General features: G+C 33.4%; 102 protein-coding genes and 4 tRNA genes (2 of these 106 cut by a window edge). 58 read left to right on the top strand and 48 right to left on the bottom strand.

Annotated elements, in window-relative coordinates:
• Together E1J38_RS11060 and E1J38_RS11065 are read left to right on the top strand one after the other, a co-directional pair.
• Window positions 1-509: the 3' end of a multidrug effflux MFS transporter gene (locus tag E1J38_RS11060; protein ID WP_255449873.1), read on the top strand. The gene continues 697 nt to the left of window position 1, outside the view; the window shows 509 of its 1,206 coding nt (coding positions 698-1,206); its start codon lies off the left edge, out of view; its stop codon occupies window positions 507-509.
• Between the two features lie 305 nt (window positions 510-814).
• Window positions 815-1,432 (top strand): fumarylacetoacetate hydrolase family protein, encoded by a 618-nt coding sequence (locus E1J38_RS11065; RefSeq protein WP_133356943.1) that lies wholly within the window; start codon window positions 815-817, stop codon window positions 1,430-1,432.
• A gap of 40 nt (window positions 1,433-1,472) precedes the next feature.
• Here E1J38_RS11065 and E1J38_RS11070 read toward each other — a convergent pair whose 3' ends face one another.
• A complete protein-coding gene (locus tag E1J38_RS11070) occupies window positions 1,473-2,438 on the bottom strand; it encodes an FKBP-type peptidyl-prolyl cis-trans isomerase (RefSeq protein ID WP_133356941.1) in 966 nt (321 codons plus the stop codon).
• 160 nt (window positions 2,439-2,598) lie between these two features.
• Here E1J38_RS11070 and E1J38_RS11075 point away from each other — a divergent pair, with 160 nt between their 5' ends.
• Together E1J38_RS11075 and E1J38_RS11080 are read left to right on the top strand one after the other, a co-directional pair.
• Window positions 2,599-2,970, top strand: a complete 372-nt coding sequence (locus tag E1J38_RS11075) for an RNA-binding S4 domain-containing protein (RefSeq protein WP_133357038.1) — start codon at window positions 2,599-2,601, stop codon at window positions 2,968-2,970.
• A gap of 28 nt (window positions 2,971-2,998) precedes the next feature.
• On the top strand, window positions 2,999-3,502 hold the full coding sequence (locus E1J38_RS11080) for a phosphoribosyltransferase domain-containing protein (protein WP_133356939.1): 504 nt from the start codon (window positions 2,999-3,001) through the stop codon (window positions 3,500-3,502).
• On the opposite strand, the gene E1J38_RS11085 is transcribed toward E1J38_RS11080, so the two are convergent.
• Window positions 3,494-4,012, bottom strand: coding sequence for a shikimate kinase (locus tag E1J38_RS11085; RefSeq protein ID WP_133356937.1), 519 nt, complete (start codon window positions 4,010-4,012; stop codon window positions 3,494-3,496). The two genes, E1J38_RS11080 and E1J38_RS11085, sit on opposite strands and share 9 nt — an antisense overlap.
• Window positions 4,013-4,153: 141 nt before the next feature.
• On the opposite strand from E1J38_RS11085, the gene E1J38_RS11090 reads away from it, so the two are divergent.
• Both E1J38_RS11090 and E1J38_RS11095 read left to right on the top strand, forming a co-directional pair.
• Window positions 4,154-4,226, top strand: a tRNA-Lys gene (locus tag E1J38_RS11090).
• 155 nt (window positions 4,227-4,381) lie between these two features.
• A tRNA-Leu gene (locus E1J38_RS11095) sits at window positions 4,382-4,465 on the top strand.
• Window positions 4,466-4,516: 51 nt separating this feature from the next.
• Here E1J38_RS11095 and E1J38_RS11100 read toward each other — a convergent pair.
• From E1J38_RS11100 to E1J38_RS11125, 6 genes are read right to left on the bottom strand one after another with little or no spacing between them, the layout of a single operon-like run.
• Window positions 4,517-4,933 (bottom strand): VOC family protein, encoded by a 417-nt coding sequence (locus tag E1J38_RS11100; RefSeq protein WP_133356935.1) that lies wholly within the window; start codon window positions 4,931-4,933, stop codon window positions 4,517-4,519.
• A 16-nt stretch (window positions 4,934-4,949) separates the two neighbouring features.
• A complete protein-coding gene (locus tag E1J38_RS11105; protein WP_133356933.1) occupies window positions 4,950-5,279 on the bottom strand; it encodes a hypothetical protein in 330 nt (109 codons plus the stop codon).
• A 44-nt stretch (window positions 5,280-5,323) separates the two neighbouring features.
• Complete coding sequence (locus tag E1J38_RS11110; protein ID WP_133356931.1) at window positions 5,324-6,859, bottom strand: carbon-nitrogen hydrolase family protein; 1,536 nt, start codon at window positions 6,857-6,859, stop codon at window positions 5,324-5,326.
• 2 nt (window positions 6,860-6,861) lie between these two features.
• Complete coding sequence (locus E1J38_RS11115) at window positions 6,862-7,836, bottom strand: deoxyhypusine synthase family protein (RefSeq protein WP_133356929.1); 975 nt, start codon at window positions 7,834-7,836, stop codon at window positions 6,862-6,864.
• Window positions 7,826-8,764, bottom strand: coding sequence for an agmatinase (gene speB / locus E1J38_RS11120; protein WP_133356927.1), 939 nt, complete (start codon window positions 8,762-8,764; stop codon window positions 7,826-7,828). The genes E1J38_RS11115 and speB overlap by 11 nt, the downstream gene beginning before the upstream one ends.
• 3 nt (window positions 8,765-8,767) lie before the next feature.
• Window positions 8,768-10,216 carry an arginine decarboxylase gene (locus tag E1J38_RS11125; protein ID WP_133356925.1) on the bottom strand — a complete coding sequence of 483 codons (1,449 nt, stop codon included), beginning with the start codon at window positions 10,214-10,216 and terminating at the stop codon, window positions 8,768-8,770.
• Window positions 10,217-10,760: 544 nt separating this feature from the next.
• On the opposite strand from E1J38_RS11125, the gene E1J38_RS11130 reads away from it, so the two are divergent.
• On the top strand, window positions 10,761-11,507 hold the full coding sequence (locus tag E1J38_RS11130; RefSeq protein ID WP_133356923.1) for an NYN domain-containing protein: 747 nt from the start codon (window positions 10,761-10,763) through the stop codon (window positions 11,505-11,507).
• Window positions 11,508-11,515: 8 nt separating this feature from the next.
• Here E1J38_RS11130 and E1J38_RS11135 read toward each other — a convergent pair whose 3' ends face one another.
• A complete protein-coding gene (locus tag E1J38_RS11135; protein WP_133356921.1) occupies window positions 11,516-13,780 on the bottom strand; it encodes a tetratricopeptide repeat protein in 2,265 nt (754 codons plus the stop codon).
• 206 nt (window positions 13,781-13,986) lie between these two features.
• Here E1J38_RS11135 and E1J38_RS11140 point away from each other — a divergent pair, with 206 nt between their 5' ends.
• From E1J38_RS11140 to E1J38_RS11160, 5 genes are read left to right on the top strand one after another with little or no spacing between them, the layout of a single operon-like run.
• Window positions 13,987-14,886, top strand: coding sequence for a MerR family transcriptional regulator (locus tag E1J38_RS11140; RefSeq protein ID WP_133356920.1), 900 nt, complete (start codon window positions 13,987-13,989; stop codon window positions 14,884-14,886).
• Between the two features lie 48 nt (window positions 14,887-14,934).
• Window positions 14,935-16,395 (top strand): bifunctional phytoene desaturase/3,4-desaturase, encoded by a 1,461-nt coding sequence (gene crtID / locus E1J38_RS11145; protein ID WP_133356918.1) that lies wholly within the window; start codon window positions 14,935-14,937, stop codon window positions 16,393-16,395.
• Window positions 16,396-16,397: 2 nt separating this feature from the next.
• Entirely contained in the window at window positions 16,398-17,237 is an 840-nt protein-coding gene (locus tag E1J38_RS11150; RefSeq protein ID WP_133356916.1) for a phytoene/squalene synthase family protein, read from the top strand.
• 16 nt (window positions 17,238-17,253) lie between these two features.
• Window positions 17,254-17,709, top strand: a complete 456-nt coding sequence (locus tag E1J38_RS11155) for a sterol desaturase family protein (protein ID WP_133356914.1) — start codon at window positions 17,254-17,256, stop codon at window positions 17,707-17,709.
• Window positions 17,706-18,407, top strand: a complete 702-nt coding sequence (locus tag E1J38_RS11160; protein ID WP_133356912.1) for a lycopene cyclase domain-containing protein — start codon at window positions 17,706-17,708, stop codon at window positions 18,405-18,407. Before E1J38_RS11155 ends, E1J38_RS11160 begins: the two co-directional genes overlap by 4 nt.
• Here the strand turns inward: E1J38_RS11160 and E1J38_RS11165 are convergent.
• From E1J38_RS11165 to rpmH, 9 genes are all read right to left on the bottom strand, one after another.
• Window positions 18,388-19,353 carry a D-2-hydroxyacid dehydrogenase gene (locus E1J38_RS11165; protein ID WP_133356911.1) on the bottom strand — a complete coding sequence of 322 codons (966 nt, stop codon included), beginning with the start codon at window positions 19,351-19,353 and terminating at the stop codon, window positions 18,388-18,390. The genes E1J38_RS11160 and E1J38_RS11165 overlap by 20 nt on opposite strands.
• Before the next feature lie 12 nt (window positions 19,354-19,365).
• Window positions 19,366-19,929, bottom strand: a complete 564-nt coding sequence (locus E1J38_RS11170; RefSeq protein ID WP_133356909.1) for a TlpA family protein disulfide reductase — start codon at window positions 19,927-19,929, stop codon at window positions 19,366-19,368.
• 90 nt (window positions 19,930-20,019) lie between these two features.
• Window positions 20,020-20,892, bottom strand: a complete 873-nt coding sequence (locus tag E1J38_RS11175) for an anti-sigma factor (RefSeq protein WP_133356907.1) — start codon at window positions 20,890-20,892, stop codon at window positions 20,020-20,022.
• Window positions 20,893-20,965: 73 nt separating this feature from the next.
• The gene (locus tag E1J38_RS11180; RefSeq protein WP_133356906.1) at window positions 20,966-21,637 is read right to left on the bottom strand and encodes a Crp/Fnr family transcriptional regulator; all 672 of its coding nucleotides are present in this window, start codon (window positions 21,635-21,637) and stop codon (window positions 20,966-20,968) included.
• 103 nt (window positions 21,638-21,740) lie between these two features.
• A complete protein-coding gene (locus E1J38_RS11185; protein WP_133356904.1) occupies window positions 21,741-22,169 on the bottom strand; it encodes a DUF5606 family protein in 429 nt (142 codons plus the stop codon).
• A 53-nt stretch (window positions 22,170-22,222) separates the two neighbouring features.
• Window positions 22,223-22,813 (bottom strand): peptide deformylase, encoded by a 591-nt coding sequence (def, locus tag E1J38_RS11190; RefSeq protein ID WP_133356902.1) that lies wholly within the window; start codon window positions 22,811-22,813, stop codon window positions 22,223-22,225.
• Between the two features lie 55 nt (window positions 22,814-22,868).
• On the bottom strand, window positions 22,869-23,279 hold the full coding sequence (gene ruvX / locus E1J38_RS11195; RefSeq protein WP_133356900.1) for a Holliday junction resolvase RuvX: 411 nt from the start codon (window positions 23,277-23,279) through the stop codon (window positions 22,869-22,871).
• Window positions 23,280-23,331: 52 nt separating this feature from the next.
• On the bottom strand, window positions 23,332-26,184 hold the full coding sequence (carB, locus tag E1J38_RS11200; protein WP_133356899.1) for a carbamoyl-phosphate synthase large subunit: 2,853 nt from the start codon (window positions 26,182-26,184) through the stop codon (window positions 23,332-23,334).
• A gap of 111 nt (window positions 26,185-26,295) precedes the next feature.
• Entirely contained in the window at window positions 26,296-26,457 is a 162-nt protein-coding gene (gene rpmH / locus E1J38_RS11205; protein WP_027878648.1) for a 50S ribosomal protein L34, read from the bottom strand.
• Between the two features lie 217 nt (window positions 26,458-26,674).
• Here rpmH and E1J38_RS11210 point away from each other — a divergent pair, with 217 nt between their 5' ends.
• Window positions 26,675-27,253, top strand: a complete 579-nt coding sequence (locus E1J38_RS11210; RefSeq protein WP_133356898.1) for a tetratricopeptide repeat protein — start codon at window positions 26,675-26,677, stop codon at window positions 27,251-27,253.
• Between the two features lie 132 nt (window positions 27,254-27,385).
• Here E1J38_RS11210 and E1J38_RS11215 read toward each other — a convergent pair whose 3' ends face one another.
• Entirely contained in the window at window positions 27,386-27,706 is a 321-nt protein-coding gene (locus E1J38_RS11215) for a GIY-YIG nuclease family protein (protein WP_133356896.1), read from the bottom strand.
• A 300-nt stretch (window positions 27,707-28,006) separates the two neighbouring features.
• Between E1J38_RS11215 and E1J38_RS11220 the strand changes: the two genes are divergently transcribed.
• Window positions 28,007-30,013, top strand: a complete 2,007-nt coding sequence (locus E1J38_RS11220) for a T9SS type A sorting domain-containing protein (protein ID WP_133356894.1) — start codon at window positions 28,007-28,009, stop codon at window positions 30,011-30,013.
• Here E1J38_RS11220 and E1J38_RS11225 read toward each other — a convergent pair.
• The 3 genes from E1J38_RS11225 to E1J38_RS11235 form a co-directional block, all read right to left on the bottom strand.
• Complete coding sequence (locus tag E1J38_RS11225; protein ID WP_133356893.1) at window positions 30,007-30,948, bottom strand: hypothetical protein; 942 nt, start codon at window positions 30,946-30,948, stop codon at window positions 30,007-30,009. The two genes, E1J38_RS11220 and E1J38_RS11225, sit on opposite strands and share 7 nt — an antisense overlap.
• Before the next feature lie 92 nt (window positions 30,949-31,040).
• Window positions 31,041-31,967 (bottom strand): lytic transglycosylase domain-containing protein, encoded by a 927-nt coding sequence (locus E1J38_RS11230; RefSeq protein ID WP_133357037.1) that lies wholly within the window; start codon window positions 31,965-31,967, stop codon window positions 31,041-31,043.
• A 35-nt stretch (window positions 31,968-32,002) separates the two neighbouring features.
• The gene (locus E1J38_RS11235; RefSeq protein ID WP_133356891.1) at window positions 32,003-32,668 is read right to left on the bottom strand and encodes an alpha/beta hydrolase; all 666 of its coding nucleotides are present in this window, start codon (window positions 32,666-32,668) and stop codon (window positions 32,003-32,005) included.
• Between the two features lie 121 nt (window positions 32,669-32,789).
• On the opposite strand from E1J38_RS11235, the gene E1J38_RS11240 reads away from it, so the two are divergent.
• A complete protein-coding gene (locus E1J38_RS11240) occupies window positions 32,790-33,086 on the top strand; it encodes an N-acetyltransferase (RefSeq protein WP_133356890.1) in 297 nt (98 codons plus the stop codon).
• A 56-nt stretch (window positions 33,087-33,142) separates the two neighbouring features.
• Here E1J38_RS11240 and E1J38_RS11245 read toward each other — a convergent pair whose 3' ends face one another.
• Window positions 33,143-33,526, bottom strand: a complete 384-nt coding sequence (locus tag E1J38_RS11245; protein ID WP_133356888.1) for a hypothetical protein — start codon at window positions 33,524-33,526, stop codon at window positions 33,143-33,145.
• A gap of 72 nt (window positions 33,527-33,598) precedes the next feature.
• Window positions 33,599-34,963, bottom strand: coding sequence for a tRNA (N(6)-L-threonylcarbamoyladenosine(37)-C(2))-methylthiotransferase MtaB (gene mtaB, locus E1J38_RS11250; protein ID WP_133356886.1), 1,365 nt, complete (start codon window positions 34,961-34,963; stop codon window positions 33,599-33,601).
• 88 nt (window positions 34,964-35,051) lie between these two features.
• Here mtaB and E1J38_RS11255 point away from each other — a divergent pair, with 88 nt between their 5' ends.
• Complete coding sequence (locus E1J38_RS11255; RefSeq protein ID WP_133356884.1) at window positions 35,052-36,671, top strand: ABC transporter substrate-binding protein; 1,620 nt, start codon at window positions 35,052-35,054, stop codon at window positions 36,669-36,671.
• On the opposite strand, the gene E1J38_RS11260 is transcribed toward E1J38_RS11255, so the two are convergent.
• The 4 genes from E1J38_RS11260 to E1J38_RS11275 form a co-directional block, all read right to left on the bottom strand.
• Window positions 36,668-37,000: a hypothetical protein gene (locus E1J38_RS11260; protein WP_133356882.1), complete on the bottom strand. Its 333-nt coding sequence runs from the start codon at window positions 36,998-37,000 to the stop codon at window positions 36,668-36,670. The two genes, E1J38_RS11255 and E1J38_RS11260, sit on opposite strands and share 4 nt — an antisense overlap.
• Window positions 37,001-37,003: 3 nt before the next feature.
• On the bottom strand, window positions 37,004-37,918 hold the full coding sequence (locus E1J38_RS11265; RefSeq protein ID WP_133356881.1) for a TolB family protein: 915 nt from the start codon (window positions 37,916-37,918) through the stop codon (window positions 37,004-37,006).
• A gap of 36 nt (window positions 37,919-37,954) precedes the next feature.
• On the bottom strand, window positions 37,955-39,130 hold the full coding sequence (locus E1J38_RS11270) for a GlmU family protein (RefSeq protein WP_133356879.1): 1,176 nt from the start codon (window positions 39,128-39,130) through the stop codon (window positions 37,955-37,957).
• Window positions 39,131-39,266: 136 nt separating this feature from the next.
• Complete coding sequence (locus E1J38_RS11275; protein WP_133356877.1) at window positions 39,267-39,518, bottom strand: type B 50S ribosomal protein L31; 252 nt, start codon at window positions 39,516-39,518, stop codon at window positions 39,267-39,269.
• Between the two features lie 157 nt (window positions 39,519-39,675).
• Here E1J38_RS11275 and E1J38_RS11280 point away from each other — a divergent pair, with 157 nt between their 5' ends.
• The 11 genes from E1J38_RS11280 (at window position 39,676) to purL (ending at window position 54,033) form a co-directional block, all read left to right on the top strand.
• Window positions 39,676-40,209, top strand: a complete 534-nt coding sequence (locus E1J38_RS11280; RefSeq protein ID WP_133356876.1) for a DUF4199 domain-containing protein — start codon at window positions 39,676-39,678, stop codon at window positions 40,207-40,209.
• Window positions 40,210-40,251: 42 nt separating this feature from the next.
• Window positions 40,252-41,199, top strand: coding sequence for a glycosyltransferase family 2 protein (locus E1J38_RS11285; protein ID WP_133356874.1), 948 nt, complete (start codon window positions 40,252-40,254; stop codon window positions 41,197-41,199).
• Between the two features lie 110 nt (window positions 41,200-41,309).
• Window positions 41,310-43,040, top strand: a complete 1,731-nt coding sequence (locus tag E1J38_RS11290; RefSeq protein ID WP_186525859.1) for a phospho-sugar mutase — start codon at window positions 41,310-41,312, stop codon at window positions 43,038-43,040.
• Complete coding sequence (locus E1J38_RS11295; RefSeq protein WP_133356873.1) at window positions 43,040-44,878, top strand: ABC transporter ATP-binding protein; 1,839 nt, start codon at window positions 43,040-43,042, stop codon at window positions 44,876-44,878. Before E1J38_RS11290 ends, E1J38_RS11295 begins: the two co-directional genes overlap by 1 nt.
• 308 nt (window positions 44,879-45,186) lie before the next feature.
• Entirely contained in the window at window positions 45,187-45,729 is a 543-nt protein-coding gene (locus tag E1J38_RS11300; RefSeq protein WP_133356872.1) for an RNA polymerase sigma factor, read from the top strand.
• A 33-nt stretch (window positions 45,730-45,762) separates the two neighbouring features.
• Entirely contained in the window at window positions 45,763-46,254 is a 492-nt protein-coding gene (locus E1J38_RS11305) for a hypothetical protein (protein ID WP_133356871.1), read from the top strand.
• A gap of 15 nt (window positions 46,255-46,269) precedes the next feature.
• The gene (locus tag E1J38_RS11310) at window positions 46,270-46,725 is read left to right on the top strand and encodes a sensor of ECF-type sigma factor (RefSeq protein ID WP_133356869.1); all 456 of its coding nucleotides are present in this window, start codon (window positions 46,270-46,272) and stop codon (window positions 46,723-46,725) included.
• Window positions 46,726-47,048: 323 nt separating this feature from the next.
• On the top strand, window positions 47,049-48,260 hold the full coding sequence (locus E1J38_RS11315) for an RsmB/NOP family class I SAM-dependent RNA methyltransferase (RefSeq protein ID WP_133356868.1): 1,212 nt from the start codon (window positions 47,049-47,051) through the stop codon (window positions 48,258-48,260).
• Between the two features lie 3 nt (window positions 48,261-48,263).
• Entirely contained in the window at window positions 48,264-49,376 is a 1,113-nt protein-coding gene (locus E1J38_RS11320) for an endonuclease (RefSeq protein WP_133356866.1), read from the top strand.
• Window positions 49,377-49,395: 19 nt separating this feature from the next.
• Window positions 49,396-50,256 carry a fructosamine kinase family protein gene (locus E1J38_RS11325; protein WP_133356865.1) on the top strand — a complete coding sequence of 287 codons (861 nt, stop codon included), beginning with the start codon at window positions 49,396-49,398 and terminating at the stop codon, window positions 50,254-50,256.
• A 114-nt stretch (window positions 50,257-50,370) separates the two neighbouring features.
• Window positions 50,371-54,033, top strand: coding sequence for a phosphoribosylformylglycinamidine synthase (gene purL / locus E1J38_RS11330; protein ID WP_133356863.1), 3,663 nt, complete (start codon window positions 50,371-50,373; stop codon window positions 54,031-54,033).
• A 209-nt stretch (window positions 54,034-54,242) separates the two neighbouring features.
• On the opposite strand, the gene ppdK is transcribed toward purL, so the two are convergent.
• From ppdK to pflB, 4 genes are all read right to left on the bottom strand, one after another.
• Entirely contained in the window at window positions 54,243-56,972 is a 2,730-nt protein-coding gene (ppdK, locus tag E1J38_RS11335; protein ID WP_133356861.1) for a pyruvate, phosphate dikinase, read from the bottom strand.
• Between the two features lie 212 nt (window positions 56,973-57,184).
• Window positions 57,185-58,441, bottom strand: coding sequence for an L-lactate MFS transporter (locus E1J38_RS11340; RefSeq protein WP_133356859.1), 1,257 nt, complete (start codon window positions 58,439-58,441; stop codon window positions 57,185-57,187).
• Window positions 58,442-58,471: 30 nt separating this feature from the next.
• Window positions 58,472-59,257, bottom strand: coding sequence for a pyruvate formate-lyase-activating protein (gene pflA / locus E1J38_RS11345; protein ID WP_369407160.1), 786 nt, complete (start codon window positions 59,255-59,257; stop codon window positions 58,472-58,474).
• Between the two features lie 34 nt (window positions 59,258-59,291).
• Window positions 59,292-61,517 carry a formate C-acetyltransferase gene (pflB, locus tag E1J38_RS11350; protein ID WP_133356856.1) on the bottom strand — a complete coding sequence of 742 codons (2,226 nt, stop codon included), beginning with the start codon at window positions 61,515-61,517 and terminating at the stop codon, window positions 59,292-59,294.
• Between the two features lie 440 nt (window positions 61,518-61,957).
• Here pflB and E1J38_RS11355 point away from each other — a divergent pair, with 440 nt between their 5' ends.
• The 9 genes from E1J38_RS11355 (at window position 61,958) to E1J38_RS11395 (ending at window position 74,087) form a co-directional block, all read left to right on the top strand.
• Window positions 61,958-63,727: an AMP-dependent synthetase/ligase gene (locus E1J38_RS11355; RefSeq protein WP_133356854.1), complete on the top strand. Its 1,770-nt coding sequence runs from the start codon at window positions 61,958-61,960 to the stop codon at window positions 63,725-63,727.
• 129 nt (window positions 63,728-63,856) lie between these two features.
• Window positions 63,857-64,246, top strand: coding sequence for a DUF1761 domain-containing protein (locus tag E1J38_RS11360; RefSeq protein ID WP_133356853.1), 390 nt, complete (start codon window positions 63,857-63,859; stop codon window positions 64,244-64,246).
• Between the two features lie 115 nt (window positions 64,247-64,361).
• Window positions 64,362-64,802, top strand: coding sequence for a MarR family winged helix-turn-helix transcriptional regulator (locus E1J38_RS11365; protein WP_133356851.1), 441 nt, complete (start codon window positions 64,362-64,364; stop codon window positions 64,800-64,802).
• A 17-nt stretch (window positions 64,803-64,819) separates the two neighbouring features.
• The gene (locus E1J38_RS11370; protein WP_133356850.1) at window positions 64,820-67,228 is read left to right on the top strand and encodes a 3-hydroxyacyl-CoA dehydrogenase/enoyl-CoA hydratase family protein; all 2,409 of its coding nucleotides are present in this window, start codon (window positions 64,820-64,822) and stop codon (window positions 67,226-67,228) included.
• A gap of 132 nt (window positions 67,229-67,360) precedes the next feature.
• Window positions 67,361-68,551, top strand: coding sequence for an acetyl-CoA C-acyltransferase (locus tag E1J38_RS11375; RefSeq protein WP_133356849.1), 1,191 nt, complete (start codon window positions 67,361-67,363; stop codon window positions 68,549-68,551).
• Between the two features lie 23 nt (window positions 68,552-68,574).
• Window positions 68,575-70,380, top strand: a complete 1,806-nt coding sequence (locus tag E1J38_RS11380; protein WP_133356847.1) for an acyl-CoA dehydrogenase FadE — start codon at window positions 68,575-68,577, stop codon at window positions 70,378-70,380.
• 90 nt (window positions 70,381-70,470) lie between these two features.
• Complete coding sequence (locus E1J38_RS11385) at window positions 70,471-71,805, top strand: M28 family peptidase (RefSeq protein ID WP_133356845.1); 1,335 nt, start codon at window positions 70,471-70,473, stop codon at window positions 71,803-71,805.
• Between the two features lie 62 nt (window positions 71,806-71,867).
• A complete protein-coding gene (locus E1J38_RS11390; RefSeq protein WP_133356844.1) occupies window positions 71,868-73,508 on the top strand; it encodes a M1 family metallopeptidase in 1,641 nt (546 codons plus the stop codon).
• A gap of 3 nt (window positions 73,509-73,511) precedes the next feature.
• A complete protein-coding gene (locus tag E1J38_RS11395) occupies window positions 73,512-74,087 on the top strand; it encodes a YdeI/OmpD-associated family protein (protein WP_255449877.1) in 576 nt (191 codons plus the stop codon).
• On the opposite strand, the gene E1J38_RS11400 is transcribed toward E1J38_RS11395, so the two are convergent.
• From E1J38_RS11400 to E1J38_RS11425, 6 genes are all read right to left on the bottom strand, one after another.
• Window positions 74,084-74,968, bottom strand: coding sequence for a carbohydrate kinase family protein (locus E1J38_RS11400; protein WP_133356843.1), 885 nt, complete (start codon window positions 74,966-74,968; stop codon window positions 74,084-74,086). The genes E1J38_RS11395 and E1J38_RS11400 overlap by 4 nt on opposite strands.
• Window positions 74,969-74,980: 12 nt before the next feature.
• Entirely contained in the window at window positions 74,981-76,258 is a 1,278-nt protein-coding gene (locus E1J38_RS11405) for a glycosyltransferase (RefSeq protein WP_133356842.1), read from the bottom strand.
• A 15-nt stretch (window positions 76,259-76,273) separates the two neighbouring features.
• Entirely contained in the window at window positions 76,274-78,364 is a 2,091-nt protein-coding gene (locus tag E1J38_RS11410) for an HAD-IIB family hydrolase (protein WP_133356841.1), read from the bottom strand.
• 253 nt (window positions 78,365-78,617) lie between these two features.
• Entirely contained in the window at window positions 78,618-80,087 is a 1,470-nt protein-coding gene (locus E1J38_RS11415; protein ID WP_133356840.1) for a magnesium chelatase, read from the bottom strand.
• Window position 80,088: 1 nt separating this feature from the next.
• Complete coding sequence (locus E1J38_RS11420; protein ID WP_133356839.1) at window positions 80,089-81,216, bottom strand: vWA domain-containing protein; 1,128 nt, start codon at window positions 81,214-81,216, stop codon at window positions 80,089-80,091.
• Window positions 81,217-81,303: 87 nt separating this feature from the next.
• Window positions 81,304-81,981 carry a Crp/Fnr family transcriptional regulator gene (locus E1J38_RS11425; RefSeq protein ID WP_133357034.1) on the bottom strand — a complete coding sequence of 226 codons (678 nt, stop codon included), beginning with the start codon at window positions 81,979-81,981 and terminating at the stop codon, window positions 81,304-81,306.
• A gap of 106 nt (window positions 81,982-82,087) precedes the next feature.
• Here E1J38_RS11425 and E1J38_RS11430 point away from each other — a divergent pair, with 106 nt between their 5' ends.
• The 12 genes from E1J38_RS11430 to E1J38_RS11485 all read left to right on the top strand — a co-directional run bounded on the left by E1J38_RS11430 (window position 82,088) and on the right by E1J38_RS11485 (window position 96,226).
• Window positions 82,088-84,487 (top strand): heavy metal translocating P-type ATPase, encoded by a 2,400-nt coding sequence (locus E1J38_RS11430; RefSeq protein ID WP_133356838.1) that lies wholly within the window; start codon window positions 82,088-82,090, stop codon window positions 84,485-84,487.
• 179 nt (window positions 84,488-84,666) lie between these two features.
• Window positions 84,667-84,852, top strand: a complete 186-nt coding sequence (gene ccoS / locus E1J38_RS11435; RefSeq protein WP_133356837.1) for a cbb3-type cytochrome oxidase assembly protein CcoS — start codon at window positions 84,667-84,669, stop codon at window positions 84,850-84,852.
• A gap of 9 nt (window positions 84,853-84,861) precedes the next feature.
• Window positions 84,862-87,054 (top strand): cytochrome-c oxidase, cbb3-type subunit I, encoded by a 2,193-nt coding sequence (gene ccoN, locus E1J38_RS11440; protein ID WP_133356836.1) that lies wholly within the window; start codon window positions 84,862-84,864, stop codon window positions 87,052-87,054.
• Window positions 87,055-87,072: 18 nt separating this feature from the next.
• The gene (locus E1J38_RS11445) at window positions 87,073-87,258 is read left to right on the top strand and encodes a CcoQ/FixQ family Cbb3-type cytochrome c oxidase assembly chaperone (protein WP_133356835.1); all 186 of its coding nucleotides are present in this window, start codon (window positions 87,073-87,075) and stop codon (window positions 87,256-87,258) included.
• Window positions 87,255-88,157: a cbb3-type cytochrome c oxidase N-terminal domain-containing protein gene (locus E1J38_RS11450; RefSeq protein ID WP_133356834.1), complete on the top strand. Its 903-nt coding sequence runs from the start codon at window positions 87,255-87,257 to the stop codon at window positions 88,155-88,157. Before E1J38_RS11445 ends, E1J38_RS11450 begins: the two co-directional genes overlap by 4 nt.
• A gap of 69 nt (window positions 88,158-88,226) precedes the next feature.
• A complete protein-coding gene (ccoG, locus tag E1J38_RS11455; RefSeq protein WP_255449878.1) occupies window positions 88,227-89,663 on the top strand; it encodes a cytochrome c oxidase accessory protein CcoG in 1,437 nt (478 codons plus the stop codon).
• 125 nt (window positions 89,664-89,788) lie between these two features.
• Entirely contained in the window at window positions 89,789-90,235 is a 447-nt protein-coding gene (locus E1J38_RS11460; RefSeq protein WP_133356833.1) for a FixH family protein, read from the top strand.
• Between the two features lie 2 nt (window positions 90,236-90,237).
• Window positions 90,238-90,939 carry a sulfite exporter TauE/SafE family protein gene (locus E1J38_RS11465; protein ID WP_133356832.1) on the top strand — a complete coding sequence of 234 codons (702 nt, stop codon included), beginning with the start codon at window positions 90,238-90,240 and terminating at the stop codon, window positions 90,937-90,939.
• Between the two features lie 183 nt (window positions 90,940-91,122).
• Window positions 91,123-91,794 (top strand): TetR/AcrR family transcriptional regulator, encoded by a 672-nt coding sequence (locus E1J38_RS11470; protein ID WP_133356831.1) that lies wholly within the window; start codon window positions 91,123-91,125, stop codon window positions 91,792-91,794.
• Between the two features lie 2 nt (window positions 91,795-91,796).
• On the top strand, window positions 91,797-93,455 hold the full coding sequence (locus tag E1J38_RS11475; protein ID WP_133356830.1) for a peptidase domain-containing ABC transporter: 1,659 nt from the start codon (window positions 91,797-91,799) through the stop codon (window positions 93,453-93,455).
• A gap of 12 nt (window positions 93,456-93,467) precedes the next feature.
• Window positions 93,468-94,826: an HlyD family secretion protein gene (locus E1J38_RS11480; RefSeq protein ID WP_133356829.1), complete on the top strand. Its 1,359-nt coding sequence runs from the start codon at window positions 93,468-93,470 to the stop codon at window positions 94,824-94,826.
• Window positions 94,823-96,226: a TolC family protein gene (locus E1J38_RS11485; protein ID WP_133356828.1), complete on the top strand. Its 1,404-nt coding sequence runs from the start codon at window positions 94,823-94,825 to the stop codon at window positions 96,224-96,226. Before E1J38_RS11480 ends, E1J38_RS11485 begins: the two co-directional genes overlap by 4 nt.
• 81 nt (window positions 96,227-96,307) lie before the next feature.
• On the opposite strand, the gene E1J38_RS11490 is transcribed toward E1J38_RS11485, so the two are convergent.
• The gene (locus E1J38_RS11490; protein WP_133356827.1) at window positions 96,308-97,138 is read right to left on the bottom strand and encodes a universal stress protein; all 831 of its coding nucleotides are present in this window, start codon (window positions 97,136-97,138) and stop codon (window positions 96,308-96,310) included.
• Window positions 97,139-97,154: 16 nt separating this feature from the next.
• Window positions 97,155-98,525 carry an oxygen-independent coproporphyrinogen III oxidase gene (gene hemN / locus E1J38_RS11495; RefSeq protein WP_133356826.1) on the bottom strand — a complete coding sequence of 457 codons (1,371 nt, stop codon included), beginning with the start codon at window positions 98,523-98,525 and terminating at the stop codon, window positions 97,155-97,157.
• 121 nt (window positions 98,526-98,646) lie between these two features.
• Here hemN and E1J38_RS11500 point away from each other — a divergent pair, with 121 nt between their 5' ends.
• The 3 genes from E1J38_RS11500 to E1J38_RS11510 are packed head-to-tail and all read left to right on the top strand — an operon-like array spanning window position 98,647 to window position 101,690.
• A complete protein-coding gene (locus E1J38_RS11500; protein ID WP_133356825.1) occupies window positions 98,647-99,273 on the top strand; it encodes a YceI family protein in 627 nt (208 codons plus the stop codon).
• 25 nt (window positions 99,274-99,298) lie between these two features.
• Window positions 99,299-100,459, top strand: a complete 1,161-nt coding sequence (argE, locus tag E1J38_RS11505; RefSeq protein WP_133356824.1) for an acetylornithine deacetylase — start codon at window positions 99,299-99,301, stop codon at window positions 100,457-100,459.
• A gap of 58 nt (window positions 100,460-100,517) precedes the next feature.
• Window positions 100,518-101,690: an LETM1-related biofilm-associated protein gene (locus E1J38_RS11510; protein WP_133356823.1), complete on the top strand. Its 1,173-nt coding sequence runs from the start codon at window positions 100,518-100,520 to the stop codon at window positions 101,688-101,690.
• A gap of 139 nt (window positions 101,691-101,829) precedes the next feature.
• Here the strand turns inward: E1J38_RS11510 and E1J38_RS11515 are convergent.
• Window positions 101,830-101,904, bottom strand: a tRNA-Pro gene (locus tag E1J38_RS11515).
• A gap of 201 nt (window positions 101,905-102,105) precedes the next feature.
• Window positions 102,106-103,086 carry a thioredoxin-disulfide reductase gene (gene trxB, locus E1J38_RS11520; protein WP_133356822.1) on the bottom strand — a complete coding sequence of 327 codons (981 nt, stop codon included), beginning with the start codon at window positions 103,084-103,086 and terminating at the stop codon, window positions 102,106-102,108.
• Window positions 103,087-103,247: 161 nt separating this feature from the next.
• On the opposite strand from trxB, the gene E1J38_RS11525 reads away from it, so the two are divergent.
• The gene (locus tag E1J38_RS11525) at window positions 103,248-103,715 is read left to right on the top strand and encodes a hypothetical protein (protein ID WP_133356821.1); all 468 of its coding nucleotides are present in this window, start codon (window positions 103,248-103,250) and stop codon (window positions 103,713-103,715) included.
• Here the strand turns inward: E1J38_RS11525 and E1J38_RS11530 are convergent.
• The 5 genes from E1J38_RS11530 to proS form a co-directional block, all read right to left on the bottom strand.
• Window positions 103,712-104,764 (bottom strand): isoaspartyl peptidase/L-asparaginase family protein, encoded by a 1,053-nt coding sequence (locus E1J38_RS11530; protein WP_133356820.1) that lies wholly within the window; start codon window positions 104,762-104,764, stop codon window positions 103,712-103,714. The genes E1J38_RS11525 and E1J38_RS11530 overlap by 4 nt on opposite strands.
• Before the next feature lie 12 nt (window positions 104,765-104,776).
• Window positions 104,777-106,099, bottom strand: a complete 1,323-nt coding sequence (locus E1J38_RS11535) for a dicarboxylate/amino acid:cation symporter (protein ID WP_133356819.1) — start codon at window positions 106,097-106,099, stop codon at window positions 104,777-104,779.
• A gap of 147 nt (window positions 106,100-106,246) precedes the next feature.
• A complete protein-coding gene (gene rpsT / locus E1J38_RS11540) occupies window positions 106,247-106,498 on the bottom strand; it encodes a 30S ribosomal protein S20 (protein ID WP_133356818.1) in 252 nt (83 codons plus the stop codon).
• Window positions 106,499-106,523: 25 nt separating this feature from the next.
• A tRNA-Glu gene (locus E1J38_RS11545) sits at window positions 106,524-106,595 on the bottom strand.
• 113 nt (window positions 106,596-106,708) lie between these two features.
• Window positions 106,709-108,187: a proline--tRNA ligase gene (gene proS, locus E1J38_RS11550; protein WP_133356817.1), complete on the bottom strand. Its 1,479-nt coding sequence runs from the start codon at window positions 108,185-108,187 to the stop codon at window positions 106,709-106,711.
• A gap of 98 nt (window positions 108,188-108,285) precedes the next feature.
• Between proS and E1J38_RS11555 the strand changes: the two genes are divergently transcribed.
• The 6 genes from E1J38_RS11555 to E1J38_RS11580 all read left to right on the top strand — a co-directional run bounded on the left by E1J38_RS11555 (window position 108,286) and on the right by E1J38_RS11580 (window position 114,447).
• Window positions 108,286-109,527 (top strand): hypothetical protein, encoded by a 1,242-nt coding sequence (locus E1J38_RS11555; RefSeq protein WP_133356816.1) that lies wholly within the window; start codon window positions 108,286-108,288, stop codon window positions 109,525-109,527.
• Between the two features lie 124 nt (window positions 109,528-109,651).
• A complete protein-coding gene (locus E1J38_RS11560) occupies window positions 109,652-111,184 on the top strand; it encodes an OmpP1/FadL family transporter (RefSeq protein WP_186525860.1) in 1,533 nt (510 codons plus the stop codon).
• A 174-nt stretch (window positions 111,185-111,358) separates the two neighbouring features.
• Window positions 111,359-112,036, top strand: coding sequence for a GTP cyclohydrolase I FolE (gene folE, locus E1J38_RS11565; protein ID WP_133356815.1), 678 nt, complete (start codon window positions 111,359-111,361; stop codon window positions 112,034-112,036).
• A gap of 39 nt (window positions 112,037-112,075) precedes the next feature.
• Entirely contained in the window at window positions 112,076-113,557 is a 1,482-nt protein-coding gene (gene cysS / locus E1J38_RS11570; protein ID WP_133356814.1) for a cysteine--tRNA ligase, read from the top strand.
• A 74-nt stretch (window positions 113,558-113,631) separates the two neighbouring features.
• Window positions 113,632-113,850 carry a membrane protein insertion efficiency factor YidD gene (gene yidD / locus E1J38_RS11575; protein WP_133356813.1) on the top strand — a complete coding sequence of 73 codons (219 nt, stop codon included), beginning with the start codon at window positions 113,632-113,634 and terminating at the stop codon, window positions 113,848-113,850.
• A gap of 93 nt (window positions 113,851-113,943) precedes the next feature.
• Window positions 113,944-114,447, top strand: a complete 504-nt coding sequence (locus tag E1J38_RS11580; RefSeq protein ID WP_133356812.1) for a nuclear transport factor 2 family protein — start codon at window positions 113,944-113,946, stop codon at window positions 114,445-114,447.
• A 6-nt stretch (window positions 114,448-114,453) separates the two neighbouring features.
• Here E1J38_RS11580 and E1J38_RS11585 read toward each other — a convergent pair whose 3' ends face one another.
• Window positions 114,454-115,343, bottom strand: partial view of an aminoacyl-histidine dipeptidase gene (locus tag E1J38_RS11585; RefSeq protein ID WP_133356811.1) — the 3' portion only. The gene runs 571 nt beyond the window's last position; the window shows 890 of its 1,461 coding nt (coding positions 572-1,461); its start codon lies off the right edge, out of view — the gene reads right to left on this strand; its stop codon occupies window positions 114,454-114,456.

Genomic DNA, 115,343 nt, shown 5'->3' on the forward strand with positions numbered 1-115,343 from the left:
ACTTAAGTACCTCTCAACAAATATTTGAACAACAATACAATCTAGCTGATTTGTTTCCTTATATCTTTGCTAGTTTAGCCATTTCAGTTGGTCTAGCCACTTATCTAAACAGTGTACTTGTAGTTAAATATGGTATGTGGAAAATTGCTTACAGAGCCGCTGCAGCTTATGCTGTTGTTTCGCTTGCTTATGTTGCTTTATTTTGGTCTGGACAAAACCCTAGTATTAAGATATTATTAAGCTTTTTTGCTTTGCAATTTTTTGCAGTAGGATTTCTGTTTGGAAATTTGAGAGCTCTAGCAATGCAACCTCTTGGGCATATAGCAGGTATTGGAGCCGCTATTAATGGATTTGTTTCTACAGTTATGGCGGTGCCAATTGCAAACTATATTGGTGGTTTTATAACAGATTCTGTGCTGCCTCTTTTTATTGGGTTTTCTTTATTTGGAGTACTCTCTGTACTTACTTTTGTAATTTTAAGAAAGCCAGAAAGCACTAATAAATTATAAATATTAAGGGCATTCATAAATTACTGTTTACAGTTTAAATAGTTAAAACTCTGAATCTATTTTCTATGTGATTTTTATTTTTAATTACATGTAACGTATATTATGCATAAGGGATTGAGCGCTTGTTGGAGCTCTTTTTTAAAAGCGACTAGCGAAAGCCCGAAGACTTTATCTGTGAGAATACACAGAGAAAGGTGGAATGCCAAAACACAAATGGTTTTAAATTAATAATTTCTGTTATTATCTATTTGTCAATTCATTACTTTTATGGCTTTAAATTAATAAACTTTTTAAATAGAAATATCATGAAAATAATAGGAATTGGTAAGAACTATGCAACTGACAAAAGTGACATAGCCCATTTAAAAGACGGCAGTCAACTCATTTTTTTAAAAGCAGATAGCACATTGGTTACTGGAAACAAAGACGTGGTTTATCCATCACATATTTCTAATGAAATTGTTTATGAAGTAGAGCTAGTTGCAAAAATTGGAAAAGTGGGTAAAAATATTTCTAAGGCTGAAGCTCCTTCTTACATAAGTGATTTTGCGGTGGGAATTGATTATACAGCCAAAGACATACTTAATGAGAGTAGAGAGAAAAAGTTACCCTGGGCATTGAGTAAAAGTTTTGATGGAGCGTCTCCTATTTCTGAGTTCAAGCCAATTTCTGAGTTTCCTGATTTGGAGAATATAAATTTTGACCTAAAAATTAATGGAAAGCAAATTCAAGTTGGAAATACAGCATTTATGATTTACGATTTTTCTGAAATTATAGCTTACATTTCTACTTTCATGACCCTAAATCCTGGTGATTTAATATTCACAGGAACCCCTGCTGATGGTATTGGCTTAATTAATAAAGGAGACCATTTACAAGCATCTATAGAAGGAGAATTGATGCTGGATTTTAAGATGATTTAAACACAATAAAAAACACTTCAAGAAGAAGTGTTTTTTATTTTTAGTTAGATTCTGTTTCCTCAGGATCTAAGTATTTAGCAATGCCATTTTTACCTATATCATTGGTAGGGTCTCCATCACCATCAATATCTTCATTAGCCGTTGGAACACCGTCACCATCATCATCTGGGTCAAAATAATTTGGAATACCGTCTTCATCAGTATCATCACCGTCAATAACCCCTTCAGCTGAATTTATATTAAAATCACCGTCGTCATTTAAATCCTCTTCATGGGAAGGAATACCATCATTATCATGGTCATTCTCAGTAGTATCAATTAATTCAAACTTAAAGATTAATGGCGAATAAGCTGGGATGAGAGATTGGGCATTCTGAAAATAACCTAGACCAGAGGGCAAAAACATAACACCTATTCCGGGATTATTAAAACTAATGGTTCCATCCCCATTGTCAACATAACCGGTAGCGACATTAAACTGTGGAAAAACTCTTCTCCAGCCCGGAATTAATGTAGTTAAATCAAAATAGGTATCAGGGTTTACTTTACTATCAAATGCATCGTCTAAATTATTCAAATCAGCATCTAAGGTATATCCTTCATAGGTAGCCAAGACATTATCAGCAAAAGTTGGTGACTCAGTTCCTCCTCCATCATTTAGGTTCAGTACGTAATACTCATAATCAGTATCTGCGAAAACCGTTTTTTTAGAAATTCCTACAGCATTTATCAATAATGAGTCGGCATCTCCAGAAATGTTAAGCCCTTGTGTACTCAGTATTCGTAAATCTGTAATTTTTGAGTTGTTATTTGCCTCAAAAGCACTTTTATTGTAATAATGAGTTTCTAAAAACTCTACTAGAGAATCATTATCTATTAGTTGTTGTTCATCTCTATCCCTTATCTCAACAACGATTACATCGTCACTACTATCATCATCTTTATTACACGATAAAAAACAAAACACCATACATAATGTATACAGACCTATTTTTTCTAACTTCATTTTAATATTTTTTCAACTTAAACTGAAACATTATTTTAAGTAAATGAGTAACACCTAAATTATTCTTTAAATTCTTAATAATGTTTATTTTTGAGCCGCAAGATACAATTTTAAAGCCATCTTGCACAACAACATTAACGTAGTTTTTGCAAATAATTATATGCGTATTGATAAGTATTTATGGTGTGTTAGGTATTACAAAACCAGATCATTGGCTACTACCGCTTGTAAAAAAGGACAGGTAAAAGTAAATCTAGATAAAGTAAAACCCAGCAGGGAAGTTTTTCCTCAAGATGTTATTGAGTTAAGAAAAAACCAAATAATTTACAGGTTAACTGTTAACGATATTCCAGAGAGCAGGGTTGGTGCTAAGTTGGTTGATATTTATAGAACAGATACCACTCCTAATGAGCATTTTGAAGCTCAAGAACTACTAAAATACTCTAAGGACTACTACCGAAAAAAAGGCACTGGTAGACCCACAAAAAAAGATAGACGCGATATTGATGATTTTACTGATGAAAATCAGTAATTTTACCTTAATTATTTGAAATAAAGATATGACTGTAAAAGACAACGTGATTTTAAATCACACTGAAATAAATCATAAAATAAGACGTATTGCTTTTCAAATATATGAGAGTAATGTAAATGAAAATGAAGTTATTCTAGCTGGAATTGATAAAAATGGTTACGTTTTTGCTAAAAAATTAAAAACAGCACTTGAAAAAATATCTGAAATAAAACCTATTTTATGTAAAGTAATCATCGACAAAAAAAGTCCTCAGTCCGAAATAAAAACCTCAATCCCAGAATCAGAGTACAAAAACAAATCCTTAGTACTAGTTGATGATGTTTTAAATTCTGGTACCACATTAATTTATGGGGTTAAACATTTTTTAAATGTACCCTTAAAACAATTTAAAACCGCTGTTTTGGTTAACAGAAATCATAAGAAATATCCTGTAAAAGCAGATTTTAAAGGTATTTCTTTATCCACCTCACTACACGAACACGTCAATGTAGTTCTAGAAGGAAAAGTATATGAAGCTGTTTTAGAGTAACTCAATAACCTCTTTGGTGATTTTGTCTTTAGACTTATTGTCTGTATTTACAACATACTCTGCTTTATTATAAAAAGGCATTCTCTCAAATAAATGCTTACCAATAAATTCTGCTAAAGCTTCTTCAGTTTCTATATGAGCTATTAAAGGACGTTTAGCTTTCTTTTTAATTAGTTTTTTTGCAAGTTTAGGTATTGACGATTTTAAGTAAATACTTTTAGCATACTTATTACTTAAAATGATATCCATATTTTTTCCAAAACAAGGTGTACCACCTCCCAAAGATAAAATGAGGTTTTTGTCTGTTTCAAGAAGTTGTTTTAAATATTCTGTCTCTTTCTTTCTAAAATAAATTTCACCTTTAGATTCAAAAATTTCTTTTACACTAGCATTTTCTCTTTCTTCAATAAAGTCATCTAAATCTATTAAATCAAAATCTAACCTCTTAGACAATCTACTTCCTATCGAAGACTTACCAGACCCCATATATCCTATTAAAACAACTACCATTTTTACGCTATAATTTGATTATTAAAAACATACGTTAAAGCGTGGCAAAAAAACAAAAATTTATTCAAAAAAAACATTGTTTTATTAATTAAACATTATATATTTGCACCCGCAAACAGCAAGCATATCTTGTTAAATGCAGACCGGGTAGCTCAGTTGGTAGAGCATCTCCCTTTTAAGGAGAGGGTCCTGGGTTCGAGCCCCAGCCCGGTCACTTTTTAAGATTTTATAATAACCTTACTAATATTGAAAATAGTAAGGTTTTTTTATTTAAAATGAATCTTATTATAATGTATTATTCAATCTAAATTCGCTTCTTTAAGAGACTAATTTTTATATTTGCAACCGCTACAGGTTACAATAAAAATTGCACACGTGGCGGAATTGGTAGACGCGCTGCCTTGAGGGGGCAGTGTCCTTAAGGATGTGGAGGTTCGAATCCTCTCGTGTGCACACTATTTAAAAAAGGTTTAGAATATTTTGTTTATTCTAAACCTTCTTTTTTTAAGATTCAAAAATTTCATTAGCACTTTTAAAACTCTTAAATTCAATCATATAACCATTGGGGTCTTTAATAAAAAAAGATAAGTGCTCACCTATTTTATTCTCCATAAAAGACACCTCTGTACTAACCTCTAGCTGACTATCCTGAAAAAGTTTTGTATAAAGTTCTCCCCAATAATCAGTATCTACTATCAAACCAAAATGAAAGGAGGGTAGCACATGTTCTCCTAACCTGTAATCTTTAAAGTTGAAATTAAAATCACCTGATTTAGTAAAAGTAATCTGATTTCCATAAAGATTAATATCAATCCATGTCTCAGTATGTCTACCTATAGGCATCCCCAAAACTTCTGTATAAAATTTCCTTGTTTCATTAATATCTTCACAAGGAAGTGCTAGGTGAAATTTTGCATTCATTACTAATGCTTTATAATTAATCTACATCTTCTTCACCTTCCAAGAGTTCTATATCCTCAACGTTAGAGTCGTTATTGGAGTCATCATCACTATCAGAATCTAGGTCTTCATCTGAAAAGTCCTCCATGGCCTTAACAAGTTTTACACCTACTTTTACCAAATACTTGGTATCCTCTGTTACGACTTCAACAGCTTCAACAATTTCATTATGTTGATTTCTGAAGGATATTATTTGATCATCATCATAACCATCTGGATATTTTTCTACTAATAAGGCAAGTATCTCAGGGGTTAATTTTTTAAAATCAACAATGACACGCTTTAAATTATCATTTCTATTTTTCATAGGGTTGGTTTTTATGATTGGGGTTGTTTTATTTTATAAATATACTATTTATGACTATCCTTTCTAATAACATCATAAAAATCTTTTCGTCTGTCTTTTAAATTTTTTACTGCACCAAAATAATGAAGCTCTCTTAGTAAACTAATATCTACATCAGCCACTAAAATCATTTCTGTATTTGGCGTAGCTTCAGCTTTAATCCCATTGCTAGGAAAAGAAAAATCACAGGGTGTAAATACAGCTGATTGGGCATATTGAATATCCATATTATTAACGTTTGGTAGATTACCAACACTACCTGCTATGGCTACATAACATTCATTCTCTATGGCTCTGGCTTGAGCACACAAACGTACTCTGGAATAGCCATTTTGGGTATCGGTTAAAAATGGAATAAAAAGAATATCCATACCTTCATCTGCCAATAATCTTGACAATTCTGGAAACTCAGAGTCATAACAAATCAAGACCCCCACTTTACCGCAATCGGTATCAAAGGTTTTTAACTGATTTCCTCTTTGCATACCCCATACTTTAGATTCATCTGGGGTAACGTGTATTTTTTCATAGCGTTCTACACTACCATCACGCTTGCATAAGTAACCTACATTGTATAGTTTATCATTAACAACCTCTGGCATACTACCAGAAATGATATTTATGTTGTAACTAATGGAAAGTTCTTTTAACTTTTCGACTATTTTATTTGTGAATTTAGCTAATTCCCTGATGGCTTCTGGTTCATACAAGTGGTTGAATTCTGCCATTAGAGGCGCATTAAAAAACTCTGGTAATAATGCAAAATCACTCCTGTAAGCAGCCACACTATCTATGAAATACTCTATCTGTTGCATAAGAGCATCTAAATTTTTGTAACTACGCATTTGCCATTGAATTAACCCCAAACGCACCACCGTTTTTGTTGTGCTAACCTTTTTTGTTGGCTTGGAATAATAAATATTATCCCACTCCATTAACACGGCATATTCATGAGAGGCAGAATCGCCTTCTAAGTACCCTTTTAATATCCTAACTGGATGAAAATCATTAGAAATTTGAAAGTTTAAAACAGGGTCATGGATTTCCTTTCGTTTTACTTTTTCAATATAAGCTTTAGGTGTTAAATCTTTATGTTTGTGGTAATTTGGCATTCTACCTCCAAATACAATGCCTTTGAGGTTAAGGTTTTCACAAACTTCTTTTCGGTAATCATATAACCTACGCCCCAGCCGCAATCCTCTAAACTCTGGTTTTATAAATACATCAATTCCGTAAAGCACATCTCCATTAGGATTATGATTTTTAAAAGAATCACCCGCTATAATATCGGCATAAGTGTGGTTATCATCAATAGTATTATAATCAACAATTAACGATAGCGCACATCCTGCTAACTGACCATCAATTTTAATAACTACCTGTCCTTGTGGAAATAAACTCGTTAAACGCTCAATGTGATGCCTTTTCCAATAAGAATCTAGCATGCCACCATAAGCCTCTAAGGTTGCAACTTTTAGCTCTTCAAAGTCATCAACCGTTAGAAATTTAAGCTCAATATTTTCAATACCTTCTAAATTCATGGTTACCACCCCAAAAGATAAGCAAAAATTAAAGGTGCTACAATAGTAGCATCACTTTCAATGATAAATTTTGGCGTATCTATATCTAATTTACCCCAAGTAATTTTTTCATTTGGCACTGCACCAGAATAAGACCCATAACTGGTAGTAGAATCGCTTATCTGACAAAAATAGCTCCAAAATGGCGTATCTGTTCGCTCCATATCCTGATACAACATTGGTACCACGCAAATAGGAAAATCACCTGCTATACCTCCTCCTATTTGGAAAAACCCAATACCCTTTACTGAATTATTAGTATACCAATCTGCTAAAAAGGTCATGTACTCAATCCCAGATTTCATGGTACTAGCTTTTAATTCGCCTTTTAAAACATAGCTTGCAAAAATATTACCCATGGTACTATCTTCCCATCCCGGACAAACTATTGGTAGGTTTTTTTCAGCCGCAGCATACATCCAAGAGTCTTTTACATCTATTTCGTAGTATTGCTCTAAAACCCCAGACAACAACATTTTATACATATACTCATGAGGTAAATAGCGTTCTCCCTTACTTTCTGCTTCTTTCCATATATCAAAAATATGTGCCTGCAATCTTCTGAAAGCTTCTTCTTCTGGAATACAAGTATCGGTAACCCTGTTAAGGCCTTGCTCTAACAAATCCCATTCTTCTTTTGGTGTTAAATCACGGTAATTGGGCACACGTTTGTAATGTGAGTGTGCCACTAAATTCATAATATCTTCTTCTAGATTAGCTCCTGTACATGAGATGATTTGGACTTTATCTTGACGAATCATTTCTGCAAAACTTTTACCCAATTCTGCAGTACTCATGGCTCCCGCTAAAGAGACTAACATTTTAGCTCCATTTTGTAATTGCATCTCATAAGCCTTTGCCGCATCTACTAAAGCAGCTGCATTAAAATGCAAATAATGAGTTTCTATAAATTTTGAAATTGGCCCTTTAGTATTCATCTTCTTCTACAAATTTTGAAAATCCTTTTTTATTATACTTTTCTTGGTATGCGTTATCAAAATCGTCATTCTCATTACTGTCCAAAAATTTATAACTCAGCATTTTGTAATACAATTTGGCCGCAAGAAAATCTGATGATTTTTCTTTTGAATTAGGACAAAGCTCAACAATATCAAAGCCTACCACATTTTTTTCTTCAAATACTTGTTTTAAAAAATCTAACGTTTCGTACCACAACAAACCTCCTGGTTCTGGTGTACCAGTACTTGGTAAAATAGACGGATCTAGAGCGTCTAAATCAAAAGTGATAAAAACATGCTCTGTCATTTGATCAATAGCAGATTCCATCCAAGAATCATCGGTTGCCATATCATGAGCAAAATAGGTTTTATCAAAATCCATCACAGAAGTTTCACTTATATCCATAGAACGAATCCCCACCTGAATTAAGTTGGCATTTTGGCTTGCCTCATAGACCGCACACGCATGATTACAACTACTCCCTTCATAAGATTTACGTAAATCAGCATGAGCATCTATATGTAAAACCGTTAAGCTTGGAAACATCTCGTTAAATGCACGAATAGTCCCAATAGATACAGAGTGCTCACCACCAAAAATGGTTACAAATTTGTTTTTCTTAATATACTTTTTTGTTATATCGTGAACCGCTGCTACCATAGCTTCAGGTGAACTGTTTTCTGTAATAGCATCTGCCAAAAAAACACCTTGTTTATAAACCTCTGTATCAGTTTCAATATCATAAAGTTCCATGTTTTCTGAAGCTTGTAAAAAAGCCTCAGGACCTTTATCTGCACCTTTTTGCCAAGTGCTAGTGCCATCATAAGGCACAGGAATCAATACAATTTTTGATTGATCTAATTTTGCGTATTCCTCTGGAATTCCCGCATAAGTTTTAGTTTTCATTTTTTATTTAAAATAAATTTCAGATAATTCTTTTTCTTGTTCTTGTTGTTTTTCAGATTTTCTGTATCCTAAAATATCAAGCAAGTCCTCACTTTTTTGTTGTTCGCTAAAAACCTTTGTAACTAAAGTTCCGTTAGCATCCCTATCAATAAGAATGTGTTTAGGCGATGGTATTAAACAGTGTTGTAATCCACCAAAACCGCCAATGGTTTCTTGGTAAGCTCCTGTATTGAAAAAACCTAAATACAAAGGCTTTTCCTTGTTGTACTTTGGTAGATAGATAGCGTTCATATGCTGCTCGCTATTGTAATAATCATCACTATCACACGTTAACCCCCCTAATAAAACACGCTCGTAATTATCTTGCCAACGGTTTAATGGCAATAAAATAAAACGTTTATTTATAGCCCAAGTATCTGGTAAAGTAGTTATAAACGACGAGTTTATCATATTCCACTTTTCTCTATCGTTTTGTTGTTTTTGGTACAACACTTCATAAATAGCACCGCCACTTTCGCCAACAGTAAAACTTCCAAACTCTGTAAAAATATTGGGTACATCTACACCTTCTTCATCACATGCCAATTGAATTTGGTTTACAATCTCATCAACCATATATTCATAATCAAAGTCAAAAACTAGTGAGTTTTTTATTGGGAAACCTCCACCAATATTTAAGCTGTTTAACGACGGACATATCTTTTTTAAACTAATATACACCTTTAAGCATTTTAAAAGCTCATTCCAATAGTAGGCATTATCTTTAATACCTGTGTTAATAAAAAAGTGTAACATTTTAAGCTCTACTTTTTCATTATCAGCTATCTGGCTTTTGTAAAAGGGCACAATATTTTTGTAGCCAATACCCAAACGAGAGGTATAGAATTCAAATTTTGGCTCCTCCTCAGAAGCTATTCTAATACCTACATCAAACTTACCCTTTATTTCTTTAGACAGTAAATCTATCTCCTCGTAGTTATCAATTATAGGAATGGCATTTTTATGACCGTTATTAATTAGCCTAGCAATATTGGTGATATATTGTGCACGTTTAAACCCGTTACTTATAATAAAGGTATTGTTAGTAATTTTACCTTCTTCTTTTAAACTTTCTATAATATCAATATCAAAAGCCGAAGAGGTTTCAATATGAATATTGTTTTTTAAAGCTTCATCTAAAACATGTTTAAAATGCGAACTTTTGGTGCAATAACAATAATTGTAATTGCCCTTGTAATTATGCTTTTTGATGGCCTTATCAAACCAACCTTTTGCTCTATTGATATTATTTGAAATTTGTGGCAAATAGGTAAACTTTAAAGGTGCGCCATACTTTTTAGTTAATTGCATTAAATCAATTCCGTGAAATTGCAATTCTCCTTTGTCAACCTTAAATTCTTCCTGAGGAAAATCAAAGGTTTGATTAATTAAATCAATATATTTTGTGTTCAATGTATGATGTGTTGTTGTTAAAAATTAAATTAAAATGTTAACCAGTGGTTAAAGCAATAAAAATTAATCTTTATCAAATACGGAATTCCTTGTTTGTGGTGGGCACAAACGCATAAGGCTGCTGTACAGCATAAATAGGAGACACGGAAGTTAGCTTTAAAATTCGGTTACTTAATCTGTAAGCTGCTTTTGAATATGACTTCCTAATTTCCAAAAGCCCGAACATAAAAACAGTGTTCAATTGTTCAGCTAAAAGTGGTACAAATGAAATACAAAAAGTTGAATAAAAAAAATATTTATAAAATTTTTACAATTTTTTTAGCCACTGAATTACAGAGAGTTAAACCAAATAAAACTACTATTTCTATATTTAAAATATACCTTATATTAATTAAAACTGCTCAACTAAAAGTAAAAATAATAATGATTCATAATGTAATACACCTATTAAACATTGTGTTTTTGTTTGGTAAAACTCTTGTTATGTGAGAATATTTGTAAATTTACTGAGATACAATGCATTTTTAAAAATGAAGAAAATTATATGACTCAAAGTATTAATATGGCCGTTTTAATTGACGGAGATAATATTCCCTCTGCTCATGTTAAAGAGATGATGGAAGAAATTACCAAGTACGGTAATCCTACCATAAAAAGAATTTACGGCGATTGGACCAGACCTGGATTGACAAAATGGAAAAATTTACTTCTCGAAAATGCCATTACACCTATACAACAATATGGATACACAGCAGGTAAAAACGCTACAGATTCTGCTATGATAATTGATGCTATGGACATTTTGTATAGTGAAAAAGTTGAAGGTTTTTGTCTGGTTTCAAGTGATAGTGATTTTACCAGATTAGCCACAAGATTAAGAGAAGCTGGTAAGACCGTTATTGGAATTGGTGAAAAAAAGACTCCCAACCCATTCATTGTAGCTTGTGACAAATTCATTTACATAGAAATATTAAAAAAACAATCTGAGGAGAAAGTTGAAAATAAAGAACCCAATGTTGACAAAATAACTAGACAAGAAATTAACCTAATTTCTTCAACAATAAAAGATCTATCAGATGATGAAGGTTGGGCATTTCTTGGTGATGTTGGTAGTTTAATTCAAAAAAAGCGGCCAAATTTTGATTCAAGAAACTATGGATTTGAAAAACTTACTCCACTTATAAAATCTATTGACCAATTTGAAATTGAACAACGCGAAAACCAGAAAAGCCGGCATAAATTAATCTTTGTAAGAATTAAAGAAAAGTACACACAAAACACAAAAAAATAGTAACCAAACTAAGGCACCTGCCTTAATTGGTTATACATACTTCTGTACTTTTGATTATTAGGATACAATTCTACTAACTGCTGTGTTATATTTTTAGCTTTTTCCAACTGTCCTTGCTTTTGATACAAGTAAGCCAAGACATACAATAAATCACCATTTTGAGGCGCTAGTTTTAAACCATTAGCCAATACGTTTTCGGCTTCTTTAAAATTGTTAAGCTTATCGTGTAAAAGGCTTAAATTGTAATAAAACCTAATATTTTCTGGCATGTACTTAATAGCGAGTTGCATTTGTGTTATGGCCTCTTTGGTTCTGTTTTGTTCACCTAGTAATAAGGCATACGAGTAATAGGTTTGCCCATATTCAGGCTCCTGACCTATAATGGTTTTAAATGCTTCTTCGGCCTCATTTAATTGCCCATTTCGGTAATATAAGTTAGCCAAATTAGTTCTTATAATGTTGTTTTGGTTATCAATTTCTAAAGCACTTTCAAATGATTTTATAGCATTTAGCACATCACCTTTCTTTAAATAGAAGCCGCCACGTTTTGCACGTCCGCCAGCAAAATCAGACGTTACACCTAAATGCACCTCAAATTCTTTCTTAACTTTTTGATAAGCCTCTTTATAGTCTTCTGGAATTTGAAGTTCGTCTAATGAAGCCATTGCAAAAAATGCTTTCACTCTAACGGTACGCTTTGAGTCCTTTAGTAGAGGTAGAAAGTAATTAATGTAATCTTGACTAGGTATTTCGCTTAAAACATCAATAGTAGTACCTCTTACAATAGGCGATTCATCATTTAAAAATTGTAGCATATTATCAATGACTTCCTCATTTAAATAATTAGTCATGCTTCTTACCGCAGATGCCCTAGCTATATCTGGGTAAACCGTGTCTTTTGCCATAGTTAACAAACCATGAAAACCACTGGATTCTCCAGTAAATCCCGGTGCTAACAAATCTGAAAAATGGGTATAATCTGGCTCACCATAGTTCGTTTTAAAATGTTCCCATGCCCATTCATTTGATTTATCGGTATGGCATCTAATACAAGCATTTGGTGTTCCATACTTTATACTTTGATCTGGTCTGGGGATTCTAAAACTATGATCACGCCTGTAATCATTACCCATATAAATTTTGCCATCCATGTGACAATTTATACATTGCGCACCTTCTGAACCAGCCTCATGAAAATGATGTGTGGCTACATCATATTTTGGTTGCTCATGGCATTGTAAGCATAGGGTATTACCTTCAAACCTTAGTTTAAGAGAATGGGGATCATGACAATTTGTACAGGTTACATTATTTTGATACATCTTACTTTGAAGAAATGACCCGTACACATAAACCTCATCTAATATCTGACCATCTGGATGGTATAAATTATTTGTTAAAACCTGTGGAAAATAATGGTCCATCATAGTTCCTTCAAAATTAAAGTGTCCAGAATATTGTTCGCGTCTCATATGACACCTAGCACACTGATCTACCAACTCTTTAGGTGCTGTATCACTTGTCATCCACATACCTTTGGTAGCTACATAATTTTCACCTAATTTTTTAGCTTGTTCTACATGTGTTTTTCCAGGGCCGTGACAGGCTTCACAATTTACGTTAATTATAGCGTACTTGGTATCATAGCTATGGTCTGCTTGCTTATAATTTTTTCTAACATTGGTAGAGTGACAGTCAGCACACATATTGTTCCAATTCAACCCTCCTCTAGACCAATGTAACCACTCTGAATGTATTACCTTAAAATCTGGATATAAATCAAACCATTTATGTTTTTCGGTATCCCAAGCAGTTCTTAAACACTGATAATGCCCGTTAGGAAATTTTACAATATATTGCTGCAATGGGGTTATACCAAAGGTGTATTCAATTTTATAATCATGATTCTTACCATCAGGACCTTCAGTATTTACAAAATAACCACTCTCTGTTTTAAAAAAATAAGAGGTTACTCCTTGGCTTGTGTAAGTAGTATTATTAAAATCTGCAAGTATGGTTTCTTCAGTGGCTATTTGCATAGCTTTATCATGATGCGAACCGGACCACAATTCAACTTCTTCTTTATGACATTCAGCACAAGCCTTATCTCCTAAAAAATGATCATCTGGTATTAAATGAGACGACACAAAAATACTATCCTTGTCTACCTCTATATACTTTGCCTTTTTGTTATTACAAGAAACTAACACTACAAAACATATAAACAACCATTTAGAGATGAGTAATTTTATAAGAACAAGCTTTGAAGACATATTATAATTGATACCTAATTTTGTGAATATGAAAACACCAAAAATAACTTATAGTGTTGGCTTTACAAAGAAGTAAGTTATATATATTATTTATGTTTAATCCATCAAGAAGTCAAAATAAATAACTATTAATTAATAATAATTACATTTTTCTTGGAATGTATATTATAAATTTATTAATTTTGTTTAATATTTATTGAACATTCATGAACAATATACAGGTCAATTTTAGCATTAAAGATCTTGAAAACCTTACGGGTATTAAGGCGCATACCATTAGAATATGGGAAAAGCGCTATAACTTACTGCAGCCTAATAGATCTGATACCAATATTAGAAACTACAGTATAGGAAGTCTTCAAAAGCTGCTAAATATATCTTTTTTGAATAACAATGGGTTTAAAATTTCTAAAATAGCAAGTCTTGAAGAAGACGAAATCCCTATTAAAGTTCGTGAAATAGCATCTAGAGCCAAGGTTGAAGACCATGCCATTAACGCTTTCAAAATGGCTATGATTAACTTTGATCAAGTTTTATTTTACAACACTTACAACAACCTTATAGAAAACAAAACGTTCAGTGATATTTTCTACACGGTTTTTTTACCTCTCTTGAATGAAATTGGTATGCTTTGGCAAACTAATACTATTACGCCGTCTCAAGAGCATTTTCTTTCAGTGCATATAAAACAAAAAATTCTCTTAAACATAGAAAGATTACAAAGTTTAGAACCAAAACCTGTCTCTAAAACATTTGTACTGTATCTTCCTGATAATGAAATACACGATATTGGCTTATTATTCATTAACTATCAATTACGCAGTAAAGGCTATCACACCATTTTCTTAGGAGAAAGTGTTCCTTTAGATAGTCTAACTAGTGTTTTAGAGTTTTTTAATGAAATCACTTTCATTTCATACTTCACCGTAAATCCTGAAGTTGAAAAAATTCCTAGATATATTGATGAATTTAATAATCTATTATTAAAGGACTACAATCATAACCTCATGCTATTGGGTCCAAAACTTCAAATGTTAAGTAACCTTGACATACCTAAAAATGTGACTATTTATCAATCTATTGAAGATTTAGTAAATAATTTATAACCCTTAATTTTTTTTTGTTAAACTTTTTTTTATTTTTGTTAAACAAATATGAAAAAAAGTGTTATTATAATAGGTGCAGGGTTTTCGTCGTTAGCCGCTTCGTGTTATCTAGCCCAAGCTGGTTACAACGTTACCGTTCTTGAAAAGAACAAGACTGTTGGTGGTAGAGCAAGGCAATTGCTAAAAGATGGTTTTACTTTTGATATTGGTCCAACTTGGTATTGGATGCCAGATGTATTTGAGCGCTTTTTTGCAGATTTTAATAAAAAACCCTCTGATTATTACACTCTAGAAAAATTAAATCCAGCCTACAGTGTTTATTTTGATAAAGACGAGCAAATTACCATTGAAGATTCTCTAGACAAAATATGTAAAACCTTTGAGGATGTTGAAAAAGGAAGCTCAATAAAACTTAAAAAATTTATTGACAAAGCTAGAACCAATTACGATATTGCCATTAAAGATCTAGTATACAAACCAGGGGTTTCTCCTTTAGAATTAATGTCTACTGCCACCATTATGCGTGTCAATCAATTTTTTAGCAATATAAAAAGAGATGTTCGTAAGTCATTCAAAAATATAAGATTGGCTCAAATTTTAGAGTTCCCTGTATTATTTTTAGGCGCCAAACCAAGTAATACCCCATCGTTCTATAATTTTATGAATTATGCCGATTTTGGTTTAGGCACCTTTCATCCAAAAAAAGGCATGTATCAAGTCATTTTAGCAATGGAAACGCTTGCTAAAGAGCTTGGAGTAAACATAAAGACGGAGGCTTCTGTAAAAGAAATAGAGGTTAAATCTGGAAAAGCCAAAGGTGTCGTTTCAAACAATCACTTTCTTGGAGCAGATATTATTCTAAGTGGAGCCGATTACTGGCATACAGAAACGCTCATAGAAAAAAAGTACAGACAATATTCTGAATCTTATTGGAGTAAAAAGACTTTTGCACCTGCAGCCCTCCTTTTTTATATAGGTTTTGATAAGAAATTAAAAAATGTAAATCATCACACCCTATTTTTTGATGTAGATTTTGATGAGCATGCATTTGATATTTACGATAATCCAAAATGGCCAGATAATCCTCTGTTTTATGCAAGTTTTCCTAGTATAACCGATAAGAGCAGCGCACCTGAAGGAAAAGAGGCTGGCATCTTTTTAATTCCGTTAGCCCCTGGATTAAATGACACACCAGAATTAAGACAACTTTATTTTGATAAGGTCATTAAAAGATTTGAGCATTTAACTTCCCAAAAAGTTACTGATAACATTCTATTTAAAGAAAGCTTTTGCATAAACGATTTTATAAAAGATTACAATTCATATAAAGGAAATGCCTATGGAATGGCTAACACTTTAACCCAAACGGCATTTTTAAGACCTAAACTTAAAAGTAGTAAAGTAAATAATTTGTATTTTACAGGACAGCTTACTGTTCCTGGTCCTGGGGTACCCCCTTCTCTAATTTCTGGGAAATTGGTATCAGAACTAATAATTAAACACCATTAACTATGAAACAATTATTTGATACGGTATCTTACGCTAGCAGTAAAATAGTTACTAAAACTTATAGTACCTCCTTTTCTTTGGCAACTAAAATGCTTGCTAACTCCATCAGGAATGATATTTATAATATCTACGGATTTGTAAGATTTGCTGATGAAATTGTTGATTCTTTTCATGATTTTGACAAGAAAGTATTGTTCGATAGATTTTCAGAAGACTTAGAACATGCGCTCAAACACAAAATAAGTCTTAACCCCATTCTTAATGCATTTCAGCATACGTATCACAAATACAACATAGACAAACACATGGTTGATGCCTTTATGAACAGTATGCATTTAGATTTACATAAAAAAAATTATTTGACTGACAAGGAGTACAAAGCGTATATTTATGGTTCTGCAGATGTAGTTGGTTTAATGTGTTTAAAGGTTTTTGTTAAAGGAGACAATAATAAATATGAAGAATTGAAAGATACAGCCATGTCTTTAGGTTCTGCATTTCAAAAGGTAAATTTCTTAAGGGATTTGAAGGCAGACCACGATGTTTTAAATCGGAGTTATTTTCCAAATACAGATCTCAATAATTTAAGCGAACGCTCTAAACAAGAAATTATTGATGATATTGAAAGTGATTTCGCAAAGGGGTTGAGTGGCATTAAAAAACTACCCATGGAGGCTAAATTTGGGGTTTTTATGGCATACAGGTATTACCACCAATTACTTAAAAAACTAAAGAAAACACCAGCCTTAAAAATAAAAAACACCCGTATAAGAGTATCTAATCCAAAAAAAATTGAACTTTTAATGCGGAGTTATGTAAAATATCAGTTAAATTTAATGTGATTTAATACACTTTTTTATGCAAACAATTCTTTGGATAATTATTTTTTTAGCTGCCTATTGTACTATGGAATTTATGGCTTGGTTTACTCATAAATACATCATGCATGGTTTTTTGTGGAGTTTACACAAAGACCACCATAAAAAAGACCATGATAGCTGGTTTGAACGCAATGACCTTTTTTTTATTTTTTATGCGGTAGTTAGTATTTCTTGTATACTACTTTGGAAATTCAATGATTTTTGGGCTGGTTTACCTATAGGTTTAGGTATTTTGGCTTATGGTATATCTTATTTTATCGTTCATGATATTTTTATTCATCAACGTTTTAAAATGTTCAGAAATATAAATAACTGGTATGCCAAAGGTGTTAGACGTGCTCATAAAATACATCATAAAAACATTGGAAAAAAAGATAGCGAATGTTTTGGAATGCTTTTTGTTCCGTTTAAATATTTTAAAGAAGCTAAATGAATTACTTATACCTATTATTAAATTTAGGCTCCATAAGTATTCCCTTTTTATTTAGTTTTCACCCAAAGCTTAAGTTTTATAAACTTTGGAAACCACTACTTTTGGGTTTAGTTGTTTCCATGTGTGTGTTTATTCCTTGGGATATTATCTTTACCGTAAAAGGCTATTGGGGGTTTAACAGCAGTTATCTTTTAGGAAAAAATCTTTTTAATTTACCTATTGAAGAGTGGCTTTTTTTTATTTGTATTCCGTATGCCTGTGTATTTACGCATTATGCGCTCTTGTATTACTTCCCCAACCTTAAAGTTTCAAGAAAAACTACTAAAACCATTGGGTATTTTTTGATTTTCATTTTCACTGTACTTATAGTCTATAACTTCAACAAGTGGTACACCTTGGTAAACTTCACACTTGCCGTTATTCTTATTTATCTCGTTTTAAAATGGCAACCAGATTTATTGAGCTCCTATTTGTTAACTTTTTTAATTATGCTGATTCCTTTTTTTATTGTAAACGGCTTGTTAACAGGAAGTTTTATTGAAGATGAAGTCGTTTGGTATAACAATGCTGAAAATTTAAATATCAGATTGTTTACTATCCCTATTGAAGATGTAGTGTATGCGTTTTCATTAATTCTAATGAACTTACTTTTTATAGAAAATTGGAAAAAACGAAAAACTAAGCATTTACAACATTAATAGGAGTACCATCTAAATAGGCTTCCAAATTATTTTTGGTGGTATTTAGTAATCGCATTCTGGCTTCTTTAGGTGCCCAAGCTATATGAGGTGTAATGATACAATTCTTAGCATTAAGCAATGGATTATTAGCTTTCATAGGTTCTTCTGAAACAACATCAACCGCAGCACCAGAAACTTTACCAGAATTAAGGGCCTTAGCCAAATCCTTTTCAACAACCAATCCGCCTCTAGCCGTGTTTATAATTTTTACACCTGGTTTCATTTTCTCAATATTGGCGCTATTTATAATCCCTCTAGTACTTTCAAAAAGCGGACAATGTAAACTTATAAAATCTGATTGAGCAAATAACTCATTTAACGCTACAAACTTTAAAGTATCTGTTTCAAACTCAGGTTTATTAGTTCTACTATTTACCAAAATTTTCAACCCAAAAGCTTGAGCAACTTTTGCAACACTTTGCCCTATACTTCCAAAACCAATGATACCTAAAGTTTTTCCTTCCAATTCAATTAAAGGTGCATTCCAAAAGCAAAAATCCACAGCATTAACCCAGTCTCCATCATGAACCGCATTGCTATGATTTCCCACCTGATGACACATTTCAAGTATTAACGCCATGGTAAATTGAGCCACAGATTGAGTGCTATAACTAGGTACATTAGTAACAATAATATCTAATGTTTTAGCAAAGGCAACATCAACTACATTATAACCAGTTGCTAGAACACCAATAAACTTAACCCATGGCACATTTTCAAGGACATCCTTTGGCAAGGGTGTTTTGTTGGTATAAACAATTTCAGCATCTCCAATGGCCTTAATAATTTCCTTCGTATCATAGGGTGTTCTATCATGAACTTCTAAATCGCCATACTCTGCTATCTCATCCCAACTTAAGTCTCCAGGGTTTAACGTAAAACCATCTAAAACTACTATTTTCACTTTGCTATTATTTTATTGTTTAATTAATTCATCTATAGTACTTCTAATCGATTGGCTATTCCAATTAGCAGCTCCTGTTTTATCTATGACAATTTTCCCTGTTTTATCAATTAGAAATGTTCTAGGAATACTACTCACGTTAAAGATAGTGCTATAATTTGAAGCGGACCTAAATACTTTAAAGGTGTACTCATTTTTTTTAAGAAAAGACTTTATATCTTTAAATGATTCATCTGAAACAAATACAAATTTAACCTTATCCTGATAATCATCATAAAGTCTTTGAAGACTAGGCATTTCAGCAATACATGGTGGACACCAAGTAGCCCAAAAATTCACCAAAACAACCTGTCCTTTGGCTTCTTCAAAATTAAAAACATTTCCATGGAGGTCTTCTAGTTTCCAATTATAGGATGTAAGATTATCTTGTTTCTTTAAACTAATGTTAGAGGGACTAATAAGAGCTAGACCCTTATTTACGAATATTTGTATGGGTTTTCTAGTTTGTGGAATGATTAAAACAGCTATTACTACTAAAAATATAATGTCTGTTATTTTTGGTTTTTTTAATCGCATGTGATATATAAACAAAGAAGCATGGTTTCATAACTGAAACCATGCTTCAAATCTAAAAAAAACAATTAACCCTCTGTGTAATAATTAAATTTATCTTGAAACTACACCTGCTAAACTTTTTACTGGACCATCTCCCATCATAATTGCTGTATGAGTCATGGCATCAGCAGGAACCATATGCGCTAAAGGTTTTAGGGTAAAAGGAGCTGGACTATTATCTGGGTCTGGCTCAACCGAAACCACTATTGTTTTTCCTTTTAAATCTGTAGGGAATGTTAATCCTGCCAGTGCATTTTGTAAATAATCTTCTCCTGGATAGGCTGGTCCATTATTCGCATCTCCTTTAAACATTGATGTAGCAGCATTATCATCAGCTGCATTCACCGCTGTAAACGTACCTGTTGTAATTGGTGTTCCGTCAAAAACCACCCATCCTTCATATTTCCATCCTGCAGAAAGTGCTGGAAGATTTAGGCCAGCTACTGGACTTCCACTAGAGTTATCTAAAAACCAAACACCGCTCTCTTCATTGGTATCATCTGTATCAGTTGGTGTTGCTAAAATATATTTCCCTGAAGACGTACTAAAATCTCCAACAATACCATTAGAATTTACATTGGCTTCGTCTCCTGAAAAATCACCTGCTAAAACTTTGGTAGCTGCTGGTGCTGGGTCTGGATCTACAGCTGGCTCAATAGAAAGGACAAAAGTGGTTGCCTTTTCTAGTTGCTCACTATCCACAGTGAATATTTGAGGAAAACTTACTGAAGAAAATGTTCCTGTAGAAACAGGACTTCCATCAACTATAATCCACCCCTCGTACACATAGTCTGTACCTAAGGCTTCCAATCCATCAAGATTTAAAGTCAATCTTGAAGTTTTTACTGGGTTATCATCATCACTACATGAAACCGTTAAAAATCCTAAAGCTATAACAGCTAAAATTACTTTTCTTATCATCATATTAATTTTTTAATGTTATTTAATACTACAAAATTAAAGGCTGATGATTTTATAAAATGTTAGCTACCTAACACTAAGCTGTTTTTTTGTGAATTCTTATTTCTTTTCTGTTAAATTCTATGATATTTTCTTCTTTAAGTTCGTTTAGAAGAATATTTAAAGTAGGTCTAGAAGTACCAATTAAAGAGGCAATATCTCTTTGAGTATAAGGATGCTGAATAACTTTATCTCCTGTTTTTTCGCAATCATATCCAAAATCTGTACATAACTCTTCTAGAAACTCAATCAATCTAGTTTTGGCATCTTTAAATAATAGAATCTGCAAGCGTCTTTCTAACCTTTTTAGTTTAAAACCAATAAGCTTATATATTTTTAAACTAAACGTTTGATTGTCTCTCATTAAATCATGCATAGTATCTACCCCTACAGGGCAAATACTTGTTGCATTATCAACAGATTGAGCAAATTCTTCCCTTTTAGACTCTCCCAAAATAGCGGTTTCTCCAAACAACTCGCCTCGGGTTAAAATAGCTTTTACCACCTCGGTACCATCTTCATTATAATAACCAATCTTAACTTTTCCCTTTTCTATTAAATAGACTTTATTAGCTGAATCTTCTTCAAAGTAGATATAATCTTTCTTTCTGTAAGAGTCGAAATCGTGATTTACCTTGTAGGCTTTAAACTTATGTGGACATAAGACTTTAAAAAGATTTACGTCATCAAAAAACCAAAACGATTTCATTGCATATTTTTTTATTTGTTAGTTGCTAGATTAGGTCGGTAACCCCCTTTTAATCTTACAAAAAGACATAAAAAAAACCTCTTATTAAGAGGTTATTGTTTTATTATTCTTCTTCATCTGATTTTTCAACTTCATCATCGTGATCTAAAAAGCCTAACATATCATGCTGGTATAACAGATTATACCACTGAATTACCTTTTTAATGTCACTAGCATAAACTCTATCTTCATCATAATCAGGTAGCACATCAAAGAAATACGCTTCTAGTTTATCTTTACTATCTTTTGATTTCACAGAGGTTGGTTGTCCATTCTCCTTTTCTTTAATCTTCTTAAAGACCTCTTTTAAAGGAATTTCTTCTGCCAAGGTATAGATAGCTATTTCACTTAGCACACTAACATTGGTTTGAATACCAACCGAAATTCTTTTTTTATCTAATAAAGATTCTGCCACAAAGCCCCCACGTGTTTGAGCTATTAGCTTGTATAAACCCGGTTTCCCAGAAATTGAAAGTACTTTATCTAAACTCATATTATTTTTTTGAGAGGCGCAAATATCTAGTGTTTATTATTGTATTGCAAATATTATCGTTTCTTTTTTAGATCAGGAAAACGCATTCTGTAGTCTACATTTATTTTACCTTTTGAAATATTATTAAGCCTACCTTTAATTAATCGCTTTTTTAAGCTTGACAGTTTGTCTGTAAACAAAATACCTTCAATATGATCGTATTCATGTTGAATAACGCGTGCAATTAGTCCGTTAAAAGTTTCTGTGTGTTTTTCAAAACTCTCATCGTAGTATTCTATGGTAATTTCTGGTTTTCTAAAGACATCTTCCCTAACATCTGGAATACTTAAACAGCCTTCGTTAAATGCCCATTCATCTCCTTCTTCATCTAGAATAGTAGCATTAATAAACACACGTTTAAAGTCTTTTAATTGTGCTTGCTCCTCTGCACTTAATTGTTCGTCTTCAGCAAAAGGTTCTGTATCTACAAGAAATATTCTAATAGGTAAGCCTATTTGAGGTGCCGCTAAACCAACGCCATAGGCGCCGTACATAGTCTCAAACATGTTCTCTAAAAGTGTATCAAGTTTAGGATAATCCTCAGTAATTTCTTTAGCTTTCTTTTTTAAAACAGGGTCGCCGTATGCTACAATGGGTAAAATCATAAAAAATATTGCTTTTACTGTGGCAAAAATACAACCAATAATTTAATGAATGTAATTACTTTGAATATAAATAGCTTTGTAGAATAAGTGTAGCACTAATTTCATCAACTAAAGCTTTATTTTGTCTGTCTTTCTTTTTCAAACCACTATCAATCATAGTTTGAAAAGCCATTTTAGAAGTAAAACGTTCATCAACTCTTTCAATGGGAATATTCGGGATTTCCTTTTGTAAAACTTTAAGAAAACTAAGGATATGCACCTCACTCTCAGAAGCAGTATTATCCATTTGCTTTGGCTCCCCTACCAAAAATAGTTCAACTTCCTCTTTACTAGTGTAATCTTGTAAAAAATTTATTAACTCTTTTGTAATTACTGTAGTTAGACCAGATGCAATAATCTGTAATTCATCGGTTACTGCTAATCCTGTTCTTTTAGTACCGTAATCAATTGCTAAAATGCGTGCCATTTATTTTTTACAAAAACAACTCATTGAAAAAGCCGCAATTAGCGGCTTTTATTTATTTACTAAGGTACATTTTTCTTCTAGAATACAAATCGTAAAATTCATCGTCTTTTAAACTATCTATAAATAAGATACTTTCTCCTGTACTCTTCATCTCAGGCCCTAATGTTTTATCTACATTCGGGAATTTATTGAAAGAGAATACGGGTTGCTTAATAGCATAACCTTCTAATTGAGGATTAAAATTAAAGTCTTTAACCTTCTTCTCTCCAAGCATCAATTTAGTAGCGTAATTCACATAAGGTTCTCCATATGCTTTTGCAATGAATGGAACCGTTCTAGAAGCTCTTGGGTTAGCCTCTATAATGTAAACCACATCATCTTTAACTGCAAACTGGATATTTATTAAACCTACGGTGTTAAGCGCTAAAGCAATCTTCTTTGTATGGTCTTTTATTTGTTGCATTACAAACTCACCCAAATTAAATGGCGGTAAAGTTGAATTACTATCACCAGAATGAATACCACAAGGCTCAATATGCTCCATGATACCAATAATATAAACCTCTTCACCATCACAAATGGCATCTGCTTCGGCTTCAATAGCACCTTCTAAATAATGGTCTAATAGTAATTTATTGTTAGGAATTTTATTTAAAAGACCTACCACATGTTCTTCCAGTTCCTTTTCATTAATAACAATCTTCATACCTTGCCCACCTAGTACGTATGATGGTCTCACAAGAATTGGAAAATCTAATTCTTTAGCCACAACTAAGGCTTCATCGGCGGTTTCAGCAGTATCAAATTTTGGATAAGGAATTCCGTTTTCTTTTAAAAGCGTTGAAAAACTTCCTCTATCTTCAGCTAAATCTAATGATTGAAAGCTTGTACCAATGATTTTAACACCATATCTATCTAGTTTTTCAGCTAGCTTTAGAGCTGTTTGACCTCCCAATTGAACAATAACACCTTCTGGTTTTTCATGTTTTATGATGTCATAAATATGTTCCCAGAAAACAGGTTCGAAATATAACTTATCGGCTGTATCAAAATCTGTAGAAACCGTTTCTGGGTTACAGTTAATCATAATAGTTTCATAACCACACTCTTTAGCGGCATAAACTCCATGAACACAACAGTAGTCAAACTCAATACCTTGACCAATTCGGTTTGGACCAGAACCTAAAACAATAATTTTCTTCTTATCTGTAACAACACTTTCATTATCGGCATATCGGTTCCCGTCAGCCGTTTCCATATCGCTTTCAAAAGTAGAGTAATAATAAGGTGTTAGAGCCTTAAATTCTGCTGCACAAGTATCAACTAATTTATAAACGCGATTAACACCCATTTCCTCTCGCTTATTGTATACCTGACTTTCTAAACAACCAAGCATATGGGCTATTTGTCTGTCTCCATAGCCTTTTTGTTTGGCTTCTAGCATCAATGGCTTTTCAATAGTATCAATATTAAAGGTAGAAATTTCCTTTTCTAAGAAATATAGCTCTTCGTATTGCTTTAAGAACCACATATCTATCTTAGTAATTTCGTGAATTCTACTTAACGGAATTCCCATTTTAATGGCATCGTAAATAGTGAATACACGGTCCCAAGAAGCATAAGTTAATTTTTCTATTACCTTATCATAGTTAGTGTTTTCCTTACCATCAGCTCCCAGTCCATTACGCTTAATTTCTAGAGACTGAGTAGCTTTATGTAATGCTTCTTGGAATGAACGCCCAATACCCATTACCTCTCCAACAGCTTTCATTTGGAGTCCGAGAGTTCTATCAGAACCTTCAAACTTATCAAAATTCCAACGTGGTATTTTTACAATAACATAATCTAATGTTGGCTCAAATAATGCCGACGTAGATTTTGTAATTTGGTTGCTCAATTCATCAAGATGATATCCTAGAGCTAATTTGGTTGCAATTTTAGCAATAGGATACCCCGTTGCTTTACTTGCCAATGCCGAAGAACGCGATACACGAGGATTTATTTCAATAGCAATGATATCTTCTTTTTCATCTGGACTTACCGCAAACTGTACATTACATCCACCTGCAAAATCACCTATACTACGCATCATATGAATAGCCATATCACGCATTTTTTGGTAGGTTCTATCACTTAAAGTCATTGCTGGAGCTACCGTAATAGAATCTCCTGTATGGATTCCCATGGGGTCCATATTCTCAATAGAACAAATAATAACAACATTATCATTAGAATCTCTTAACAACTCCAACTCATACTCTTTCCACCCAAGCAATGCCTTATCTATCATGACCTCATGGATAGGCGAAATTTCTAGTCCGTGACGTAATAACTTATCAAAGTCCTTTTCATCATAAACAATAGCGGCACCTGCTCCTCCTAAAGTAAACGAAGAACGAATACATAATGGAAAACCAAATTCCTGAGCAATTTCTTTTCCTTTTAAGAACGAAGAAGCCGTTGCCTGAGGAGCCATTCCTACGCCTATCTTTTCCATTAACTCTCTAAACTGTTCTCTATCTTCTGTAATATTAATGGCGTCAATATTTACACCTATAAGCTCTACACCAAAATCTTCCCAAATACCTTTTTCATCAGCTTCAATACAAAGGTTTAATGCGGTTTGCCCTCCCATGGTTGGTAGAACAGCATCAATTTGTGGATGTTCTTTTAAAATCTTAACAATCGATTTTGTTGTTAATGGTAATAAATAAACATGATCTGCCATTGACGGATCTGTCATAATTGTTGCAGGATTGGAATTAATCAAAATTGTTTCTATTCCATCTTCTCTTAACGATCGCAATGATTGTGACCCAGAATAATCGAACTCACATGCTTGCCCAATAACAATAGGACCTGAACCAATAATTAGTATAGATTTTAAATTTGGATTTTTTGGCATTTTTTTAGTATTCTAGTGTAAATAAATTAGTTGCAAAAATAGTAATTAGAAAACATAAAAAAAGGCGCTACACTTAAGCAACACCTTTAATTTATAAACAATTGTTAATCATTATTTTTTATGTCTTGTTTCAGATGATACAGACAATTTTTTTCTTCCCTTAGCTCTTCTACGGGCAAGTACTTTTCTTCCATTAGCAGAAGCCATTCTTTCTCTGAAACCGTGTTTGTTTCTTCTCTTTCTTTTTGATGGTTGAAACGTTCTTTTACTCATTGCTTATATCTTTAAATATCTGAAATGTATTTTTAACTCAATCTTGACCCTTGTTCAAAACTGGGTGCAAATATACAAAGCTTTTTCATTTCACAAACCTATTTTAAAAATATTTTTTAAAGAAGTTAAAAGAAAAATTTAGTTTCTTTGCATTTTAAAACAAAAGTGCCTTTATAGCGCTTTTTCAGAAACTTTTATTTCAAAAAAATTAACTAAAATGTACCACAAATTCATAAAACTTATAATAGCAGTAGGAACTATAACGTATGCCGTATATCAATTTACACAAGGTGAAATTGGCAATGGTATTGCTTTACTTTTATTATCTGGTGTATTTATATTTCTTTATTTTAAAAACGAAATTATTTTATTGGCTTTTTTAAGATTACGAAAACAGGATTTTGTTGGTGCTAAAAAATGGTTAGATAAAATAAAGAATCCTGAAAGTGCTTTAGTGAAAAAGCAACAAGGATATTATAATTATTTACATGGATTGATGGTGATGCAGGATAATATGAATGATGCCGAAAAATACTTTAAAAAAGCCGTTAGTTTGGGATTATCTATGAAACATGATTTAGCTATGGCAAAATTGAATCTGGCAGGTATAGCATTTTCTAAACGTAGGAAACGTGAAGCTCAACAGTTATTAACTGAAGCTCAAAAACTAGATAAACATGGGATGCTTACAGAGCAAATAAAAATGATGAAGCAAAACATGAAGCAAGCCGTTGGCCCTAATCAACATTTTGGAGCTGGTGGCTCTTTGAGGTCTCAAAAAAGAAGAAGTAAATAGTAATTTACTTGTCACCCTGAAGTTGTTTCAGGGTCTTACAACTAACTTTCAATTATGAGATATGAAACATCCTGATTGCTAATGGGACAGTACAACAAAGGTTAGTTCAGCATTCCAAAACAACTAATCTTGTCATCCCGAACTTGTTTCGGGATCTAAAGGCTCCCAAAGGTTATTCCAATTAGGGTTAACACTTTCAATCAAGTTAACTTTCCATTCTCTATGCCAATTCTTTAACTGCTTTTCACGTTTTATAGCTTCTTCAATATATTGAAACTCCTCATAATACACAAGCATTTTCAACTTGTACTTTGAAGTAAACAAACTACCTCTACCTTCTACATGTCTTTCCATTCTATCATCTAAGCCAGCAGTAACTCCTATATACAAAACTCCTTTTGGTTTATTAGTTATAACATAAACCCAATAATTATGATAAGCACGTTTAACCATTTATAAATTTTGTTTGAAACCAAATAAATATAAAAATTTGTTGATTAGGAAATGAAATAGATACTGAAATAAATTCAGCATGACAAGAAAAGCTGAACTGTCTTTCCAAACTTATTTCGGAATCTAAAGACACCTAATATAATCCTACATCTTAGCTAAACATTAATTAAACTTTTAATCCTATTTTTTTTACATTTTATCCAATCGACTAATTTTAATAGCCTAATACTAATTCGTTTACTTAAATTTGGCTTCCCCTTTTTACCATCATTGATTTCTATTGCTCTAACAACGTCCACTATGGTAAACTTATTAGAAAATATCGTTAAAAAATCACGTTCTTTATACAATACAGCCAAGTTAGGTGCACTAACTATAATTACAGCAGCATCAATGAATCAAGCCCTCGCTCAAGAAGGAAGCGGACATATTACCTTTAATACAGGAGACGATACAGAAATTTCTGAAAATCTAGTAAATGCTCAAGCAGAAAAAATTGCAGGAGATAATATTGGCACTACATATGATTTAATTGGATTAACTAACGATAGATTCCCTTTTGGCCCATGGATAACCTTAAGCAATAACGAATTCGAATTAGGAAAAGATTACTTATTAAAGAAAAATCCACACAGTGAATTTAACTTAGTAGCTTTAACTGAATTACTTCAAAACCAACCAGCTAAAATTTTTGATATGACAGGAAGACAAGTAGCAGTAGCAGAACCTGTAAGCCAATCAGGAAATAAAACTGAAATTTATGCAAACTTAAGTCATTTAAGTAATGGAACGTATATTGTTCAAGTTGGAAATAACGCAATTAAATTTGTAAAAAATAGTTCTTTTGCAGATGGACCTGATGGTATTTCAGGAAGTTTTTCAAATAATATTAATTCAAATAGTGTACAAGCAAGAAACTCTTTTGGTAAAAATATAAGTGCAAAAACGAATAATCAACTAACAGGAAATGAAAATTATGATATTACTTGGGATGAAATTGATTTACCAGGAAACAGCAAAGTGTTAGCAGGAAATCAATTAGTTGAAGTAACTGATGGAACTGATAATGAACTAAGTATTGATATGGTTCTTGAGAAAAACGAGACAGCAGATATCGCATTTGAGGGAATTTCAGCAGCAGGAACACCAAAAAGCAATGTTATTTATACATTAACTAAAATAAATAATCCTTCAATCACCTATCAAATTACTGAACCAAGTACACAAGCTATTTTTTCAAACGTAGAAGTTCTAGATAATGTAAATGGAGATGAATATAATTTAAACATTCAAGCAGTTGATGGTAGTGAAGCACCAACAGACATCACCTTAACAATTTTTCAAGATGAAGCTTTAGAAGGAGGAGAAGTAGTAAATGGATCCCAACAAGCAATGTTTAATGATTTTAATCCATTTCAGCAAGTTACAGTAAAAACAATCAATACAACTTCACTAGGACAAGAAGCAAATATTAATGTTTATATGAAAAACACAAGCGACGATAGCGTTATTGAAATGGTTAACAGCGGAAATAATGGAGAATCTACATTTAGTGCACCAGAATTAACAGATGTTTACTTTGCTGTAGAAGGAACTGAAAGCAGTTTAGATATTTACAAAACTTCAAGAGGAACATATAGCGTTCCAGAAATTACAAACGTTTCACAACAAGATACATTATTATATTATTCTGTGAGGTCTAAACCAGTAATTGACGGTTCAGAAATAGATCCAGTCACATTAATGGAGTACAAAGTTTCACAATATAACACAGAATATTTAAGATCAAGTGATGAAATTTTCCTAGAAGAAACTCCGGAAAAATCAGTCATAGTTGGACATGCCAGTGATTTTTCAAGCGCAGTAGGAATAGGAGGGTGGGATTTTACTTCAACAACCCCTTTTAACCAACCAACTGCAGATCAAATTAATCAATATCAAATTTTTGAACCAAATAGAGAAACATTTGATGGAATTATTGGAGTAAATGGAAATCAATTTGGAACATCGACAGTAACTTCAGGAAAAATCTTAGATAATGGTTATACAATCACATTTACTGGGGAAATTAACTTCGATGGCATATCTGAAAATAGTAATCATCATGAATTAGGGGATTTGTTGAACGTGCCTCAAAGAACAGGAATTACATCTAGAAATCCAGATCCAACTCAAAGCGTACCAATAACTGAAGAAGATGCAAAAAGTATCAATTATTGGTATGAAGACGGTAATAGAGCATATAATAGTTTTGATAATAATAAGCCTCATAATTATTCACAATTAGAAACTATTGAAAATCAATAAACTCTGATACCGTTTTGAGCATTTGCATCAGTTAAAGCATCATCATAAATATCATAATTGTTTATTGTATATGCATAACAACAAGCTTGGTCATATACTCCAGCATATGCTTGTGCAGCAACTGAAACTGTTTCTACACAATTTTGATTATAGTCTTGCCAATAATCATTTCCTGATTGCAAAATATCAGAACAACCATTAGTGCTAGTTATTCCAGAAGAACCATAATCACAAACTTCAAAACCATATTCACAGTATAAAGATGATGGATTATACACAATGTTTTGATCTACAGAAGATTCACACCAAGGATCTCCTTGTTCTATACTATTTTCTGGATTACATCTAAAATAAGTATTTAATAATTGATTTGTATTTATTTCAGTTACATTTAATATCAATGCATTTCCTTGAGGTGTTGTTGATAAGAAACACTCTAAGTTTGAATCACTTATATCATTTGGTCCTGCATCGCAATCTAATTCATTACAGAAATATTCTTCTGAACAAACAGTGTTTTTCTCAAAGTATTGTGCTGAAATACCACAACCAAATTCTCCACAAGCTTCTGCTCCACAACCAAATTGATTACATTCTCCAAACTGTTGGCAACTACCCTCATCTACGGAAATATCTGGAATCGTATGACTTCTTGTTTCTGCAATACAACTTGGAGTAATAGTGCAATCTCCACCATGATAACTTGTAATTGTTGTTTCTATATATGAAGTACATACTTCTTGACAATTCATTGAATTACCATCAGCATCTTTTTGGCAAAGAGCTTTACATCCAGAACCAACGTATTCTTTTCTAGTAACCTCTTGACAATTATTTGTATCAGCAACACTACAAGATTCATCAAGTAAGTAATAATTACTATTGTCAACTATTTCAGGAACTGAAGAGTCCAATGATGCAGATAAATCACACAATAATTTTTGTCACCCTGAAGTTGTTTCAGGGTCTTACAACTAACTTTCAATTATTTAGATGCTGAAACGAGTTCAGCATGACAATATGATTATTAATTAACATTATAATACCCTTCCTTAGGTATTTCTATCTCGTAAAGTTTTCTAGATTTATTATTGAGGTGCTTTTCGCGTAACCAAGGGTTATGAAGCTTTAATATTTTGTAATTAATTCCAAACTTATTAGCAAACTTTGAAAAATCAGTTACTGCTGTATCAACTTCCACTTTAAAAGTTGGGATATTGCTATATAAATCTTTATCTCTAAAATTAAAGCCGTATTTATCAGGATTTGATAAAATTTCTTTCAAGGCAACAATTCTAAATACATAACGGCCGGTTTCTTCACCCAATAACAAATCATAATAATCTGATACATTTTGCTCTCCCAAACGACGAGCAATACCAGCTTTACCCCCATTATAAGCCGCTGCTGCTAAGGTCCAAGAACCTAAACTTTCTTTAGCTTCCAGTAAGTATTTACAAGCTACTTCTGTTGCTTTTTCTAAATGATAACGTTCATCTACATTGTCATTCACCTCCAACCCATTTTCTCTACCAGTAGCTTTCATAATTTGCCAAACACCTCTGGCTCCTGCCGGAGAAACAGCATTGGTTAAACCACTTTCAATAACTGCTAAATACTTAAAATCATCTGGCACACCATGTTTTGCCAAAATAGGCTCTATTATTGGAAAATACTTTTTAGAACGTTTAAACATCAATAACCCATTAGATTGCCAATACGTATTTACTAGCAACTCTCTATCCATACGTTCTAAAATATCAGGGTTTCCTAAAGGCATTGGTTCTCCTGCAAATTCCAAATCATTAGGAACCTGTAATGCATAAACGTTATAATCGTTTATTAATTTTGTTTCAAAATTCTCATCTGTAGGTGCGTCTTGGAGGGCATAAATAAATATAATACATAAACTTAACAATCCCACGCACGCTAAAAGGCGTTCTACTAGCTTCATCATTAAAAGTTTTGCTTAAAATTATAAAAAATCGACTAATTTTCTAGAATAATGTCCGTTAAATGTGCATTAAACCATCTGTATCTATTTATGATCATGATATGGGTTCCATTAGGTATTGTAATACAGTTATTAATATTGCTGATTGGAAAAACAGGGTCTTTATCTCCATGAATATGAACAATCCCATCAATTGGTTCTTGTTGATTCCAACCTATCATATTCTTTATGGCCCAACTTAAATATTTATTATCATTTACTGAAAGGAACTTTTTATATAGTTTTAACCTTTTGGTAAAGTTTTTTCCAAAAGCATATTTTTCTAAAATATCAATTTTACTTGCCAATTGTGTTGGCAGTAACTTATAGGCCCTAGTAGAATTAGCTAATTGCATGTGCTTTGGTATTTCATTTCTAGACTTTACGCTTGAAACAATGATGAGCTTTTTTATTTTTAAAAATTTGCTCATTTCCTGAACCAAAACTCCTCCAAATGAAACTCCTAATAATACTACATTTTCATGACGTACACTTTGTGTCATCCTAATAGCGTAATCACTAAGTAATTCATCTTCAACAGGAAGTATCCATTCTAGGTAGTGCAGTTTAAATTTGTCTTTGGGCAATTTAATATTTTCAAAAATTAAAGGACTTGCAGCCATTCCTGGCATTAAATAAACATGTATTAACTCTTGACTCATAAGGTATTAACTTAAGTTTTTCTTTACACTAACGTTTTTTTTTAGTAATTTTGCACTAAAGACCAGACACAAACCTTGTTTGCCTGTCGAATTCTCCGCTTAAATTAAAAAATTTATACAAATGGTTGATGTTGCTGAATTAACAGATAATGATTTTTTACGCCAATTTGAAATTAAAGTAGATAACCAATTAGCAAAAATTGAATATTCTTTACAAGAGCGTAAAATATTTTTAACTAAACTAATTATTCCTGAAGAAATTAAGGACGAGGAATTTAAAAAAGAATTTATTGCTGCTGTTTTTGAACAAATTGGAGAGCGCAATTTAAGCGTTGTTCCTACAAGTCCTGAAATAGCGAGATTTGTTAGAGCTAACCGAAAGTACAAACGTATGTTACCTGTAGGTGTTAGAATCTAACTTTTGAAAAAAATCAAAAAAAAAATCCGAAGCCTGAAAACTTCGGATTTTTATTATCAATAATTTTGGATATTATCTGATACTTTGAGAAAAAGTGAATTTTGCTGTGTACTCAAAACAAGATATCCATTAGAACTCAACAAATATACCTCGTCTAAATCATTTTGAGTAAGTGATATTGTATTATCATCTATGGCATTCCATTTGAATTCTGAGATACTTGAAGTAGTCTCAGTTGAGCTAAATGTATTTGTATTTATACTCAAACCAGTATTGTTGGAAGCAAAAATCAGCTTGTAAGTACTGTTATAATCTTTATTAAAATCGGTTCTTTCCCAAACCCCTACTATATTATCAAATCTATTTATCTCATCTTTTGAACAAGAAGAAATCACAAGCATTATAAAAAGAAAGGGTAGTACTAAGGATAAGTTTTTCATAATTTGGGGCTTAACTTACAATATCAAATGTATCTCAAGCCTAACGTCTGTACCTAATAAAATCGTTTAAATTCAAGAAACTACGTTTTTCAGTGTATTATTATGCCTTTCACTTCCGTTAATAGCTTGCAAAAATTCAAACCGCACCAAACCATCGTCATCTATTTTAGTTAGTTCTACTGTATGTAATGTATTCACCAGCTCAGGATTCCAAGGAGTTTTTACCTTTACATAGTTCTCTGTAAAACCATTAATGAAGCCTTCTTTATTTTCACTTTCAAACAACACGGTTCTGATACTTCCTATTTGACTTTCATAAAATGCCCGACGCTTTTTAACCGATAAACCTCTTAACATTTTACTTCGTTTTGAGCGTACTTTATTGGGTACTACTCCATTTAATTTTATAGCTTCAGTATTATCTCTTTCTGAATACGTGAACACATGTAAATATGAAATATCCAACTCATTTAAGAAATTATATGTCTCTAAAAAGTGTTCATCTGTTTCTCCTGGAAAACCAACTATAACATCAACACCAATACAAGCATGAGGCATCACTTCTTTTATTTTAGAAACCCTATCAATATAAAGTTCTTTCAAATAACGCCTCTTCATTTTCTTTAATATTTCATTACTACCACTTTGCAATGGTATATGAAAATGGGGCACAAAAGCTCTTGACTTAGCAACCAAATCTATAGTTTCATTTTTCAAAAGATTTGGTTCAATAGAGGATATACGTAAACGCTCAATTCCCTCAACCTCATCTAATTGGGTTACTAAATCCAAAAAGGTGTGTGCATGCCTTTTATTACCAAATTCACCCTTGCCGTAGTCACCAATATTAACCCCTGTTAATACAATTTCCTTTATATTTTGAGCTGAAATATCACGGGCATTTTTTAATACATTATCCATGGTATCACTTCGTGAAATACCACGTGCCAACGGAATAGTACAATAAGTACATTTATAATCACAACCGTCTTGAACTTTCAAAAAAGCTCTGGTTCTATCTCCTATAGAATATGACCCTACGTAGAAATCAACTTCTTCAATTTCACATGAATGCACTTCACCAAAATCGTTTTTGGTAAGATCATTCAAATAATCAGTAATCTTAAATTTTTCAGTGGCTCCCAAAACCAAATCTACACCGTCAACATCTGCTAACTGTTGTGGTTTTAGTTGTGCATAACAACCTACAGCTGCAATAAAAGCTTTGTCATTAGCCTTCTGCGCTTGTTTTACAATAGTTTTAAAACGTTTATCGGCATTTTCTGTAACTGAACAAGTATTGATGACATAAATATCTGCTTTTTCAGAAAAATCTACACGGTCAAAGCCTTCACTTTTAAAGCTTCTAGCAATAGTTGAAGTTTCGGAAAAGTTAAGCTTACAACCTAAGGTATAAAATGCAACTTTTTGGTTCATTATATTTTGTAGTCCTTAACTTGTTTTGGGACCAATTAAAATTTATATTTACCTTTAAAAGACTGCAAATTTACAACTAATAAGTTAAATGATAAAACACTTAAAAAATCAAATAAAAACCTGTTTATCAGTTAGTTGTATGGTGATTTTGGTTTTTTCGTGCAAAAAGAACTCAAAAATATATGAAGACCACCTTGTATTCAGATACAATGAGTACGCCAATATAAACACTTTAGACCCCGCTTTTTCAAGAACACTACAAGATAATTCCGTTAACAATCAGTTGTATAATGGGTTGGTTCAATTAGATGACTCATTGAATATTGAACCTTGTATTGCCAAAAGCTGGTCTATATCTGATGATGCCATTACTTATACTTTTAACTTAAGAAATGATGTGTATTTCCATAAGCACCATTTGTTTGGTGAAGACTCAACCAGAATCGTTGCAGCTCAAGATTTTGTGTATAGCTTAAACAGGCTTAGAGATAAAAATTTAGCGGCTCCCGGAGGCTGGGTTTTAAACAAAGTTGATGATTTTAAAGCGCTTAACGACACTATTTTTCAGATTAAATTAAAACAACCTTTTCCTGCATTTATTGGTTTACTCACCATGAAATATTGTTCGGTAGTACCTAAAGAAATTGTACAGCATTATGGTATTGATTTTAGATCTAGCCCTATAGGAACGGGGCCTTTTAAATTTAAACGATGGGAAGAAAATATCAAACTAGTTCTTAGGAGAAATGAAAATTACTTTGAAAAAGATTCCAAAGGAAATAAACTTCCTTATTTAGAAGCTGTAGCCTTAACTTTTTTACCTGATAAACAAAGTGAATTTTTACAATTTGCTCAGGGTAATATTGATTATGTTTCTGGCTTAGATGCCTCATATAAAGATGAACTCCTAACCAGTTCTGGACAGCTTCGTGAAAAATACCATAAAACCTTGAATATGATTCGTGGCCCCTACTTAAACACAGAGTACCTTGGGTTTTATCTGGATTCCGAAACACCTGAAATACAATCAAAACTCATAAGAAAAGCTATTAATTACGGTTTTGATAGAAAGAAAATGATGCTATATCTTAATAATGGTGTAGGCAACCCTGCAAATGGTGGTTTCATTCCTATTGGACTCCCTGGATATAGTAAGGCTGCAGGTTTTACATACCAACCAAAAAAGGCCAAACAACTTGTAGAACAATTTAAAAACGAAAGTGGCATTTTTAATCCTGAAATTACCCTGGTTACTACTAGTAATTATTTGAGTTTTTGCGAGTATATTCAGCGTGAGCTAGAAAAAGCTGGTTTAACCATTCATGTTGATGTTATGCCTGAAGCTTCATTACGTAGCGCCCGTTCTAATGGTAAAGTTGATATGTTTAGAAGTTCTTGGATAGCAGATTATCTGGATGCCGAAAACTACTTATCTATTTTCTACAGTAAGAATTTTGCCCCTAATGGCTCTAATTACTTTCATTTTAAAAGTGATACTGTTGATAGCCTTTATAACAAAGCCTTTACCATCACTGATATTAATAAGCGTAAACTTATTTACAAAACCATCGATTCTTTAGCAATGGATCATGCTATTATGGTGCCACTGTATTATGATGAAGTAATTCGTTTTACCAGAAAAAATGTAAACGGATTAGGTATTAACCCAATTAATTTACTGGATTTGAGACGTGTTAAAAAAGACTAAACATCCTCTGGATTTTTACCTATATCTTGAATTTCGTCTTTTACAACTATTACTGATTTTTTCCATTTATTTTCTAAAATGATATAGAATCCCCAAACAGCAAGCAACCCTGCAGGAATTCCTAGTAAATTCCAACCAAAACTATTATCCCAGTTTATACCCCATTCAAATAATAAATCTAAAAGTGCTAATATAATTCCTAGCACAAAAGCAGCAACATAATAAACCACTACACTTAAAATAGCGTACAGCCATTTGTTATGATTGTATTCATTTGATAAATCATAAAAACGCTTTCCAATAAAATAGACAAGTAATAATCCTAACATAGGTTAATTTTTAGTAAAATAATAAATATCATCATCTCCTTTTCCATTTGGTCTTTTAGATGATAAAAAACCAGACTCACATCCATCAAAGGTAATCAAAGAAAAGTCATCTTTAATACTGTTTAAAGGTTTAGATAATTTTTCGGCTTTTGCAAACATACCAGTTTTACCCATGGTGCTTTTGTAAATATCATACCCTCCATAACCACCAGGCCTATTTGATGCAAAATATAAAGTATTATCGTTGGCTATTACTGGAAACATTTCCCTGCTATATGAGTTTACATTACTTCCTAAGTTTTCTGGTTCACTATAGGTATTGTTCTCTAAAATATCTACTTTAAAAATATCTGAACCTCCCTTTGTAGTTTCTTTTCCCCCTCTAAGATTTGCAGTAAAATAGAGTGTTTTTCCATCTTTACTTAATGACGGGTGAGCATAAGAATACCTTGGTTTACAAAAAGGTAGTACCTTAAAATTTGTCCAACCTAAACCCTGTTTATATTCTCCAACTTCAATATGAAAATTATTCATATTAAAATCACCTTTTGGCTTGTTTTTATTAGTATACCTAACGGTTATATAAATACTTGCTCCATCAGGTGAAATAGAGGCACTTATTATATGGGGTTTGTTTTGCTTTGAATCAATTTTTATTGGATTTATAATTTGAATACTCCCTGCTCCATCAATAATACCTCTATAAACACCAAATACAGGCTCTCCTTGTAAATACTCTATTCTACCTTTTTTATCTAGTATATAAGTTGTTAAAACAACTTCACCATTAGCTAACGGCATCAATCCGAAATGTGGAAATTCGTCGTTTAATTGAATATTAGTAACTGTATATTCTTTAGGTTGTGAAAAAGAAAGAAACCAAAAGAAAAAGATTATGGGGCAAAATAAATGTTTCATAACTTAGTCTTAATAGCTCTAAAGTTACTAAAAGTTTTATTCACGTCTAAACTGCTTAGTTTCTTCAAAAACATACTCCAGAATTTGTTTGTCCTGTTCAGTAAATTCTATGTTACGTCTAGCCATAACAACTCTAGTAACTTCAAAGACTTTCTTGGTTAAAAAGGTTGTATATCCACTGCTGCCACCCCAACTAAAACTAGGAACAAAATTTCTTGGAAAACCGCTACCAAAAATATTAGCACTAACACCTACTACTGTACCAGTGTTAAACATGGTGTTGATACCAGCTTTACTATGATCGCCCATTATTAAACCACAAAACTGCAATCCAGTTTTAGCAAACCCTTTTGTGTCGTAATTCCACAACCTAACTTCTGCATAATTATTTTTTAAATTAGAGGTATTGGTATCTGCTCCCAAATTACACCACTCTCCTAAAACCGAATTTCCTAAAAAGCCATCATGACCTTTACTTGAATACCCAAAAATTACACAGTTATCAACTTCACCTCCTACCTTACAGTGGGGACCAATAGTTGTTGGTCCATAAATTTTTGCCGCCATTTTTACAATAGCATTTTCACAAAGAGCAAATGGACCTCTAATCATAGAACCTTCCATGATTTCGGTATTTTTACCAATATATATAGGACCTTTTTCTGCATTTAATGAGCATAGTGGTAATTTTGCTCCTTCTTCAATAAAAATATTATCAGAATGAAAGGCCACCGTAGTTTCTGGTATGGGTTTAGACTTTCTATCCTTTGTAATTAAATCAAAGTCTTCATGAATAGCTTCTCCGTTTTTTGAAAAAATATCCCAAGTATGTTCAATTTTTAAACAATCATCTTCAAATTCAATGGCTTCATAAGTGTTGAAATCAATATCTTCTTGACCCTCTTTTGAGTAAAATGCAATAACATCTTCACCCTTAAAAACAGCTTGATTTTCTTCAAGATTTCTTATCATTTCAACTAATTCTAAATTAGGAAGATAAGAAGCATTTATCATGACATTTTTATCCATCTCAACCATTGGGAATTTATCCGATAGATAATCTTCTGTCACGGTAGTTGTTGTAGTATCTAAATAGGTTTCCCACTTTTGCCGTATGGTTAAAATACCTACTCTAATATCGGCTACCGGACGCGTATAAGTAAAAGGCAGTAAATTGTTTCTTGAAGGACCATCAAATAAGATATAGTTCATTAGAAAGTTTAAGTTCAAAGTTTAAAGCATTCTAACTCTAAACTCTAGTTACGCAATCAAAAATAGCTTAAAATCAGAAAACAAAAAAGCCTTTCTGTATCAGAAAGGCTTAATGATATTATATAGTCGTTAAAGTTTATTTTTTAAACTTAGCGTATTTAGTTTTGAATTTGTCAATACGTCCTGCAGTATCTACTAATTTAGATTTACCAGTATAGTATGGGTGCGATGTTCTTGAAATCTCCATTTTTACTAGAGGATACTCAACACCATCAACCTCTAAAGTTTCATTAGTCTCTGCAGTAGATTTAGTTAAAAACACATCATCGTTAGACATATCTTTAAATGCTACTAATCTATAATTTTCTGGGTGTATACCTTTTTTCATCGCTTTACGCTTTAAATCTTTAATTTTTCGAGGTGCAAATTTAAGTATTTTTTATAAATTCACAATACTTTTAGTTAATTTTTATTTCAACTTTTTGTGTAACTATTTGGTATCTTTGAATACTAACTTTTCAACTAACACTACAAACACATTTAACATGGAGAAATCTTTTAAATCTATTGCCAAAGATTATGGTATATATCTTGGTGCAGTTCTTGGTATATTAACCGTTGGAGCTTATGCCGTTAATTTAGACCTATTTGTTAATACTCTCTTTGGTATATCTATATACATTATTGCTATTGCTTTTGGTATCGTTGCTATTTTGAAGGCTAAAAAAAACCTTGACGGCTATATAAATTTCAAAGAATCTTTTACCGCTTACTTTGTTTGCATTTTGATAGGGTTAGCTTTAGCAACATTTATATCCTTTATAATATTTAATTTTATAGATACTGAAGCCGCTATTGTATTAAAAGAAAAATCCCTTGACAAAATTGTTCAAGTTTATAAAAACATGAATCAATCTGAAGAAAAGATTGCTGAATTAGTTGAAAAAATGGAGTCTGAAAATTTGTTTTCTATTAAAAACTCTTTAATTTCATTATTAATAAATTATTTATTACCATTATCTGTGATTGGATTGCTAATTGCTGTAGTTATGAGAAAAAATAAACCAGAGACAGAATAATTTCCCTATTTTTGAAATCATCAAAATTTTGAAATTTCTTAAATGAACATATCTGTAGTTATACCACTACTTAACGAACAAGACTCTTTAAAAGAATTACATGATTGGATTGCTAAAGTTATGCAGTCTAATCATTTTTCTTATGAAATCATATTTATTGATGATGGAAGCACCGATGATTCTTGGAAGATTATTTCTAATTTAGCTACTAAAAATAAAGGTGTAAAAGGTATTCAATTTTTAAAAAACTTCGGAAAATCACAGGCCTTACACGCCGGTTTTGAAAAAGCTCAAGGTGATGTAGTTATTACAATGGATGCCGATTTACAGGACAACCCCGACGAAATTCCTGAGCTCTACAATATGATTGTTAATGACAAATTTGATTTGGTTTCGGGCTGGAAAAAAAAGCGATATGATTCTGTTATCACTAAAAACCTGCCTTCTAAACTGTTTAATTGGGCAGCTAGAAAAACTTCGGGGGTTAAACTACATGATTTCAATTGCGGTTTGAAAGCATACCATAGTAATGTTGTTAAAAACATTGATGTTAATGGAGAAATGCACCGCTATATACCAGTACTTTCTAAAAACGCTGGATTTACCAAAATTGGAGAAAAAGTTGTAAAACATCAAGCCAGAAAATATGGTGTTACTAAATTTGGAATGAACCGGTTTTTGCATGGTTTCCTAGACCTTATTACTATTTGGTTTATTTCTAGATTTGGCAAACGTCCCATGCATTTATTTGGTGCTTTAGGAGTCATTATGTTTATAATTGGTTTTGGTTTTGCACTATATTTAGGTATTGACAAATTATTTTTAAACAAAACTGGAAGACTCATCACCCAACGTCCTCAATTCTATATAGCTCTTTCAACCATGATTATTGGAACACAGTTTTTTGTGGCCGGTTTTTTAGGTGAAATAATTTTACGTACCAAAGAAGGGAAAAAACGGTACTTGGTTAAAGATGAATTGAATTTATAAAACATACGAAAACTGATATTTTGTTTTCGTAATAAACCCTTCAAAATAAAAAAATTTTAGCCCAGTTTTTAATCATTTGATTACTTTTGCAATGTAATTTTAAGCACATTATGATTTATATCGAACCAAAAATTTTAGATAGAATAAACTCCTGGTTAACTCCAGCTTTTGATGAAGAAACCCAGCAATTCATAAAAGATAGTATAGCAAACAACCCTGAAGATATTCAGGAAAGTTTTTACAAAGATTTAGAATTTGGAACTGGTGGAATGCGCGGTATAATGGGTATTGGCACCAACAGAATTAATAAGTATACTCTAGGAAAAAGCACTCAAGGATTAAGCAATTACTTAAAGAAATCATTTCCAGATGAAAACATAAAAACAGTTATTGCTTATGACTGTAGACACAATAGTAAGGCATTGGCAAAAGTGGTGGCTGATGTATTTTCGGCTAACGGCATTGAAGTATATTTATTTGAAGATTTACGCCCTACTCCAGAATTATCGTTTGCAGTGAGACACTTAAATTGTCATTGCGGTATTGTTTTAACTGCTTCCCATAACCCACCAGAGTACAATGGCTATAAAGTGTATTGGCAAGATGGAGGGCAATTAGTTCCACCACAAGACGGTGAGGTAATTGACGCCATAAATGCCCTAGATTATGCTGATATAAAATTTGAAGCTAATAAGAACCTTATAAATTACATAGGCGATACTATTGACAATGTATTTATTGATGCCTCTGTAAAAAATGGAAGCTTAGGCCTAAGTCAGGAGGCCAAAGATGATTTAACTATTGTTTTTACTTCGTTGCATGGGACTTCAATCACTGCAGTTCCAGAAACGCTTAAAAGAGCTGGCTACAAGAATGTTCATATAGTTGAAGAACAAAGAACACCAAATGGAGATTTTCCAACTGTAGAATCGCCAAACCCAGAAGAACCTGCAGCCTTAAAAATGGCTTTAGAATTGGCTGATAAAGTTGGCGCTGATATTGTTATTGGAACAGATCCTGATTGTGATAGACTTGGAGTTGCAGTTAGAAATTTAGAGGGTAAACTTACGCTTTTAAATGGAAATCAAACTATGGTAATGATGACCGATTTCCTTTTAAAGCTTTGGAAGAAAGAAGGTAAGATTACAGGAAAAGAATTTATTGCATCAACCATTGTATCTACCCCAATGCTTACAAAAATGGCAGCAGCCTATGGCGTTGAAAGTAAAATTGTTTTAACTGGCTTTAAATGGATTGCCAAATTAATAAAAGATTACCCTCAGTTGCAGTATATAGGTGGTGGTGAAGAGAGTTTTGGTTATATGGTTGGTGATTTTGTTCGTGATAAAGATGCGGTTACCTCTACCCTTCTAGCCATAGAAATTGCGGCTCATGCTAAAGCTAATGGAAGTTCTGTTTTCGAAGAACTTATTAAACTTTATGTTGAGCATGGATTCTTTAAAGAAAAATTAGTATCATTAACAAAAAAGGGGATTGAAGGCGCAGAAGAAATCAAACAAATGATGATTGACGCCAGAGAAAATCCATTAACCGAAGTAAATGGGGCTAAAGTTGTAAAAGTTGAAGATTACCAATTATCGGTTTCAAAAAATATGATTACTGGTGAAGTAAGTGTTATTGACATCCCAAAATCTAATGTACTTATTTATTACACAGAAGATGGCACTCAAGTAGCCCTTAGACCAAGTGGAACTGAACCAAAAATAAAATTCTATATAAGTTCTAATACCACGTTAGACAATGTAGCAGCTTTTAAAACTACTGAACAAGAATTGAATAATAAAATTGACGCCATTCTTAAGGATATGAAGCTCGTTTAATGAACCAATTTTTTAAAATACTACGGTATGCAAAACCATACACACGTTTTGCCTTAGGACACATTTTTTCTAATGTGTTTTTTGCTTTATTTGGAACCCTTTCTTTTGTGGCTCTTATGCCTATGCTGGATGTGATTTTTGAAAAGGAAAAAGTAATTCCTAATTCAAAACCCATATATAAAGGAATTACGGAAATAGGTCATTTTGCCGAGGACTCTCTAGCTTTCTACATGAATGAGTTTACTGGTGGTGATAAATCTAAAGCACTTATTTTTGTAATTATTCTTATTGTAATCACCTTTTTCCTCAAGAATATTTTTGGCTATTTAGCTAATTATTTCATGGTATTTTTAAGAAATGGCGTTATCAGAGACATAAGAAACGAAGTTTACAAAAAGGTTTTATACTTGCCACTATCCTATTTTTCAGAAAAAAGAAAAGGAGATATTATAGCCAGAGTTACTGGTGATGTTAATGACCTGCAATATTCTATGCTTCCTGTACTGGAACTTATTGTTAGAGAACCACTCACCATAATTTTTACGCTGGCTGCAATGCTTATAATAAGCACTAAATTAACCTTGTTTGTTTTTTTATTTATTCCAATTATGGGATTCATAATTTCTAAAATTGGGAAAAGCCTTAAACGAAAGTCGGATAGGGTACAAAAAGAACAAGGACTATTTTTATCTACTTTAGAGGAGACACTATCTGGTTTAAGAATCATTAAAGGTTTTAATGCTGAAGAAAAATTCAATAGGCATTTTAAAGCATCAACAGAAAGATACTATAACTTTTCCAATAAACTATTAAACCGACAAAATCTTGCTTCTCCAACTAGCGAATTTTTAGGTATTGGTATGATATCAATTATTTTGTGGTATGGTGGTAATTTAATTATTAGTGGTGATTCAAATTTGTTTTTAGATGGTAGTAAATTCATTGTTTATATTGGTTTGGCTTATAATATTCTAACCCCTGCAAAAGCTATATCTAGAGGTTTGGTAAATGTAAAAAAAGGAGGAGCTGCAGCAGAAAGAATTCAAGAAATTCTAAATTCTGAAAACCCATTAAAAGATAAACTTAAGGCTCTTGAAAAAGAAGGTTTCAATTCTAAAATAGAGTTTAAAAATATATGGTTTAAATACAAAGATGAGTATGTTTTAAAAGATTTTTCGTTAACCATTACAAAAGGAAAAACAGTGGCATTGGTAGGGCAATCAGGTAGTGGAAAATCTACCATTGCTAACCTTATCACCAGATTTTACGATGTTAACAAGGGACAAATTCTAATTGATGGTATTGATATCAAGGATTTAACCACCACATCCTTAAGAGCTCAATTAGGGTTGGTTACTCAAGATGCCATACTTTTTAATGAAAGTATAAAAGAAAATCTTCTTTTGGGTAATGAAATGGCCACTGATAAAGATATCATAAATGCCTTAAAAGTAGCCAATGCTTGGGAATTTGTGAAAGATTTACCTCAAGGTATTGATACCAATATAGGTGACGCAGGAAATAAGCTTTCTGGTGGCCAAAAACAACGTTTAAGTATTGCTAGGGCTGTTCTTAAAAGTCCGCCAATAATGGTATTAGACGAAGCTACTTCAGCTTTAGATACCGAAAGCGAGCGTTTGGTTCAGGTAGCTCTAGAAAATATGATGAAAAATAGAACTTCTATTGTCATTGCTCATCGGTTATCTACAATTCAGAACGCAGATGAAATAGTTGTTTTACACAAAGGCGAAATAGTAGAACAAGGAAAACACAATGAGCTTATAAATAAAAATGGAACCTATAAAAAGCTTGTTGACATGCAAAGTTTAGAAGTTTAAAATACACGTAATATCAAGATATCAAGCTTTATAAAAGCAAAAAAGGATAGAGATTTGGGCATCTATCCTTTTTTTGTTCATTGTTAGATTTGGGGACGACTAACACATAAGTAGGTTTCTGATACAAACATAAAACAAATAAAAGTATACAGCAAGAAAAAAATGTATTTTGTCGATTCAAAATGTATTTCATCGATTTTTTAAAATATAAATAACAGGTAATCAATTAATTAGTTTTAACGAAAAATTCAATTTTTTTTCGATTAAACTTTACTATATTTAGTTAGTCTAAAGACTAAATTTTGCTTGTGTTAAACGAAGAGGAACTTTTACAGCAACTAAAATCTAAAACTCACAAAGAACAAGCTTTTAGAACCTTAATAACGCTTTACAAGGAGCGTCTTTACTGGCATATACGTAATATTGTAAAGTCTCATGATGATACCGATGATGTGTTACAGAACACTTTTATCAAAGTTTTTAAAAATATCAATAACTTTAAAGGCAATAGCAAACTCTATTCATGGATGTACAGAATAGCTACAAATGAATCTATAACATTCATTAACAAAAACGTAAAACGGTTACAAATAAGTAGTGAAGATGTTCAAAAATTAGCTATTAGTAACCTGACTTCAGATGTTTATTTTGAAGGGGATGAAATTCAATTAAAGCTACAACAAGCTATTGCTTCACTACCAAACAAACAACAATTGGTTTTTAATATGAAATATTTTCAGGATTTAAAATACAAGGAAATGGCAGATATTTTAGAAACCAGTGAAGGTGCTTTAAAAGCTTCATACCACATTGCTGTGAAAAAAATTGAATCCTATTTAACTCAAGATTAAACCATTAAAACATTTATTAGTCTTATAGGTAAGATGAAAAAAAATAAATTACATAATATAAAAAATAGTGGTTTTAAAGCGCCCAATCAATACTTTGATACACTTGAGGATCATATTATAAATGAGTTAAAACTAAAAGAACGCTCTCATACCTCTGGTTTTAAAGCTCCAGATAATTATTTTGATAGTTTAGAAGAAACCATTTTAAATAAAGTTTCCAGAGAAAGTAAACCGAAGGTTTTTGAATTATTTAGTAACAAAACTATTGTTTATGCATCTAGCATTGCAGCTGCAGTATTATTGCTAATTAGCTTATCTTTATTTGATAGTAAGATTTCGTTTGATGATTTGGATAACGAAACTGTTGAAAATTACCTCTTGTATGAAAATATTGATTCATATGAAATTGCTTCTTTTTTGAATGAAGAAGACTTAAAAGAAGAAAATTTTGTAGAATTTAATATTGATGAAGAAGTCGTTGAAGATTACATCTTTGACAACCTAGACGTAGAAGATTTATACTAAAAAATTAAAATAAACATGAAGATATATTTACTCCCTTTATTAATATTCTTATTATCATTAAACCTGTCTGCTCAACAATCAGATAGAGAAAAAATTGAAGCACTTAAAGTGTCTTTCATTACTGAACAACTAGATTTAACTAAGGAAGAGGCTGAGAAGTTTTGGCCTGTCTATAATGAGTTTGACAAAAAAAATCATGCCATCAGACATCAAGAAATGAGAAGTGTTAGAAAAGAAATTAAAGACAACCTTAGTTCTATGACTGATAAAAAAGCTGAAGAATTATTAAGTAAATTGAATAGTATAGAATCTCGTTTACACAAAAATAGATTAGATTTTACTACTAAGATTAAAACTATTTTGTCTCCTAAAAAAGTAATTAAACTAAAGGTAGCTGAAGAAGATTTTAAAAGAAAAATGTTCAACCAGTTTAAAAGTCGAAGAAGTGGAGAAAAAGGAAACAAACACTAAAAGTATAAAGAAGCTTAAAAGCTTCTTTTTTTTTTGAGCTTTTTTGATTTAATAAAAACACCACAAAATAATAATTAGAAATGGTTTCAGTTCTAACCTTAATAAAGTTCTTGGTTTAAATATGTCCTTTCCTCACAGAAAAACAAAAGTATAAAGCAAGTTACTAAAACAGATAAGTATGGATATATATCCAAATCTCATAAAAATAGAAACTTAACAAATAATCGTCTTAACAAATCAACATATTAAATGTAAATTTGCATGCTTAATATTTAGTTCATATTATGAACTGTTTCAAGCAACTAAAACTGATTATAGAAAACATGCGACTACACAGAAATTTATGTTTTGCGGTTATTGACGGACTGACCGATATTTTTAACGAAGGAAAGTATGCCGATAAAGTCATCCAACAGCTATTGAAACGTGACAAACGCTGGGGAAGTAGAGATAGAGCTTTTGTTGCTGAAACCACTTATGACATTGTGCGTTGGAAACGTCTATATGCCGAAATTGCAGAAGTAAAAGAACCTTTTAACAGAGATAACCTATGGCGCATGTTTGCTGTGTGGGCCACCTTAAAGGGAATTAGATTACCCGATTGGAAATATTTTGAAAAAACACCTTCTAGAAAAATAAAAGGACGATTTGATGAGCTTTCCAAACTACGTGTTTTTAGAGAATCTATTCCAGATTGGATGGATGCTATTGGTGTTCAGGAATTAGGAGAAAGTAAATGGACCAAGGAAATTGCTACCCAAAACCAACAAGCTGATGTTATTCTGAGAGTGAATACATTAAAAATATCTAAGGAGCAACTACAAAATATATTATTTGATCAAAATATTGAAACCGATTTTATTAAAGGTTATCCCTCAGCACTAAAACTAAAACAACGCGCCAATGTTTTTGTAACAGATGCCTTTAAAAATGGACTTTTTGAAGTGCAAGACGCTTCCTCACAATTAGTGGCAGACATGCTTGATGTTAAACCAGGTATGAAGGTAGTAGACACTTGTGCTGGTGCTGGTGGGAAAACTCTACATATTGCTTCTTTAATGGAAAATAAAGGCCAAATTGTAGCTATGGACATCTATGAAAGTAAGCTCAAGAAACTAAAAATAAGGGCAAGACGTAATGGTGTTCACAATATAGACTTAAAAGTAATTGATTCTACTAAGCCTATTAAAAAACTTTATAATAAAGCAGATCGTGTTTTAATTGACGCGCCTTGTTCCGGTTTAGGTGTTTTAAGGAGAAACCCCGATGCTAAATGGAAATTAGAACCTGAATTTATAGATAAAATTAGAACGGTGCAGCAAGACGTTTTACAGCAATACTCCAAAATGGTTAAACCTGGCGGTAAATTGGTTTATGCCACTTGCTCTGTGTTACCGTCTGAAAATGAAAATCAAGTTAAAGCTTTCTTAACATCAGAATCGGGAAAAGAATTTAACTTTGTGAAAGACAGAAAGGTGCTTGCTCATGAATCTGGTTTTGATGGTTTTTACATGGCACTTCTAGAGAAAAAATAATTTATGAAGTATTTTCACTTTTTATTCTTTTTAGTTTCTTTTTTAGGTTTTTCCCAAATCCCTAGTGGCTATTATGACTCTGCAACTGGAACAGGAGCTATTTTAAAAACACAACTTTTTAACATTATTAACAATAATACTAATAGTCTATCTGATGCTAACTATGGAGATCTATGGTCTTTATATAATCAATCAGCTTTTAAAGATAATTATTACGATAATGACCAAACCATAGTTGACCTGTACACTGAAATTCCCTCAGGTACAGATATCTATAGCTTTACACCTATTACGAACCAATGTGGCAATTATAGTGGTGAAGGTGATTGTTATAATAGAGAACATGTAATACCTAGTTCTTATTTTGGTGGTAAGGATTCGTATCCTATGTATTCTGATGCTCATTTTGTATTTCCTTCTGATGGCTATACTAATGGAGAACATGGAAGCTTTCCTTATGGTGTTGTACAAAATGCTACATACACTTCTTCAAATGGATCAAAAAAGGGAAACAACTTTAATTCAGGCTACTCCAGTGGTTTTAGTGGAACCGTTTTTGAGCCTATAGATGAATTCAAAGGAGATGTGGCTAGGGCTTATTTTTATTTTATTACTTGTTATGAAGATCAATTATCAACCTTTCATAGTAACTTTTCTTCAAGTGATGTTAGTGCTATGTTTGATGGATCAACTCACCCAGCTCTCAGCTCTACATTTTTGAACATTTTACTTACATGGAATGCTTTAGACCCTGTTAGTATCTATGAACAAAATAAAAATAATGATATTTATTTTTTTCAAGGCAATAGAAATCCCTTTATAGACAATAATGATTATGTAACCGAAATTTGGGGAAATCCATTAACAAATGAGTCTTTATCAAAACTAGAAGCAACTACCATCTACCCAAACCCATTAAAAGAAAATTTTCTTAATATTGAAACTAAAGAAATTTTAAATGTTGAAATTTTTAATGTTTTAGGAAAATCTATATTTAAACGAAATGTATCTCCACAGAACAACAAAATTAATGTTGAAAGTTTAAGTAAAGGTGTTTATTTGGTTAGATTAACAAATGAGTTTGGTGCCATAACTAAAAAGTTAATAAAACAGTAATTCTTTCTTATTTTTATGCATGCTGAATAATGCATTTATAAAACAACTTGAAGATTTACTTTCTCAAAAAATAGAAAGTTCACAATCCGTTTCTGGCGGTGATATTTCTGAAGCCTTTGTCATTAAAACCAATACACAAAAGTTCTTTCTAAAAAAAAACAGGCTAGAAAATCAAAATATGTTTAAGACAGAATACCGAGGTCTTCAAGCTATAGCAAAAACTAATACCATAACTACACCAAAGGTTTATGGTATTGGAACTTTTGAGAATAGCTCATTTTTGTTATTAGAATGGATTGAAAGTAAACATCCCTCCAACAAAGACTTTAAAACTTTAGGAACCCAATTAGCTCAACTGCACCAAATAACCGCAGCACAATTTGGTTTTGAAAACAACAACTTTATTGGCAGCTTAAACCAATCCAACAATAAACATTCAAACTGGACCAACTTCTATGTAGAAGAACGCCTATTACCTCAACTCAACTTAGCCAAAAGCAAAGGGCTTTTAAATTCTAAAGAAATTCCTTCAACTTTGGCAATAAAGGAAACTTTACAACCCATATTTGAAAATATCAAACCGTCACTATTACATGGCGATTTATGGAGTGGAAATTATCTAATTTCATCAAAAGGCATACCTTACCTCATTGACCCTGCAGTTTATTATGGACATAACGAAGTTGATATTGCCATGACCAAATTATTCGGTGGGTTCTCCAATGATTTTTATGAAGCTTACTTTGACATGACACCTCCAGACCACCATACAAATCAACGTGTAGAGATTTATCAATTGTATTATTTATTGGTACATTTAAATTTGTTTGGGCAGAGTTATTATGGTTCCGTAAAATCAATTCTTCAAAAGTATTTTTAGTTCATGTTAAAATAGTTGTTGATAACGCTGTTAGTTTTATAAAAAAATAGCCTTAAAAATGCTTTAAAAAAGTGTATTTTTGCGTTTTCATTTTTCATACAAAAAATCATAAAAATGATTCATTTCTTTGGAAACACCAGCAGCAAGATTTTTGCTGTTCAAACAACAGAAGAATTATCTGCGGAGACCATTTCAAAATTAACCTGGCTATTTGGTAATCAACCCAGAATAGAACAAGCATCCTTAGATGCTTTTTTTGTTGGCCCAAGAGCTGCTATGATTACACCTTGGAGTACCAATGCTGTAGAAATTACTCAGAATATGGGCATTAGAGGAATAGTTCGAATTGAAGAATTTCAGGCGGTTTCTAAAGATTTCAAAAACTACGACCCAATGATTTCTGAAAAATTTAATGGGTTAAACCAAGAATCATTTACCATAGATACAGAGCCTGAACCAATTTTAAACATTGAAGATATTGCAGCTTATAATGAACAAGAAGGTTTATCTTTAAGTGACGAAGAAGTGGAATATTTAGAAGGTGTTTCAAAAAAGATTGGTAGGCCGCTTACAGACTCTGAAGTGTTTGGGTTTTCACAAGTAAATAGTGAACATTGTAGGCATAAAATATTCAACGGTACCTTTGTAATTGATGGTGAAGAAAAACCAATCTCATTATTTAAATTAATTAAAAAAACTTCTGAAGAAAATCCAAACGATATTGTTTCGGCTTATAAAGATAATGTAGCCTTTATTCAAGGTCCTGTTGTTGAGCAATTTGCACCAAAACGTGCCGATGTTCCTGATTATTATACTACTCAAGATTTTGAATCGGTAATTTCATTAAAAGCCGAAACTCATAACTTCCCAACAACCGTTGAGCCATTTAACGGCGCTGCAACTGGTTCGGGTGGAGAAATTAGAGATAGATTAGCCGGTGGAAAAGGCTCTATTCCTTTAGCTGGTACAGCTGTTTATATGACTTCATACTCTCGTTTAGAAGAAAACCGTCCATGGGAAAAAGCTTTTGAAGAGCGTGATTGGTTATACCAAACACCAATGGATATTTTAATCAAAGCGTCTAACGGTGCTTCAGACTTTGGAAATAAGTTTGGACAGCCTCTTATCTGTGGTTCAGTATTAACCTTTGAGCATGAAGAAGAAGCTCAAAAATTAGGCTTCGACAAAGTGATTATGCTTGCCGGTGGTATTGGTTACGGTAAAAAAGACCAAGCCCTGAAAGATACGCCTAAAACAGGTGACAAAATAGTCATCCTTGGTGGTGAAAACTACCGCATTGGTATGGGTGGTGCAGCAGTATCAAGTGCTGATACAGGGGAGTTTGCTTCTGGTATAGAGTTAAATGCTGTTCAGCGTTCTAATCCTGAAATGCAAAAACGTGCAGCCAATGCGGTTCGAGGCATGGTTGAAAGCGATGAAAACTTTATTGTATCTATCCACGACCACGGTGCTGGCGGACACTTAAACTGTTTATCGGAGTTGGTAGAAGATACTGGTGGAAAAATCAATTTAGACGCACTTCCTGTAGGTGATCCTACGCTTTCTGATAAAGAAATTATAGGGAACGAATCTCAAGAACGTATGGGATTGGTTATTTCTGAAGAACATATTGACACCCTAAATAGAATAGCTAACAGAGAACGTTCTCCAATGTACACCGTTGGTGACGTTACTGGTGACGATAGATTTACCTTCCAATCTAAAACCAAAGGTAATACCCCAATGGATTTAGCCATGGAGGATATGTTTGGTAGCTCACCAAAAACTATCATGACCGACAAAACCGTTGAGAGACATTATGCAGATGTTGCTTACAATTCTGATGATTTTTACACCTATCTGGACCAAGTATTACAGTTAGAAGCGGTTGCTTGTAAAGATTGGTTAACAAATAAAGTAGACCGTTGTGTAGGTGGTAAAGTAGCTAAACAACAATGTGTAGGACCATTACAAATTCCATTGAACAATGTAGGGGTTATGGCTCTCGATTTTAAAGGTAAAGAAGGTATCGCCACCTCTATTGGACACTCACCAGTTTCGGCTTTAATTGACCCAGTTGCTGGTAGTAGAAACTCGATTACCGAAGCACTAACCAACATTATTTGGGCACCTTTAAAAGACGGCTTAAAAAACGTGTCTTTATCTGCTAACTGGATGTGGCCTTGTAAAAATGAAGGGGAAGATGCCAGATTATACGAAGCGGTTCAGGCTGTTTCAGAATTTTCAATTGACTTAGGAATCAATGTCCCAACGGGAAAGGATTCTTTATCAATGAAACAAAAATACCCGAATGGCGATGTCATTTCTCCAGGAACAGTAATTATTTCTGCAGGCGCTAACTGTAACGATATTAATAAAGTGGTTGAGCCTGTTTTAAAGAAAAACGGCGGCGATATTTATTATATCAATATCTCTCAAGACCACTTTAAATTAGGCGGAAGCTCATTTGCTCAAATAGTCAATAGAATTGGTAATGAAGCGCCTACAGTAAAAGATGCAGCATACGTTAAAACTGTTTTCAACACCATTCAAGATTTAATTAGAAATGAGCAAATAGTTGCAGGACATGATGTTGCTTCGGGAGGATTGATTACTACTTTGTTAGAGTTATGTTTTGCTGATAATAATTTAGGAGCTGAACTAGACCTGTCTGATTTAAATGAAAAAGACTCCTTTAAGTTATTATTTGCTGAAAATGCAGGTATTGTTATTCAAGCAAAAGATAGTTCGGTTGAGAAAGTGCTTTCTGGTGCTAATATTCAATTTCATAGAATTGGTTCAGTTGTTAAAAGTGATACACTAAGTATTATAAATGCAACCGATGTGTTTACTATGACTGTCTCTAGACTTAGAGATGTATGGTATAAAACATCTTTCTTATTAGACCAGAAACAAACTGCTAACGGTTTAGCTGAAGAACGTTACAAAAACTATAAGAATCAACCTTTACAATATACATTCCCTGAAAACTTTGCGGGAAAATTACCTGAAATAAATACAAGTAAGCCAAGACCGAAAGCCGCTATTCTTCGTGAAAAAGGAAGTAATTCAGAGAGAGAAATGGCAAATGCTATGTATTTAGCTGGTTTTGATGTAAAAGATGTACACATGACCGATTTAATTTCTGGACGTGAAACCCTAGAGGATATTCAGTTTTTAGGAGCTGTTGGTGGATTCTCAAATTCTGATGTTTTAGGTTCTGCCAAAGGTTGGGCAGGTGCTATTAAATACAATGAAAAAGCCAGACAAGTGATTAAAAACTACTTCGCCAGAGAAGATACACTCTCTGTAGGTATTTGTAATGGTTGCCAACTTTGGATGGAATTAGATCTTATTAATCCAGACCATGAGATTCATGGAAAAATGCATCATAACAACTCTCATAAGCATGAAAGTTCTTTTACTTCGGTTAAAATTCAGGAAAACAATTCTGTAATGTTATCATCATTAGCTGGCACTACTTTAGGGGTATGGATTTCACATGGGGAAGGTAAATTTAGTTTACCCTATTCCGAAGAAAAATATCATATTGTAGCAAAATATGGTTATGAGAATTATCCGCACAACCCAAATGGATCTGATTTTAACACAGCCATGATGTGTGATAAGTCTGGACGTCATTTAGTTACTATGCCTCATATTGAGCGTTCTACGTTCCAATGGAATTGGGCTCACTATCCAGACGGACGTAAAGATGAAGTATCACCTTGGCTGGAGGCCTTTGTTAATGCCAGAAAATGGGTTGAGAAACATTAAACTTAATCTCCTACTACTTCAAACGTAGCCTATCTTCATGTATTTATTTAAGAGTCTAGAGATGCTTAAATTATGCTTGGTATAAGTTGCTGAAAACTATCCCGATAGCTATCCGGACAACATGACACAAAAATTTGATAAAATAAGAAACCCCGAAGTAACTTTTGTTAACTTCGGGGTTTCAATCAAAAAAAGAAAAACGGAAAACACTATCTAGTTGCTTTAATAGCAGCTTGTGCTGCTGCAACTCTTGCGATAGGAACTCTATAAGGAGAACAACTTACGTAGTTCATCCCTGCATTATAACAAAACTCTACAGAACTTGGTTCACCACCATGTTCACCACATATACCAACTTTTAAGTTAGGTTTGGTACTCCTACCTCTTTCGGTTCCAATTTTAACCAACTGCCCTACACCTTCTTGATCAAGGACTTCAAAAGGATCTTCTTTTAAAATACCTTTTTTAAGATAAACAGGTAAGAATTTACTAGCATCATCACGAGAATAACCAAATGTCATTTGGGTTAAATCGTTAGTTCCAAATGAGAAGAAATCAGCTTTTTCAGCAATTAAATCAGCCATTAATGTAGCTCTAGGAATCTCCATCATGGTTCCCACTAAATATTCTATAGAATCTTTTCTTTCGTCAAACACTTTATCAGCTGTCTCCCTAATAACAGCCTCTTGGCTTTCATATTCTGCTGTAGTACCAATTAAAGGAATCATTATTTCAGGTTTAGCTTCAATGCCTCTTTCCTTCAGATTTAATGCTGCTTCAATAATAGCTCTTGCTTGCATTTCAGTAATCTCAGGATATGTAATTCCTAATCTACAACCTCTGTGACCTAACATGGGGTTAAACTCTTCCAGTTCAGCTACTTTATTTTTAACCTCCTGCAAGGTAATATGCATATCCTCGGCTAAACTTCTTTGGGTTTCTAATTGGTGTGGTACAAACTCATGTAAAGGAGGGTCTAATAATCTAATTGTAACCGGAAGGCCTTCCATAGCTTCAAAAATACCTTCAAAGTCTGAACGCTGCATAGGTAATAATTCTTTTAAAGCTTCTTTTCTACCTTTTACAGTATCGGCAAGAATCATTTCGCGCATCGCCTTTATTCTATCTACTTCAAAGAACATATGTTCGGTACGCGTTAATCCAATTCCTTGTGCACCAAAGTTGCGTGCCACTGTAGCATCTTTTGGAGTATCGGCATTAGTTCTTACCTGCATCTTAGTAAATTTCTCTGCCAGATCCATGATTTCGGCAAATTCACCACTCAATTCGGGCTCCATAGTAGCTACTTTACCTTCAAAAATATTACCTGTAGAACCGTTTAAAGAAATCCAATCACCTTCTTGATATTTATGTCCATCAACAGTTAAGGTGCGTTTCTTATAGTCTATTTTTAATGCACCAGCTCCAGAAACACAACATTTACCCATACCACGAGCCACAACAGCAGCATGTGAGGTCATACCACCACGGGCAGTTAAAATACCTTTAGCAATATTCATTCCTTCTAGGTCTTCTGGAGAGGTTTCAATTCTAACTAAAATACTGCTCTTGTATTTATTGGCTTCATCAGCAAAAAATACTATTTTTCCAGTAGCAGCCCCTGGGGATGCTGGAAGCCCTTGAGCTATTGCGTGTGCACTTTTTAGTGCTTTTGGATCAAAGACAGGATGTAGTAGTTCATCTAATTTATTAGGCTCTATAAGAAGTAATGCCTCTTCCTCTGAAATTAAACCTTCTTTACAAGCATCCATGGCAATTTTGACCATGGCTGCCCCCGTACGCTTTCCATTACGTGTTTGTAGTATCCAAAGTTTACCTTGTTGAATAGTAAACTCCATATCTTGCATATCTCGATAGTGCTTTTCTAGAATATCTTGATATTCGTTTAGTTCTCTAAATATTTCAGGCATTAATTCCTCTAAAGAAGGATAGTTTTTAATTCTGTCTTCCTCTTCAACTTGAGCCAATTCTGCCCAACGTTGAGATCCTATTTTTGTAATTTGCTGAGGTGTTCTTACACCTGCAACGACATCCTCACCTTGCGCATCAATTAAGTACTCTCCATTAAAGATATTTTCTCCAGTTGCTGCATCTCTTGTAAAACACACACCAGTCCCTGAATCTGACCCCATATTACCATATACCATGGCTTGTACATTTACAGCAGTTCCCCAATCTGAAGGATAACCATGCATGCTTCTGTAATAAACAGCTCTATCACCGTTCCAACTATTAAAAACAGCAATAATAGCCCCTATTAGTTGATCCCATGGGTCTGTTGGGAAATTCTTACCTGTACGCTTTTTTACAGCCTCTTTAAAATCATATACTAAATCTTTTAAATCTTGTATGGTAAATTCTGTATCCAATTCAATATTTCGCTTATGTTTAAGCGCTTCCATGATTTCTTCAAATGGATCAATATCTTCTTTAGATTCAGGTTTCATTCCTAAAACAACACCACCATACATTTGAATAAAACGTCTATATGAATCCCAAGCAAAACGCTCATTATTTGTTTGTTTAGCTATTCCTAATACCGCATCATCATTAAGACCTAAATTTAAAACGGTATCCATCATTCCAGGCATAGAAACTCTAGCACCAGAACGAACTGAGATTAGTAATGGGTTTTCTTTATCTCCGAACTTGGTTCCCATAATACTCTCAATATTAGCTATTGCTGCCTCTACCTCATCTCTAATAAATCCCATAGCAACGTCTTCACCTAATTGATTGTATTCTGTACAAACTTCTGTGGTAATTGTAAATCCAGGTGGAACTGGAATTCCAATAGAGCTCATTTCTGCCAAATTAGCCCCTTTTCCCCCAAGTAAATTTTTCATTTCCCTGTTTCCATCGGCTTTTTTATCACCAAATTTGTAGACACGTGCTTTAACATTCTCTAGTAATTCCATAATATTTAGTTTTAATTACATATCATTTCATTGTAAAAATTTCATATAAATGTACATCTTAACACTTAGCTTTTTCATGACATAAATCATATAAAACTTTAAACATCAATAGTCTTTTACTGCTTAGTAAATGCAAAAACCCCGAAGCAACTACAATCTGCCTCGGGGTTTTTTAATTAAAAAGAAAAAATGGAAATTTTCAAAATTTGCATTTAAGCAAATTTTAAGCCTTTATTTATTTTTCGGTAAGCCATTGTTACCGTTCGTTTCATAAGTAATGATACTACAAATGCTATCACAAACAATCCTGCGAACACAGCCAAAGTAGCATCTAATGATCCTGTTGTATTTTTAACAACATCATATATTGTAGGACCAACAACTCCCGCTAATGCCCAAGCCGTTAATACCATACCGTGAATAGCACCTAATTGTTTTGTTCCAAACAAATCTCCTAAAAAAGCCGGCAATGTTGAAAAACCACCTCCATACATAGTTATTACCGTAAACAGAATAACTAAGAATGCTAACTCCATGGATATTTGAGGTAATAACCAGAAGGCTAAAATTTGAAAAGCAAAAAATATAATATAAGTATTTGCTCTTCCTAAATAATCTGATAATGTAGACCACATAATTCTACCTACACCATTAAACACTCCTATTAAACCAACAATAGCTGCAGCTTCCATTGGTGTATAGTTGAGTTTTTCCTGCATCATTGGGCTTGCTGCAGAAATAACTGCAATACCGCAAGCAATATTGATGAACATCATAATCCAGATATAATAAAAACGAGGTGTCTTCAAAGCTTCATTAGCAGTAATATTAGCCAAATCTGCTTTAATGGTTTTACCCTCTCCAGGTTTATACCCTTCTGGCATATATCCCTCTGGAGGTCTTTCAATATATCTAGCTGATGCTAAAATTAATATCATATAAATAGCTCCTAATACGTAAAAAGCATTTGAAACTCCTACGGCATCAAATAATGACTGCATTACTGGACCAAAAATTAAGGCAGCAAAACCAAAGCCCATAATAGCCATTCCCGTTGCTAGACCTCGTCTATCTGGAAACCATTTTACTAATGTGCTTACTGGCGTAATGTATCCTAAACCTAAACCAATACCTCCAATAACACCATAACATAAATAGAACATCCATAGAGACTCTAATTGTACCGCAAGTCCAGATCCTAAAATACCAAGTCCGTAAAATATACCTGCTGTAGTACCACTCACTCTAGGGCCTACTTTTTCTACCCAACGCCCTAAAAAGGCAGCTGATAATCCTAATAATAAGATGGCAATTTTAAATGCCCACTTTATAACGCTTCCGTCTACGTCAAAAATATCCTTTACTGGGTTAGTCATTACTGAATAGGCATAAACCGACCCAATAGAGATATGTATTCCCACAGCCGAAGCTGCTATTAACCAACGATTTTTTAACTTTTGATTGCTCATAATCCTATTTTTATGTTGGCCACAAACCAACTAATTTACTTTTACTTCTTTAAAATATTGTTCTAAAATTTCTACTGCGTCGTTTATTTCCGCCTCCGTATTTTCTCGGGCATCTTTTAATTGATAATCCCAACCTAAATTCTCCCACTTATGGACACCTAAAGTATGGTAAGGTTGTATTTCAATTTTTTCAATAGTTTTATAATCTTTGAAATACGTTCCCATTTCATGTAATAATTCTGGTTTATTAGTAATACCTGGAATTAATACGTAGCGTAACCACATGGGTTTACCAGAGGCTTCTCTGTGCTTAGCAAAGTTGAAAGTAGTTTCCTTGTTTTTCATTCCCGTTATCATTTGGTAACCCTCTTCTCGCATGTGTTTAATATCTAACATTACTAAATCTGTATATTTATCTAGCAATTCTTCTACAAAGTGATTTAGTAACCTACCGTTAGTATCTACATTGGTATGAATACCTTCTTCTTTCAGTCTCTGAAAAAAATGAATTAATTCTTTTGATTGCAACAAAGGCTCTCCACCAGATACCGTAACACCACCAAACTCGCCAAAGTAAGATTTCATATTAACAGCTCTCATTACTAAGCTTTCAATAGTGTGATCTTGACCTCCATGAGTATCAATTGTGTCCGGGTTATGGCAATAGGCGCATTTTAATTTACATCCCTGAAGAAATATAACCATGCGTATACCTGGACCATCATGTGTTCCAAACGACTCAATAGAATGAACCCTTAAAGTGTTTTCCGTAGTTTTGATAAGGCTCTTATTTAAATTAGAACTTCCGAAATTTATGAATTTTCGGAAGTTCTTAAAAACTAATTTATAATTACATTGAATCGTGGAATGACCTAGTAATAACTTCCAATTGTTGCTCTTTTGTCAACCTGATAAAGTTTACAGCATATCCTGAAACCCTTATGGTTAATTGTGGATATTCTTCAGGATTCTCCATAGCATCAAGTAACGTTTCTTTGTTAAGAACATTTACATTTAAATGCTGGGCTTTTCTTGAAAAATAACCATCAAGTGTGGTTGAAAGATTTTCAATTCTATCCATTTCTGTGGCTCCTAAAGACTTAGGAACAATTGAGAATGTATTAGAAATACCATCTTGAGAATCACAATAATCAATCTTGGCAACAGAATTTAATGATGCAATAGCACCGTGAGTATCACGTCCGTGCATTGGATTGGCTCCTGGTGCAAAAGGCACGCCTTTTGCTCTACCATCTGGAGTTGCACCTGTTTTCTTACCATAAACTACATTTGATGTAATGGTTAAAACAGACATTGTAGGTTCTGCATTTTTATAAACCGGTAAAGCCTTTAACTCATTATTAAAATTCTTAACGGCATCACGGGCAAAAATATCGACACGATCATCATCATTTCCATATTTTGGGAAGTCTCCTTCAATATCAAAATCAATTGTTAAGCCTTCTTCATTTCTAATTGGCTTCACTTTAGCATACTTAATAGCTGACAAAGAATCTGCCACAATTGATAGACCTGCAACTCCGTAAGCAATGTTAATAGCTGGATTTGTATCAATTAATGCCATTTGAGACTTTTCATAATAGTACTTATCGTGCATGTAGTGGATAATATTCATTGAATCATTGTACACACGTGCTACTTCTTTCATAGCTACTTTAAAATTAGCCATTACTTTATTGAAGTCAAGATATTCGCCTTCCATTGACTCAATACCTTGTACCATTTGAGTTCCAGTATTTTCACAACGACCACCGTTAATTGCTAACAATAATGTTTTAGCTAAGTTAGTACGTGCCCCAAAGAATTGAATTTGTTTACCTAAAGCTTGATAAGAAACACAACAAGCAATTCCATAATCATCAGAACCTCTCATTTCTCGCATCATATCATCATTTTCAAACTGAATTGATGAAGTGTCAATGGCTACTTTAGAACAGTAGTTTTTAAAATTCTTAGGTAAATTATTAGACCAAAGAATAGTAATATTTGGTTCAGGTGAAGGTCCTAAGTTGTATAGCGTGTTTAAGAAACGAAACGATGTTTTAGTTACTTTTGTTCTTCCATCAGCAAACATACCACCAATAGCTTCTGTTACCCAAGTTGGATCTCCGGCAAAAATCTCATCGTAAGCTCCCATTCTTAAATGACGAACCATACGTAACTTCATAACAAACTGGTCAATGTACTCTTGAGCTTCTACTTCTGTAATAAGTCCTTTTTGTAAGTCATTCTCTATATAGATATCTAAGAAAGACGATACATTACCTAAAGACATTGCTGCTCCATCTTGTTCTTTTACAGCTGCCAAATAGCCCATATAAGTCCACTGTACCGCTTCACGAGCATTTTCAGCTGGACGAGATAGGTCAAGGTCATATTTTTTACCCATTTCTATCATATCCTTTAATGCCTTAATTTGATCCGTTACTTCTTCTCGCAAACGAATTACAGCATCAGTCATCGGACCAACTATATTAGCTTTATCTGCCTTTTTAGCCTCAATTAATGTATTGATACCATATAAAGCAACACGACGGTAATCACCTATAATTCTACCACGGGCATAATTATCAGGCAAACCAGTTAAAAGTCCCAAAGAACGAAATCTTCTAATCTCTTCATTATAAGCAGAAAACACACCATCGTTATGTGACTTAACATACTTAGTAAATAATTCTGAAACTGTATCACTTGGCACCAAGCCATGTTCCTCTAGTGCTTTTTGTACCACTTTAAATCCTCCAAAAGGTTTCATGGCACGTTTTAGTAATTCATCGGTTTGTAAACCTACAATAACTTCATTCTCTTTATCAATATATCCAGCGCCAAAATTACTTACACCAGAAATAGTTTCTGTATCTACAGAACGTACACCATTGTTTTGACGCTCTTCTTTAGATGCCTCTAAACATACGTCCCAAAGTTTTTTAGTACGCTCACTTGGGCCTACTAAAAACGAATCGTCTCCGTAATAAGGTGTCACGTTGTTAACAACAAAATTTCTAACGTCTATTGTTTCACTCCAAACACCGTTTTTAAATTTTTTTACTTCCATTTTTTATGTAACTTTTATTAGTCAAAATTTATGGTTCAAAGATACGTTGCAACTAAAATTATTAAACTGACTTTTGTCATAAAACCTTGGTATATCAAGGTTTTAGCCTAAAATTAATTTACGAAAACGTTTGAGTCACCTCCTAAAATTAGCGAATTTTTAACTGTTTTAAGATTAGGTTTTACAAAAATGTAAATCGTTTGTGTTTTTTAATTATTATTAGCAATTTTTAGCACACAAAATTACAGTTTTCGTAAAAATCTAAAAAAATAAATTATTATATTGAAAAAAATTCAAACAAATGAAAGATTGTTGATTTATACTATAAATAAACTTAAAAAAGAACACCTTGTTTTTAATTATAGATTGTCAGGTATCAATACGCTACTTGAAAATTCTATTATTTTTAATAATTTGCATGAAGCATTTGAAAACAACATATGACAAAGATTACCAGAATATTTGATTTTCCACAGTACCAACTTGAAAAATTCAAATTAGAGAAAGCATTTTCATCAAAATATGATGGTAAATGGATAAGTATTTCAACTAAAGAGTACATTAACCAAGCTAATAAAGTTAGTAGAGGCTTATTGCGATTAGGTGTTAAGCCTAACGACAAAATTGCGGTAATCTCAACTACCAATCGTACAGAATGGAACGTACTAGACATAGGTGTTTTGCAACTAGGTGCTCAAAATGTACCCATCTATCCAACCATTTCAAAAGAGGAATACCAATATATCTTAAATCATTCTGAAGCTACACATTGCTTTGTTTCAGACGAAACAATTTTAGAAAAATTAAATCAGATAAAGAAAAACACTAAAATAAAGGGTGTATACACCTTTGATAACGTTGATGGAGAAAAAAACTGGAAGGAAGTTTTAGATTTAGGTGAGGATGAAAGTAATCAAAAAGAGGTTGAAGCTGCAAAAGAGAAGGTTAAACCACAAGATTTAGCTACCATAATATACACATCTGGAACTACAGGAACCCCAAAGGGCGTTATGCTTTCTCACAATAATTTAGTATCAAATGTTATTGATAGTTCATCACGCGTTCCAATGGAGCATGGTAGATCATCAGCATTAAGTTTTTTACCGGTTTGCCATGTATTTGAGCGTATGATTCTCTATCTATATCAATACTGTGGCATAGAGATTTATTTTGCAGAAAGTCTTGAAACCATTAGCGAAAATTTAAAAGAAGTAAAACCCCAAATAATGACTGCCGTCCCGAGGCTTTATGAAAAGGTCTATGACAAAATAATTGCCAAAGGTGCCGATTTAAAAGGTATTAAAAAAATGCTATTCTTTTGGGCTGTTAACTTAGGGTTGAAATACGAACCCTATGGTAAAAATGGCTGGTGGTACGAGTTTAAGCTTAAGATTGCTAGAAAACTTATTTTTAGTAAATGGAAAGAAGGCCTAGGCGGTAACCTTGACACTCTAGTATCAGGTAGTGCTGCTTTACAAGCTAGGTTAATTAGAATATTTTCTGCTGCAGGAATGCCTATTTTAGAAGGTTATGGGCTAACAGAAACCTCCCCTGTTATCTCTGTAAACTGTCCGTTCAATATGGGAATCAAAATAGGAACTGTGGGCAGAATAATTGATAATGTAGAAGTTAAAATAGCCGATGACGGCGAAATTTTAGTTAAAGGCCCTAACGTAATGATGGGTTATTATAAAGATTCTGAAAGAACTGCCGAGGTCATGACTGGTGATTATTTTCATACTGGAGATATTGGCGAGATATGTGACGATAATTTTTTAAAGATTACAGACCGCAAAAAGGACATGTTTAAAACTTCTGGTGGCAAATACATTGTTCCAGCCACGTTAGAAAACCAGTTTAAACAGTCTAGATTCATTGAACAAATTATGGTGATAGGAGAAGGCCAAAAAATGCCAGCGGCTTTAATTCAAATTAATTATGAATTTGTTAAAGAATGGGCACGAAGACATAATATAACTTATTCCTCAAAAGAAGATATCATTAACAATACAAAACTACTAGAGCGTATTCAAGATGAAATTGATGATGCCAATACTAATTTTGGTAAATGGGAACAAATTAAAAAGTTTGAAATCACACCAGATATTTGGACCATAGATGACGGCCACCTAACTCCTACTATGAAAATGAAACGAAAAGTTATTAAAGAAAAGTACAGCCAACTTATTGAAAAAATTTATAAAGATTAACAAAATTCTTTATTAATATCATTGTTTTTTAACCAATTTATTACAGTATTTTTAATTTTAAAAGCTAAAAATCAAACACTTAACACTTTTTTGTATTTTAATAGCATATAACCAATTAAAACTAAAAATATGAAAACAAAAAGTTTCCTAGTTGCTGGTGTTGTGGGTGGTATTGTAGATTTTCTTTTAGGATGGCTCTTTTATGGTGTTCTTTTTAAGGACACATTTCCTCAACCAGAAGAAAGTTCTCAAACCATGCTATTCATTTTCTTAGGATGTTTAACCTTTGCTTTATTTGTATCCTACATCTTTAATAATTGGGCTCAAATTTCAACGCTTTCTACAGGTGCTAAAGCTGGTGCTATGATTGGTGTTTTTATGGGGCTATTTTATAACTTTTTTAATCTCGCCATGAATTCCGAATTCAATTTACAACTTGCTGCTATTGATGTTGCTATTTCAATTGTAATGACCGCTATTATAGGTGCCGTAATTGGACTGGTAAGCGGAAAAGTTTAATAAACACATAAAACCTTACTAAAATAGCACCCATAAATTTGAGGTGCTATTTTTTTATAATTTTATTATGCGCGCATAATAAAATTATCTATATTTGGACATCAACCATCAACCAATGAAAGATAAAACAATTGACTATGTGCTAAGAACCACTTGGCTTACTGTTCAAAAAATGTACAATGAAGAGGCTTCAAAATTTGAAAGCACCATGGCAACGGGATTTACGTTACTAAGTATTGATCCTGAAAAAGGCACACCATCAACCGCATTAGGTCCAAAAATGGGAATGGAAGCCACTAGTTTGTCAAGAATATTAAAAACAATGGAAAAAAGAGGGTTAATAGAAAGACATCCTAACCCAAAAGACGGTAGAGGTGTTCTCATTCATTTAACTGAATTTGGAAGAGAAAAAAGAGCTTACTCCAGAGAAAAAGTACTCACCTTTAATGAGTCTATCAGAAGCAATATTTCCGAAGAAAAAATGAGTCATTTTTATGAAGTAGCTGAGTTAATTATTGACATGGTCTCTAACAAAAAAATTTTCAACAAAAAGTAATTTTAGTTTAAGCAGTTATGGGTAAACGAATCATAAAAAAAGTAGCAGTCATTGGATCTGGAATTATGGGTAGCGGTATTGCTTGTCATTTTGCTAACATTGGCGTTGAAGTACTACTTTTAGACATTGTTCCAAGAGATTTAAATGATGCTGAAAAAGCTAAAGGGTTAACCCTAAATGACAGTATAGTAAGAAATAGGTTAGTTAATGATTCGCTTCAAAAGGCTCTAAAAACTAAACCATCCCCTATCTATCATGAAAGGTTTGCCAACCGAATTACCACAGGAAATTTAGAAGATGATATAGCTAAAGTAAATGATGTAGACTGGATTATTGAAGTAGTTGTAGAACGCTTGGATATAAAAAAACAAGTTTTTGAGAATTTAGAAAAACACAGAAAGTCTGGAACTCTTATTACATCAAACACATCCGGAATTCCTATAAAGTTTATGAGTAAAGGTAGAAGTAACGATTTCCAAAAACATTTCTGTGGAACACATTTCTTTAATCCCGCCAGATATTTAAAATTATTTGAAATTATTCCCGGTCCCGAGACATCTCAGGAAGTTCTTGATTTTCTAAATAATTATGGTGAGCAGTATTTAGGAAAGACTTCAGTTATTGCTAAAGACACACCTGCGTTTATAGGGAATCGCATCGGGATTTTTGGAATTCAATCCTTATTTCATCAAGTAAAAGAACTGGGATTAACAATTGAAGAAGTAGACAAACTTACCGGTACAGTTATTGGAAGACCTAAATCTGCTACTTTTAGAACCGTTGATGTTGTTGGTTTAGATACGCTTGTACATGTAGCTAATGGTATTTATGAAAATTGTACTGATGATGAAGCACACGAGTTATTCAAACTGCCCGAATTCATCAATACGATGATGGAAAAAAAATGGTTAGGCAGCAAAACCGGACAAGGTTTTTATAAAAAGGTAAAGGGAGATAATGGCAAAAGTGAAATCCTATCTCTAGACTTAAATACTTTGGAATATAGAAGTAATAAAAAAGCCAAATTTACCACTTTAGAACTCACCAAACCTATTGAAAAGGTCATTGATAGATTTAAAATATTAGTATCAGGAAAAGATAAAGCTGGAGCCTTTTATAGAAAGAACTTTGCAGCTATGTTTGCTTATGTTTCTAATAGAATTCCTGAAATATCTGATGAACTTTATAAGATTGATGATGCTATGAAAGCTGGTTTTGGATGGGAGCATGGGCCTTTTCAAATCTGGGATGCTATTGGAGTTGAAGAGGGTATTAACATTATGAAATCAGAAAGTTTGAAACCTGCTTCTTGGGTGAATGATATGTTGGCCTCGGGAAATTCATCTTTTTATACCGTTAAAAATGGAGCAACTCATTATTATGATATACCATCTAAATCTCAAATAAAAAAACCAGGTCAGGATGCCTTTATTATTTTGGATAATATTAGAAAAAGTAATGAGATTTTTAAAAACTCTGGAGTTGTAATTGAAGATTTGGGTGATGGTATTATCAACTGTGAATTTCAATCTAAAATGAATACTATTGGTGGTGATGTTTTAGCAGGATTGAATAGAGCCATAGATATAGCAGAAAAAGATTTTGATGGACTTGTAGTGGGTAATCAAAGTGCTAATTTTTCGGTTGGTGCCAATATAGGCATGATTTTCATGATGGCCGTAGAACAAGAATATGACGAATTAAATGGAGCTATTAAGTATTTTCAAGACACCATGATGCGGATGCGTTATTCAGCCATACCTACAATTTCTGCACCTCATGGGTTATCGCTAGGTGGAGCCTGTGAACTCTCTATGCATGCCGATAAAGTTGTAGCCGCTGCCGAAACCTATATAGGCTTGGTTGAGTTTGGAGTTGGCGTTATCCCCGGTGGTGCTGGCTCTAAAGAAATGGCACTTAGAGCCTCCGATTCCTTTAGAAAAGGTGATGTAGAATTAAATGTTTTGCAGGAGTATTTCCTAACCATAGGAATGGCTAAAGTAGCCACCTCAGCTTATGAAGCGTTTGATTTAGGTTTACTTCAAAAAGGTAAAGATATCGTTGTTGTTAACAAAGACCGACAAATAGCAACTGCTAAAGCCCATGCTAGATTAATGGCAGATGCTGGTTATACACAACCCATAAAACGTAAAGATGTAAAAGTACTAGGAAAGCAAGCCTTAGGAATGTTTTTAGTGGGAACAGATTCTATGGAAGCTGCCAATTATATTAGTGAACACGACCAAAAAATTGCTAATAAATTAGCCTACGTGATGGCAGGTGGCGACTTATCTGAACCCTCATTAGTTACAGAACAATATTTGTTAGACTTAGAAAGAGAGGCATTCTTAAGTTTATGCACAGAGCGTAAAACCTTAGAACGCATTCAGCATATGCTCAAAACTGGAAAACCATTACGTAATTAGAAGCCCCTCCTAGCCTCCCCAAAGGTGGAGGAACTAAAAAGGTGGCTCACAATATAAAATGTAAAAAATAACAAATAAAAAACACCCCGCTACAGTTTTCTCCCCCTTTGGGGGAGTTAGAGGGGGCAGCTTATGAAAACCGCATATATAGTAAAAGCATACAGGACAGCCGTTGGAAAAGCACCAAAAGGATTGTTTCGATTTAAAAGAACCGATGAGTTGGCAGCTGAGACCATCCAGCATATGATGAAAGAATTACCTCAACTGGATAAAACCAGAATAGATGATGTTATTGTTGGAAACGCTATGCCCGAAGGGTCGCAAGGTCTAAACATGGCACGCTTAATTTCTTTGATGGGACTAAACAGTGTAGAAGTTCCAGGAGTTACAGTTAACAGGTTTTGTTCTTCAGGTATTGAAACCATTGCTATTGCAGTAGCAAAAATTCAATCTGGAATGGCAGAATGTATTATTGCTGGAGGAGCAGAAAGTATGAGTGCTGTTCCGATGACAGGTTTTAAACCTGAACTTAATTATGATATTGTTAAGGCAGGTCATGAAGATTATTATTGGGGCATGGGTAATACCGCCGAAGCCGTTGCAAATCAATTTAAAGTTTCTAGAGAAGACCAAGATGCGTTTGCTTATAACTCACACATGAAAGCATTAAAAGCGCAATCTGAAGATAGATTCCAAAATCAAATTGTTCCTATTCAAATAAATGAAACCTATATAGATTCCAATGGAAAAAAAGCCTCTAAAAGTTATACAGTTACAAAAGATGAAGGCCCAAGAAAAGGTACAAGTAAAGAGGCCTTAGCCAAACTAAGACCAGTATTTGCCCAAGGCGGAAGTGTCACTGCAGGTAACTCTTCTCAAATGAGTGATGGCGCTGCCTTTGTAATGGTTATGAGTGAAGCTATGGTGAAAGAATTAAACTTAGAGCCTATTGCCAGACTAGTAAATTATGCTGCTGCTGGCGTTGAGCCTCGTATTATGGGGATTGGTCCGGTAAAAGCAATTCCTAAAGCTTTGAAATTGGCTGGTTTAAAACAAGATGACCTAGAACTTATTGAATTAAACGAAGCTTTTGCATCACAATCGTTAGCTGTAATTAGAGAATTAAATCTAAATCCAGAAATTATAAATGTAAATGGCGGTGCCATAGCACTAGGGCATCCATTGGGTTGTACTGGAACTAAATTATCTGTACAATTATTTGATGAAATGCGTAAACGTAATATGAAAGGCAAATATGGTGCAGTAACTATGTGTGTTGGTACTGGTCAAGGGGCTTGCGGAATATTTGAATTCTTGAATTAAATCAAAAAAAAATCTACTAAACTATGGAAGAAAAAGATATTTTAAGAGGTGGACAATTTCTTGTAAGAGAAAGCAATTGTGAAGACATTTTTACTCCTGAAGACTTCAACGAAGACCAAGTTATGATGAAAGAAGCGGTTACTGAATTTGTTGACCGTGAAATTTGGGCTAAAAAAGCGCAATTTGAAAAGAAAGACTATGCGCTTACAGAATCTTGTATGCGTAAAGCTGGAGAATTAGGGTTTTTAAGTGTTGCTGTTCCTACAGAATATGGAGGTATGGGAATGGGGTTTGTTGATACCATGTTAGTTTGCGATTACATTTCGGGGGCTACAGGCTCTTTCAGTACTGCTTTTGGAGCGCATACAGGTATAGGCACCATGCCAATTACCCTTTATGGAACAGAAGAACAAAAGCAAAAATATGTTCCTAAATTAGCTACAGGTGAATGGTTTGGCTCGTATTGTTTGACCGAGCCTAGTGCTGGTAGTGATGCCAATTCTGGTAAAACCAAAGCGGTACTTTCAGAAGATGGCACCCATTATAAAATCACTGGGCAAAAAATGTGGATTTCTAATGCTGGGTTCTGTAGTCTCATGATTGTTTTTGCTAGAATTGAAGACGACAAATATATCACTGGTTTTATTGTTGAATACGACCCCGAAAACCCAAATGGCATCACCATGGGAGAAGAAGAGCATAAACTAGGTATTCGGGCTTCATCAACTCGTCAAGTGTTTTTTAATGACACCGTAGTTCCTGCAAAAAATATGCTATCTGTTAGAGGAAATGGATTTAAAATAGCTATGAATGCCCTTAACGTTGGCAGAATAAAACTTGCCGTAGCCTGCTTAGACGCCCAACGCCGAACCATAACAGAATCTATTAAATATGCTAATGAACGTATTCAGTTCAAAACACCAATCTCTAGTTTTGGAGCCATTCGTCAAAAAATTGCTGAAATGGCAACCAATTGTTGGGTTGGTGAAGCAGGGTGCTACAGGGCTGCAAAAAACATACAAGATAGAATTGAAGTAAGACAAGCTAACGGTAAAGACACCCATCAAGAAGCGGAATTAAAAGGTGTTGAAGAGTATGCCATTGAATGTTCTATATTAAAAGTAGCGGTTTCAGAATTTGTACAACGCTGTACAGATGAAGGTATTCAAATATTAGGCGGTATGGGATTCTCTGAAGAAACTCCTATGGAATCTGCATGGAGAGATGCCCGGATTTCAAGAATTTATGAAGGTACTAATGAGATAAATAGAATGCTTAGTATCGGGATGCTTATTAAAAAAGCTATGAAAGGCCATGTTGATGTTTTAACTCCTGCTATGGCTGTTAAGGAAGAATTAATGGGTATTCCTTCATTTGAAACACCAGACTTTTCAGAATTGTTTTCAGAAGAGAAAAGCATCATCAAAAATTTAAAAAAATTATTCTTAATGGTAGCTGGGGCTGCTTTAGAAAAATACGGAGAAAAAATTGAAGAACAACAACAGTTAATGCTGGCAGCTTCCGATATTTTAATTCAAATTTATTTAGCAGAATCTGCAATTCTACGTGCAGAGAAAATGGCTAAGAAAGTAGGTGAAAACAATGCCAAAGAACAAATTGCTATGGCAAAACTAAATCTATTCCATGCTATTGATGTCATAGAAACTGCGGGCAAACACTCCATTATTTCATTCTCTAAAGGTGAAGAACAACGCATGATGCTCATGGGCTTAAAACGTTACATTAAATATGTGAACATGCCCAACATTATTGAATTAAGAAATATTATTGCCAATAAAGTAACACAAGAAAACAAATATTGCTTTTAAATAAGTAGTTGACTAATTCAAATCTAAAAACGCTTCGATTTAACTTTTGAGGCGTTTTTTATTTTCAGTATTTTAGATAAAATTTTCAATATGAAATCCTTACTAACCTTCATTTTATTTTTCTCATTTAACCTTTTGTTCTGTCAAAACAACACACAACTCTACAATATTATAGATTCTATTTCTGCAAAAAGAATTGAAAAAGACATTCAAACTTTAGTTGATTTTGGAACGAGAAACACCTTTAGCGATACGCTCTCCAACACACGTGGTATTGGTGCCGCTAGACGATGGATAAAATCTGAATTTGAGTCTATTTCAAAAGCATGCAATAAATGCTTGGAAGTATTTTATCAAAAAGTTTTTGTTACAAAAGAAGGCCATAGTAGAGTACCTCATGATGCTTGGGTTATAAATGTAGTGGCTATACAACGTGGTACTAAATACCCAAACAGATATGTGATTATGAGTGGCGACATAGATTCTAGAGCAAGCAATACTATGAATTTTACAATTGATGCTCCGGGTGCTAATGATAACGCCTCTGGGATGGCTGGAACCATAGAAGCCGCACGTGTTTTAAGTAAACACACATTTGAAAGTAGTATTGTATATGTAGGATTATCTGGTGAAGAACAAGGTTTATTTGGCGGTGCAGGATTGGCCAGTTATGCTAAAGAACACCATTGGGATATCATTGGTGTTTTAAACAATGATATGATAGGCAACATAAAGGGTATTGATGGTGTTATTGACAATAGAACTTTTAGAATATTCTCAGAGCCAGTTCCTCCTACCGAAACAGATAAACAAAGGCGCCTTAGACGCTTTTATGGTGGTGAGGTTGATGGAATTTCACGTCAGTTGGCACGTTACATTCACAAAACTACCAAAAACTATATGCCCGAAATGAATCCTATGATGGTTTACCGGCTTGATAGATTTGGTAGAGGAGGTCATCATCGCCCATTTAACGATTTAGGGTATGCCGGAATAAGAATTATGGAAGCTCATGAAAATTATAACCAGCAACATCAAGACATTCGGGAAGAAAATGGGATTAGATATGGTGATGTCATTGAACACGTTAATTTTGAATATGCAAAAAAACTTACGGCAGTAAACGCTATCAACTTAGCAAGTTTAGCATGGGCTCCCCCCGCTCCTAAACAAGTGGCTATTGGTGGCATTGTTCAGCCTTCAGCTAAATTTAAATGGAATAAAGTTGATGGTGCTATAGGTTACAAAATCTATTGGAGAGATACCACCTCTCCCACTTGGGATTATAGTAAATACGTTGGTGACATTTCAGAGTATATTTTAGATGGCATTGTTATTGACAATTACTTTTTTGGAATTTCATCGGTTGGAGAAAACGGATACGAAAGTATAGTTACATTTCCCAATTCGGTATTTCAAGATTAAACATTAAGTAAATATTAACTTTAAAATTTTAGTTTTTGGCTACATTTGATAAAATTCATAGTATGAAGACACTTTACATGGCTTTTCTTTTAACCTTGTTTTCTCTTGGTTTTTCAAATGCTCAATTGCTTACAGACAAGCATACTTTTACTAGACAGGACACCTTACGAGGTTCAATAACTCCAGAACGTGCATGGTGGGATTTATCATATTATCATTTAGATATTAAAGTTGAACCCGATAAAAAATTCATTTCGGGTAAAAATACCATTCAATATAAAGTTTTAGAACCACACACGGTGATGCAAATAGATTTGCAACCCCCTTTAAAACTGACTAAAGCAATTCAAAATGAGGAGGAATTAACAATAAAACATGATGGAAATGCTCACTTTATTACACTTAATCAACCCCAAAATGTTAATTCTGTAAATACTATAGATGTTTACTATCAAGGAAACCCTAAAGAAGCTGTTAGAGCCCCATGGGATGGTGGTATTTCTTGGAAAAAAGACAACAACGGAAATCACTTTATTGCTTCCTCATGTCAAGGTTTAGGAGCTAGCGTATGGTGGCCGTGTAAAGACCATATGTATGATGAAGTAGACAGTATGCTTATAAGCGTAAATGTGCCAGCTAAATTAACAAACGTTTCTAATGGCAGACTGCGTTTAGTTGAACAAATTGGAGATACAAAAACGTTTCATTGGGTAGTTAAAAACCCCATTAATAATTATGGTGTTAATATTAATGTAGGTGATTATGTAAACTTTTCTGAGGTGTATGATGGTATGGCAGGAAATCTGGATATGGATTATTATGTAATGAGAGATAACCTTGAAAAAGCAAAAGAACATTTTAAGGATGCACCAAAAATGATGGAAGCTTTTGAACATTGGTTTGGTCAGTATCCGTTTTATGCAGATAGCTTTAAATTAGTTGAAGTGCCTTATTTAGGCATGGAACATCAAAGTAGTGTTACCTATGGAAATCAGTATAAAAAAGGGTATTTAGGAAACGACTTGTCTGGAACGGGATGGGGTTTAAAATTCGATTTTATAATCATTCATGAAGCTGGACATGAGTGGTTTGCTAATAACATAACCTACAAGGATGTTGCTGATATGTGGATACATGAAGGCTTTACGGCATATTCTGAAAATTTATTTTTAGACTATCACTATGGTAAAGAAGCTGCCTCAGAATATGTCATTGGTACCAGAAAACTTATAAAAAATGACAGACCTATAATTGGTCAATATCATGTAAACCATGAAGGCTCTGGTGATATGTATTATAAAGGCTCAAACATATTACATACCCTTAGACAATTGATTGAAGATGATGAAAAATGGCGAAAAATCATGAGAGGTTTGAACACTACATTTTATCATCAAACCGTTACCACTAAACAAATTGAAGATTACATAAGTGAGCAAACTGGATACGATTTAACCGAATTTTTTAATCAATATTTAAGAACCACTATGATTCCAACTTTGGAATACAAAATTGAAGGTAAAAAATTCAAATATCGTTGGACAAACATTACTGATAATTTTGATATGCCTATTCAAATTAAAGTTAACGAAGTTCAACAATGGTTATTTCCAAAGAGCGACTGGAAAACGCTTACATCCGAAAATAAAATTAAGACCTTTGAAATAGACCCTGATTTTTATGTAGAGTCAAAAAAGATTTAGATATTGATTGATTTTCCTGAACTTTATTTCGAACGTGACACCGATTGGTACGACTGGCTTTTAAAAAACCATATCAAAGAAAAAGGTGTTTATCTTATTTTTTATAAACTTGAAACCAATATTCCTACCATGCGATGGGAAGACGCTGTAAAAGTAGCATTATGTTTTGGTTGGATAGATTCTACTGTAAAAAGTTTAGGCAACGGTAAACGAAGACAATATTTCTGTAAACGTAACTCAAAAAGCAACTGGAGTGCTATTAATAAACGTTATATAAAAGAATTAGAAAGCTCAAGATTAATCCATGAGTCTGGGTACAAGTGCATAGAAATTGCTAAGATGAATGGAAGCTGGAATGCCTCTGAAGCCATTGAAAATGAAATCATACCCACCGAATTACAAGCAGCCTTCGATAAAAACCAAAAAGCTTTTGAAAACTTCCAAAACTTTTCAAAGAGTTACAGAAAAAGTTACCTATCATGGGTTTACAGTGCCAAACGACCTGAAACAAAACAAAAACGTATTTCAGAGGTAATTAGGTTATGTGTTGCTAATATAAAATCTAGAGACAACTACTAGAGGTTAGCAAATTCTTGTATTTCATCTAAAGTAAATTTAGGGTTGGCTCCTTTAGATTGAGCAACCATGGCTCCAATGGCACAGGCAAAATCAATAGCTTTTTGAGGATTTTCCCCCCGAAGTAGTTTGCTAATAAGAGAACCTAAAAATGAATCTCCTGCACCAACAGTATCTGCAACTTTAATTTGGTAACCGCTGTTATAGTACAATTTATCATTAAACAACAAAACAGCTCCATGCTCGCCTTTGGTTACACAAATATGTTTGGTTTTCGTTTTTTGAGAAATAAACTTCAAGTTTTGCTCTAACCCTTTAAATTTAGAATTAAAATGATTCGAAACTTTATATAGTTCTTCATCATTAAACTTTATAAAATCTGCTTTTTCCATAAGCGTTTCAAGCAATTCAACAGAATAATGAGGTGGCCGCAAATTGACATCAAAAACCTTATAAAGCGCTAAATCAATAAGCTTTAAAAGTGTTTCTCGAGAAACTTGATCTCTGGAAACTAAACTACCAAAAACAAATGCATGAGATGCTTTAACTTCTTCAATTATAACATTATTGAGTTCTATTTTATCCCAAGCCCTTGGACACATAATATCATATTTGGCTATACCTTTTTTATCCAGTGTTATTTCTACTTCACCTGTGGCAAAATCATCCTTTATTTGGATGTTGCTTGTATCCAAACCATTATCTTTTAGATATTCACAAAGTTTAGTACCATTGTCGTCATTACCAATAGCACTGACCATTACTACTTGATGCTCAAAAGCATTAAAACGTAAAGCTACATTTAATGGTGCCCCACCAATCTTCGTTTCTCCATTAGGAAATATATCCCATAAAACTTCTCCAAAGCATACTACTTTCGACATTAAATATAGATTTTAATAAATATTAGACTCCATAGTTTGCTGGTTAATAGAGTTCCTAAACACTTGAAGCATACGTTTAGCTATACCTGTCCATCCAAAATTACGTCGTGCAAAGCGAGCTCCCTCAACTGATAATTCATTGCGCATTTTAGGATATAGTAAAGGCATTGCCATCATAGCTCCAAATTCTATGGGTCTATGTGGATCTGCAAATAATGCTTGATTACCAAAATCAATCAAATCATACAATCCACCATGAACAGTAATAATACTTGGGGTACCGCAGGCCATAGCCTCAATAGCTACCATTCCAAAAGGCTCATATCTTGATGGCATTGCAAAAATGTTTGCAGAACGATAAACATTTGCCAAATCTTCATCTGCAATATAACTTTTCCATTGTATTTTGTCCATGACACCAAGCTCACTTGCCATTTTTTTAAGTTTAGCAACCCCTACGTCATCCCTATTAGAATTATCGCTACCTATGGCGGCAACCAATCTTGCTTCAGGGCAAAGTTCAAAAACAGTTGGCAATGCTTTTATTAAAAGGTCATAACCTTTATTATGAGCCATTCGTCCTAATGTTAAAATATCAGTAGGATGAATATCATATTTTACGCGAATCTTATCGTTTTCTTTAGAAGGTACAGGAAAAAAACGGTTTTCATCGATACCAGGAGGAATCATAGTACAGTTTTTTGGCAACACATCATATTGTTTGGTCAACAAATCTACCTGAGGGATGGTTGTTGCTATAATATGGTTGCACATTTGGTAGACAAAATATTCTTTTCTAATACGTTCTTTAAATCGATATTTTTTCTCCATCTCTTTTTCATCCATATCACTACCCATGGTGTGCTGTTTCCACCAGCCTACCGAATGAGGTGTATGCACATGGGAAACCCCTAATTCCTCTGCAATTTTTTGTCCTGCCCAACCTGCATCCCAATAATGAGAATATACTACATCATATTTTTTACCTTCTTTTTTAATGGCTGCCAGCGTATTGGTTACAAACTTTTTAAGATGATCATGCATATCTTCTTTTCTGATAAACTTTTTGCCACCAAACGGAATTCGCCATACACTGTAATTCTCATCTACATGGTCATATTCTGGCTGGTTTTCAAATTGTCTTGTAACTAAATCAACCTTCTTACCAAGTCGGCTAAAACGTTCTGCAAGTTCCAAAACATATACAACCTGACCCCCTGTATCTGGTTTTCCTAGTTCTGGGTTTGCTGCTACATATCCATGTAAAGAGATCATTAATATAGATTTCATAAGTTTTTATTTAAGTTATTTATCAATTATTTTTAAGTCATGACAAGCGGATATATACTGAGCCGCAGACCATGCCTGATAAGCTTTACCCATAGGTTTTCCGGTTGTACCATGCGCCCATTCAGTAAACTCCCATTCATTATTTATTCCTTCTTGATTCATTAAGGCGAGCTTATACAATTCTGCTACGGCCATTTCTTTAAAACCAAGCTTATTTACAAATTTCACCCAAAAGCCTCCAACAAAAGGCCAAATACCTCCATTGTGATAATGATTTGGTAAATTCAATAGATTCACTGTATAATAAGGTCTCCAATCTGGATCTCCAGGGCTTACTACAGGATATACATTGGCCACTGGAAATGGATCATTAACACCAACACCAAGCATAAACCTAAATGTTTGGCGTGCTTTTTCAGCATCTATTGCACCGTGTAAAAAGGCTAAAACATTACCAAGAACATCACATCTCCAACTAAAATCAAAAGGTGTTGTTTGAGCAATTAAATAAGAAGTATCACCTAAGGTAAATTGCTTTTCTGCAAAAGATACAGATTGGAATAATTGCTGCTGGGTTGTTGGCCAAAAGTTTTGCAATATTTCCTTTTTTACTACTTGCGACCATCTAATATATTCACCAGCTTCTTCATACTCTCCCAACATTTCTAACATTCTTCCAAAGCAAACATTAGCTCTATACCAGAGAATTTCGTCATAAAGAATATTATAACTTCTACCAAATAAGTCTGTCCAGTCTCCTGCCTCTGGAATTTCTAGTAACGCATCATTATTGCTATCATGAGCTCCAAGCCAACGCATGGTTTCCTTAATATCATTAATATAAGTTCTTAAAAACTTTATATCTTTTGTAATATTTACATATTCATAGAATGCAATAACAACCCAAATACCACTATCTATAGAACAAATCCCTCCTACTCCAGAATAATCTGGCACATTGTCTTTTATTCTTACATTAGATGGTATTTGTCCATTTCTAGAAATATGTTCAAATAGCGTTTCCAATGTTTTACGTTGGCATTGGTGTATTTCTTTATCATATACTAAGGGCAAAGAACCTATAACTGTTATGGCTCCATCTCTGGCCCAAACGCTATAATAGTTTTCATCAGTACCATTAGCCTCATTGTCCTTAATTGAACAGGCCGAAAAACCAAGCGGTGTAATATTTCTTTTAAGTGCCTCAATAGCTTTTGTGTACCCTTCTTTTATAAGGTTAATTTTCTCATCCTCATTTTGATTATCCAATGCTATGTGGTCAAGTTCTTGCTTAACAAAAAAATCTTCGCTTTCGTTAATATCTGTAGCATTTAAGGCTTCTTCTGGTAATATAGAGTAATACACCAACCCTTCAATAACTCCATCGCCACATTCTTTCTCAGAATGATATACTTGTTTGTGCTTGGTATATTTGTAAAGTTCTTCATGGGCATTAGAAACTACAATTCCCTTTATTTCTTTAAAATTGAACATAGCAGAGTCATTTCCGCTATCTCCAGCTACTAAAGTTTCTTGTGTATTGATATTTAACTGTTTTAACAACCACTGCAATGCATTACCCTTATTAGCGTATTTTGGAAGTATATCCAGAAATTTTTCTCCAGAATACACAACACTAACATCCATATTAGCATTGTTGAAATCTTCCTCAATTCCCATAATGTGGTCTGGACTTGCATTATGAAAGAAATAACTTCGTTTATAAGCATGCTGAAACTTTGTGGGCTGCTCACTAATTGGATGACTCATTCTGTTTATAATGCTTTCCACAGTAATGAGGTCCCAACCATCATCAAGCACATTATTAAATTCTTTTACAACCTTTTGGTCATTATAATTATAAATATGAGTACCAACTCCAGATATGATGTAGTCTGGTTCTGGAATAATGTCTCGTTTTATCAAATCTAGAACATCATCAATTAAGCGTCCAGTATTATAAGCTAGTAAAACATCTTTGGGTTTAAAAGTTTCCCAAACGCTTTTAAAGTTGCTTTTGTAAGTATGAAAATCTATTAATGTATTATCAATATCGAATGACAATAATCTAATATTTTCTGAAATATCAACATTGGTTTTACTCATATAGAATTTTTAAAAATTTGCGTTTTTTTTATTATTTTGGATAAAATAAGGCTTTAATGAGTCAAAAACAAGCCAAAATAGTCGAATTTCGCCCATTTTTAAAAACTGATAAATAAAGTGCAAACCAATACGAATTCTTAAACTTTCGTATTGCTATTTTAGATATTTTACAATACTAAAATAAACTTATATAGATAAAAAAAAGAGCCAATTTGAATTCTCAAGTTGGCTCTTAACACATACACTTTTATTTTTATATTCCACTTATATAACTGCCATAAGGGTCGTTAAATTGTAAACCTTCAGAAAACCTTTGCTTGCTCAACAACTTATATTCTACTAATGCCCAAAGAACAAACTCCTTCATAAACAGCGTATCTTCAGGTTTTAAGTTTGGTTGATATTTTCCCAACAAATCATTAAGTGGTGTAATATTATTTAATAGACTTTGATATTCCTTATCTCTTAAATCATCCAACAATTCAAAGCCATCTTTTTGATTGAAAAACCAAGAAACAATATCATCATAAGGGGTGTTCTCATCTTGTCTCTGTAACTTTTCAATCTTTGGAAAGTATTCAGTAAACAAATGCTTTATGGCTTCTCCTATTAAATTCATAGCTACAAAAGCAGCTCCTTCTTGTTCGCCTTCATAAACCAGTTCTACTTTTCCAGTAATAGATGGAATAACACCTACAAAATCACTCAATCTCAAAATAGTATTATCATCATCACCTGTTGTTAGCATTCTCCTCTCAGCAGTGCTTAGTAGATTTTCATAAGCAGTAATACTCAAACGGGCACTTACACCAGATTTCACATCAACATATTCACTTGTTCTTGCTTCAAAAACAATTTGTTCTAACAAGTCTTTAGCCAATTCAGGAACGTATATATGGTTCTTTTGACTCTCAACTAAATTAGATTCTTGCTGGGTAATTTGTTTAGCCGTTTTAATGTTTTCAGGGTAATGTGTTAATATTTGGGAACCAATCCTATCTTTTAAAGGTGTAACTATACTACCTCTATTGGTGTAATCTTCTGGATTAGCTGTAAAAACAAACTGCATATCTAAAGGCAGCCTTAATTTAAAACCTCTAATTTGTATATCGCCTTCCTGTAAAATATTAAATAAAGCCACCTGAATTCTGGCTTGCAAGTCTGGCAATTCATTGATAACAAAAATGCACCTATTGGCTCTTGGAATCATACCATAATGAATCACACGATCATCTGCATAACTCAATTTTAAATTGGCCGCTTTTATGGGGTCAACATCTCCGATAATATCAGCAACAGTAACATCTGGAGTAGCTAATTTTTCAGCAAATCTGTCATTTCTATGAATCCATGAAATGGGCGTATTATCACCTTTTTCTTTAATTAATTCAATGGCATATCTAGAAATGGGATTGTAGGGATCATCATTGATTTCAGAACCTTCAACCATAGGAATATACTCATCTAATAAATTGAGCATCAATCTTGCTAAACGCGTTTTGGCTTGCCCTCTTAACCCAAGGAGGTTAATATTATGCCTAGAAAGGATGGCTCTTTCTAAATCTGGAATTACAGAGTTTTCATAACCATGTACACCCGAAAAAGTGGTTTCTTTATTTTTTATTTTTTGAACTAGGTTATCTCGTAATTCATCTTTTATAGATTTGGAGTGATATCCAGCTTTTTTTAATTCTCCTAAAGTCTTAATATTTTCTACTTTCATACTATCCTCGTATTCTCTTTTTTCTATTAGTTTCGTAATCTTCAAAAATCATCTCTCCTAGACCTTTGATGCCTGTATAGAATGCCTTTCCTTGATTGGCATATGTAAACTCTCTAACAAACTGCATAAGATATTCGTCTTTTGCAATCATGAATGTAGTAATTGGAATATGTAATTTTCTTGCTTGTTGTGCCATCATATAGCATTTGTTCACAATATCTGTGTCTAATCCAAAACTATTCTTATAATATTGTCCGTCTGGTAATCGTAAACAGCTTGGTTTACCATCAGTAATCATAAAAATTTGTTTGTTGGTATTTCGTTTTCTTCTTAAAATATCCATTGCTAGTTGTAAACCAGCTACGGTATTGGTATGATAAGGACCAACTTTTAAATATGGCAAATCTTTTATTTCAATTCGCCAAGCATCATTACCGAATACCAATATATCTAAGGTGTCTTTTGGGTATCTTGTAGTAATGAGTTCAGCTAAAGCCATGGCTACTTTTTTTGCTGGTGTAATGCGGTCTTCACCGTATAAAATCATACTATGGCTTATGTCTATCATAAGTACCGTACTCATCTGTGATTTATGCAGAGTTTCTTCAACTACTAAATCATCTTCAGATAATGTGAAATCAGAAATTCCATTATTAATTTGAGCATTTTTTAAACTTTCGGTCATAGATACCTTATCAAGGGTATCTCCAAATTGATACCCTCTAAAATCTCCCGTATGCTCATCTCCCAAACCTTGGGCTTTGCTTCTATGATTTCCTTTGCCGCTTTTCCTAATCTTTCCAAAAATTTGATCTAAAGCTTGTTGCCTTATAGCTCTTTCGGTCTTTGCTGTAATAGTAAGAGAAGGCTCTCCGTTGGGATTTATTTCTTCTTTTAGGTAACCTTTCGTTTTTAGGTCTTCTACAAAATCATCAATGGTATATTTGGGAGTAGTAAGTTTATACTCCTTATCTAATTCACGTAACCAATTTATGGCTTCATCAAAATCTCCTGATGTATGCGTTATTAACTCTTTAAATATGTCAAAGAGTTTATCAAAAGGAGAGAGATATGGCGCTTCATATTTTTTAAATAAAAAGCCTTTCCGTAAGTTTTTATAAGTATTCATAGCCACATAAAAATACTATTTTTTCATGTAACATATTATTATACTTATTGGATTTATCTATAATTTAACAGGAATATCTAATAGGAATTATTCTACCCGCTTTAGGTCTTCGATGTTTTCAATTTTAATACGTTTCCCCGTAGTAGAAATCAATCCTTCTTTTTTAAATTGAGATAACACCCTAATTGCAGATTCTGTAGCAGTTCCAACTATATTAGCAAAATCTTCTCTAGATAGTAAAACACTTAAGGTGCCATCAGGGTTTACACCAAAACTTTCATGAATGTAAATTATGGTTTCTGCTAAACGCTGCCTTACAGATTTTTGTGCCATATTTACAATAACATCATCAGCCTCCTTTAAATCGTTAGCCATATCTTTAAGTACGTTAAACGTAAAATCTGGATTTTTTTGCAAGTCTGCTAAAATCTCACTCTTTGGAATAAAGCAAACTTCCATATCGTTCAAGGCAGTAGCTTGTAAATTAGATCTTTCTTCAGTAACAATAGAGCGCTGTCCTAACAAATCGCCTTTAACAACCATTTTTACAATTTGATCCTTTCCGTTAGCACTCAACTTTGTCAGCTTACAAATACCATCTTTCACACAATAAACGCCATTTAGTACTTCACCCTCCTCAAAAATAACCTCACCTTTTTTTATAATTTTAGATGTCTTACAAGATGAAATTCTCACTAACTCTTCTTTAGTCAATGCTTTAAGAGAATTAAACTGTTTTATAATACATTGTTCACACTTACCCATACCTATATTTTTCTGGACGTGTAAAAATAAGTAAATCATGATAAATATCATATTTAATTTTTCACTAACTTTTCACCTTTGCAACGGGTAAAAATGAGCATATATTATGGAGCATACATTATGTTTCCACTGTGGACTGGATGCAACATCTGCAAACATAACTTTTGATAACAAACCTTTTTGTTGTAATGGCTGTAAAACGGTCTACGAGATTTTCTCTGTAAACGATTTAACTTGTTATTATGATTTGCAAGAAGCTCCTGGAGCTACACCAAAGGAAGTGGCTGGCAAATATAATTTCTTGGAAAACACTAAAATTGTTGAACAACTTTTAGAGTTCAATAGCGACGATACGCAAATTGTGAATCTCTACATTCCACACATCCACTGCAGTTCCTGTATTTGGATTTTAGAAAACCTCAATAAACTACATACTGCTGTAAGTGGTTCTATTGTAAATTTTGGCAAGAAAACCGTTAGGATTACCTACAACACTCAAAAAACTACCTTAAAAGAACTGGTTATACTTTTAAGTAGTATTGGCTATGAACCTTATATAAGTTTAGAAGATTATAGCGTTGGCAAAAAGAAAACAGACCGTTCACTAATTTACAAACTGGGTGTTGCTGGTTTTGCTTTTGGAAATGTTATGTTCTTATCGTTTCCAGAATATTTTGAAGTTGGTGAATTTTGGTTGGAAAAATATAAGCACCTATTTAGATGGTTAATGTTTGCTTACAGCTTACCAGTAGTTTTTTTCTCAGCGCAAGATTATTTTATTTCTGCATATAAAGGTCTTCGTTCTAAAATTTTAAATATTGATGTTCCCATTGCTTTAGGTACAGCCGTTCTTTTTATTAGAAGTAGTATTGAAATTATGCTAGATACAGGTTCTGGTTTTTTTGATAGTTTAACCGGACTTATTTTCTTCCTACTAGTTGGTAAATTTTTCCAACAAAAAACCTATTCGTTTTTATCTTTTGAACGTGACTATAAATCATATTTCCCTATTGGAATTACAAAATTATCTGCAGAAGGAAACGAGGAGTCTATCCAAGTTTATGATATAAAAAAAGGAGACAGACTACTTATTAGAAATGAAGAGCTTATCCCTGTTGATTGTATTTTAATTAAAGGAAAAGCACGCATAGATTATAGTTTTGTTACTGGAGAATCAAAAGCAGTATCTAAACAATCTGGAGATAAGTTATTTGCTGGTGGTAAACAGATGGATGGTAATATTGAAGTAGATGTTTTAAAATCTGTTGAACAAAGTTACCTTACCCAACTTTGGAGTAATGATGTTTTTCAAAAAGACAAAGAATCATCATTCACAACACTTACCAACCGTATTAGTAAAAATTTCACCATAACCATTTTATTGATTGCTTTGATAGCCACAGGATATTGGCTTTTAAATGATTCGTCTAAAGCCATCAATGTATTTACAGCCGTATTAATTATTGCATGCCCCTGTGCTATAGCATTATCGGCTCCTTTTACTTTTGGAAATATTTTACGTATTTTGGGGAGGAATAAATTCTATTTAAAAAATGCCAGCGTTATAGAACAACTAGCTAAAATAAACACCATAATTTTTGATAAAACAGGCACTATCACATCTAATAAAGGCGCCTCAATAAGTTATGATGGAGAGGTTCTTTCATCTTCTGAAGAAGCTTTATTAAGAAGTACTTTAAGAGGTTCTAACCATCCTTTGAGTAGATCATTGTATGAACTTTTAAACGATAATGATATTTTAACTTTAGATAGGTATCAAGAATATATTGGTAAAGGTATTGAGGCTCAATTTAACAATGAACATATAAGAATTGGATCAGCTCCTTTTGTAGGGTATGAATTAGAAACAGGCACTTTAAACACAACAGTTCATGTGAGCACTAATAATAGGTACAAGGGTAAATTCACCTTTTACAACGCCTACCGAAAGGGATTATCACAGTTATTTAATATACTTAAAAAGGATTACGACCTAGTGATTCTATCTGGTGATAATGAAGGAGAAAGGGAAAACTTAACCAAGTTACTACCACCTAAAACAAAATTATTATTCAACCAAAAACCAGAGGATAAACTAGAGTATATTGAATATCACCAAAGCGAAGGTGCTAATGTGCTCATGATTGGCGATGGGTTAAATGATGCGGGAGCTCTTGCTCAAAGCAATGTTGGTATTGCTATTTCAGAAAATGTAAACGTATTCTCTCCAGCTTGTGATGCCATTCTTGATGCTTCTAAATTTAATGAATTAGCAAGCTATTTAAAAATATCAAAATCAGCTATAAAGATTATTAAATGGAGTTTTGTACTCTCTTTTATCTATAACATTATTGGGTTATATTTTGCCGTTACAGGACAGCTAGCGCCTGTAGTTGCAGCTATTTTAATGCCTTTGAGTTCTATAAGTATTGTAGTGTTTACCACAATTTGCACCAACATTATAGGCAGAAGATTGAAACATAATAAGAGTGATTTTGGCAGATAAATGCGTTAGGGATTGTAGTGAAAAGCCCATAGTGAGGCACGAACGAGGACTTGGAGCAGAAAGCCCGACCACGCAGAAAGCGTGGTAACGCCCAAACTAATATTAATAATCAAATATGACTTTTGTCATGTTTTGTAAAAGTTTATGAAAGTATTTTTGAACCGTAACTTCAATTAGGTATGAGTGTTATATATATTTTGCTAGCTATAAGCATTATTGTAGCTGTAGGTTTCTTTATAGCCTTTATTTTAGCCGTTAAAAGTGGACAATTTGATGATAGCTACACACCGTCTGTACGCATGCTTTTTGAAGACGAAATTATAAAAGAAAAATCCAATAAATCAATACTAACCAAAAAAGATTAACAACTAACTATGGAGATGCAACAATTTCATTACGATAATAAAATCGTTACAAAGTTCATTTATGCCACAATAATTTTTGGGGTTGTAGGTATGCTAGTAGGATTACTATTGGCATTTATGTTTTTATTTCCTAATCTTACCGATGGTATTTCATGGCTAAGTTTTGGTAGATTAAGACCATTACATACCAACGCAGTTATTTTTGCTTTTGTGGGTAACGCTATGTTTGCAGGGGTTTATTATTCGCTTCAGCGTTTACTTAAAACCCGTATGGCGAGTGACCTTTTAAGTAATATTAACTTCTGGGGGTGGCAGCTCATTATTGTAGCAGCAGCTATTACGCTTCCGTTGGGTATTACAACCTCTAAAGAATACGCCGAATTAGAATGGCCTATAGATATTGCCATTGCACTTGTGTGGGTGGTGTTTGGCGTGAACATGATTTGGACTATTTTAAAACGCCGTCAACGTCACTTATACGTTGCTGTTTGGTTCTACATAGCTACTTTTGTTACCGTTGCTGTACTTCATATTTTTAATAGTTTAGAATTACCTGTAAGTGCTTTAAAAAGTTATTCGGTTTACGCTGGTGTTCAAGATGCCTTGGTACAATGGTGGTATGGTCATAATGCGGTTGCGTTCTTCTTAACCACACCATTCTTAGGTTTGATGTACTACTTTATTCCTAAAGCAGCCAACAGACCGGTTTACTCTTATAGATTATCTATTGTACACTTTTGGTCGCTAATATTTATTTACATATGGGCTGGACCTCACCACTTATTATATACTGCTTTACCTGAATGGGCTCAAAACTTAGGAGTTACATTCTCAGTGATGTTATTAATGCCTTCTTGGGGTGGTATGATAAACGGATTATTAACCTTACGTGGTGCTTGGGATAAAGTTAGAACAGACCCTGTTTTAAAATTTATGGTAGTAGCTATTACAGGTTATGGTATGGCAACCTTTGAAGGGCCTACACTATCTCTAAAAAACGTTAATGCTATCGCTCACTTTACTGATTGGATTATTGCACACGTACACGTAGGGGCCTTAGCCTGGAACGGTTTCATGGCTTTTGGTATGATTTATTATTTGGTACCAAGACTATTTAAAACCAAATTACACTCGTTACCATTGGCCAACCTGCATTTCTGGTTAGGTACATTAGGAATCATAATATATGCATTACCAATGTATGTTGCTGGTTTTACACAAGCTAGTATGTGGAAACAGTTTAACCCAGACGGCACTTTAGTGTATGGTAATTTTTTAGAAACAGTTACTGAAATTATACCAATGTACTGGATGCGTGCTATTGGAGGTTCCATGTATGTTATTGGCTTGTTAATATTAGTGTACAACGTTTGGGTAACTATCAAACAAGGTAGTAAAGTTGAAGATGAATTAGCGGAAGCACCTGCCTTAGAACGTGTAACTAAAAGACGTACTGCTAATGAAGGTTGGCATACTTGGTTGGAAAGAAGACCAGTACAATTAACGTTATTAGCTACTGTAGCCATTTTAATTGGTGGTATTATTCAGATTGTACCAACCATTATGGTGAAATCCAACATACCAACCATTGCTAGCGTACAACCATATACGCCTTTAGAGTTAGAAGGTAGAGATATATACATACGAGAAGGTTGTGTTAGTTGTCACTCACAAATGATTAGACCATTTAGGAGTGAGGTAGAACGCTACGGTGAATATTCTAAAGCTGGGGAGTTTGTTTATGACCATCCGTTTCTTTGGGGTAGTAAACGTACAGGACCAGACTTACACAGAATTGGTGGTAAATACAATGACAACTGGCACTTTAATCATATGTACGATCCACAAAGTACCTCATCTGGTTCTATCATGCCACGTTACCCTTGGTTAATTACTGGTTCGTCAAGCACCCTAGATAAATCGCAAACCGAAGCTAAAATGCGTACCATGGTATCATTGGGAGTTCCATATTCTGATGAAGACATTGCTAATGCTCAACAAAACATGTTAGATCAAGGCACTCAAATTGAAGAGAACCTGAAATCAGACCCAGACTTTGCTAAAAACTATGAAGCAGATAAAAAATATGCTACTGATAATGGTGAAGCATTTGTAGAGATGAAGAACAGAGAGATTGTAGCGCTTATTGCTTATTTACAGCGCTTAGGAACAGATATCAATGTGGAAACAGCACAGAACTAACCATAAAAATTTGAAACAATGTTAAAATTTGTAAAAAATCATATGGAGAGCATGACAGGTATAGAAATATACCCAATCATCTCCTTACTTATCTTTTTTATCTTTTTTGTAGTACTGTTTTGGTGGGTGGTATCAGCAAAAAAAGACTATATAAACACCGTTAGCAATATTCCATTAGACAACCAAAACGACGACACATTATGAGAAAATTAGTTCCATCTTGGGTAAGAGTACCCGTAGTATTCTTCATTATCTTCGGAGTTGTTGAATTCTTTATAGACTCAGGCGAAAAACCAGCCTTTATAGAATACCCTGTAGTATTACTATTTCTCTTTTTAGTACTTCTTATTTTAATTGCTATTGAAGCCATTATAGGAGCTCTTGAAAATGTGATGCTTCATAAGTTAGACGAGGAAGCTAAAGCTAAGTTTTTAGCTGATAAAGGAAAAACATATCAATTCACTTGGTTAAATAAGATCTACACAAAACTTCTTGGTCAAAAACCAATTGAAGAGGAAGGTGAAATTATTTTAGACCATAATTATGATGGTATTAAAGAACTTGACAACAACTTACCACCATGGTGGTTGTACGGCTTCTATATTACCATTGTGTTTGCTGCAGTTTATCTAGTAAGATTTCACATTTTTGATGGACCTGGTCAATTTGATGAATTAGAGACTGAATTAGCTGATGCTAAAGCAGCTATTGAAGAATATAAGAAAACTGCTAAAGATTTAGTAGATATTAACACGGTGACATTATTGACAGATGCCGGAGATTTAAATGCTGGTAAAACCATTTTTAACACCAACTGTGTAGCTTGTCATATGGCTGATGGCGGTGGTGGTATTGGACCAAATCTTACCGATGAGCATTGGATTTTAGGTGGTGGTATTAAAAACGTATTTAAAACAGTTTCTGAAGGCGGACGGTCTGGTAAAGGTATGATTGCTTGGAAAACACAGTTGAAACCCTCTCAGATAGCTCAAGTTTCTAGCTATGTGCTAAGTTTACAAGGCACTACGCCGGCCAATCCAAAAGCACCAGAGGGTGATGTTTGGGTTGATAAAAATGCTGGCAATGAACAAACTCAAGAATAAAGAAAACAGTGACTAACTCACATTTCTAACAGATTCCCTTTACACATTGATAAGTAAAGGGAATCTTAAATGCCAAACCAATTGGAAACCCCAGAAAACGAAATATTTAGAGATTCAATAAGCACCATCACTGAAGAAGGGAAACGTGCATGGGTGTATCCTAAAAAACCAAGTGGGAGGTACTACGATAAAAGGAAGCTTGTTAGCTACGGTTTATTGGCATTTTTATTGGCTTCGCCATTTCTAAAAATTGGTGGTAATCAATTTTTGATGTTTAACGTTCTTGAACGGCGATTTAACATTTTCGGATTTCCGTTTTGGCCGCAGGATTTTCACTTGTTCGTTATCTCAATGATTATTGGGGTGGTTTTTATTACACTCTTTACAGTGGCGTTTGGGCGTATATTTTGTGGTTGGATTTGTCCACAAACCATTTTCATGGAAATGGTTTTTAGACGTATTGAGTATTGGATTGAAGGTGACCGAAACAAACAACGCAAATTAGCAAGACAAAAATGGGATGCAGAAAAAATTAGAAAAAAAGGATTAAAACTTTTAATTTTTCTAATCATTTCTTTTTTGATAGCTAATGTGTTTTTAGCCTATTTAATTGGTGGAGATAGATTGCTAGAATATATTGCCGAAGGCCCATTTAGTCATATGGGTACGCTCATACCTTTAGTGATTTTTACAGCGGTTTTCTACTTTGTGTTTGCCTGGTTTAGAGAACAAGTTTGCGTTATAGCATGTCCTTACGGAAGGTTACAAGGCGTGCTTTTAGATACTAAATCTGTAGTAGTTGCTTACGATTACAAGCGAGGTGAAGGAACAAACGGTAGAAAAAAGTTTAGAAAAAATGAAGACAGACAAGCACTTGGTCATGGTGATTGTATAGATTGTTTACAGTGTGTTCATGTTTGTCCTACAGGTATTGATATTAGAAATGGTACGCAGTTAGAATGTGTAAACTGTACCGCTTGTATTGATGAATGTGATCATATTATGGAAAACATCAATCTACCTAAAGGATTGATACGTTATGCAAGCGAGGAAAATATTAAAAACAATGTAAAGTTTAGGCTTACAGCTAGAATGAAAGGCTACATTGCTGTACTAACTATTTTAATTGGTATTTTAACTGGGATGCTTTTTTTAAGAAATGAAGTTGAAGCTAATGTTTTAAGATTACCGGGGCAGTTGTATGAACATAAAGAAGATAATATTATTAGTAATGTTTTTACCTATAAATTGGTAAATAAAACAACCGGAGACATTGAGGATGTAACACTAAAACTAATGTCCCATAAAGGAACTTTAAAATTAGTTGCTACTAGTAATGATTTTACTGTTCCAAAACAAGGCATTGCAGAAGGCACCTTGTTCATTGAAATAAACAATTCAGCACTTACTGGTGATCGAAATAAAATTAAGATTGGTGTTTTTGCTGGCGATAAACTTATAGAAACTTGTACGGCTAATTTTTTAGGGCCTAGAAGTTATAAATAAATTTTGGTTGGTGGCTGTAATGTTATTGATTGAGTGGGATTACAATAGTTTCAATCAATAACTGTTACAGCCAAAAAAAGTATTAAATAAAAATAATATTTCCATCTTAAAAGGAAATTAACATTATGAAACTAAATTGGGGAACAAGCATTGTACTAGCTTTTGTAGGTTTTATTGCCTTTATCATGTTCTTTTTAATTAAAATGAATGTGGAAGACAAATATGACCATGATTTAGTAACTGAAGATTATTACGCTGAAGAGCTGGCTTACCAGAAAGATATTGACAAATTAAAAAACGCCAAAAATTTAAGCGAAAATATAACATACAAAAAAACTCAAGAGGGTCTAATCATTGTATTCCCTAGTAATTTAGATCATAAAAAAATTTCAGGAAAATTGTTCCTATATAGGCCATCTAACAAACAACTAGATTTTGAAACTACCATTTCATTATCTAATACACATTTGCTCATACCTGACTCCCGTTTGGTAGATGGCCGTTGGAACATTAAAATTGATTGGCAATATAATGGAATTTCTTATTTATTTAAAGAATCTTTAGATTATTAACTATGTTAATTTCTGCATTTGTTTTAGGGGTATTGGGTAGTTTTCACTGTATTGGTATGTGTGGCCCCATTGCTTTTATGCTACCTGTTGATAGAACAAATTCAATAAGAAAAATTACTCAAATTACAGTTTATCATATTGGTAGATTACTTGCATACAGCTTAATTGGATTAGTTTTTGGCCTAATAGGAAGAAGTCTTTTTATTTTCGGTTTTCAACAACAATTATCCATAATAATAGGTGTTTTGATGATAGGTTTTATTTTAATTCCTCAACATAAATTAAACCAATATAGCATCTCTAAACCTATATACAAATTAATCTCAAAAATTAAGTCTGCTTTAGGTTCTGCACTAAAAAGAAAATCTCCAGACACGTTTTTAACCATTGGTTTCCTTAATGGGTTTTTACCATGCGGATTGGTATATATGGCTATTTTTGGAGCTATTAGCGAAGGCAATGCTTTATATGGAAGTTTGTATATGACCCTGTTTGGTTTAGGAACCATACCCTTAATGACCACTGCTATTTATGCCAGTCATTTTTTAAAAGGTGCTGCTAGACAGAAAATACAAAATGCTATTCCTGTTTTTGTTGTTATTATAGGCATTTTATTTATTCTTCGTGGTTTAGGCTTGGGTATCCCTTATGTTTCACCTACACCTGTGCAAGAATTAGTCACTAATGGTATCAATTGCCATTAATGCTATAGTTTTTTCTAGAAAGCAGCTACTCCTCTTTGTTGTGTAAATTATTGGTTTTTAATTACTTAAATCCATAAACATTTTTAACATAAGAAAAATCTATTAGTAATATTAACAATATTAATAGTTAAATTCGTTTTTATAATAGTAATGCTATTATATTTGCAATTAAAATTATTATATATGGACTCGTTACTTTCAAACTTAAAGATTGCTGTTCCTGAAAAAATATATGTAAAAGATCCAGAATCTTCAGATTTAGGTAAGCGTATAGTGGAGCATAGCATCATATTAATAGATGATATTGGTTTTGATAGTTTTACCTTTAAAAAACTAGGAACATGCATTGGTTCTAACGAGAGTTCTATATATCGTTATTTTGAAAGCAAACATAAATTGCTGTTGTATTTATCATCTTGGTACTGGGCCTGGATTGAATATCAATTGGTTTTTGAAACGCATGCTCTTGATCCAAAAAACAAATTAGAAAAAGCTATAGAAGTAGTAACAAGAGTTATTAAGGAAGATTCTAATTTTTCGCATATCAATGAAATAGCACTTAACAGAATTATGGTTAATGAAAACTCTAAATCATTTTTAACTAAAGAAGTAGATCAAGAAAATAAAGATGGGTATTTTGTTGTATACAAACGCATAGTTTACAGACTTAGAGATATGGTTAAAGCTATGAAGCCTAATTACAAATTTGCTTCAAGTTTAGCAAGTACAATCTTGGAGGCTAGTTTACATCAGCATTTTTTAAAAGTACATTTCACATCTATTACAGATTGTAATAACGAAACAACCCCAACAGATTTTTTAAAAAACTTAGTGCTTAATACCTTGAAAAATTAATTATGGAACAAACTAAAATGACACCATGGCGCAGACTTGTGGGACTGCTACAATTGGAAAAAAGAGATATTCTACAAGTATTTTACTATGCTATTTTTGCAGGTGTGGTTGCTTTATCATTACCCCTTGGTATACAAGCTATCATAAACCTAATTCAAGGAGCTCAAATTTCAACATCATGGATTATACTTGTTATTATAGTTACATTAGGTGTAGCTTTTCAAGGTGCTTTACAACTCATGCAGTTGCGGATAATTGAAACTATTCAACAACGTATCTTTATGCGGTCTTCTTTTGAATTAGCTTACAGGTTTCCAAAAATAAAAATGGCAGAGTTACGCCAGTACTATCCGCCAGAGTTAGCCAATCGTTTTTTTGATACACTAACTATACAAAAGAGTCTATCAAAAATATTAATTGATGTGCCAACAGCAGTATTACAAATAGTATTTGCTTTAGTTTTACTGTCTTTTTATCATCCATTCTTTATCATTTTTGGACTATTATTATTGATACTTGTATTTGTAGTATTCAAATTTACAGCAATAAAAGGTCTAGAAACTAGCCTAAAAGAATCTAAAAACAAATACAAAGTTGCTCATTGGATTCAAGAAATTGCACGTTCTGTAATAAGTTTTAAATTATCTGGAAGTACAAATTTAGGCATTAACAAAAATGACTATTTAGTTGATGGCTACTTAAAAGCAAGAGAAAGTCATTTTAGAGTTTTAATGCTGCAATTCATTCAAATGATTAGTTTTAAAGTTATTGTAACGGCAAGTTTACTTTTAATTGGAGGCGCTTTGGTTCTTAATCAAGAAATGAATATTGGCCAATTTGTTGCTGCCGAAATCATAATTATACTAGTTATAGCCTCTGTTGAAAAACTTATACTTGGGTTAGAATCGTTTTACGACACATTAACATCTTTAGAAAAAATAGGACAAATAGTTGATAAAACTTTAGAAAGTCAATCTGGAGAAGAACTACAAATAACTAAAGGTTTAAAGATAGAATTAGAGAATGCATCTTATGAAGTAGATAATAGAGACAAGCATATTCTAAGAGGTATTTCGCTTGAAGTAAATTCTAAAAGTAGAATACTAATTAAAGGAGAAAGTGGTGCTGGAAAATCTACCCTATTGCGTTTGCTATCAGGTGTTATTGAGGCCACTGGAGGAAATGTTTATGTTAATGACATGTCTATTAACAGTTTGCACTTAAACTTTTTCAGATCTCAATTAGGTCTTTCATTGTCTGATGAAAGCCCTTTTGAAGGTACGCTAAGAGAAAATCTCACTTTTTCTAACCCCAATATTACAGATGATAAAATTCATGAAATACTCAACATAGTAGGTTTAAGAGAATTTCTCAAAGAACAACCTGATGGCCTCAACACCATTTTATATCCTGATGGAAAGCGACTTTCTTACACCATTTCTAAAAAGTTGGTTTTGGCACGAGCCATTTTAAAGGAACCAAAAATTTTGATTTTGGAAGATGCTCTAGATAGGTTTAATGAAAATGAAACAACCGCTATTATCGATTATTTAACAGATAAAAAGCAACCTTGGGGACTTGTAGTAGTAAGTAGTAGTAGTGTTTGGATAAACAAATGCACTGAGATAATTACATTAGAAAAAGGTTCAATAAAAAAATAAAAATACTTAGTTATGCTTAACATCACTCATAACCAGTTGAACAAAAAAATAGACTTATCAGAGTACAAGTCTGGTAAGGATATTATGAATAAAAAATACTACAAATATTTTAATAGGTTCCTGTTAGGAGCAGCCTTGTTAATATTAATTGTTCTGTTTTTACCATGGACACAAAATATTACTGGAGATGGTTTGGTAACCACATTAAAACCAAATCAAAGACCACAAACTATACAATCGCAAATTCCAGGTCGGATAGAAGAGTGGTTTGTACAAGAGGGTGATTTTGTACAAGCTGGCGATACCATTTTACGAATCTCTGAAATTAAAAGTGATTATTTTGATGATAGATTGGTAGAACGTACAAATGAACAAATACAAGCAAAATCCTCTTCTGTTAATGCCTATGGTGGTAAAGTAGAGGCTTTAAAAAGACAAGTTTCAGCTTTAGAAAAAGAACGTGGTTTAAAACTAGAGCAAACCCAAAATAAATTGCTTCAAGCCAAACTTAAAGTACAAAGTGATAGTATTGATCTAGAAGCGGCCACAACAAACCTCAAGATTGCTGAAACCCAATTTAATCGTGAAAAAACATTACAAGACGAAGGTTTAAAAGCGGTTAAAGATGTAGAGGAAAAACGATTAAAACTTCAAGAAACACAGGCTAAATTTATTTCACAACAAAACAAATATTTAGCAAGTAAGAACGAAGTAATCAATGCTGAAATTGAACTCTCAAGAACACAAGCAGAGTACGCTGATAAAATATCTAAAGCTCAAAGTGATATGTTTACTGCGCAATCAAGTCAATTAGATACGCAAGCACAAGTTACCAAACTAGAAAATACATACACTAATTATAAAAAAAGAAGCAGCCTATTGTATGTTACAGCTCCTCAAAGTGGATTTATTAATAAAGCCATTGTTGGTGGTGTTGGCGTTACCTTTAAAGAAGGTCAAGAACTGGTGGGTATTATGCCTGGGCAGTATGATTTAGCCGTAGAAACTTTTGTAAGACCCATAGATTTACCCTTAATACACATTGGCGAAAAAGTAAGAGTACAATTTGACGGTTGGCCTGTTATTGTATTTAGCGGATGGCCAAATGTGTCTTATGGTACCTATGGTGCCAAGGTAGTAGCTATAGAAAGATTTATTAGTGACAACGGAAAATATAGAATTTTGTTAGCTCCTGATGAGGAAGATCACGAGTGGCCAGATGCTATTAGAGTAGGTTCTGGTGCTAAAACTATTGCTTTACTAGATGATGTACCCATTTGGTTTGAGTTATGGCGTCAAATTAACAGTTTCCCACCAAACTATTATGAGCCACAAAATGGTAAAGCAGATTCTAAAAAAGATAAAAAATGAGATTAGCCCTATTCATTTTCATAATATGCTTGAGTAGTATTCTTTCAGCACAAGAGAATACATCAATAATGTCGCTTTCAGAATACCTAGGTTATGTAAAATCCTATCACCCAATAGTAAAACAAGCTAACTTGGTAATAAATGAAAGTGAAGCAAAACTCATGAAAGCTAGAGGTGCTTTTGACCCCAAGCTAGAAGTTGATTATGATCGTAAAAAATTTAAAAACACAGAGTACTATGATCGTTTAAATGCCACTTTTAAAATTCCTACTTGGTTTGGTATTGAGTTTAAAGGAAACTTTGAAGAAAACACAGGTGACTTTTTAGATCCCCAAGCCATTGTTCCAGAAGATGGACTTTATAGTGCAGGTGTATCCATTCCTGTAGCTCGAGGTTTTTTAACAAATGAGCGGATGGCCATGTTAAGGCAATCAAGGTTGTTTATAAAACAAGCTCAAGCCGATAGACAATTACTTGTAAACAATATTTTATACGAAGCCACGGTAAGCTATTTTAATTGGTTGAGGCTTTATAACGAAAAAAGAGTTTATGAAGAATTCTTGACAAACGTTAAAATTCGTTTTGACGGTATAAAGAAAAGTTACGAAGTAGGCGACAAACCTGCTATAGATACATTAGAAGCCAGAATTGCCTTAAACAATAGACGATTAAACTTAGAAAAAGCTAGAATTAAGTTTGTAAAATCGAGTTTAGAGTTGTCAAATTTTTTATGGCTGAATGATAATACACCTATTGAGATTGGGGATAATATAATTCCTGATATTTCAACTTTTGATAATATTGACACTACCTTAAATACATTTGGATTAGAAGTTGAAAGTTTTGATATTGAAAGCCATCCAAAGTTACAATCATTAGACTTTAAAATTCAAAGTTTAACAATTGAGAAACGCTTAAAACAAAATAATTTATTACCTCAAATAGATCTTGAATACAATTTCCTGTCTGAAACTCCAGATGTGGTAAGGTCTTTTAGTTCTGCAGCTTATAAAAGTGGTGTTAATGTTAGTTTTCCATTGTTTTTGAGAAAAGAACGCGGCGACTTAAAGCTTGCTACAATTAAATTAAAAGACACAGAATTTGAAGTTCAAAATACTAGAATAAGCCTAATCAATAAAATTGACGCCATTAATCAAGAATTAGATTCTTATGTAACTCAAAATAATTTTACCAGTGTCATTGTTGATGATTACACTAAAATGTTAACTGCAGAAGAACGCAAATTTTTCTTAGGTGAAAGTTCCTTATTCTTGGTAAACTCTCGAGAATCTAAACTAATTGACGCAAAACTAAAAGCCATTGAAATTGAAAATGATTTCTTAAAAACTAAAGCAAACCTATTTAATGTGTTAGCACTAGCAGATGTTGATACGGAATAGACCTAAAAAACAAAAGCGTTGAAAATCAATAATTCTCAACGCTTTTCTGTAAAATTAATTAACCAAAAAATTTAAATTATTCTATATTTTAAAAGTCATAACTGGTAATGTAGCATGATTTGCAACATCTTCACCTACACTACCTTGAAAGAAATGCGCTAATCCTTTTCTTCCATGTGTAGGCACTACAATTAAATCGGCCCCCAGTTTGTTTGCCGCATTTAAAATACCATCTTCAACAGTATAGTCTGATATATAATGAACATCAGTAATTTTATCTAAATTCCCCTCAGCCTTAGTAAAGAAATTCACGGCATCGCGTTCTATTTCATCAGAACTTTGGAATCTATCGTTTGGTAGGTTTACATGCACTAAATACATTTTAGCATTCATTCTATTAAATACACTTGAAGCTTTGAGATAAGCTTCAATAGAATCTTCACCAAACCCACAAGCAAATACTACAATATCAAAATTAATTTTAGCAATGTCATTCTTTACCACAAGCACAGGGATTTCAGCATTTCTTACAACGCGTTCTGTGTTGGAACCTACAAAAAACTCTTTTGCCCCACTAGCACCATGAGACCCCATAACTATTAAATCTGCCTCATATTTTTTGGCTATCTCATTAACTTCACTAAACACCTTAAAATGTTTAACAATGGGTGTAATGGTTAAGCCTTCTAAATAGTCTTTCTTTAAAAAGTCTTCAAAACGTTGTTCTGCTAATTTTAAAAAATAAATCACTTTTTGTGGTTGCTCTCCGGCTCCAGTTAACATGACATCAGACATTTCTAACATATGTAAGGCCAACAATTCTGCGTTGCTTTTTTTTGCTAGTTTAGCGGCTGCTTTCAAAGCGTACTCTGAATACTCTGAAAAATCTACAGGTACAATAATCTTTTTCATAATTTATAAATTTAGTTTAGACGGTCATTGAAAACAACTGTGTATCGGGCTGTCTTCGTTGCAATAATAAATCGAAAGCCATACAAACATTTCTAACAAATGGCTGACCCTTTTTTGTTACCTCAATACTGTTTGAATTAATATTGAGTAATCCATCTGCCTCCATTTCTTTTAGCCTCATTAGGGTTTCTGGAATTTCATCAAAATAAAGATAATCTTGATCTTGACTCCATTCGGTTTTAAAACCGCACATCAAATTAAGAATATGATTTCTAATAATCAAATCTTCTTCATTTAAAATATGACCTCTATAAACCGGAATTACATCTTGGTTCAGTAATTTGTAATAATCTTCAATTTGTTTAACATTTTGAGAAAAACCATACCAACTATCACTAATTGATGACACGCCCAACCCTATCATAGCCTGGGTTTTTGAAGCGGTATAACCCATAAAATTTCTATGCAAACTTCCATTTTCCATAGACTTGTATAGAGAATCTGTTTTTAGTGCAAAATGATCCATTCCTATTTCATGGTAACCAACTTCTGCCAATAATTCTTTTCCTAATTCATATTGAGAACGCTTTAACTCTGCCGAAGGTAAATCAGAGTCGCTAAATCCACGCTGACCGTTACCCTTTATCCATGGCACGTGTGCATAACTGTAAAATGCCAATCTGTTTGGAAGCAATTCCTTCGTTTTGAGAATGGTCTCCTTTACATGGTCTAAATTTTGAAAAGGTAACCCAAAAATAATATCGTGTCCAACAGAAGTGTAACCAATTTCCCTAGCTAATTCAGTAGCACGTTTTACATTCTCAAAAGGTTGCACTCTATGAATGGCTCTTTGAACCGTTTCGTTATAATCCTGAACACCATAACTAACACGCTTAAAACCTAAGTTATATAAAGTTTGTAGATGTTCTCTTGTAGTATTATTGGGGTGCCCCTCAAAACTGAACTCATGATTTTCAGCAAGCACAGCATCATCCAGAATCCCGTTTATTAACAAATTCAAATTTTCAGGACTGAAAAAAGTAGGCGTACCACCACCTAAGTGCAATTCTTTAATAATTGGTTTTTCATCAAACCATTCTAAATATAAATACCATTCTTTTAAAATCGCTTTTAAATAAGGAGACTCTACACTGTGTTGCTTTGTAATACGTTTGTTACACCCACAAAATGTGCATAAACTTTCACAAAAAGGCAAATGGATATAAAGGCTAATGCCTTCTTTTGAGTTACTTTCATGAAATGATTTTATTAAGGAATCCTTCCAATTCTCCAAAGAAAAGGTTTCTTGATTCCAATAAGGAACCGTTGGATAACTCGTATAGCGAGGACCCGCGATATTATATTTATTAATTAACGCTCTAGACATACCTGACATTTGTAACACAAAATTAAAACCATTACTAATTAAAAAACATGATATATGTCATACCTTTATTTGTATTTAGAGTAATATTGATTACCTTTAAACTTGTTTAAAAAAAAGAAAAATGAAAAAAACTAGTGTTTTAATATTGGCTTTATCACTAAGTATTATTGCTTGTAAAAAAGAAAAAAAGGAAACTAAACCTATTGAAAAAGAGACTGTTGCCACTGAAAAATTTGTAGTAAAACCCGAAGCAACCTCTATAAAATGGACAGCCTATAAAACAACCGACAAAGTAGGTGTTGGTGGGGAATTTACTACTTCAAAATTTGAAATTAAATCTGGTTCTTCACCTCAAGAAGCTTTAAATAACTTGAACTTCTCCATTCCAATCAGTAGCCTATTTACCAACGATGCTACCAATACACGAGACGCCAAGATAAAAGCCTCTTTTTTTGGAGCCATGTTAGATACCGAGTTTTTAAAAGGCACTCTTAATTACGTTGATGATTCTTGTTCTGCATCACTCACCATGAATGGTGTTACTCATAATATACCGCTTGAAGTAAAAATTGAAGAAGAAAGACGCGTTACTTTAACTGGTGTTATGAATCTTAAAGATTGGAATGCATTAGATGCATTAGCTTCATTAAATAAAGTGTGTTTTGATTTACACAAAGGACCCGATGGTGTTAGCAAAACATGGGAAGATGTAGTTATAGAAGTTAATACTTACCTAAGAAAGAATTAGCTTTTCTTAAAAATATTTGCCCAACATGACCGCCCAAGAGATACTTGCAAAACTGGTTTCATTTTCTGTTTTGGGTGGTGAAAGTAATTTAAAAATTATAAATTGGTTAAAAGACTACATTGAAAGCTTTGGTGTTGAAATCTATTTAGTTCCTAACAAAACCAATACTAAGGCCTCTCTGCATTGCAGAATTGGACCCGCTGTAGACGGCGGAGTCATCCTTTCTGGTCATACCGATGTGGTACCCGTTAAAGAACAGCCTTGGAATACCAATCCGTTTGAACTTGTGGAAAAACCAGACGGCAATTTATATGCCCGTGGTAGTTGTGACATGAAAGGTTTTTTAGCCTGTTGTTTAGCGGTATTGCCTAAAATGGTTAAAACTAAACTTAAAAAACCTATTTATTTCGCTTTTACTTATGATGAAGAAGTAGGTTGTTTAGGAGCTCCGTCACTTATAAATCATATAAAGAAAACGTATTCTGAAAAGCCCAAATATGCCATAATCGGTGAAGCTTCAATGCTACAACCTATTATAGGACAAAAAAGTATTCATATTATTGATATCACAGTGAATGGCTCTCAGGGCCATAGTAGTAGAATAAAACAAGAGGTAAGTGCAGTACATGAAGCTGCTAGAATTGTTATGTGGGCTGAAGAAAAAATGAATAGTTTGATAAATTCTGGTAGTATCGACTCTCGCTTTGAACCTCCTCATTCATCACTTCATACCGGAATTATTAATGGTGGTATTGCACCTAATATTATTGCAAACAAGGCATTTCTATCATTAGATATTAGATGTCTACCTCAAGATGATGCCAACCAAATGTACCAAGACTTAAAAAACTATTGCAAATCTAGAGAGAAAGCTCTAAATCCTATTTTCTCCAGCTTTAGAATTGATGTAGTTGAAAACCACCCCATTGTCCCCTCTCTAAACACTAATGAAAATTCTGACGTTATTAACCTTATTGGTAAAATAACAGGAAATTATAATTGGACTACCGTATCTTATGCTTCTGAGGCAGGTCATTTTGCTAATGCTGGTTTTGAAAGTATTATTTGTGGTCCTGGTTCTATTGCCCAGGCGCATAGAGCCAACGAATACATTTCAAAGAACCAATTAAAAAAAGGTGTAGAAATGATTAAAAATTTGGTTAAACATTTAAAGACATCAATTTAATACAAGTTCTTTTTTGTATTTACAAATAAGATGTATTTTTATAACAAACAATGCTTTTATGAACCCTTCTGCCCAAGGTTGGATTAAAAAATTGCTTAAGGATGTTTCTGAAAACAATGCTTTTTTAAATTTCAGTGAAGCAGATTTTTACGATGCCCTTAGAGGATGTGGCTTCATTTATGGCAGTAATTTAGATGTTGTTTTAGCCATTTTACCAAAAAATGACCTTACAGAAGAAGAACTTTCAAAAACCAATTTACTTTTAGCACTTTTTTATACACATCATCAGTCTAACACCAATCTTCCCTTTGTTGAAAATGTCATTAATTTTTATACAGAAATAAATGAGTTAAAAACCTCTTTTTTTCAAGAGCTTTTAGGTGGAAAAAAATCAAGTGAGCAATTAGAAAAAATCATTCACAAACGTATTCAGATTGATGCTAATGTTCTTACTAAAAATTTTAAATATTTTATTATTAACGCGCTTCTTTATATTGATGTTCTTGCTTATTCAGAGTTTATAAAAAAACAATCTGTTTCAATTGGTTATCTAAAAAATTTAGAAGCCTCTATTGAAGCTATCATTATGGACGTATTAAACTCAAAGCTAACTAAAAACCAATACGATGAAAGTTTAATAAAACTATTTGAATCGTCTTTGCGTTATCATAACAATACGCCCTTAGAATACCAAAACGCTATCAATACAATAAAGACTAAACAGGAGAAAAACTACATTTTAGACTTAGCCTGTATGGCCACATGGACTGATAAAAAAATTGACAAAAACGAACAACGTTTTCTAATAAAATTAGGTACCGATCTAACAATATCCAAAAATAGGGTCAAAGAATCGATAGCCTCCGTAAACCTATTTTACTCGGTAAATAAAACTAACATAGCACTTTTAAGTTCTAAAAATATAGTACAGAGTTTTTATAATAACTCTAGCAAGATGGTTACTAAACTCATTTCCAGAAACAGAAAACGCTTACATCAGGAGTTAAAAGACAGTAAAGAACTTATGGTGCTACTATCTCAATCTACCAAACGCAACTTAAGTGATGAGGAACATAAAAAAGTACAGGAACAACTATTGGATATTTTCAAATCCATTCCAAGCTTAGCTATTTTTATGTTGCCAGGAGGGGCTTTATTATTGCCTTTGGTAATTAAATTTATTCCAAAACTATTACCTTCTGCTTTTGATGAAAATAGGGTTGAAGATTGATTTACACTAAAATTTATTCCTTGCTATAATGAACAATCTTTTAATATAAACTTCAACTAAACGCAAAAGAAACATATATTCAAAGAAAAGGACATTTAAATAAATGTCCTTATACATAAAATTAGTAATATGCTATTTGTCGGGATGACAGGATTTGAACCTGCGACCACACGGCCCCCAGCCGTGTACGCTAACCGGACTGCGCCACATCCCGAATTAAACAAATATTAATAAGCCCAAACAGTGACTTAGTGGTTTTTTTACTAAACTCGAATTTAACTGTGGTGCAGTTTATCCTGAGCGAAGTTGAAGGGCCACATCCCGATTTAAAATAGTTTTCAAAGAAAACATATTTTTATATAAAACAAAAGCCAAAGCTATTAAAAACTTTGGCTATTTAAGGCTTATATTTATTTTAATTATAAGTTGAAGTAGATACTTCAAACGAAGCATCTTTAGACGCTAGATACCGTTCAGCATCCAATGCTGCCATACAACCTGTGCCAGCTGCTGTAACAGCTTGTCTATAAACATGGTCTGCTGCATCACCTGACACAAAAACACCTTCTACATTGGTTTTTGAAGAACCTGGTACGTTAATTATATACCCTGTTTGATCTAAATCTAAAAAGTCTTTAAAAATATCAGTATTTGGCTTGTGCCCAATAGCCACAAAAAAACCAGTAGCAGGAATTTCATGCTTTTCACCTGTTTTATTGTTGAAAACACGAACTCCGGTAACTACTTGTCCATCTCCCAAAACCTCATCGGTTTCAGTGTTATGTAATATTTCAATATTTTCTGTGTTTCTAACTCTAGCTTCCATGATTTTGGAAGCTCTAAATTCATCTCGTCTAACAATCATAGTTACCTTCTTACACAATTTAGACAAATAGTGGGCTTCTTCACAGGCAGAATCTCCAGCACCTACAATCACCACTTCTTGGTTTCTATAGAAAAAACCATCACAAACCGCACAAGCTGAGACACCACCCCCTAATTTTAAATATTTCTGTTCTGACTCTAAACCTAAATATTTAGCCGAGGCTCCTGTTGAGATTATTACTGTATCAGCATGAATCTCTTTTGTGTCATTTACCCATACCTTATGAACATCACCAGAAAAATCAACCTTTGTTACCCAACCATCACGTACATCGGTATCAAAACGTTGTGCTTGAGCTTGCAATTGCATCATCATTTCTGGTCCCGTAACACCATCTGGGTATCCAGGAAAATTTTCCACTTCATTAGTAGTTGTTAATTGACCACCTGGTTGTGTTCCTTGATATAAAACTGGTTTCATATTGGCTCTTGCTGCGTAAATAGCAGCGGTATATCCTGCAGGTCCAGAACCTATAATTAAACACTTAACTCTTTCTATTGTATCAGACATAATTCTTACTCTTAAATTTAGTGAAACAAAAGTAGAGTTTTTAACAGAAAACTTACACAGAAGTTATTAACACTTTACTATTAAGACATATTTAAAATCTATACTATTAATCTACTAAACTATTTTTTTGTAACTTTAAATGACTAACTAAATACAAAATCATGAAAAAATATCTTTACCTTACGTTGATACTAATAATCGTATTTACCAGTTGCAACACTAACAACAAAACAACCAACTCTCCAGTAGAAATAGAAAAAACCGAAGAATATCCTTTACAGGGTGTTTGGGAAATACATAGCTATGTAAATTATAGAGGTGACACTACAGATACCATTTGGCCATCTAACGAACGTAAACAAAGGAAAATGTTTTCGAAATCTAAGGTTATGTGGAGCAAATTGCGCACTTTTGATTCTCTTGATTGGTTCGGCGTTGGAGACTACACTTTAAAAGACGGAATTTTTACCGAAGAACTGGATTATGGCTCTAAACCCGTAAATAAAATAATTGAAACGAGTAACAAATGGACTTTTAACGCTGTGGTGACCGAAAATAGTTTCTCACAAATTACTGTTGACAGCTCTGGCAATTACATTTATTCAGAGAACTACATTAGAGTGGATTAATTAATTTGTTTAAACATTTCAATGACATTTTCTCCAGAGGATTTTTTATACCCTCTAAACATGCCTTTGGTGTTAAAGTCCCAAAAAATGTTTCCGGTTTTATCTAATAAAATCATGCCTCCTTTTCCGCCTAAAGTTTCAATTTGATTGTTAAGTACTTCATGCAAGGCCTCATGGGGACTTAACTTTTTGTATTGAATTAAATTAGACACTTCATGAGCTGCAACGGTTCTTATAAAAAACTCTCCCGTACCAGTTGCAGAAATTCCACAAGTTAAGTTGTTGGCATATGTTCCTGCTCCAATAATAGGTGAGTCTCCAATTCTACCATATTTTTTATCACTTATGCCTCCTGTTGAAGTTCCTGCTGCAATATTCCCTTCTTTATCGATAGCGACAGCTCCAACCGTTCCATATTTTTCACCACCCAAAAAGGTGTTATTTAGTATAGAATATTTTTTGATATTTCTTTCAGCAATGACTTTACTTTGATTTAAGAGATTACTCATATTTTGAACAAAGAAATAAGTACTATCAACCATTTCCAATCCAAATTGTGCCATTGCTTGTTCAGCACCTTTACCAGAAAGCATAATATGTTTTGTACTATCCATTACAGTTCTTGCTGCCAAAATTGGATTTTTAACATGGTTAATTCCAGCTACGGCGCCACTATTTAACGTTTTTCCATCCATAATAGAGGCATCCATTTCTTGATTACCTTCACTATTATAAACCGCTCCTTTTCCTGCATTGAATAATGGTGAATTCTCTAAAACCACAATAGCTGCTTGTACAGCATCTAATGAACCACCTCCTTTTTCAAGGATTCTATATCCAGAATCTAAGGCTTCTTGAAGTTTTTCTGTGTATAGCCTTTGCCTATGCTTATCAAAATTATCTCTTATCAATCCATCACCTGCGCCTCCATGAATTACAATTGCAAAAGATTTAGATTGTCGCTGTGTCGTTTCTATTTTTTTATTTAATTCATTGTTACATGATATTGTAAAAATAAACAGTAAAATTAACAGCAGTATATGTCTCATGATTATGAATATTTATTTAACTGGATAATTGTCATCCCAATTCTTAACATGAGGTTCTCCCAACTTACCCAAAGATTTGGCAATTATTGTTGAAACCGTTGCATCACCTGTTACATTTACCGTAGTTCTACACATATCTAGAGGTCTATCTACTGCAAAAATTAAGGCTAAGGCTATTGGCAACAAATCCGATGGAAATCCTATAGCTTCTAAAACTATGACCAACATTACCATACCTGCACCAGGAACTGCTGCACTACCAATTGATGCCAATAATGCGGTTAAAATAATCATTAGCTGGTTGCTAAACACCAAACCTTCTGGCCACAAAACCTGCATAATAAAAACAGCTGCAACACCTTGATACAAGCTTGTTCCATCCATATTAATAGTAGCACCAACAGGCAAAACAAAACTTGTTACTTCCTTATCTACTCCTACATGCTCTTCAACACGCTCCATTGTTACTGGTAAAGCTGCGGCACTACTACTTGTAGAAAATGCTAATAATTGTGCCGGACTTATCTTATTTATAAACCAAAAAGGCGATTTTTTAGCATAAACGGATACTAAAATCATATAGAAGCAAATCATTAAAAACAAACCTAGAACAACAACTCCTGCATATTTTAGTAATGCCAAAAGAATATCTGGATCATCAGCAGAAACAACAACACTAGCTAATAACGCAAAAACTGCATAAGGTGCAAAAAGCATAATTATATCCACCATTTTTAAAACAACTTCATTTAAAGAATCAAAAAAGTCTTTTAATGGTTTAGCTTTTTCTTCAGGCACCAATAACAAGCATAAACCCAGTAAAATTGCAAATACAATAACCTGTAACATAAATTTATTGTTGCCCATGGCATAAACTGCATTATCTGGAACCATATCTACCAAAAACTGAAGTGGACCTGCTTCTTTTTGCTGTTTCGCATTAATAAGTATGGTTTGTGCTTGATTACTAGTTGAATACTTATCTTTAAGCATGTTAACCGTAGCCTCAGTAATACCGTTACCTGGTTTTAAAGTATTTACTAACCCTAATCCAATAGTTATTGCTATAATTGTTGTAATAATATACACGACTATAGTGCGCAACCCCATATTCTTGAATTTAGATATATCTTTTAAATCAGAAATGCCTTTAATCAAAGAAGCTAGAATGAGAGGTACTGCAATAAGTTTTAGAAGTTTAACAAATATTTTCCCAAACGGGTCTATCCATTTAATTACAAAATCTTGTCCATTAAATGATGCCGCTATAAAACCAAAAACGATACCTAGCAACATCCCTATTAATATCTGCCAATGCAGTGCTAGTTTCTTCATAAGAAATAAAATTAATTTGTTATAAACTTACGGAATTTGTAACAACTATTTTTAATCAAAAATTAAGACCACAGCAACAAAGAATTTAAACCATAAAAAAAGCCTTTCATTTCTGAAAGGCTTTTGAAAAATTTTTTTTGGCTAATTTTAAAGAGCAGCAACATGTTTTGCTAAGCCAGATTTAAGGTTAGCAGCTTTATTAGCGTGAATTATATTTTTCTTAGCTAGTTTATCTAACATAGAAACTACTTGAGGAAATAAAGCTTCAGCTTCTTTCTTATCAGTAAGCTCTCGTAACTTCTTAATAGCATTACGTGTAGTTTTGTGTTGATATCTATTTATTACACGTTTAGCTTCGTTACTTCTAATTCTTTTTAATGCTGACTTATGATTTGCCATTTTGTTTTTTTCTTATTAAAAATTGTAGCCCGTAGGGGAATCGAACCCCTCTTACCAGGATGAAAACCTGGCGTCCTAGCCGATAGACGAACGGGCCATTTTGGTTACTTCATTATTTAATGAGCATGCAATTCTTGATTGCGGATGCAAAAATACAACTATTTTTAAATGATGCAATACTTATCTAATTTTTTTTAAAAAAAATTTAGACTAGTATGCTTTTGCAAATAATACTCTTACTTTTGAAGGCTTTCCAGAGTAAACACAAGCCCCTTTCTCTTCCTTAGAATCTAGAGGAATACATCTTATTGTAGCCTTGGTTAACTCTTTTATTTTTTCTTCAGTTTCATTGGTACCGTCCCAATGCGCTGAAATAAAACCACCTTTAGTTTCTAATACTTCCTTGAACTCATCAAAGGTTTCAACATTGGTAATGTGCTCGTTTCTGAAATCTAATGCTCTATTAAAAAGATTCTCTTGAATTTCCTCCAACAAATCTTCTATAACAATAGTTATTCTGTCTAAAATAACTGTTTGCTTACTAAGTGTGTCTCTTCTAGCTAGCTCAACAGTTTCATTTTCTAAATCTTTCGGACCAATAGCAATACGTAATGGCACTCCCTGTAATTCATGCTGAGCAAATTTAGCTCCTGGGCGTAATGTATCACGTTTGTCAAATTTAACCGAAATTTCCCTATCATTTAAATCACTAATAATTTCTTCAGCAACTTTACTTATGGCTTCAAACTGTTCTTCATTCTTATAAATAGGGACTATTACCACTTGATAAGGTGCTAAGTTTGGTGGTAATACCAGTCCATTATCATCACTATGCGTCATAATTAGAGCTCCCATCAATCTGGTAGATACACCCCAAGATGTTGCCCAAACATAGTCTTGCTTTCCTTCTTTTGTAGCATACTTTACATCAAATGCCTTAGCGAAATTTTGACCTAAAAAATGAGAAGTTCCGGCTTGTAATGCTTTTCCATCTTGCATTAAAGCTTCAATACAATAGGTGTCTTCTGCTCCAGCAAAACGTTCGCTTTCAGTTTTAACACCTTGAATGACAGGTATAGCCATAAAGTTCTCAACAAATTTAGCATAAACCCCATTCATCAATTTAGTTTCTTCAATGGCTTCAGCTTTGGTAGCATGAGCTGTATGTCCTTCTTGCCATAAAAATTCTGCGGTACGTAAAAACAATCTAGTACGCATTTCCCAACGCACTACGTTAGCCCATTGATTTATTAAAATTGGTAAATCCCTGTAAGATTGAATCCAATTTCTATAGGTGTTCCAAATAATGGCCTCACTAGTTGGTCTTACTACCAACTCTTCCTCTAATCTTGCTTCGGGGTCAACTCTTAACTTACCAGGTTTATCAGGGTCATTTTGTAGTCTGTAATGTGTTACAACAGCACACTCTTTTGCAAATCCTTCGGCGTTTTTCTCCTCAGCTTCAAACAAACTTTTAGGTACAAAAAGTGGAAAATAAGCATTTTGATGACCTGTTTCCTTAAACATTTTATCTAATTCTGCTTGCATTTTTTCCCAAATTGCAAAACCATATGGCTTGATTACCATACATCCTCTAACAGCCGAATTCTCCGCTAGGTCTGCCTTAACAACTAATTCGTTATACCATTTGGAATAATCTTCTGCTCTGCTAGTAAGTTTTTTACTCATATCAATCTTTTGGCACAAATATTGTGAATATTTAAAATAGAAAATAGTTTAGCAAAACTAACTATTTTTGTTATGTTCAACAATAAAATTCTAGAGATATGCGCTTTAATAACTACTCCAAAAGAAAAGTATCATTCATTGCCATGATTGGACTAATGTTTGGCCTATTGTCATGTGGCTCTTATCAGTATGTAGGTGTTGACGATGATGGTATATATAGTGACTCACAAATAACAGTAGTTAATACGCCTACAGAAACTGTTGTTAACGTGCCTAACGAATCCAACAGCAACTACTACAAAAATTACTTTAGAAGCAAGTCTTTAGAATCTGAATTAGCTTTAGAAAACGATGACATCTTTACAGATATTGATTCTTATCAATCTGATAATTATACTGTAAATGATACTATTTATAATGACTATCAAGGTCATGCTGGTTGGGGACAACAAAGCAACAATGTTACTATAAACTATATTGATAATGGATGGAACAACTGGGGCTGGAATGCTGGATTTGGTTGGGGCTGGAATAACTGGGGCTGGAATAACTGGGGTTGGAATGGCTGGGGTTGGAACTCTTGGAATAGATGGAACCGATGGGGTTGGAATGATTGGGCATGGAATGGCTGGGGCTGGAATAACTGGGGCTGGAATAACTGGGGTTGGAACGCTGGATTTGGTTGGGGCTGGAATAACTGGAGCTGGAATCAATGGAGATATGGTAATAGATTTTACAACCCAAGGAATTTAGCTTACAGTTCCAGTAGAAGAGGAAGTTATTATTCTGGTAGCTCAAGAAACAACTTAAGTAGTAGAAACAACATTTCTAGAAGAAGTAGTGTTTCTAATGTAAATAGAAATACCACCTCAAAATATAATACGGCCCGCAGAAGTAGTGTAAACAGCACTACCAGCAGAGCAACTACCTATACTAGAAGAGGAACAACTGTTTCTAACAATAGCCAAACTACATCCCGCATTAGTAGCGTGAACAGAAATCCTTCTAACTACAACGGTGTTAGACGTTCTTCTGGAACAGGTACGGTTAGTAGATATACAAATTCTCAAGGAAGAACAACTACTATATCTCGAACGCCTTCTTCTAACTCAACTAGTAGGTCGTCGTCAACAACAAGAAGGAGTTCTAGCACCTACAAACAACCTAGTAGTAGCTATAGTGGCTCTTCTAGAAGATCTTATTCGAATTATTCTTCACCATCTTCTTCTAGAAGTTCGTATGGTTCTTCAAGCAGTAGAAGCTCAAGCTCTGGTTCTATGTCTAGATCTTCAAGTGGAAGTAGCAGAAGTTCATCATCAGGAGGTGGAAGACGCCGATAATCTTTATAAAAAAATAAGCCCATGAAACCGACATATTTAAAATTATTATTGAGTATTCACAGAAGCAGTAATTTTGAATATTAAAGGTTACTTTGACCATTAAAAAACGATAAACAAAAACCGCATGAAAAAGTTAAGTTTACTATGCATAGGTTTACTATCTATGCCCTTTATCTACGCTCAGGATCTAACTGATGCTTTAAGATATTCTCAAGACAACATACAAGGAACTGCCCGTTTTAGAGCCTTAAGTGGTGCTTTTGGAGCCTTAGGAGGAGACATGAGTGCTGTAAGTTTAAACCCAGCAAGTTCTGCAGTTTTTACAAGAAGTCATGCGTCATTATCAGGTTCAAATATGGATATTGAAAACACCTCTAATTATTTTGGAGGACTTGGCTCAACAAACGAATCGAACTTTGATTTAAATCAAGCAGGAGCTGCTTTTGTTTTCGCAGCCAACAACAATTCGCCTTGGAGAAAGTTCTCACTAGCAGTTGCTTACGAAAGAACCAATAATTTTGATGATAGCTGGTTTGCCGCTGGCACCAATACCACTAATGACCCTGATTTCAGTAATTCTATTGCTAGTTATTTTTATGATTTTGCAGATGGCAAAAGGCTTGATGAAATTTCCAGTCTACCAGGTGAGTCTCTAGCAGATGCTTATCAAGACATCGGTAGTGTTTATGGCTTTTCACACCAACAGGCGTTTTTAGGTTTTGAGTCTTTTATTTTAGAGCCAGATGATATTAATAATGATGCTAATACAACTTATACTTCTAACATTGCACCAGGAAGCTTTATGCATGATTACACCTATGCAGCAACGGGTTACAATGGTAAAGTATCTTTCAACCTAGCAACTCAATACGAAGACAACCTTTACTTAGGCCTTAACCTAAATACTCATTTCATAGATTACCAACGTTCAACCTTATTATTTGAAGACAATAACAACAACGGATCCACCGTTAATTTTGTAGAATTTCAAAACAGTTTAACCACCAGAGGAAATGGATTTTCATTTCAAATTGGTGGTATCATGAAATTAAGCCAAGAATTTAGAGTTGGAGTAACTTATGATTCCCCTACTTGGTATACTATTGAAGAGGAAACCTCTCAATACTTAGGAACAGATGGTGCTAATGGGTTTACAGAAATTTTTCCTCAAGTTATTAATGTATACCCAAGTTATAGACTTCAAACACCAGCCAGATTTACAGGGAGTTTGGCTTATGTTTTTGGAACCCAAGGTTTAATTAGTTTTGATTACTCTAGAAAAGATTATGGTAGCACTAAGTTTAAACCAGAAAATGATAGTTACTACCAAGATTTAAACGCCAATATTAGTGACTTATTTACTCAAGCTTCAACCTACAGACTTGGTGGAGAGTATAAACACAAACAATTTAGCTTTAGAGGTGGTTATCGCTTTGAAGAAAGTCCATATGCTGATGGTGTTACTGTAGGAGATTTAAATGGGTACTCATTAGGTTTGGGTTACAACTTTGGAAATACCAAACTAGACGTAACCTATGACAGAGCAGAAAGATCATTTAACAATAATCTTTACAATTTAGATTTTGGCACAGCCCCTCAAGCTATGGTAGACAGGACAAACTCTAACATAACAATATCGTTAAGCTTTAATATATAAGGATAAAGCACTTACAATACAAAAGCTTGAATATTTATTATTCAAGCTTTTATTTTTTGTGTAATTATTATTTACAACTACAGACTAATATCAAAGTATTAATTATTTACTAAGATCAAGTATTACAAAAGTATAATGCTTATCTTTGCAAACTAAATTTTCACATAATTACCGATGAAATTTGATAAAGATTTTGAAGATTTTGACGCATTAGGAAATGAGCATATTGGCACATCTCAGGATACCCCAATGCGCAGTGACGCCTTTAAATTAAGTAATGATGAAAAGATTGACATCATTAAAGATGATGTTCGTCATATCATGGAAACCCTTGGTTTAGACTTAAGTGACGACAGTTTGAAGGGCACGCCTAACCGGGTAGCCAAAATGTTTGTAAAAGAAATTTTTGGAGGCTTAGATCCTGAAAAAAAGCCTAGTGCTTCTACGTTTCAAAACAAATACAAATACGGTGAAATGCTAGTTGAAAAAAACATTACAGTATATTCAACCTGCGAACACCATCTACTACCAATAGTTGGAAAAGCCCATATTGCCTATATTTCTAATGGCACAGTGGTTGGTTTATCTAAAATGAACCGTATTGTAGATTATTATGCCAAACGCCCTCAAGTTCAAGAACGTCTAACCATTCAAATTGTTAAAGAACTTCAAGAAGTTTTAGACACAAAGGACGTTGCCTGTGTTATTGACGCTAAGCATTTATGTGTAAACTCAAGAGGTATTAGAGATATTGAAAGTAGTACTGTAACCTCTGAATTTGGAGGAAGGTTTAAAGATAAAGCAACACGTCGAGAATTTTTAGATTACATTAAATTAGATACCAAATTTTAAACAAAAAGTAATTCCCAATTTTATTCTAACTAACCCAACATGCAACTTTATAAAAGTCAGGAATTAAAAATATACAATTCACTTACCGGAGAAAAAGAAGTTTTTAAACCTATAAATGAAGGCCATGTAGGTATGTATGTTTGCGGTCCTACGGTTTATAGTAATGTACATTTAGGTAATGTGAGAACCTTTATGTCCTTTGATGTTATATTCAGATACCTGAAGCACTTAGGGTACAAAGTACGTTATGTTAGAAATATTACGGATGCAGGACATTTAGAAAATGATGCTGACGTAGGCGAAGATAAAATCACAAAAAAAGCTCGTTTAGAACAAATTGAACCAATGGAAGTGGTTCAACGCTACACCGTAGATTTTCATAACATTTTAAATACGCTAAACTTTTTACCACCTAGTATTGAGCCAACCGCAACAGGCCATATCATTGAACAAATTAAACTCATAAATACCATTATTGAAAACGGATTTGCTTATGAAGTAAATGGTTCGGTATATTTTGATGTTCATAAATTTAATGAAACCAATGACTACGGAAAGTTAAGTAAACGTAAGTTAGACGATTTAATTCATAACACTAGAGAATTAGATGGTCAGAGTGATAAAAAAAATCCACAAGATTTTGCCCTTTGGAAAAAAGCAGAACCACAACACATTATGCGCTGGCCTTCACCATGGGGCGATGGTTTTCCCGGTTGGCATCTAGAGTGCACCGCCATGAGTACCAAATATTTAGGTGAAACTTTTGATATTCATGGGGGTGGTATGGATTTAAAATTTCCGCATCACGAATGTGAAATTGCCCAAAACGAAGCCGCACTAGGCAAATCACCTGTCAACTATTGGATGCATGCTAATATGCTAGAAATGAATGGGCAACGTATGTCTAAATCTACGGGAAATATTATAAATCCAAACCAATTGTTATCCGGTAATAATGACAAGATGAGTAAAGCTTATTCACCTAGCGTTATTCGTTTCTTTATGGCACAATCCTCATACAGAAGTGTATTAGATTTAACCGACGCAGGTTTACTGGCTAGCGAAAAGGGCTATAACCGATTAATGGAAGCTATATCAATAATTCCTAAACTAAAAGCGTCTAGCACCTCATCTATTAATATTGGGGAGTGGCAACAAAAGTGTTATGACGCCATGAACGACGATTTTAATACCCCTATTTTGATAGCCAACTTATTTGAAGGCGCTAAATATATCAACCAAGTAAAAGAAGGTACTGAAACGCTCACCAATGATGATTTATCATTATTACAAAGTAGCTTAAATACGTTTATGTTTGATATTTTAGGCCTACTGAAAGATGTTGAAATTAAATCTGGAGGTGATAAATTAACAGGTGCTGTAGATGTTCTAATAAAACTTAGACATGAAGCCAGAGCCAATAAAGATTTTGCTCTATCCGATAAGATTAGAGATGAACTTGCAGAGGTGGGCATTGTTCTAAAAGACGGTAAAGACGGTACCACGTTTACTGTAAACTAGTTTCTGGTTTATCTGTTTAGTTGTTTATTCGTTTCCAACTTAACAGCTAAAAAAAATCCACAAATAAGCATTTTATGAAATTCCTTATTTCTCCGTTTTTGTTTTTAATAAAAGTTTACCAAATACTAATTTCACCAATTATGCCTGCCACTTGTAGATACCAACCCACTTGCTCTCATTACAGTAAAGAAGCCCTAATAAAACATGGACTTTTTAAAGGCGGTTGGCTTGCATTAAAACGTATTTTTTCATGCCATCCTTGGGGTGGTTCAGGGTATGACCCAGTGCCTTAACAAATTCTTCATATTAAAAATTTCAGCTATCTTAGTCTGAGACCATATCACTAATAACACAAAATCTATTTTTAACATTAACAAGCATTAGTAATGAAACAACTGTTTTTTTTAATAATGGTTATGCTCTTAGGAACTGTAAAAAACACCATCGCACAAGATTTAACTCCCGACCAGAAAATTATAAACGATAAACTAGACGATTTTCATGACGCTGCAAAAAACGCAGACAAGAAAAGATACCTAAGCCATTTTACTAAAGATGCTGTTTATATGGGAACCGACGAATGGGAACGCTGGCCATTAATTCCTGATTTCTCAAACTATGTAAGTCAAAGATTCGCTGATGGAGGTTGGTCTTACCACTCTACTAATCGAAATATTTATGTCTCTAAAAACGGTAAAATTGCCTGGTTTGATGAAGTCATGGTTTCAAACAATAGCGGTAATCGCTTTCGTGGATCTGGGGTTCTTCGTAAGGAAAATGGTATATGGAAATTCACCCAATATATCCAAAGTTTCATGATTTATAATGAAATTTGGAATGAGGTAAATAAACTTATGAAACAAGAAAAAATTAAAAAAGAGAAAAATTAGTAATCATTATTCTTCAGGAATATGTTTCAATATCTCCAACACAAACTTCCAATACTTTTGCACTGAAGAAATTTGAGCACGCTCATCTGGGGAGTGTGCTCCTTTTATATTAGGGCCAAAACTAATCATATCCATATCTGGATAATTAGTTCCTAAAATACCACACTCTAAACCAGCATGACAAGCAGCCACATGAGGTTTTTCTCCGTTTAAATCTTCATAAAGTTTTTCCATAACTTTTAAAATAGGAGAATCCATATTGGGTGTCCATCCTGGATAATCGCCAGAGAATTCAACTTCGCAACCTGTAAGCTCAAAGGTAGCCCGTAAAGTATTCGCTAAATCCATTTTGGCACTTCCTACTGAAGACCTTGTTAAACAAGCAATTTTAATATTGCGATTTTTTATTAATACACGTGCCAAATTATTTGATGTTTCAACCAAATCTGGAATATCAGCACTCATTCTATACACCCCATTTTGCGTAGCATATAACGCTCTAGTAACCCCTTCCTGAACGCCTAAATCCATAATGCTTTTGGGAGTTTCACGTTTAGTAACCACTACCTCTAAATCTGGTTCGGTTGTTTTTAATTCCTTTTTTATAGTACTAGAAATCAAAGTCATTTCTGACAAAAATGTAGCCTCATGTATAGCATCAATGGCAACAATAGCTTTACTCTCTCTAGGAATAGCATTACGAAGCCCTCCACCATCAATTTCTGAAATTCGTAAACCATAATTCTCAAATCCATCAAATAATAAACGATTCATTATTTTATTAGCATTACCTAACCCCTCATGAATTTGCATCCCAGAATGTCCACCTTGTAAACCTTTAACTTCAATAGTAAAGCCAATTTTAAATTCTGGTGTATCTTCTTCTACATATGTTC

This window comes from Seonamhaeicola sediminis, assembly GCF_004358095.2.
In the GTDB taxonomy this organism is placed as follows: Bacteria; Bacteroidota; Bacteroidia; order Flavobacteriales; family Flavobacteriaceae; genus Seonamhaeicola; species Seonamhaeicola sediminis.

What these genes read in the sequence shown, in the direction of transcription:
- E1J38_RS11240 (WP_133356890.1), top strand. Translation starts at nt 32,790, where the DNA reads ATGGTTGATGTTGCTGAATTAACAGATAATGATTTTTTACGCCAATTT.
- E1J38_RS11175 (WP_133356907.1), bottom strand. Translation starts at nt 20,892, where the DNA reads ATGATGATAAGAAAAGTAATTTTAGCTGTTATAGCTTTAGGATTTTTA.
- E1J38_RS11100 (WP_133356935.1), bottom strand. Translation starts at nt 4,933, where the DNA reads ATGAATGCAAAATTTCACCTAGCACTTCCTTGTGAAGATATTAATGAA.
- ccoG (WP_255449878.1), top strand. Translation starts at nt 88,227, where the DNA reads ATGCCAAACCAATTGGAAACCCCAGAAAACGAAATATTTAGAGATTCA.
- E1J38_RS11445 (WP_133356835.1), top strand. Translation starts at nt 87,073, where the DNA reads ATGTTAAAATTTGTAAAAAATCATATGGAGAGCATGACAGGTATAGAA.
- E1J38_RS11070 (WP_133356941.1), bottom strand. Translation starts at nt 2,438, where the DNA reads ATGAAGTTAGAAAAAATAGGTCTGTATACATTATGTATGGTGTTTTGT.
- E1J38_RS11415 (WP_133356840.1), bottom strand. Translation starts at nt 80,087, where the DNA reads ATGAAAGTAGAAAATATTAAGACTTTAGGAGAATTAAAAAAAGCTGGA.
- E1J38_RS11535 (WP_133356819.1), bottom strand. Translation starts at nt 106,099, where the DNA reads ATGAAGAAACTAGCACTGCATTGGCAGATATTAATAGGGATGTTGCTA.
- E1J38_RS11405 (WP_133356842.1), bottom strand. Translation starts at nt 76,258, where the DNA reads ATGAAATCTATATTAATGATCTCTTTACATGGATATGTAGCAGCAAAC.
- E1J38_RS11460 (WP_133356833.1), top strand. Translation starts at nt 89,789, where the DNA reads ATGAAACTAAATTGGGGAACAAGCATTGTACTAGCTTTTGTAGGTTTT.
- E1J38_RS11465 (WP_133356832.1), top strand. Translation starts at nt 90,238, where the DNA reads ATGTTAATTTCTGCATTTGTTTTAGGGGTATTGGGTAGTTTTCACTGT.
- E1J38_RS11235 (WP_133356891.1), bottom strand. Translation starts at nt 32,668, where the DNA reads ATGAGTCAAGAGTTAATACATGTTTATTTAATGCCAGGAATGGCTGCA.
- proS (WP_133356817.1), bottom strand. Translation starts at nt 108,187, where the DNA reads ATGAGTAAAAAACTTACTAGCAGAGCAGAAGATTATTCCAAATGGTAT.
- E1J38_RS11280 (WP_133356876.1), top strand. Translation starts at nt 39,676, where the DNA reads ATGGAGAAATCTTTTAAATCTATTGCCAAAGATTATGGTATATATCTT.
- speB (WP_133356927.1), bottom strand. Translation starts at nt 8,764, where the DNA reads ATGAAAACTAAAACTTATGCGGGAATTCCAGAGGAATACGCAAAATTA.
- E1J38_RS11315 (WP_133356868.1), top strand. Translation starts at nt 47,049, where the DNA reads ATGCGACTACACAGAAATTTATGTTTTGCGGTTATTGACGGACTGACC.
- E1J38_RS11325 (WP_133356865.1), top strand. Translation starts at nt 49,396, where the DNA reads ATGCTGAATAATGCATTTATAAAACAACTTGAAGATTTACTTTCTCAA.
- ccoN (WP_133356836.1), top strand. Translation starts at nt 84,862, where the DNA reads ATGGAGATGCAACAATTTCATTACGATAATAAAATCGTTACAAAGTTC.
- E1J38_RS11180 (WP_133356906.1), bottom strand. Translation starts at nt 21,637, where the DNA reads ATGAAATCGTTTTGGTTTTTTGATGACGTAAATCTTTTTAAAGTCTTA.
- E1J38_RS11155 (WP_133356914.1), top strand. Translation starts at nt 17,254, where the DNA reads ATGCAAACAATTCTTTGGATAATTATTTTTTTAGCTGCCTATTGTACT.
- E1J38_RS11480 (WP_133356829.1), top strand. Translation starts at nt 93,468, where the DNA reads ATGCTTAACATCACTCATAACCAGTTGAACAAAAAAATAGACTTATCA.
- E1J38_RS11580 (WP_133356812.1), top strand. Translation starts at nt 113,944, where the DNA reads ATGAAACAACTGTTTTTTTTAATAATGGTTATGCTCTTAGGAACTGTA.
- E1J38_RS11355 (WP_133356854.1), top strand. Translation starts at nt 61,958, where the DNA reads ATGACAAAGATTACCAGAATATTTGATTTTCCACAGTACCAACTTGAA.
- E1J38_RS11385 (WP_133356845.1), top strand. Translation starts at nt 70,471, where the DNA reads ATGAAATCCTTACTAACCTTCATTTTATTTTTCTCATTTAACCTTTTG.
- E1J38_RS11420 (WP_133356839.1), bottom strand. Translation starts at nt 81,216, where the DNA reads ATGAATACTTATAAAAACTTACGGAAAGGCTTTTTATTTAAAAAATAT.
- purL (WP_133356863.1), top strand. Translation starts at nt 50,371, where the DNA reads ATGATTCATTTCTTTGGAAACACCAGCAGCAAGATTTTTGCTGTTCAA.
- E1J38_RS11110 (WP_133356931.1), bottom strand. Translation starts at nt 6,859, where the DNA reads ATGAATTTAGAAGGTATTGAAAATATTGAGCTTAAATTTCTAACGGTT.
- ppdK (WP_133356861.1), bottom strand. Translation starts at nt 56,972, where the DNA reads ATGGAATTACTAGAGAATGTTAAAGCACGTGTCTACAAATTTGGTGAT.
- E1J38_RS11220 (WP_133356894.1), top strand. Translation starts at nt 28,007, where the DNA reads ATGGTAAACTTATTAGAAAATATCGTTAAAAAATCACGTTCTTTATAC.
- E1J38_RS11140 (WP_133356920.1), top strand. Translation starts at nt 13,987, where the DNA reads ATGAACAATATACAGGTCAATTTTAGCATTAAAGATCTTGAAAACCTT.
- rpmH (WP_027878648.1), bottom strand. Translation starts at nt 26,457, where the DNA reads ATGAGTAAAAGAACGTTTCAACCATCAAAAAGAAAGAGAAGAAACAAA.
- E1J38_RS11245 (WP_133356888.1), bottom strand. Translation starts at nt 33,526, where the DNA reads ATGAAAAACTTATCCTTAGTACTACCCTTTCTTTTTATAATGCTTGTG.
- E1J38_RS11360 (WP_133356853.1), top strand. Translation starts at nt 63,857, where the DNA reads ATGAAAACAAAAAGTTTCCTAGTTGCTGGTGTTGTGGGTGGTATTGTA.
- E1J38_RS11080 (WP_133356939.1), top strand. Translation starts at nt 2,999, where the DNA reads ATGACTGTAAAAGACAACGTGATTTTAAATCACACTGAAATAAATCAT.
- E1J38_RS11075 (WP_133357038.1), top strand. Translation starts at nt 2,599, where the DNA reads ATGCGTATTGATAAGTATTTATGGTGTGTTAGGTATTACAAAACCAGA.
- E1J38_RS11170 (WP_133356909.1), bottom strand. Translation starts at nt 19,929, where the DNA reads ATGCGATTAAAAAAACCAAAAATAACAGACATTATATTTTTAGTAGTA.
- E1J38_RS11130 (WP_133356923.1), top strand. Translation starts at nt 10,761, where the DNA reads ATGACTCAAAGTATTAATATGGCCGTTTTAATTGACGGAGATAATATT.
- hemN (WP_133356826.1), bottom strand. Translation starts at nt 98,525, where the DNA reads ATGTCTAGAGCGTTAATTAATAAATATAATATCGCGGGTCCTCGCTAT.
- E1J38_RS11135 (WP_133356921.1), bottom strand. Translation starts at nt 13,780, where the DNA reads ATGTCTTCAAAGCTTGTTCTTATAAAATTACTCATCTCTAAATGGTTG.
- yidD (WP_133356813.1), top strand. Translation starts at nt 113,632, where the DNA reads ATGAAATTCCTTATTTCTCCGTTTTTGTTTTTAATAAAAGTTTACCAA.
- E1J38_RS11365 (WP_133356851.1), top strand. Translation starts at nt 64,362, where the DNA reads ATGAAAGATAAAACAATTGACTATGTGCTAAGAACCACTTGGCTTACT.
- E1J38_RS11340 (WP_133356859.1), bottom strand. Translation starts at nt 58,441, where the DNA reads ATGAGCAATCAAAAGTTAAAAAATCGTTGGTTAATAGCAGCTTCGGCT.
- E1J38_RS11115 (WP_133356929.1), bottom strand. Translation starts at nt 7,836, where the DNA reads ATGAATACTAAAGGGCCAATTTCAAAATTTATAGAAACTCATTATTTG.
- E1J38_RS11160 (WP_133356912.1), top strand. Translation starts at nt 17,706, where the DNA reads ATGAATTACTTATACCTATTATTAAATTTAGGCTCCATAAGTATTCCC.
- E1J38_RS11500 (WP_133356825.1), top strand. Translation starts at nt 98,647, where the DNA reads ATGAAAAAAACTAGTGTTTTAATATTGGCTTTATCACTAAGTATTATT.
- E1J38_RS11285 (WP_133356874.1), top strand. Translation starts at nt 40,252, where the DNA reads ATGAACATATCTGTAGTTATACCACTACTTAACGAACAAGACTCTTTA.
- E1J38_RS11450 (WP_133356834.1), top strand. Translation starts at nt 87,255, where the DNA reads ATGAGAAAATTAGTTCCATCTTGGGTAAGAGTACCCGTAGTATTCTTC.
- trxB (WP_133356822.1), bottom strand. Translation starts at nt 103,086, where the DNA reads ATGTCTGATACAATAGAAAGAGTTAAGTGTTTAATTATAGGTTCTGGA.
- E1J38_RS11425 (WP_133357034.1), bottom strand. Translation starts at nt 81,981, where the DNA reads ATGGGTAAGTGTGAACAATGTATTATAAAACAGTTTAATTCTCTTAAA.
- E1J38_RS11370 (WP_133356850.1), top strand. Translation starts at nt 64,820, where the DNA reads ATGGGTAAACGAATCATAAAAAAAGTAGCAGTCATTGGATCTGGAATT.
- E1J38_RS11295 (WP_133356873.1), top strand. Translation starts at nt 43,040, where the DNA reads ATGAACCAATTTTTTAAAATACTACGGTATGCAAAACCATACACACGT.
- def (WP_133356902.1), bottom strand. Translation starts at nt 22,813, where the DNA reads ATGATTTTACCCATTGTAGCATACGGCGACCCTGTTTTAAAAAAGAAA.
- E1J38_RS11065 (WP_133356943.1), top strand. Translation starts at nt 815, where the DNA reads ATGAAAATAATAGGAATTGGTAAGAACTATGCAACTGACAAAAGTGAC.
- E1J38_RS11525 (WP_133356821.1), top strand. Translation starts at nt 103,248, where the DNA reads ATGAAAAAATATCTTTACCTTACGTTGATACTAATAATCGTATTTACC.
- E1J38_RS11230 (WP_133357037.1), bottom strand. Translation starts at nt 31,967, where the DNA reads ATGAAGCTAGTAGAACGCCTTTTAGCGTGCGTGGGATTGTTAAGTTTA.
- E1J38_RS11265 (WP_133356881.1), bottom strand. Translation starts at nt 37,918, where the DNA reads ATGAAACATTTATTTTGCCCCATAATCTTTTTCTTTTGGTTTCTTTCT.
- ccoS (WP_133356837.1), top strand. Translation starts at nt 84,667, where the DNA reads ATGAGTGTTATATATATTTTGCTAGCTATAAGCATTATTGTAGCTGTA.
- E1J38_RS11305 (WP_133356871.1), top strand. Translation starts at nt 45,763, where the DNA reads ATGAAAAAAAATAAATTACATAATATAAAAAATAGTGGTTTTAAAGCG.
- argE (WP_133356824.1), top strand. Translation starts at nt 99,299, where the DNA reads ATGACCGCCCAAGAGATACTTGCAAAACTGGTTTCATTTTCTGTTTTG.
- E1J38_RS11210 (WP_133356898.1), top strand. Translation starts at nt 26,675, where the DNA reads ATGTACCACAAATTCATAAAACTTATAATAGCAGTAGGAACTATAACG.
- E1J38_RS11150 (WP_133356916.1), top strand. Translation starts at nt 16,398, where the DNA reads ATGAAACAATTATTTGATACGGTATCTTACGCTAGCAGTAAAATAGTT.
- E1J38_RS11185 (WP_133356904.1), bottom strand. Translation starts at nt 22,169, where the DNA reads ATGAGTTTAGATAAAGTACTTTCAATTTCTGGGAAACCGGGTTTATAC.
- E1J38_RS11560 (WP_186525860.1), top strand. Translation starts at nt 109,652, where the DNA reads ATGAAAAAGTTAAGTTTACTATGCATAGGTTTACTATCTATGCCCTTT.
- E1J38_RS11275 (WP_133356877.1), bottom strand. Translation starts at nt 39,518, where the DNA reads ATGAAAAAAGGTATACACCCAGAAAATTATAGATTAGTAGCATTTAAA.
- E1J38_RS11255 (WP_133356884.1), top strand. Translation starts at nt 35,052, where the DNA reads ATGATAAAACACTTAAAAAATCAAATAAAAACCTGTTTATCAGTTAGT.
- E1J38_RS11485 (WP_133356828.1), top strand. Translation starts at nt 94,823, where the DNA reads ATGAGATTAGCCCTATTCATTTTCATAATATGCTTGAGTAGTATTCTT.
- E1J38_RS11105 (WP_133356933.1), bottom strand. Translation starts at nt 5,279, where the DNA reads ATGAAAAATAGAAATGATAATTTAAAGCGTGTCATTGTTGATTTTAAA.
- E1J38_RS11470 (WP_133356831.1), top strand. Translation starts at nt 91,123, where the DNA reads ATGGACTCGTTACTTTCAAACTTAAAGATTGCTGTTCCTGAAAAAATA.
- cysS (WP_133356814.1), top strand. Translation starts at nt 112,076, where the DNA reads ATGCAACTTTATAAAAGTCAGGAATTAAAAATATACAATTCACTTACC.
- E1J38_RS11400 (WP_133356843.1), bottom strand. Translation starts at nt 74,968, where the DNA reads ATGTCGAAAGTAGTATGCTTTGGAGAAGTTTTATGGGATATATTTCCT.
- E1J38_RS11215 (WP_133356896.1), bottom strand. Translation starts at nt 27,706, where the DNA reads ATGGTTAAACGTGCTTATCATAATTATTGGGTTTATGTTATAACTAAT.
- folE (WP_133356815.1), top strand. Translation starts at nt 111,359, where the DNA reads ATGAAATTTGATAAAGATTTTGAAGATTTTGACGCATTAGGAAATGAG.
- E1J38_RS11320 (WP_133356866.1), top strand. Translation starts at nt 48,264, where the DNA reads ATGAAGTATTTTCACTTTTTATTCTTTTTAGTTTCTTTTTTAGGTTTT.
- ruvX (WP_133356900.1), bottom strand. Translation starts at nt 23,279, where the DNA reads ATGGCACGCATTTTAGCAATTGATTACGGTACTAAAAGAACAGGATTA.
- E1J38_RS11260 (WP_133356882.1), bottom strand. Translation starts at nt 37,000, where the DNA reads ATGTTAGGATTATTACTTGTCTATTTTATTGGAAAGCGTTTTTATGAT.
- E1J38_RS11380 (WP_133356847.1), top strand. Translation starts at nt 68,575, where the DNA reads ATGGAAGAAAAAGATATTTTAAGAGGTGGACAATTTCTTGTAAGAGAA.
- pflB (WP_133356856.1), bottom strand. Translation starts at nt 61,517, where the DNA reads ATGGAAGTAAAAAAATTTAAAAACGGTGTTTGGAGTGAAACAATAGAC.
- E1J38_RS11085 (WP_133356937.1), bottom strand. Translation starts at nt 4,012, where the DNA reads ATGGTAGTTGTTTTAATAGGATATATGGGGTCTGGTAAGTCTTCGATA.
- E1J38_RS11530 (WP_133356820.1), bottom strand. Translation starts at nt 104,764, where the DNA reads ATGAGACATATACTGCTGTTAATTTTACTGTTTATTTTTACAATATCA.
- crtID (WP_133356918.1), top strand. Translation starts at nt 14,935, where the DNA reads ATGAAAAAAAGTGTTATTATAATAGGTGCAGGGTTTTCGTCGTTAGCC.
- E1J38_RS11390 (WP_133356844.1), top strand. Translation starts at nt 71,868, where the DNA reads ATGAAGACACTTTACATGGCTTTTCTTTTAACCTTGTTTTCTCTTGGT.
- E1J38_RS11410 (WP_133356841.1), bottom strand. Translation starts at nt 78,364, where the DNA reads ATGAGTAAAACCAATGTTGATATTTCAGAAAATATTAGATTATTGTCA.
- rpsT (WP_133356818.1), bottom strand. Translation starts at nt 106,498, where the DNA reads ATGGCAAATCATAAGTCAGCATTAAAAAGAATTAGAAGTAACGAAGCT.
- E1J38_RS11490 (WP_133356827.1), bottom strand. Translation starts at nt 97,138, where the DNA reads ATGAAAAAGATTATTGTACCTGTAGATTTTTCAGAGTATTCAGAGTAC.
- E1J38_RS11430 (WP_133356838.1), top strand. Translation starts at nt 82,088, where the DNA reads ATGGAGCATACATTATGTTTCCACTGTGGACTGGATGCAACATCTGCA.
- E1J38_RS11290 (WP_186525859.1), top strand. Translation starts at nt 41,310, where the DNA reads ATGATTTATATCGAACCAAAAATTTTAGATAGAATAAACTCCTGGTTA.
- E1J38_RS11375 (WP_133356849.1), top strand. Translation starts at nt 67,361, where the DNA reads ATGAAAACCGCATATATAGTAAAAGCATACAGGACAGCCGTTGGAAAA.
- E1J38_RS11555 (WP_133356816.1), top strand. Translation starts at nt 108,286, where the DNA reads ATGCGCTTTAATAACTACTCCAAAAGAAAAGTATCATTCATTGCCATG.
- E1J38_RS11510 (WP_133356823.1), top strand. Translation starts at nt 100,518, where the DNA reads ATGAACCCTTCTGCCCAAGGTTGGATTAAAAAATTGCTTAAGGATGTT.
- E1J38_RS11475 (WP_133356830.1), top strand. Translation starts at nt 91,797, where the DNA reads ATGGAACAAACTAAAATGACACCATGGCGCAGACTTGTGGGACTGCTA.
- carB (WP_133356899.1), bottom strand. Translation starts at nt 26,184, where the DNA reads ATGCCAAAAAATCCAAATTTAAAATCTATACTAATTATTGGTTCAGGT.
- E1J38_RS11310 (WP_133356869.1), top strand. Translation starts at nt 46,270, where the DNA reads ATGAAGATATATTTACTCCCTTTATTAATATTCTTATTATCATTAAAC.
- mtaB (WP_133356886.1), bottom strand. Translation starts at nt 34,963, where the DNA reads ATGAACCAAAAAGTTGCATTTTATACCTTAGGTTGTAAGCTTAACTTT.
- E1J38_RS11270 (WP_133356879.1), bottom strand. Translation starts at nt 39,130, where the DNA reads ATGAACTATATCTTATTTGATGGTCCTTCAAGAAACAATTTACTGCCT.